This window comes from Pseudoalteromonas holothuriae, from assembly GCF_945859825.1.
Lineage (GTDB): Bacteria > Pseudomonadota > Gammaproteobacteria > Enterobacterales > Alteromonadaceae > Pseudoalteromonas > Pseudoalteromonas holothuriae.
In genome coordinates this window covers 115,344-230,686 of the sequence record NZ_CAMAPC010000001.1, presented here as the reverse complement: position 1 = coordinate 230,686, position 115,343 = coordinate 115,344, and the positions used below count along the sequence as shown (strand labels likewise).

At 41.3% G+C, this 115,343-nt stretch carries 104 protein-coding genes, 11 tRNA genes and 1 pseudogene (2 of these 116 cut by a window edge); 56 read left to right on the top strand and 60 right to left on the bottom strand.

The genetic code is table 11. From position 1 onward, the window contains the following. Window positions 1–21, top strand: a pseudogene (locus tag OCI93_RS01040) (ATP-binding protein); its annotated part reaches 216 nt to the left of the window's first position; the annotation flags it as partial. Window positions 22–630: 609 nt separating this feature from the next. On the opposite strand, the gene OCI93_RS01035 reads toward OCI93_RS01040, so the two are convergent. The 8 genes from OCI93_RS01035 to xerD all read right to left on the bottom strand — a co-directional run bounded on the left by OCI93_RS01035 (window position 631) and on the right by xerD (window position 7,635). Next, window positions 631–707, bottom strand: a tRNA-Arg gene (locus tag OCI93_RS01035). Window positions 708–855: 148 nt separating this feature from the next. Continuing rightward, window positions 856–932: transfer RNA gene (locus OCI93_RS01030), tRNA-Arg, on the bottom strand. A 61-nt stretch (window positions 933–993) separates the two neighbouring features. Then, a tRNA-Ser gene (locus tag OCI93_RS01025) sits at window positions 994–1,086 on the bottom strand. Between the two features lie 209 nt (window positions 1,087–1,295). Further along, complete coding sequence (gene lysS / locus OCI93_RS01020) at window positions 1,296–2,837, bottom strand: lysine--tRNA ligase (protein ID WP_261595098.1); 1,542 nt, start codon at window positions 2,835–2,837, stop codon at window positions 1,296–1,298. Between the two features lie 27 nt (window positions 2,838–2,864). Next, a protein-coding gene (gene prfB, locus OCI93_RS01015) for a peptide chain release factor 2 (protein ID WP_261595099.1) occupies window positions 2,865–3,963 on the bottom strand; the annotation gives its coding sequence in 2 pieces (ribosomal slippage) (window positions 2,865–3,887 and window positions 3,889–3,963; 1,098 coding nt in all). A 121-nt stretch (window positions 3,964–4,084) separates the two neighbouring features. After that, a complete protein-coding gene (gene recJ / locus OCI93_RS01010; protein WP_261625580.1) occupies window positions 4,085–5,815 on the bottom strand; it encodes a single-stranded-DNA-specific exonuclease RecJ in 1,731 nt (576 codons plus the stop codon). Window positions 5,816–5,892: 77 nt separating this feature from the next. Next, a complete protein-coding gene (dsbC, locus tag OCI93_RS01005; protein WP_261595101.1) occupies window positions 5,893–6,648 on the bottom strand; it encodes a bifunctional protein-disulfide isomerase/oxidoreductase DsbC in 756 nt (251 codons plus the stop codon). Between the two features lie 63 nt (window positions 6,649–6,711). After that, on the bottom strand, window positions 6,712–7,635 hold the full coding sequence (gene xerD / locus OCI93_RS01000; RefSeq protein WP_261595102.1) for a site-specific tyrosine recombinase XerD: 924 nt from the start codon (window positions 7,633–7,635) through the stop codon (window positions 6,712–6,714). Window positions 7,636–7,715: 80 nt separating this feature from the next. Between xerD and fldB the strand changes: the two genes are divergently transcribed. Next, window positions 7,716–8,237: a flavodoxin FldB gene (fldB, locus tag OCI93_RS00995; protein WP_261595103.1), complete on the top strand. Its 522-nt coding sequence runs from the start codon at window positions 7,716–7,718 to the stop codon at window positions 8,235–8,237. A 13-nt stretch (window positions 8,238–8,250) separates the two neighbouring features. Here the strand turns inward: fldB and OCI93_RS00990 are convergent, their stop codons facing one another. Beyond that, window positions 8,251–8,742: a hypothetical protein gene (locus OCI93_RS00990; RefSeq protein WP_261625579.1), complete on the bottom strand. Its 492-nt coding sequence runs from the start codon at window positions 8,740–8,742 to the stop codon at window positions 8,251–8,253. A 248-nt stretch (window positions 8,743–8,990) separates the two neighbouring features. On the opposite strand from OCI93_RS00990, the gene OCI93_RS00985 reads away from it, so the two are divergent. From OCI93_RS00985 to OCI93_RS00975, 3 genes are all read left to right on the top strand, one after another. Further along, window positions 8,991–10,457: a mannan-binding lectin gene (locus OCI93_RS00985; RefSeq protein WP_261625578.1), complete on the top strand. Its 1,467-nt coding sequence runs from the start codon at window positions 8,991–8,993 to the stop codon at window positions 10,455–10,457. Between the two features lie 72 nt (window positions 10,458–10,529). Beyond that, a complete protein-coding gene (locus tag OCI93_RS00980; protein ID WP_261625577.1) occupies window positions 10,530–11,363 on the top strand; it encodes a hypothetical protein in 834 nt (277 codons plus the stop codon). After that, window positions 11,356–12,327: a glycosyltransferase family 8 protein gene (locus tag OCI93_RS00975; RefSeq protein WP_261625576.1), complete on the top strand. Its 972-nt coding sequence runs from the start codon at window positions 11,356–11,358 to the stop codon at window positions 12,325–12,327. Before OCI93_RS00980 ends, OCI93_RS00975 begins: the two co-directional genes overlap by 8 nt. Before the next feature lie 59 nt (window positions 12,328–12,386). Here OCI93_RS00975 and OCI93_RS00970 read toward each other — a convergent pair whose 3' ends face one another. From OCI93_RS00970 to OCI93_RS00930, 9 genes are all read right to left on the bottom strand, one after another. Then, window positions 12,387–14,186 (bottom strand): hypothetical protein, encoded by a 1,800-nt coding sequence (locus OCI93_RS00970; RefSeq protein ID WP_261595108.1) that lies wholly within the window; start codon window positions 14,184–14,186, stop codon window positions 12,387–12,389. 29 nt (window positions 14,187–14,215) lie between these two features. Next, window positions 14,216–14,635 carry a hypothetical protein gene (locus OCI93_RS00965; RefSeq protein WP_261595109.1) on the bottom strand — a complete coding sequence of 140 codons (420 nt, stop codon included), beginning with the start codon at window positions 14,633–14,635 and terminating at the stop codon, window positions 14,216–14,218. A 149-nt stretch (window positions 14,636–14,784) separates the two neighbouring features. After that, window positions 14,785–16,095, bottom strand: coding sequence for a type III PLP-dependent enzyme domain-containing protein (locus OCI93_RS00960; RefSeq protein WP_261625575.1), 1,311 nt, complete (start codon window positions 16,093–16,095; stop codon window positions 14,785–14,787). A gap of 10 nt (window positions 16,096–16,105) precedes the next feature. Next, the gene (locus OCI93_RS00955; protein ID WP_261595111.1) at window positions 16,106–16,621 is read right to left on the bottom strand and encodes a KdsC family phosphatase; all 516 of its coding nucleotides are present in this window, start codon (window positions 16,619–16,621) and stop codon (window positions 16,106–16,108) included. Between the two features lie 10 nt (window positions 16,622–16,631). Continuing rightward, window positions 16,632–17,372 (bottom strand): sulfotransferase, encoded by a 741-nt coding sequence (locus OCI93_RS00950; protein WP_261625574.1) that lies wholly within the window; start codon window positions 17,370–17,372, stop codon window positions 16,632–16,634. Continuing rightward, window positions 17,365–19,200 (bottom strand): WD40 repeat domain-containing protein, encoded by a 1,836-nt coding sequence (locus OCI93_RS00945; RefSeq protein ID WP_261625573.1) that lies wholly within the window; start codon window positions 19,198–19,200, stop codon window positions 17,365–17,367. Before OCI93_RS00945 ends, OCI93_RS00950 begins: the two co-directional genes overlap by 8 nt. A 14-nt stretch (window positions 19,201–19,214) precedes the next feature. Next, on the bottom strand, window positions 19,215–20,678 hold the full coding sequence (locus OCI93_RS00940; RefSeq protein ID WP_261625572.1) for a hypothetical protein: 1,464 nt from the start codon (window positions 20,676–20,678) through the stop codon (window positions 19,215–19,217). Next, complete coding sequence (gene ribA / locus OCI93_RS00935) at window positions 20,671–21,951, bottom strand: GTP cyclohydrolase II RibA (RefSeq protein WP_261625571.1); 1,281 nt, start codon at window positions 21,949–21,951, stop codon at window positions 20,671–20,673. The genes OCI93_RS00940 and ribA overlap by 8 nt, the downstream gene beginning before the upstream one ends. A 226-nt stretch (window positions 21,952–22,177) precedes the next feature. Then, on the bottom strand, window positions 22,178–22,879 hold the full coding sequence (locus tag OCI93_RS00930) for a tRNA1(Val) (adenine(37)-N6)-methyltransferase (protein WP_261625570.1): 702 nt from the start codon (window positions 22,877–22,879) through the stop codon (window positions 22,178–22,180). Window positions 22,880–22,947: 68 nt separating this feature from the next. Here OCI93_RS00930 and srmB point away from each other — a divergent pair, with 68 nt between their 5' ends. Beyond that, on the top strand, window positions 22,948–24,180 hold the full coding sequence (srmB, locus tag OCI93_RS00925) for an ATP-dependent RNA helicase SrmB (protein ID WP_261595117.1): 1,233 nt from the start codon (window positions 22,948–22,950) through the stop codon (window positions 24,178–24,180). Between the two features lie 136 nt (window positions 24,181–24,316). Here the strand turns inward: srmB and OCI93_RS00920 are convergent, their stop codons facing one another. Beyond that, window positions 24,317–25,150 carry a LysR family transcriptional regulator gene (locus OCI93_RS00920; protein ID WP_261625569.1) on the bottom strand — a complete coding sequence of 278 codons (834 nt, stop codon included), beginning with the start codon at window positions 25,148–25,150 and terminating at the stop codon, window positions 24,317–24,319. Window positions 25,151–25,480: 330 nt separating this feature from the next. Here OCI93_RS00920 and OCI93_RS00915 point away from each other — a divergent pair, with 330 nt between their 5' ends. Next, window positions 25,481–25,879 (top strand): hypothetical protein, encoded by a 399-nt coding sequence (locus OCI93_RS00915; RefSeq protein ID WP_261625568.1) that lies wholly within the window; start codon window positions 25,481–25,483, stop codon window positions 25,877–25,879. A 65-nt stretch (window positions 25,880–25,944) separates the two neighbouring features. On the opposite strand, the gene OCI93_RS00910 is transcribed toward OCI93_RS00915, so the two are convergent. The 13 genes from OCI93_RS00910 to hemA all read right to left on the bottom strand — a co-directional run bounded on the left by OCI93_RS00910 (window position 25,945) and on the right by hemA (window position 37,835). Next, window positions 25,945–26,310, bottom strand: a complete 366-nt coding sequence (locus OCI93_RS00910; RefSeq protein WP_261625567.1) for a cupin domain-containing protein — start codon at window positions 26,308–26,310, stop codon at window positions 25,945–25,947. 170 nt (window positions 26,311–26,480) lie between these two features. Further along, window positions 26,481–27,566: a 23S rRNA (cytidine(2498)-2'-O)-methyltransferase RlmM gene (rlmM, locus tag OCI93_RS00905; RefSeq protein WP_261625566.1), complete on the bottom strand. Its 1,086-nt coding sequence runs from the start codon at window positions 27,564–27,566 to the stop codon at window positions 26,481–26,483. A gap of 12 nt (window positions 27,567–27,578) precedes the next feature. Further along, window positions 27,579–27,947: a DUF423 domain-containing protein gene (locus OCI93_RS00900; protein WP_261595122.1), complete on the bottom strand. Its 369-nt coding sequence runs from the start codon at window positions 27,945–27,947 to the stop codon at window positions 27,579–27,581. Then, a complete protein-coding gene (locus OCI93_RS00895) occupies window positions 27,940–28,569 on the bottom strand; it encodes an alpha/beta family hydrolase (protein ID WP_261625565.1) in 630 nt (209 codons plus the stop codon). The genes OCI93_RS00900 and OCI93_RS00895 overlap by 8 nt, the downstream gene beginning before the upstream one ends. Next, window positions 28,569–29,462 carry a transcriptional regulator GcvA gene (locus tag OCI93_RS00890; RefSeq protein ID WP_261595124.1) on the bottom strand — a complete coding sequence of 298 codons (894 nt, stop codon included), beginning with the start codon at window positions 29,460–29,462 and terminating at the stop codon, window positions 28,569–28,571. The genes OCI93_RS00895 and OCI93_RS00890 overlap by 1 nt, the downstream gene beginning before the upstream one ends. A gap of 57 nt (window positions 29,463–29,519) precedes the next feature. Next, on the bottom strand, window positions 29,520–30,374 hold the full coding sequence (gene kdsA / locus OCI93_RS00885; protein ID WP_261595125.1) for a 3-deoxy-8-phosphooctulonate synthase: 855 nt from the start codon (window positions 30,372–30,374) through the stop codon (window positions 29,520–29,522). Window positions 30,375–30,386: 12 nt separating this feature from the next. Then, window positions 30,387–31,637: a DUF819 family protein gene (locus OCI93_RS00880; protein ID WP_261595126.1), complete on the bottom strand. Its 1,251-nt coding sequence runs from the start codon at window positions 31,635–31,637 to the stop codon at window positions 30,387–30,389. Window positions 31,638–31,660: 23 nt separating this feature from the next. Further along, window positions 31,661–32,470: a tetratricopeptide repeat protein gene (locus OCI93_RS00875; RefSeq protein WP_261595127.1), complete on the bottom strand. Its 810-nt coding sequence runs from the start codon at window positions 32,468–32,470 to the stop codon at window positions 31,661–31,663. 187 nt (window positions 32,471–32,657) lie between these two features. Then, a complete protein-coding gene (locus OCI93_RS00870) occupies window positions 32,658–33,032 on the bottom strand; it encodes a SirB2 family protein (RefSeq protein WP_261595128.1) in 375 nt (124 codons plus the stop codon). A gap of 11 nt (window positions 33,033–33,043) precedes the next feature. After that, window positions 33,044–34,594 carry a response regulator gene (locus tag OCI93_RS00865; protein WP_261595129.1) on the bottom strand — a complete coding sequence of 517 codons (1,551 nt, stop codon included), beginning with the start codon at window positions 34,592–34,594 and terminating at the stop codon, window positions 33,044–33,046. Window positions 34,595–34,628: 34 nt separating this feature from the next. After that, entirely contained in the window at window positions 34,629–35,483 is an 855-nt protein-coding gene (gene prmC / locus OCI93_RS00860; RefSeq protein ID WP_261595130.1) for a peptide chain release factor N(5)-glutamine methyltransferase, read from the bottom strand. 2 nt (window positions 35,484–35,485) lie between these two features. Further along, window positions 35,486–36,571, bottom strand: a complete 1,086-nt coding sequence (gene prfA / locus OCI93_RS00855) for a peptide chain release factor 1 (RefSeq protein ID WP_261595131.1) — start codon at window positions 36,569–36,571, stop codon at window positions 35,486–35,488. Window positions 36,572–36,578: 7 nt separating this feature from the next. Further along, the gene (hemA, locus tag OCI93_RS00850; RefSeq protein WP_261595132.1) at window positions 36,579–37,835 is read right to left on the bottom strand and encodes a glutamyl-tRNA reductase; all 1,257 of its coding nucleotides are present in this window, start codon (window positions 37,833–37,835) and stop codon (window positions 36,579–36,581) included. An 83-nt stretch (window positions 37,836–37,918) separates the two neighbouring features. Here hemA and lolB point away from each other — a divergent pair, with 83 nt between their 5' ends. The 14 genes from lolB (at window position 37,919) to OCI93_RS00780 (ending at window position 44,276) form a co-directional block, all read left to right on the top strand. Then, the gene (gene lolB, locus OCI93_RS00845; protein ID WP_261625564.1) at window positions 37,919–38,503 is read left to right on the top strand and encodes a lipoprotein insertase outer membrane protein LolB; all 585 of its coding nucleotides are present in this window, start codon (window positions 37,919–37,921) and stop codon (window positions 38,501–38,503) included. A 1-nt stretch (window position 38,504) separates the two neighbouring features. After that, entirely contained in the window at window positions 38,505–39,353 is an 849-nt protein-coding gene (gene ispE, locus OCI93_RS00840) for a 4-(cytidine 5'-diphospho)-2-C-methyl-D-erythritol kinase (RefSeq protein WP_261595134.1), read from the top strand. 80 nt (window positions 39,354–39,433) lie between these two features. Further along, window positions 39,434–40,381 carry a ribose-phosphate pyrophosphokinase gene (locus OCI93_RS00835; RefSeq protein WP_261595135.1) on the top strand — a complete coding sequence of 316 codons (948 nt, stop codon included), beginning with the start codon at window positions 39,434–39,436 and terminating at the stop codon, window positions 40,379–40,381. 165 nt (window positions 40,382–40,546) lie between these two features. Next, the gene (locus tag OCI93_RS00830) at window positions 40,547–41,164 is read left to right on the top strand and encodes a 50S ribosomal protein L25/general stress protein Ctc (protein WP_261595136.1); all 618 of its coding nucleotides are present in this window, start codon (window positions 40,547–40,549) and stop codon (window positions 41,162–41,164) included. A gap of 19 nt (window positions 41,165–41,183) precedes the next feature. After that, the gene (gene pth / locus OCI93_RS00825; protein ID WP_261595137.1) at window positions 41,184–41,768 is read left to right on the top strand and encodes an aminoacyl-tRNA hydrolase; all 585 of its coding nucleotides are present in this window, start codon (window positions 41,184–41,186) and stop codon (window positions 41,766–41,768) included. Between the two features lie 47 nt (window positions 41,769–41,815). After that, the gene (gene ychF / locus OCI93_RS00820; protein ID WP_261595138.1) at window positions 41,816–42,907 is read left to right on the top strand and encodes a redox-regulated ATPase YchF; all 1,092 of its coding nucleotides are present in this window, start codon (window positions 41,816–41,818) and stop codon (window positions 42,905–42,907) included. Between the two features lie 210 nt (window positions 42,908–43,117). Continuing rightward, a tRNA-Met gene (locus OCI93_RS00815) sits at window positions 43,118–43,194 on the top strand. 48 nt (window positions 43,195–43,242) lie between these two features. Further along, window positions 43,243–43,327 (top strand) — tRNA-Leu (locus OCI93_RS00810). A gap of 29 nt (window positions 43,328–43,356) precedes the next feature. Further along, window positions 43,357–43,431 (top strand) — tRNA-Gln (locus OCI93_RS00805). Window positions 43,432–43,433: 2 nt separating this feature from the next. Then, window positions 43,434–43,510, top strand: a tRNA-Met gene (locus OCI93_RS00800). Window positions 43,511–43,708: 198 nt separating this feature from the next. Beyond that, window positions 43,709–43,793, top strand: a tRNA-Leu gene (locus OCI93_RS00795). 43 nt (window positions 43,794–43,836) lie between these two features. Next, window positions 43,837–43,911: transfer RNA gene (locus tag OCI93_RS00790), tRNA-Gln, on the top strand. A gap of 166 nt (window positions 43,912–44,077) precedes the next feature. After that, a tRNA-Leu gene (locus OCI93_RS00785) sits at window positions 44,078–44,162 on the top strand. A gap of 39 nt (window positions 44,163–44,201) precedes the next feature. Beyond that, window positions 44,202–44,276: transfer RNA gene (locus OCI93_RS00780), tRNA-Gln, on the top strand. A 356-nt stretch (window positions 44,277–44,632) separates the two neighbouring features. On the opposite strand, the gene OCI93_RS00775 is transcribed toward OCI93_RS00780, so the two are convergent. Next, window positions 44,633–45,790 carry an FAD-dependent oxidoreductase gene (locus OCI93_RS00775; protein WP_261625563.1) on the bottom strand — a complete coding sequence of 386 codons (1,158 nt, stop codon included), beginning with the start codon at window positions 45,788–45,790 and terminating at the stop codon, window positions 44,633–44,635. A gap of 251 nt (window positions 45,791–46,041) precedes the next feature. Between OCI93_RS00775 and miaB the strand changes: the two genes are divergently transcribed. The 7 genes from miaB (at window position 46,042) to OCI93_RS00740 (ending at window position 52,473) form a co-directional block, all read left to right on the top strand. After that, a complete protein-coding gene (gene miaB / locus OCI93_RS00770; RefSeq protein WP_261592440.1) occupies window positions 46,042–47,475 on the top strand; it encodes a tRNA (N6-isopentenyl adenosine(37)-C2)-methylthiotransferase MiaB in 1,434 nt (477 codons plus the stop codon). A 52-nt stretch (window positions 47,476–47,527) separates the two neighbouring features. Next, window positions 47,528–48,577 (top strand): PhoH family protein, encoded by a 1,050-nt coding sequence (locus tag OCI93_RS00765; protein WP_261592441.1) that lies wholly within the window; start codon window positions 47,528–47,530, stop codon window positions 48,575–48,577. Continuing rightward, the gene (gene ybeY / locus OCI93_RS00760) at window positions 48,574–49,032 is read left to right on the top strand and encodes an rRNA maturation RNase YbeY (RefSeq protein ID WP_261625562.1); all 459 of its coding nucleotides are present in this window, start codon (window positions 48,574–48,576) and stop codon (window positions 49,030–49,032) included. Before OCI93_RS00765 ends, ybeY begins: the two co-directional genes overlap by 4 nt. Window positions 49,033–49,092: 60 nt before the next feature. Continuing rightward, on the top strand, window positions 49,093–49,971 hold the full coding sequence (corC, locus tag OCI93_RS00755) for a CNNM family magnesium/cobalt transport protein CorC (RefSeq protein WP_261592443.1): 879 nt from the start codon (window positions 49,093–49,095) through the stop codon (window positions 49,969–49,971). Further along, window positions 49,949–51,526: an apolipoprotein N-acyltransferase gene (gene lnt / locus OCI93_RS00750; RefSeq protein WP_261625561.1), complete on the top strand. Its 1,578-nt coding sequence runs from the start codon at window positions 49,949–49,951 to the stop codon at window positions 51,524–51,526. Before corC ends, lnt begins: the two co-directional genes overlap by 23 nt. Before the next feature lie 321 nt (window positions 51,527–51,847). Next, the gene (locus OCI93_RS00745) at window positions 51,848–52,093 is read left to right on the top strand and encodes a helix-turn-helix domain-containing protein (protein ID WP_261592445.1); all 246 of its coding nucleotides are present in this window, start codon (window positions 51,848–51,850) and stop codon (window positions 52,091–52,093) included. Continuing rightward, entirely contained in the window at window positions 52,090–52,473 is a 384-nt protein-coding gene (locus OCI93_RS00740; protein WP_261625560.1) for a GNAT family N-acetyltransferase, read from the top strand. Before OCI93_RS00745 ends, OCI93_RS00740 begins: the two co-directional genes overlap by 4 nt. Window positions 52,474–52,505: 32 nt before the next feature. On the opposite strand, the gene OCI93_RS00735 is transcribed toward OCI93_RS00740, so the two are convergent. Next, on the bottom strand, window positions 52,506–53,252 hold the full coding sequence (locus OCI93_RS00735) for an SDR family oxidoreductase (RefSeq protein WP_261625559.1): 747 nt from the start codon (window positions 53,250–53,252) through the stop codon (window positions 52,506–52,508). A 54-nt stretch (window positions 53,253–53,306) separates the two neighbouring features. Continuing rightward, a complete protein-coding gene (locus OCI93_RS00730; RefSeq protein WP_261592446.1) occupies window positions 53,307–53,834 on the bottom strand; it encodes a hypothetical protein in 528 nt (175 codons plus the stop codon). Window positions 53,835–54,188: 354 nt separating this feature from the next. On the opposite strand from OCI93_RS00730, the gene OCI93_RS00725 reads away from it, so the two are divergent. The 3 genes from OCI93_RS00725 (at window position 54,189) to OCI93_RS00715 (ending at window position 57,465) form a co-directional block, all read left to right on the top strand. Then, window positions 54,189–55,379 (top strand): type III PLP-dependent enzyme, encoded by a 1,191-nt coding sequence (locus OCI93_RS00725; RefSeq protein ID WP_261625558.1) that lies wholly within the window; start codon window positions 54,189–54,191, stop codon window positions 55,377–55,379. Between the two features lie 298 nt (window positions 55,380–55,677). Next, window positions 55,678–56,739 (top strand): hypothetical protein, encoded by a 1,062-nt coding sequence (locus OCI93_RS00720; RefSeq protein WP_261592448.1) that lies wholly within the window; start codon window positions 55,678–55,680, stop codon window positions 56,737–56,739. Between the two features lie 51 nt (window positions 56,740–56,790). Further along, the gene (locus tag OCI93_RS00715; RefSeq protein WP_261625557.1) at window positions 56,791–57,465 is read left to right on the top strand and encodes a hypothetical protein; all 675 of its coding nucleotides are present in this window, start codon (window positions 56,791–56,793) and stop codon (window positions 57,463–57,465) included. Window positions 57,466–57,589: 124 nt separating this feature from the next. Here the strand turns inward: OCI93_RS00715 and OCI93_RS00710 are convergent, their stop codons facing one another. Genes OCI93_RS00710 through OCI93_RS00700 form a run of 3 tightly spaced genes read right to left on the bottom strand, consistent with a single transcriptional unit; the run spans window position 57,590 to window position 60,993 of the window. Next, window positions 57,590–58,072, bottom strand: coding sequence for an FKBP-type peptidyl-prolyl cis-trans isomerase (locus tag OCI93_RS00710; RefSeq protein ID WP_261625556.1), 483 nt, complete (start codon window positions 58,070–58,072; stop codon window positions 57,590–57,592). Next, window positions 58,072–60,489 carry a Lon protease family protein gene (locus OCI93_RS00705; RefSeq protein WP_261592451.1) on the bottom strand — a complete coding sequence of 806 codons (2,418 nt, stop codon included), beginning with the start codon at window positions 60,487–60,489 and terminating at the stop codon, window positions 58,072–58,074. Before OCI93_RS00705 ends, OCI93_RS00710 begins: the two co-directional genes overlap by 1 nt. A 45-nt stretch (window positions 60,490–60,534) precedes the next feature. After that, window positions 60,535–60,993 (bottom strand): zinc ribbon-containing protein, encoded by a 459-nt coding sequence (locus OCI93_RS00700; RefSeq protein ID WP_261592452.1) that lies wholly within the window; start codon window positions 60,991–60,993, stop codon window positions 60,535–60,537. Window positions 60,994–61,166: 173 nt separating this feature from the next. Between OCI93_RS00700 and leuS the strand changes: the two genes are divergently transcribed. The 14 genes from leuS to OCI93_RS00630 all read left to right on the top strand — a co-directional run bounded on the left by leuS (window position 61,167) and on the right by OCI93_RS00630 (window position 75,262). Beyond that, window positions 61,167–63,755, top strand: a complete 2,589-nt coding sequence (leuS, locus tag OCI93_RS00695; protein ID WP_261625555.1) for a leucine--tRNA ligase — start codon at window positions 61,167–61,169, stop codon at window positions 63,753–63,755. 1 nt (window position 63,756) lies between these two features. Beyond that, on the top strand, window positions 63,757–64,257 hold the full coding sequence (locus OCI93_RS00690; protein WP_261625554.1) for an LPS-assembly lipoprotein LptE: 501 nt from the start codon (window positions 63,757–63,759) through the stop codon (window positions 64,255–64,257). Further along, window positions 64,257–65,294 carry a DNA polymerase III subunit delta gene (gene holA / locus OCI93_RS00685; protein ID WP_261625553.1) on the top strand — a complete coding sequence of 346 codons (1,038 nt, stop codon included), beginning with the start codon at window positions 64,257–64,259 and terminating at the stop codon, window positions 65,292–65,294. The genes OCI93_RS00690 and holA overlap by 1 nt, the downstream gene beginning before the upstream one ends. 4 nt (window positions 65,295–65,298) lie before the next feature. Continuing rightward, entirely contained in the window at window positions 65,299–65,928 is a 630-nt protein-coding gene (gene nadD / locus OCI93_RS00680; protein WP_261625552.1) for a nicotinate-nucleotide adenylyltransferase, read from the top strand. A 55-nt stretch (window positions 65,929–65,983) separates the two neighbouring features. Then, window positions 65,984–66,301 carry a ribosome silencing factor gene (rsfS, locus tag OCI93_RS00675; protein ID WP_261592457.1) on the top strand — a complete coding sequence of 106 codons (318 nt, stop codon included), beginning with the start codon at window positions 65,984–65,986 and terminating at the stop codon, window positions 66,299–66,301. A gap of 3 nt (window positions 66,302–66,304) precedes the next feature. Next, a complete protein-coding gene (gene rlmH, locus OCI93_RS00670) occupies window positions 66,305–66,775 on the top strand; it encodes a 23S rRNA (pseudouridine(1915)-N(3))-methyltransferase RlmH (protein ID WP_261592458.1) in 471 nt (156 codons plus the stop codon). Between the two features lie 11 nt (window positions 66,776–66,786). Further along, window positions 66,787–68,655: a penicillin-binding protein 2 gene (mrdA, locus tag OCI93_RS00665; protein WP_261592459.1), complete on the top strand. Its 1,869-nt coding sequence runs from the start codon at window positions 66,787–66,789 to the stop codon at window positions 68,653–68,655. Continuing rightward, on the top strand, window positions 68,652–69,761 hold the full coding sequence (gene rodA, locus OCI93_RS00660; RefSeq protein WP_261592460.1) for a rod shape-determining protein RodA: 1,110 nt from the start codon (window positions 68,652–68,654) through the stop codon (window positions 69,759–69,761). The genes mrdA and rodA overlap by 4 nt, the downstream gene beginning before the upstream one ends. Then, on the top strand, window positions 69,758–70,522 hold the full coding sequence (locus tag OCI93_RS00655; protein ID WP_261592461.1) for a septal ring lytic transglycosylase RlpA family protein: 765 nt from the start codon (window positions 69,758–69,760) through the stop codon (window positions 70,520–70,522). The genes rodA and OCI93_RS00655 overlap by 4 nt, the downstream gene beginning before the upstream one ends. A 45-nt stretch (window positions 70,523–70,567) precedes the next feature. Further along, window positions 70,568–71,731, top strand: coding sequence for a serine hydrolase (locus OCI93_RS00650; RefSeq protein ID WP_261592462.1), 1,164 nt, complete (start codon window positions 70,568–70,570; stop codon window positions 71,729–71,731). A 151-nt stretch (window positions 71,732–71,882) separates the two neighbouring features. Next, the gene (gene ybeD / locus OCI93_RS00645) at window positions 71,883–72,161 is read left to right on the top strand and encodes a DUF493 family protein YbeD (RefSeq protein ID WP_261592463.1); all 279 of its coding nucleotides are present in this window, start codon (window positions 71,883–71,885) and stop codon (window positions 72,159–72,161) included. A 17-nt stretch (window positions 72,162–72,178) separates the two neighbouring features. After that, window positions 72,179–72,832 (top strand): lipoyl(octanoyl) transferase LipB, encoded by a 654-nt coding sequence (gene lipB / locus OCI93_RS00640; RefSeq protein ID WP_261592464.1) that lies wholly within the window; start codon window positions 72,179–72,181, stop codon window positions 72,830–72,832. Then, the gene (gene lipA / locus OCI93_RS00635; protein WP_261592465.1) at window positions 72,829–73,794 is read left to right on the top strand and encodes a lipoyl synthase; all 966 of its coding nucleotides are present in this window, start codon (window positions 72,829–72,831) and stop codon (window positions 73,792–73,794) included. The genes lipB and lipA overlap by 4 nt, the downstream gene beginning before the upstream one ends. Before the next feature lie 262 nt (window positions 73,795–74,056). Beyond that, complete coding sequence (locus tag OCI93_RS00630) at window positions 74,057–75,262, top strand: aromatic amino acid transport family protein (protein WP_261592466.1); 1,206 nt, start codon at window positions 74,057–74,059, stop codon at window positions 75,260–75,262. A gap of 35 nt (window positions 75,263–75,297) precedes the next feature. On the opposite strand, the gene OCI93_RS00625 is transcribed toward OCI93_RS00630, so the two are convergent. Together OCI93_RS00625 and pomA are read right to left on the bottom strand one after the other, a co-directional pair. Continuing rightward, window positions 75,298–76,230, bottom strand: coding sequence for a flagellar motor protein MotB (locus OCI93_RS00625; RefSeq protein ID WP_261592467.1), 933 nt, complete (start codon window positions 76,228–76,230; stop codon window positions 75,298–75,300). Between the two features lie 5 nt (window positions 76,231–76,235). Continuing rightward, a complete protein-coding gene (pomA, locus tag OCI93_RS00620) occupies window positions 76,236–77,003 on the bottom strand; it encodes a flagellar motor protein PomA (protein ID WP_261592468.1) in 768 nt (255 codons plus the stop codon). Window positions 77,004–77,328: 325 nt separating this feature from the next. Here pomA and OCI93_RS00615 point away from each other — a divergent pair, with 325 nt between their 5' ends. The 3 genes from OCI93_RS00615 to dxs all read left to right on the top strand — a co-directional run bounded on the left by OCI93_RS00615 (window position 77,329) and on the right by dxs (window position 80,443). Next, a complete protein-coding gene (locus OCI93_RS00615; RefSeq protein ID WP_261592469.1) occupies window positions 77,329–77,571 on the top strand; it encodes an exodeoxyribonuclease VII small subunit in 243 nt (80 codons plus the stop codon). A 3-nt stretch (window positions 77,572–77,574) separates the two neighbouring features. Beyond that, window positions 77,575–78,462, top strand: a complete 888-nt coding sequence (ispA, locus tag OCI93_RS00610) for a (2E,6E)-farnesyl diphosphate synthase (protein WP_261592470.1) — start codon at window positions 77,575–77,577, stop codon at window positions 78,460–78,462. A 121-nt stretch (window positions 78,463–78,583) separates the two neighbouring features. Further along, window positions 78,584–80,443, top strand: coding sequence for a 1-deoxy-D-xylulose-5-phosphate synthase (gene dxs / locus OCI93_RS00605; RefSeq protein WP_261625551.1), 1,860 nt, complete (start codon window positions 78,584–78,586; stop codon window positions 80,441–80,443). A 290-nt stretch (window positions 80,444–80,733) separates the two neighbouring features. Here dxs and OCI93_RS00600 read toward each other — a convergent pair whose 3' ends face one another. The 14 genes from OCI93_RS00600 to OCI93_RS00535 all read right to left on the bottom strand — a co-directional run bounded on the left by OCI93_RS00600 (window position 80,734) and on the right by OCI93_RS00535 (window position 96,702). Continuing rightward, window positions 80,734–83,823 (bottom strand): ligand-binding sensor domain-containing diguanylate cyclase, encoded by a 3,090-nt coding sequence (locus OCI93_RS00600; RefSeq protein WP_261592662.1) that lies wholly within the window; start codon window positions 83,821–83,823, stop codon window positions 80,734–80,736. Between the two features lie 34 nt (window positions 83,824–83,857). After that, a complete protein-coding gene (locus OCI93_RS00595; RefSeq protein WP_261592472.1) occupies window positions 83,858–84,343 on the bottom strand; it encodes a phosphatidylglycerophosphatase A family protein in 486 nt (161 codons plus the stop codon). A gap of 8 nt (window positions 84,344–84,351) precedes the next feature. After that, complete coding sequence (thiL, locus tag OCI93_RS00590) at window positions 84,352–85,314, bottom strand: thiamine-phosphate kinase (RefSeq protein WP_261625550.1); 963 nt, start codon at window positions 85,312–85,314, stop codon at window positions 84,352–84,354. 43 nt (window positions 85,315–85,357) lie between these two features. Continuing rightward, window positions 85,358–85,768: a transcription antitermination factor NusB gene (gene nusB, locus OCI93_RS00585; protein WP_261592474.1), complete on the bottom strand. Its 411-nt coding sequence runs from the start codon at window positions 85,766–85,768 to the stop codon at window positions 85,358–85,360. Between the two features lie 11 nt (window positions 85,769–85,779). Beyond that, a complete protein-coding gene (ribH, locus tag OCI93_RS00580; RefSeq protein ID WP_261592475.1) occupies window positions 85,780–86,244 on the bottom strand; it encodes a 6,7-dimethyl-8-ribityllumazine synthase in 465 nt (154 codons plus the stop codon). Between the two features lie 159 nt (window positions 86,245–86,403). Further along, the gene (gene ribBA, locus OCI93_RS00575) at window positions 86,404–87,516 is read right to left on the bottom strand and encodes a bifunctional 3,4-dihydroxy-2-butanone-4-phosphate synthase/GTP cyclohydrolase II (protein WP_261592476.1); all 1,113 of its coding nucleotides are present in this window, start codon (window positions 87,514–87,516) and stop codon (window positions 86,404–86,406) included. A gap of 32 nt (window positions 87,517–87,548) precedes the next feature. Then, window positions 87,549–88,205, bottom strand: coding sequence for a riboflavin synthase (locus OCI93_RS00570; RefSeq protein ID WP_261592477.1), 657 nt, complete (start codon window positions 88,203–88,205; stop codon window positions 87,549–87,551). A gap of 11 nt (window positions 88,206–88,216) precedes the next feature. Further along, entirely contained in the window at window positions 88,217–89,296 is a 1,080-nt protein-coding gene (gene ribD, locus OCI93_RS00565) for a bifunctional diaminohydroxyphosphoribosylaminopyrimidine deaminase/5-amino-6-(5-phosphoribosylamino)uracil reductase RibD (RefSeq protein WP_410007609.1), read from the bottom strand. A gap of 29 nt (window positions 89,297–89,325) precedes the next feature. Next, window positions 89,326–89,775 (bottom strand): transcriptional regulator NrdR, encoded by a 450-nt coding sequence (gene nrdR, locus OCI93_RS00560; RefSeq protein ID WP_171627637.1) that lies wholly within the window; start codon window positions 89,773–89,775, stop codon window positions 89,326–89,328. Between the two features lie 85 nt (window positions 89,776–89,860). Then, on the bottom strand, window positions 89,861–91,117 hold the full coding sequence (glyA, locus tag OCI93_RS00555) for a serine hydroxymethyltransferase (protein WP_261592479.1): 1,257 nt from the start codon (window positions 91,115–91,117) through the stop codon (window positions 89,861–89,863). Window positions 91,118–91,357: 240 nt separating this feature from the next. Then, the gene (gene thrC, locus OCI93_RS00550) at window positions 91,358–92,641 is read right to left on the bottom strand and encodes a threonine synthase (protein WP_261592480.1); all 1,284 of its coding nucleotides are present in this window, start codon (window positions 92,639–92,641) and stop codon (window positions 91,358–91,360) included. Continuing rightward, the gene (gene thrB, locus OCI93_RS00545; RefSeq protein WP_261625549.1) at window positions 92,641–93,585 is read right to left on the bottom strand and encodes a homoserine kinase; all 945 of its coding nucleotides are present in this window, start codon (window positions 93,583–93,585) and stop codon (window positions 92,641–92,643) included. Before thrB ends, thrC begins: the two co-directional genes overlap by 1 nt. A gap of 14 nt (window positions 93,586–93,599) precedes the next feature. After that, on the bottom strand, window positions 93,600–96,011 hold the full coding sequence (thrA, locus tag OCI93_RS00540) for a bifunctional aspartate kinase/homoserine dehydrogenase I (protein WP_261592482.1): 2,412 nt from the start codon (window positions 96,009–96,011) through the stop codon (window positions 93,600–93,602). Window positions 96,012–96,333: 322 nt separating this feature from the next. Continuing rightward, window positions 96,334–96,702, bottom strand: a complete 369-nt coding sequence (locus OCI93_RS00535; protein WP_261592483.1) for a response regulator — start codon at window positions 96,700–96,702, stop codon at window positions 96,334–96,336. 198 nt (window positions 96,703–96,900) lie between these two features. Between OCI93_RS00535 and OCI93_RS00530 the strand changes: the two genes are divergently transcribed. Together OCI93_RS00530 and rdgC are read left to right on the top strand one after the other, a co-directional pair. Next, the gene (locus OCI93_RS00530) at window positions 96,901–98,661 is read left to right on the top strand and encodes an ATP-binding protein (protein WP_261592484.1); all 1,761 of its coding nucleotides are present in this window, start codon (window positions 96,901–96,903) and stop codon (window positions 98,659–98,661) included. Between the two features lie 99 nt (window positions 98,662–98,760). Continuing rightward, the gene (rdgC, locus tag OCI93_RS00525; RefSeq protein WP_261592485.1) at window positions 98,761–99,669 is read left to right on the top strand and encodes a recombination-associated protein RdgC; all 909 of its coding nucleotides are present in this window, start codon (window positions 98,761–98,763) and stop codon (window positions 99,667–99,669) included. 334 nt (window positions 99,670–100,003) lie between these two features. On the opposite strand, the gene OCI93_RS00520 is transcribed toward rdgC, so the two are convergent. Then, complete coding sequence (locus tag OCI93_RS00520; RefSeq protein ID WP_261592486.1) at window positions 100,004–100,843, bottom strand: HDOD domain-containing protein; 840 nt, start codon at window positions 100,841–100,843, stop codon at window positions 100,004–100,006. 220 nt (window positions 100,844–101,063) lie between these two features. Here OCI93_RS00520 and OCI93_RS00515 point away from each other — a divergent pair, with 220 nt between their 5' ends. After that, window positions 101,064–102,749, top strand: coding sequence for a dipeptidyl-peptidase 3 family protein (locus OCI93_RS00515; RefSeq protein WP_261592487.1), 1,686 nt, complete (start codon window positions 101,064–101,066; stop codon window positions 102,747–102,749). 75 nt (window positions 102,750–102,824) lie between these two features. Here the strand turns inward: OCI93_RS00515 and OCI93_RS00510 are convergent, their stop codons facing one another. From OCI93_RS00510 to dinB, 3 genes are all read right to left on the bottom strand, one after another. Next, the gene (locus OCI93_RS00510) at window positions 102,825–104,357 is read right to left on the bottom strand and encodes a M17 family metallopeptidase (RefSeq protein ID WP_261592488.1); all 1,533 of its coding nucleotides are present in this window, start codon (window positions 104,355–104,357) and stop codon (window positions 102,825–102,827) included. 71 nt (window positions 104,358–104,428) lie between these two features. Then, the gene (locus tag OCI93_RS00505; protein WP_261592489.1) at window positions 104,429–106,114 is read right to left on the bottom strand and encodes a carbon starvation CstA family protein; all 1,686 of its coding nucleotides are present in this window, start codon (window positions 106,112–106,114) and stop codon (window positions 104,429–104,431) included. Window positions 106,115–106,190: 76 nt separating this feature from the next. Further along, window positions 106,191–107,252 (bottom strand): DNA polymerase IV, encoded by a 1,062-nt coding sequence (dinB, locus tag OCI93_RS00500; RefSeq protein ID WP_261592663.1) that lies wholly within the window; start codon window positions 107,250–107,252, stop codon window positions 106,191–106,193. 138 nt (window positions 107,253–107,390) lie between these two features. Between dinB and OCI93_RS00495 the strand changes: the two genes are divergently transcribed. The 3 genes from OCI93_RS00495 (at window position 107,391) to OCI93_RS00485 (ending at window position 110,129) form a co-directional block, all read left to right on the top strand. After that, the gene (locus tag OCI93_RS00495; protein ID WP_261592490.1) at window positions 107,391–108,443 is read left to right on the top strand and encodes an aldo/keto reductase; all 1,053 of its coding nucleotides are present in this window, start codon (window positions 107,391–107,393) and stop codon (window positions 108,441–108,443) included. 148 nt (window positions 108,444–108,591) lie between these two features. Next, complete coding sequence (locus tag OCI93_RS00490) at window positions 108,592–109,098, top strand: NUDIX hydrolase (protein ID WP_261592491.1); 507 nt, start codon at window positions 108,592–108,594, stop codon at window positions 109,096–109,098. 266 nt (window positions 109,099–109,364) lie between these two features. Next, window positions 109,365–110,129, top strand: coding sequence for a substrate-binding periplasmic protein (locus OCI93_RS00485; RefSeq protein ID WP_261592492.1), 765 nt, complete (start codon window positions 109,365–109,367; stop codon window positions 110,127–110,129). On the opposite strand, the gene OCI93_RS00480 is transcribed toward OCI93_RS00485, so the two are convergent. Next, window positions 110,114–110,827, bottom strand: coding sequence for an SIMPL domain-containing protein (locus OCI93_RS00480; protein WP_261592493.1), 714 nt, complete (start codon window positions 110,825–110,827; stop codon window positions 110,114–110,116). The two genes, OCI93_RS00485 and OCI93_RS00480, sit on opposite strands and share 16 nt — an antisense overlap. A 520-nt stretch (window positions 110,828–111,347) precedes the next feature. On the opposite strand from OCI93_RS00480, the gene OCI93_RS00475 reads away from it, so the two are divergent. Both OCI93_RS00475 and OCI93_RS00470 read left to right on the top strand, forming a co-directional pair. After that, window positions 111,348–114,026 (top strand): bifunctional acetate--CoA ligase family protein/GNAT family N-acetyltransferase, encoded by a 2,679-nt coding sequence (locus OCI93_RS00475; RefSeq protein WP_261592494.1) that lies wholly within the window; start codon window positions 111,348–111,350, stop codon window positions 114,024–114,026. After that, complete coding sequence (locus OCI93_RS00470) at window positions 114,020–114,967, top strand: ion transporter (protein ID WP_261592495.1); 948 nt, start codon at window positions 114,020–114,022, stop codon at window positions 114,965–114,967. Before OCI93_RS00475 ends, OCI93_RS00470 begins: the two co-directional genes overlap by 7 nt. Window positions 114,968–114,984: 17 nt before the next feature. Here the strand turns inward: OCI93_RS00470 and OCI93_RS00465 are convergent, their stop codons facing one another. Next, window positions 114,985–115,343, bottom strand: the 3' end of a protein-coding gene (locus OCI93_RS00465) for an EAL domain-containing protein (RefSeq protein WP_261592496.1). The gene runs 4,084 nt beyond the window's last position; only the last 359 of its 4,443 coding nucleotides appear in the window; its start codon lies off the right edge, out of view; its stop codon occupies window positions 114,985–114,987.

Here is a 115,343-nt window from a genome sequence, read left to right as displayed (position 1 = left end):
GATAATGAGCAGTTAAGCTAACTTTAAAACGGCTCTAAAAAATGATAAACCAGATGATACTCGGTGATCAAAGTTATGAGAATACGCAGCCAAGAACGGGTTATAAAAATATAAGAAAGCAACAGGCGAAATATCACAACATATCGTGGGTTACTACAATCGTTACTGACCCAATCAACATAACGATAGAAGCTCGCCTATAGTGGAAGAAAAACAGTATTGGAAAACTTATAACAAGGTGGCCAAAAAGAGTTGACCACTTGAAGCTTTGGGTGGCACTTCACTTATCCAACCTACTTTAGCGAAGCCAAATTTTAGGCACAAAAAAACCGACTGTCTTTTCAGAACATATCGGTTGATTGCTCACTCCTTTAAAAAAAGAGTGGAAAAGTACATATATCGAAAGAGTAAACCTTTGATAGCCTATGTCTCATTTCACTTTTATTTAACCACTTAGAGAAAAGTGGCGGACGCGGGACATATTTTGTAAGAGTGAACCTCCGGCTGCCTGCATCGCATTTCTCTTAGATTAACCACTTAGAGGAAGTGGCGGACGCGGGACATATTTTGTAAGAGTGAACCTCCGGCTGCCTGCATCGCATTTCTCTTAGATTAACCACTTAGAGGAAGTGGCGGACGCGGGAGGATTCGAACCTCCGACCGCCTGGTTCGTAGCCAGGTACTCTATCCAGCTGAGCTACGCGTCCGTATTTAAGTCTGTTTCACATCTTAACTTAAGCGATGTCTCTTAGATTAACCACTTAGAGGAAGTGGCGGACGCGGGACGTATATTGAAAGAGTGAACCTCCGATATCCTGTGTCTCGTTTCTCTTTTATTTAACCACTTAGAGGAAGTGGCGGACGCGGGAGGATTCGAACCTCCGACCGCCTGGTTCGTAGCCAGGTACTCTATCCAGCTGAGCTACGCGTCCGTTATTAAGTATGTTTTTCATCGCTACTTAACCGATTAACAAGATACCATTTAATTAAAAATGGCGGAGAAGGAGGGATTCGAACCCTCGATAGGGCTACAAACCCTATACTCCCTTAGCAGGGGAGCGCCTTCAGCCACTCGGCCACCTCTCCGTCTTGTGGATGCGTATAATAAAGACTTGAGAAAATAAGTCAAACACTTTTATGGCAAAAATGGTTCGTATGCTCAGAGAATGTTCAGCTTATAAGTCATTTAAGTTACAGCGTTTAACTTTTCAACGCTTCAAGGCTAAAAATAGCGCAAAGTAAAAGAAATGCACAAAAAAAACCGCTCAATGAGCGGCTTTTTATCAAACATCAAATTAGTCAGCTTGTGGGCGCATATGCGGGAACAAAATAACGTCTTTAATGGTTGGTGAATCAGTAAAGAGCATCACTAGACGGTCAATACCAATGCCCTCACCTGCCGTTGGCGGTAAGCCATACTCAAGCGCTTGAATGTAGTCATCATCAAAGTGCATAGCTTCATCGTCACCGGCATCTTTTTCTTCAACCTGACGAGCAAAGCGTGCAGCTTGATCTTCTGCATCATTAAGCTCTGAGAAGCCGTTCGCTAGCTCACGACCACCAACGAAGAACTCAAAACGATCAGTAATAAATGAATTATCATCGTTACGACGCGCTAGAGGCGATACTTCCCAAGGGTATTCAGTGATGAAAGTTGGTTGAATAAGTTTATGCTCAGCCACTTCTTCAAAAATTTCACATAGAAATTTACCCGGGCCCCACACACAGTTTTCAGGTGTTTTAACATGCACTTGTTTCGCAAACGCTTTTAACTCGTCAAAGTGGTTCTCTGGGTCTTTAAAGATTTGCGCTTGTGCTTTGGCATCTTCACTGTGTTCAATAATGGCATCAGCCATTGATAAACGGGTAAATGCTTTACCAAAATCATATTCAACCGTATCAACTACTTCGCCTTCGGCATTTTTAGTGGTATTTACAATCGTCGTCGTGCCCAATACGTCTTGTGCTACTGTGCGCAGCATATCTTCGGTTAGATTCATCAAGTCATTGTAATCTGCGTAAGCTTGGTAGAATTCAATCATCGTGAATTCAGGGTTGTGACGCGTTGATAACCCTTCATTACGGAAGTTGCGGTTAATTTCAAACACACGGTCAAAACCACCGACCACTAAGCGTTTAAGGTAAAGCTCAGGTGCAATACGCAAATACATATCAATATCTAACGCATTGTGGTGCGTTACAAAAGGACGAGCCGTTGCACCACCTGGAATAACCTGAAGCATCGGCGTTTCTACTTCCATAAAATCACGTTCAGCTAAAAAGCGACGAATACCTTCAATCACTTTTGAACGAATACGGAATGTTTCACGCGTATCCATATTGGTAATTAAATCAACATAACGCTGGCGATACTTTGCTTCTTGGTCAGTTAGACCATGGAACTTCTCTGGAAGTGGGCGTAATGATTTGGTCAGTAGCTCATACTCAACCATATCTATATACAGGTCGCCTTTGCCTGACTTGTGTACCGGCCCTTTTACACCAATGATGTCACCAATATCTAGTTGACCATACTTAGCTTTTAAATCTTTTTGAACATCTTTTGAAGCATATGCCTGAATACGACCTTTCATATCTTGTAACACTAGGAAAGGTCCACGTTTAGCAAGCACTCGACCAGCAACCGCAGCTTGGCTGTCTAATTCAACCAGCTCTTCTTTAGATTTATCACCAAGCTTAGCCTGAAGATCAGCCGTATAATCTTCACGACGGAAGCTGTTAGGGTGGCCATTGGCACTGCAATTCTCGCGAATCGCATCCAACTTGGTACGACGCTCAGCAATGAGTTTGTTTTCGTCTTGGATTTGATCTGTCATTTTTTAGCTCTTAGTTTAGCTTGTTGATTAAAGGCCTGATTTCAGGCTAGCTTCGATAAATTTGTCTAAGTCACCATCTAATACAACTTGCGTGTTGCGGTTTTCAACACCGGTACGTAAGTCTTTAATACGTGAGTCATCCAAAACGTATGAACGAATTTGGCTGCCCCAACCAATATCAGATTTGGCATCTTCTTGTGTCTGCTTTTCAGCATTTTGCGCTTGCATTTCAAGTTCAAATAACTTGGCTTTTAACTGCTTCATTGCTTGCGCTTTGTTCTTGTGCTGCGAACGCTCGTTCTGGCACTGTACCACTGTGTTGGTAGGGACGTGTGTAATACGAACGGCCGACTCGGTGGTGTTAACGTGCTGACCACCCGCCCCCGATGCTCGATAAACGTCTATTCGTAAATCAGATGGGTTAATATCAATTTCAATATTGTCGTCTACTTCAGGATAAACAAATGCAGACGCAAATGAAGTATGACGACGGCCACTTGAGTCAAACGGGCTTTTACGTACCAAACGGTGTACGCCTGTTTCTGTACGTAACCAACCATAGGCATATTCACCGACAAAACGTACAGTTGCACCTTTGATACCAGCCACATCGCCATCGGTGGCTTCTACAAGCTCAACTTTAAAGCCTTTAGCTTCACCCCAACGCAAATACATACGCAGTAGCATGTTGCACCAGTCTTGCGCTTCTGTACCACCTGAACCCGACTGTAAATCTAAATATGCATCGTTGTCATCGTGAGGACCTGAAAACATTCGGCGAAACTCAAGCTTTTCAAGTGCGGCTAATAATGTTTCTAGTTCTTGTTGCGCTTCATCAAAAGTATCTTGATCTTGTGCTTCAACTGCAAGCTCCACCAGCCCTTCAACATCATCAGTGCCCGCAACAAGTTCGTCGATTGTTTCTACAACTACTTCTAGTGCTGACTTTTCACGGCCAAGTGCTTGCGCTCTTTCTGGCTCGTTCCACACTGCTGAGTCTTCAAGCTCCGCGTTAACCTCTTCTAAACGCTCTTGTTTATGAGCGTAGTCAAAGGTACCCCCGAAGCAGCTCAGTACGTTCGCGAATGTCCTTGATTTGATTAATCACAGGATTCACTTCAAACATGCACATTACTCCAAAAAACGATTGATTTTCTATGGCGACTAGCAAAGTAAAACACCACGCTACAACCCGCCTAGTATTAAACGCGCAATAGTAGCAAAATTTGTTCGTCCTATAAATGTCTTTATGCGGTTACAGCACTGATTTCTCGCACTATCAACTGTAATGAAAACTTGCCTCTAAATTCATTAATATCTAATTGGTAGGCGACTTGTGCACAAACAGCTTGTGTATTGGGCCATACTCTTACATCTACATTAAATGCAATCGCATCCACCAGCTTACCAGATGGGTGTTTAAGCACTAGTTTTAGATGCTTTTCGCCTACAATACGCTGCTGTATCAGTTCAAATTCACCAAAAAATACAGGTTCAGGAAAATGTTGCCCCCAAGGGCCTGCTTGTTGTAATAATTGTGCAAAGTCCATGGTAAAGCAATCAGCGGGCAGCGTACCATCAGTCAAAAGCACACTTTGTTTGTGTTCTTCTGATAAGTTTTGACTAATAGTTTGTACAAATACTTTTTTAAACTCTTCAAAGTTTACTTCCATGATAGTAAGTCCTGCCGCCATTGCATGACCACCAAATTTTTCAATTAAGTTAGGGTGCAAGGTATTTAGAGACTCAAGTAAATCTCTTATGTGTACCCCTTCAATTGAGCGGCAAGAGCCTTTAATTTCACCATTATCACCTCGGGCAAAAACAACCGTAGGACGATGGTATTGCTCTTTCAGGCGGCCAGCCAAAATACCAATGACACCTTGATGCCAGTCATGTTGATACAAACACACTGCATCCGGTACACTTTGGCTGCTCAGCACTAAGCGCTCTAACACCGCTTGCGCTTCTTGTTGCATACCTTGTTCAATTTCTCGCCGTTCATGATTCAAGCTATCTAGTTCACTGGCAATTCTGCGCGCCTGATTAGCATCTTTTGATAACAAACACGCTATGCCTAAGCTCATGTCATCAAGTCGACCCGCTGCGTTTAGGCGAGGTGCCAGAGAAAACCCAAAATCACTGGCTGTGAGCCTAGCGGCATTGCGATTGGCAACCTCTATCAAAGCTTCAATACCGGGACGTGTATGACCACTGCGAATACGTGCAAGCCCCTGATATACCAAAGTTCGATTATTTGCATCTAATGCCACCACATCTGCTACAGTTCCAAGGGCAACCACATCGAGTAAAGAGGCTAAGTTTGGCTCTGGTTGCCCTAAGTTAGCAAAGTGATTTTGTTCTCTCAGTGTATGGCGCAGTGCAATTAGCAAATAAAACGCCACACCAACCCCAGCAATCGACTTTGAGGGAAACTGGCAAGCATGTTGGTTAGGATTTACTATCGCATCGGCATTAGGTAGGTGCTCGCCTTGTAAGTGATGATCCGTCACAATAACGTCAATACCCGCTTGCTTTACAATTTCAATACCCGCAATACAAGAAATTCCATTATCAACGGTGATCACAAGTTCCGGCTTTATTTGCACTATTTGCTCTGCAAGTGCAGGACTTAAACCATACCCAAGACTGAATCTATCTGGCACCAAATAGTCCACATTCTGATAACCTAATTGTGCTAACCCTTCCATTAATACAGTGGTGCTAGTTGCCCCATCAGCATCAAAGTCACCCACAATTAGTATGTTAGATTGTGCATACAACGCTGATTGCAAAATATCGCAGGCTTTTTCAATGTCTTTGAATAAGCGAAAATCGAGCAATGTGCTGGCACGATTATCTAACTCTTCTGCTGACTGCACACCACGGCTAGCATAAATCTGCCTTATAACCGGATGTAAATGACTTGGCAGGTGACTATCGTCAACATACTGGCGAGATTTAATATGGGTATTCATGAACAGCTCAACTTTAAATTAAAGACAATAAAAAAGGCCTAACGGCCTTTTTTATAATGCCTGTATTATACTCTTAATTACGACTTTTTACCTTCAGCATTGAGCATCTTTGATAACTCAGCTGCAGGCTGGTAACCCGGGATCAAAGTACCGTCATCAAGAATAATCGCTGGAGTGCCTGATAAACCAAAGCTTTGTCCAAGTTGGTAATGTTCTGCCACCGGCGCACTGCAATTTTCCACTTTAGCGACATCTTGCCCTGCTTTAGCATCTGTTAATGCTTGCGCTGCGTCTTTTGCACACCACACATTACGTAAATCTTCATAGCCTGAACCTCTTAGTCCACCACGCGGATAGGCTAAATATTTTACGGTGATCCCAGCTGACAAATAGTCATCTAATTCTCTGTGTAATTTACGACAATAACCACAAGTAATATCAGTAAATACCGTAATTTGATGCTTTTCGTTTTCTGCTTTATACACAATCATTGAGTCTTGATACTGTGAAACCCCTTCTTTACGTACGCCACTAAGTGCATTTTCAGTGACATTTGTGCGAGTTTCTAGATTGATCATGTTACCCTGCATGAGGTACTTACCATCGGGGCTGGCATATAAAACACCTTTATTGGTCAATACTGTTTTTAGACCAGGGATTGGGCTGCCTTCAACACTGTTTACTATTATACCCAACTTCGCAAAGCTCTCTGCAATTGGCTCAATGGCCATAGGTGCCATCATCAATGGAGCCACTTCTGTTGTCTCTGGTGCTGCATTAGCAAATGCCGAGAAACTACAGGCTACTGCCACTGAAAACATTAATTTTTTCATATCTATCTCTTAAAGTTATTATCTTATTTCCCCAGTAGACCGGAAATTTTCAATAAAATTCCATCAAGCTCTAGGATGATGCTGCTGATGTAAACTTTTTAATCGCTCACTCGCAACATGCGTATAAATCTGTGTGGTCGACAAGTCGCTATGTCCCAACATCATCTGTACGACTCGTAAATCTGCGCCATGATTCAACAAGTGTGTTGCAAAAGCATGACGTAATGTATGTGGAGATAATGGCGACATCACTTGAGCCAAAATAGCATAGTGTTTAATACGATGCCAAAAAGTTTGCCGGGTCATTCCCGTGCCGCGCTTTGATGGAAACACAAAATCGGTGGCATGTTTGACCATATCAGGTCGCCCAACCTTTAAAAACTGTTCAATATAATGCAACGCTTCTTCACCCATGGGCACAAGTCGCTCCTTGCCACCTTTGCCTTTTACTAGTACCACTGCTTGGCGTAAATTTATTTGCTCCATTCGCAAACCAACTAACTCAGTTACTCGCAGCCCCGTAGCATACAACAATTCCAACATGGCTTTATCTCGAAGCCCCATCGCATCGTCCAAGTCAGGTGCATCAAGTAACGCTTCAACTTCTTGCTCTGTTAGCGTTTTAGGTAATGACTGCGTTGTTTTAGGTTGTGCAATATTTAACAGTGGTGTGCTCGCAATTCGTTTTTCTCTGACAAAGAATAAATAAAAACGCTTTAAAGCACTAATTGCTCTCGCTGTACTGCGTGCTTTTAAGCCCAAATCATGACGATGTGCCAAATAAGATTCAATCAGCTCGCTTTGCACTTCTAACAATGTTTGCTTAGATGTTTGTTGAATAAATCGCGCGAATTTTTCCAAGTCACTGCGATAAGCAGACAAGGTATTCTCGCTCAAGCCTTGCTCAAGATATAAAGAGTCCAAAAATACTTCAATATATTGAGCATTATCACTGTTTAAGGGGATGTTAGGGTGTAGTTCGCTCACAGGCTTCCTGTATCAATTTGCTGCATCATAAGGTAGACTTCGCGCCTATCATATCAGTCAATCAATAAGTGATAAATAGCATGCAAATAGGGTTATTTTACGGTTCAACGACTTGCTATACCGAAATGGCAGCGGAGAAAATCAAAGATATTATCGGTGATGATATCGTTTCATTACACAATATTAAAGATGAACCGCTCACTAATGCCCAGCAATATGACTTTTTGATTTTTGGTATTTCCACTTGGGACTTTGGCGAGTTGCAAGAAGATTGGGAATCACGCTGGGATGATATTGACGGCGTAAATTTAGCAGGTAAAACCATTGCTTTATTTGGTATGGGTGATCAACAAGGCTACGGACAATGGTTTCAAGATGCTTTGGGCATGTTGCACGATAAAATTGTCCCACAAGACGTGCAATTTTTAGGGTATTGGCCTAATACGACAGACTATGAATTTGAGGCTTCTAAAGCCCTCACTGACGATAAAAAGCACTTTGTCGGCCTTGCCCTTGATGAAGATAGCCAATATGAAAAAAGCGATGAACGTATTGCCACTTGGATCACGCAAATAATGACTGAATATAGCGACACGTTATAACTGACCATGTGCTTTATACCCAAGAAACTTCACGTAGCCATTTTTGCATGTGCGGATAACCAAGTTGTGGGTCTAACATTTCCCATGCACCGAGCAACGGAAAACCAAACCCTGTATTGTTTGAAAACGCGTTGATTAGACTCTGGCTCTGACCTTTGTAACCATGTGGATGAAAAACAACATCTAGTGGCAACCCAATATATTCAATGGCTGCCACCGACCATGCAATGGCCGCCATTTCTTCCCCATGCATCCAATCTTTATTGCGGCCACTTTGGTAGACATTATCACTGAGTAAATGCCGCTCGGTGGGTTCACAAACAGCAATATGACCAGCTTCATGTAAAATATCCCCTGGATATAACAGCTTTTGGGTGTCTATCTGTAATATTCCCTTCTCTAACCTAAGCCCAGGCAAAAAAGTATGTTGCTCTATTTTACATAACTCCATTGGCAACTTAATGTGCTGTAAAAACTCTAAAATTTCTGTCGTATTCGCCTGCATGCACTTCCCTTTAATTAATTCTGCTTCACTCATTTATATCATGATTAAATAGATTAATGCGTCAAGCACTCTGTAATACAGTGTAATTTGCTTTTAGGTGATTGTGACTATACTTCAAAGAATCAGTTTACTGGTATGCAAGGAAGCTTGTTTATAACCTACCCTCATGGTCCTTTATAGCAGCTGTCTAGCCTCTTGTATTTAATGCAACCAGTAACTGCTGTTTTTAATCTACCTAGGGGCAAATCATGAAGTACATCAACCAAACCAATATAAAATGGCAAAAATATCTCTCAATTTTTGCCTATAGCTTAATTCTAGTACTACCCGCTCATCAAGCAGTCAGTAAACCAACACACAGCAGCACACAATGTACTGCACCTGCAAATTGGTTTACAGGTGATCCCGGTATTCCCTCAGAAGTGCCTAATAATGGTGATACTTTTTGTGATTTCTATCACTTTACTTGGCAATCTTTTATCAGCTTAATGTCAACCTATAAGAGCACACCAACCAGCCCAGAAAATAACGCTCAGAACCGTAATTTTTCCAACACACAAGATTACCCTGTGTATGAGTTAAACACCGATGGAACGCCTGCTAACTCATGTGATGGGCAAATCAGCGGCATCACATTAAAAAATGCACTGGCAAAAGGAGATAGCTTCATCCATGGTGAAGCAGGAGGCGGTGACGTCATTTTCGATCAAGCAGGTAATATCGCTTACTATGATATGCGCTTTAGTCGTAATATGTGTGATGATGCACAAAGCATTAAAGATAGTACCAATTTCCCAGGTGGCACCACAGAGCTTAAAACAGCTTGGAAAGTACTGACTCAATCAGACAACACAGCTGATTATTTAGTCTGGAAAAACCCAATAGGTACACCTAACAACACTACCCTTGGTTTAATTGGGTTTCATTTTGCAATCGCCACGCCCGATCATCCAGAATTTATTTGGGCTACGTTTGAGCACAATAAAAACGCCCCTGATTGCGACAAACCCAGCACCAACAAAGGTTGGTCATTTATCAGTGAATCTTGCTCAACAGCACTGCAAACAGGCAACAACAAATCCATCGCTAAATGCTTAAATCAGGCAAAACCAAATGATGAACTCACAGGTGTACCCACCGAAATCTGTCGTGTATACCCTTATGGTACTGACTCGAGCGACTCAAATGCCAAGGAGAATGTGAGTGATATTGTTGCTATGAATCAAAGTGTACATAGTCAGCTTGACGGTGCAATGAGCGTGTTTAAAAACTATTTTAACGTCGGCGCTATTTGGGTTCATGATATCAACGATGACTCCAGCGTAAATGGCGATGTAACCAACCAACGCGGATCACTACGTTTAGCCAATACCGTTGCCGAAACAACTTTTCAATGGGTAGATACAAACCCAAAAACTAACGGCGGATTTGCTTCTAACTGCTTTGGCTGTCACAGCTATGCTGGTGAGAAAACCAACAAAAATAAAAATACCACATCAGGGCAACTCAGCCATATTTTCAACAATATCGTAGTTGGTACGGGAAGCTGCGTTGATGTTCAGGCTGGACCAATTGAAAGCCAACAAGGTGCGGTTAAAAAATGTAGTAGCAACGCTCAGCCTAAAGGAGTGTGCCCAAACTTAGGCTTAACTTGGAACGGTCAATGGACAACAACCAAAGATGGTGAAATGTCAGTATGTGGATGTTGTCAATGACCTAACATCCTAGGGTCTGAGCCATTACGATTTGCGTAATGGCTCCTTTGCACTTTGAGTGGATGCTGCATTATGAAAATACTGTTCTACCCGCAATACCCCGATAAAGAATATTACTCTATCACCCATATCATCAATAGCATGCACTACCATGTTACCAGAGACCTAACCTCTCACTTCGATATTGCATTTCTTTGGCAAGACAGTACTCAGCTTAGCTGTCCTGTCGATTTAGTAAATACATGTCGTCACCAAACAATCATCAATCAACACTGTATTGATATTAGTAAAGTGAAAGTTGAGCTATTACACATTGACGTGTTTGGTTATGGCTGTTTTGTAGATCCATTGACACATAAAGGGCTATGTGTTGAAAAACCGAACGATAATGGAGTGAAGGGGGGACATGTGATCAGCACACCCATTACTCGCAAACATAAAGACAACGTTTATCAAGCACTCATTGACTCAACTATTGACGAGTATCAGCAAGAGTTTCGAGTGCCCATTATTTTTGGTGAAATACCCATCGTTTACTTAATACGGCAAGTGCCGGCAACACAAAAACTTGATAACAGAGCGCAGCTTCCCCCTAAACTCATCGCTACTAACACCGTGTTTAGCGCTCAAGAGCAGCAAAACATCCTTAAGTTCTGTAGGTTAATCGGTTTAGATTTTGGTGAATTAGACATTGTAAGGTGCAGGCATAGCCAAAGGCTTTATATTCTCGATGCCAATAAAACCCCCGCAGGCTACGGTATGCTGAACTACTTTTTATGGCAAAGCCAAGACAAAAAAGCCGCGCTAGCTACTTTATCTGTTACTTTTGACGGTGCGGTAAAAAAATTAATTAATAATCAACCTGCACCCCGATCTGCTTTTTTGGAGTCACCAACTCATGAATAGACCCTATTGTCTTGCCACAGTTACCTGCGATAACTTCGCTACAGGCACTGAGATTTTACTGTATAGCTTTTTAAAATATAACGCTTGGTTTAACGGCGACATTGTGATTTTTATTGATAAGCTCAGCTCTTCTAACCAAACAAAGTTAAGTGCACATTACCCAGTCAAATTTATAAAGCGTACCAACCAAGTAGAGCAAGCTATCACGAGGTTACGCGCCCATTTACCACAACTGCGTAGCGACTTGCATTTACGCTTACTCTCCATAGAAACTTTGCGCCTAGCGCAATACGAAAAAGTGGTTTTCTTAGACAGCGACGGTATGTGTTGTAAAGATATGCATGATGTATTTTTAAATACAACTGAATTTGTAGCCGCACGCGATGGTTTTGCTTATGAGCATGAAGCCAACAAGTTACTAGAAAAAAGTGATTACCCGCTATTGCAGATCCCCAATAGCTATGGACAAAGTAATTTCACTAACACTTTTAATTCTGGCTTTATGGCCATCAACAACACCTATCTTAATAAAATACATTATGAGGGCGTCGTTAAGCTCATTGACGACATCGCACTGTGGCGAGACTTTGGCCTAAAAGGATTTACGGATCAAATGCTTTTAAATATATATTTTAAAGACAAAGTAACACTCGTTGACGGCCGTTATAACTTTATGCCATTTATTGAGCAATACATTCATACATTAGACAAAGTAACAGTGTTAGATGCTAAATTTATTCACTTTGCAGGGCTCATTAAGCCTTGGTTTAATTACAATGAACAAGAAATACTTGAGCTAGCCCCTCATTACCTTAAATACATACAGCTGTGGCGGGATATATGGAAAGAATGCACCTTAGCTGATGACCCACAATTTGCAGCGCGCAGTATTACCCAACAATATCATTGGACGGAACAACATGGGGCAAGTAAACCTGTCAGCATCCATAAGTTGTCTGTTTGACAATAAAGTCATGATAAAAAAGGAGTGCATCGCACTCCTTTACATACATAACAATGTACTTATTTGCTTTGTGTTGCCATATACTTTTGTGCCGCTGCACTTAAACTCGGGCCTGACTGGTCAAACGGGTCGGCTTCGAAACCGCCCTTACTTTCTAAGTTCTTGGTAGAGATTAAAAAACTAAAAATACTGCTCGTCGTCCCATCTGCGTTTTTATATTTAGATTGCCCATGGCAACCCATACAACCCCCCATCACAATCGAGTTTTGCTGCGCATGGCTAACTCCCGGTACAACTAAGTTTGGTACATTCTGGATATTCTCAGCTGAGGCACCTGATCTGGGGTTTGGAAAGCAGAAAAACTTCGTTTTCTTCGCATTATTATCTTTATCCACTGGAGGTAACTGATCACACTTAGCATTTTTAGACGTTTGATATATAGGCCCTGGTGCACCACCTTTAAATAGTTGTATACCAGGCTGGCTACTTTCTATCACGTTATTCGCCAAAAAAAAGTCTTGTGTTAACGGGTTAGCTTGCTGCGCAACGCTGGCATCTTCATTTGCAGGCAGTGGCTGCACGCCTTTCAACTGGTAGTATTGCCACACTGAGTTCGTAAACTGTCCAGATTGCGCCATTGCATTTTTAACTTCTTGATTCACACTCATCACCGCTTTGGTAATGGTTGGCGGTTGTAATACCTTAATTGGGCCAGCTGACGTAGGCGTTAGCTGTGTAAAGCTACCATTAATAAATTCATAGCCATTTTGCGCAGTAATATCACCTTGTTGAGGCAGTGGCAACTGTACAAGATTAGTGCCTGTATTAACAATAACATGCGGGGTCGATGAGACAGTGCCTTGATAACTCATTTGATTATAGGTTGTGTAATAATATAACCCAGTATCAGCGCCATTGGGCTTTTTCAAATTATCAACATGCTCAAAGGTAGAAAACACGAAAGACTCATAATTTTCCATTTTCCGGATAATATGCAGGCCAATTAACCCAAAAGTTGCGACATGAGCTTCAGCCTCCTCATTTTCTCCCTTGTAATACAAAGCCTCAGCAGTGTGATAACGCCCTGATTGAGCCAAATCATCGCTTAGTACCCGCCAAGCCGCTTTTATCTCGATGGTTTCATTGGGCAAATCAAAACTGGCAAGCGCCTTACCCGGTGTTACATTCAATCCTTTAATATAGTCATATTCTGTTTGATTTACTTTAGCCTCAAATAAAATTTCATAATCATCTGCGGGGTTTTGTGAGGGCGTACTGCCATTTTTTGGAAAGAAAATTTTATTTTGCCCAATCTGAGAGTTTTCATCTAGATTATTAAACCTTGCTTGGCTTGAAGGCACCGTTAAATTGGTAAATGCATATGCAGGCAATAATGTCGGAAAATCACCACTGGCTTTTGCATTTTTTGGAAATAATTCAGAGCGATGCGCATAACTTTCCCAAACCAAAATATTATTACTGAAGTTATCCGTTGAACTCTTACCTGCGTGATAAAAACGTGGATTACCTGATGTTACAAAGTTTTCAGTCGGGTCTACACTGCCTCTAACAATAGGAGAAATACCACTTTGCGCTGCGCTGGCTTTTTTAGCTGGTGAATTTAAATAAATAAACTGACGCCAAGCAAAACGCGCAAATTCTTCGTGGCTAATTGGGTTATTTAGTTGATACTCTGGTGGTGGTGCGGGCAACTGTGCTGGGGTTGCTGTTAAATCAGTTGGTGTTATGGCTGTTCCACCGGGAAAGCTTTGTGCTACTGAGAAGCCACTGATAACCAGTGCGCCAGACAATATCACATAAGATATTAGCTTAGATAAGCTTTTTACTTGCGTATTCATATTCAGTTCCTTGTTATCGTAACGGTTACCTAACCCTGAGTATTAAACCATTGCAGTGATAGGCTAGTATCATTGTAATCTGGTTCTGAACCACCTTGGTCGTCAGTGGCAAATAATGTACCGCCACCATAGACAATGCCATTTAAGTCAAATTCGACCGTGCTCGCTGCAACCAAAGACGTTTGGCTACCACTATTTTTAAACTGAATTTGATACCCTGCTTGCATGGTAAACTTGCCATTTCCATTTGCGAATAAGTTAACGCTAGTGCCCTCCCCAGTGATAGGGAAAGTATGCGATTGACCATCAAAGGTGTGAAATGTGATTGGCATTCCTTGGGCATCAATAATTTGTACCTGCTGCGTAAATTGCGCTTGATGCGTAGCACAAAAAACAACGAGCTTACCTGCTGGAATTGCCAGTGTTTGTGGGGCTGACCAATTAGACATGTTAATTTCCTCTTCAACAATGCGATTGAATGAACATTGTGCTCATTTTGGTATCAATAAGCGTCTGTTGTTTGCTTATTGTATTTACAGGCACAGCGCTACACTTTTTATCACGCTGACTTCGCATGTATTCCTTTTGAAAACTTGCGCTACTGATAGTCATAAAGCACTGAGCGCATATCTCCAGATTTTTTAATTTGAATTAATGTTTGTTGCTGCCATGCATAAATGCCTTGGCAAGGATGAATAAATGGCTGTTTCAGTACATTGCTATAACCACCCATATATTGAAATACAATGAAATCCCCTGCCTGCACCCCGCCTTGCACATCGGTACATATCACATCTTTTTCTATGCAAGTGTTACCCACAATATCGAATACTTCATTCACATCATTTAATGGCCCATTATTGGGGCAGCGAATAATCTGGATGGGTAACGTCTCACCTTGCCATTTGTGATTCACGTTGTGATTACTGCCATTGATGAGGACCAGCGTTCGACCACCACACTTTTTCACCTCAAGTACGGGGGCTACAAACACCATACAATTTGCCACCAGCGCAGTACCTGGCTCAAGTAATAATAAGGGCGGTGTTGATGATTGTGATGGTGGATACTGTGTATTCATCACTGAGCAAATAACTTCAGCATATTGCTCAATACTCACCGTGCCATTTTCATATTGAGCAGCTAAAGAGGTAGGCATTTGTCCAAAAAATCCTCCGCCCACATTTATAAAGTTAGGGTAACGATGTTCAAAGAAGGTCCAACTGGCTTTCGCAAGCCCCTTAATACGCGACTCAAAAGAGCTCAGACTGCGCGATGAGTTAGAGTAATGGCTATGAAAACCAATTATGTCACAGTTTTTTACTGTATTTTGCCACTGCCTTAGCTTGTCGAAATTGGCTTCATCACTTTCAATTCCAAAGCGAGAATAACCGCCTTCAGCAATAGGGTAAGATAGACGAATACCGATTTTAAACTGACGTTCGCCATAACGCTCACAAATGCTTTTCACCATATCTAACAAATACCAAGCATCAACATTAAAGCAGGCACCATCTAACAATACGGCCTCAACAAACTGCAGGTTATGTACCGGGCCATTGACAATCACTTGAGATGGTGGGTAACCCACTTCTTTCGTGGCTATCTCATACTCCATTTGCGATACCACTTCAGCAAAACAACCCAGCTCTTTGAGGTGTTTGCAAAGTGCAGGGGTATAATTAGTTTTAAATGAATAGGCGACTTGGCAAGATTCATACAACGGTGTAAAACTAGTACGTAAGGTGTGATAGTTCAACGTCACTTTGTCTAAATCTAGCAAGTAAAACGCATTATCTTCAATCTTTGCAATATCTTGTAACTGTGAATAATTTAGTTGCTCTAGCCTATTTGGAGAACTTGAAAAATCAGCAACAGATATACCTGCATATTCCTTATACGACGTCATCGTTCGCCCCTTAAATTAAATACCTTTGTGTGGCTTGTTGCCATAACCCTTGTGCTTTAAGTAGTGCAACCAAAACTTCACGAACAGCACCGTGCCCACCATTTGCATTGGTTATCCAATGGGCAGCTTCTTTAGCTTCAGGGGTTGCATCTGCTGGACATACCGCCACACCAACCAAACGCATTACGGGAATATCCATTAAATCATCACCCATATACAAACATTGCTCTGCGCTCAGTTGATAGGTCTCTAACAATCGCGTAAATGCATTCAACTTTACAATTTCACCAAAGTAGCATGGCGCCATACCCAACTCGTCAGCATGCTCTGTATTCGCTGGGTCTGCACGACCAGAAATAATCCCAACAGGTAGCCCTTCCCTGATTGTCATACGTATCAGATGGTCATCTTGAGAGTGGAAAAATTTGACTCTTTGCTCAGCTTGGTACCCGACAAGCCCATTAGTCATAACTCCATCAACATCAAGTATGACCATCCGAATTTTCTTTGCATTTTCAATATTCATACAGCCTCTATTAACTATCTATGCTTGTCAGTTGCGCCTGAATTGACGGTGTACTTTGGTGTAACAATTCTTGGTAATTAGTCACAACCTCGCGCAAGTCTTTAGGTGTTTGTTTACGACTTTGCGCCATTAAAGGTAACTCACGCATAGCAAGAAACTGTAATATCGCCATTTGCTGCGACGCAGTCTTTAGTGCTTCATACTCAGCTTCACACCAAGTTTGTCCTGAGGCGCTCAATATGCTGCGAATATGTTGGTAGTAAGCATGATTAAAGGTTATATCTGACTCAAGGTGCTCAAGCTCCACCTTAACCTGACAACGTGTAGCAGGTGGTAAAGCACTATACTCTTCCCATACACCACTTTGCTGCGCTATCAACTTTGAAACATGCACCTTAAGCTGATTGTTACGCACTAAGAGTATTTTTTTTACCCGCTTATCTGATAACACTTGCTCAAATACCCGCTCGTTTTGACGATGTGTCATTTTAAAGCCGACAGCTTTGTGCTCTAAACTGCTTTGCCAAAGTCGCTTAAGACACTCTAAAGGTTGCTTATCTCGATGCTCCAAACTATCAGCCAAACGAAAATGGCTGCCTCGTAAAGGTAACGCGTAAAAAAGGCCATTTGGATTGTAAATTTCGTGATGACACAAAATATCAGGGTGAGAGTGCAGCATGCTAGCAAGCATATTACTGCCACTACGAGGCGCAGCTAAAATCACGAAACGAGCAGGGTTATCGCTACACATAAGCTGGCTCTAAAACTTTCTGTGTCATTGAGCGCAGACTATTAACAGTCACGAGCGATTTGGGGTCAACCAGATAAATAGCACCATCATAAGAGGCTGCAGCCAAATACTCACCATGGCGCACAACTGCACTAATACCATTTTTTGCAATCGTATTTCGTTGTATCTCGCCAGTACTAAGGTCGACTTTTAAAAGTTCCCCCCAGTAATTTGTGACAATGACAACCTCTGAGCTCAGAAATAACATACTCTTTGGCGAGCGTTGCCCTAAATGAATACAGTGGTATAGCTTGCCATCTTCAATGCCGTGCACCTTCAAAATAAAGTCGCGCCCCGCACTTGCAACAAATTGTCCACAAGGGTCTATCGCAACGTCATCAATAATGGCTGTATGCCCCAAATAACGCTGTAGAATATTACCTGCAAAATCCCAACTAACTAATGCCCCTTCAGCACAACAACTCACGCCTAGCGCCTTAGTTGGGTGAAGCGCTAAAGCTTTCACTGCATTATCATGAGCCGTAATTTTGTTAATTTGTCTACCATCACTGGCTAAGTGGGCAATTTTTCCACTATAGCAAGCCACGAATAAATCACCTTCATACCCCTCATGCTGTGCTGTCACAATAGTATTAATGGGCCCTTCATTTAAAGTGACACAGGCTTGCTCATGCAGCGCCTGCTGGGTACGTTCAAATAAATACAAGCTTTGATTATGTGCCCCCGTGATCACTTTTTGCATTTGCGGACAAAAGTGAACCGCATTCATCAAAACCCGCCCTGTTTGAGGAGCATACTGAATATGCCACTGTGCTTGGTCTATGCTCAGTGATCCAACTCGAACGATACCGTCATCGCTGACTGCCACAATTGACTCATCTCCTTTAGAGGAAATATCATTAAAGCAAGCATTGCCCCGTGCATGGTTTGCTCCTAGGTGGTGTGTGCATTTCCCTGTGTGTACATCCCAAACAAATACTGTGCCATCAAAGCTGCCTGCCAGCACACTCTGACCATCTGACGACCAATTAAAAGAGCGCTCCCATAGCGTGTTTTTACTTTCTAGTTGCTGACGCTGCGAAAAGTTTTGATTATCCCAAATCAAAATACGCTGATCATAAGCAGCCGATAGAATATCGCCATTAACGGGTGAAACCGCTACTTTTTTAATGGCAGAGCTATGACCCGCTAACTGGGCTACGAGTGCATGGGTAGTCAGATCAAAAACACGTACTAAGCCGTCATCACAGCCAAGCACTAATCGGTGATTTAATTCATCAATCGCACAGCTGTCAGTTTCCGTAGTAAATGGGCCTATCTTGGCAAGTTGATCACCCGTTTCAATATCCCATACACGCAATGTCATATCATCTCCAGATGTATACAACTTGCCGTCAAAATAATTAATAGACAGCACATCTTTTTGATGCCCCAAGATGACGCGCTGTATGGCACCTGTCTGTAAATCCCAAACAATAATTCGCCAATCTCTAGACACTGAAGCACCTAAGTGCTCATCAATAAAAACAAAATCTTCTACATCATCTGAATGGCCTTTAAGTACCATTTTTAAGCTTTTATCTTTTAAGTTCCATAAATACACGTTGTAATCAGATGAGGTGCTTGCTGCGATAGTGCCTGTTTTATTGACTGTGACTCGATTTACTAAATGTTCGTGGTAGCCTAGTAGCTCAACTTCCTCAGTATCTATATCAAACAAAGCCACGGCACTGTCGTACCCTGAAGTAATAATTTTACTACTGTCGCCCACTTGAACAGCGCAAGTAACTGGACCACGATGATGTAAAAAAGTATCAGACACTTTCATAACGCATTCCTTTTCTAAAATTGAATATCTAAGCAAGACAATTGCTGGGGGTTAAGCTCACCCCCTGTTTGTTTTTGAAATAACCGGCTATAAGCTAATGCCGTTAACCCATTTACAGCACAGTTATGATGGTCAGCTCCATTAACTCGGCACTCGCCTGCAGCAGTTGCCAAAGCATTCACCCAGTCGCCGTAAATGCAGTGGCGTTGTTCAGCACTAAAGTGCCAATGGCTATAAATAGTAAAGAAAGCGTTACTCCACCAAATGTAACTATTGCCCGATATTTTGATTTCATCGAAAAGTGCCTGTTTATTTTGCAATAGATCCACATGTATAAAACGATGCTCTAGCGCGCTAAACTTTTGCCACATTTTTTTGAAATTATCGGCTCCGCCCCAGCGGGTTAGCTCTGCTTGCCAAAGCCGCTCAAGATCCTGCCAGTCAATATTAGTTGTATTGGTGTTGTGCCATAGTTGATAAAAGGTGTGGGGTTCTGGAAACTGTTGAAATACCTGTTTAACAAATGTTGTAAAGTCTTCACCATTCCAGTGCTCAACAATATATTGACGCACAGCTAAAGCCTGTTTGCTGTAATCAAATAACACAACTTTACTACTTGCGTGAAAACCATGCGCAGCTAAAATACGATAGGCTTTAAAACCTGCTGCTACACTAAATACCGTATCAAGCGGTTGCCCTTTGACTTCATTATCAACGTCATCATATGATTCAATATTTAATAAAAACACGCCTTTTTTTGCGCTTTGGATTTGCTTTTGAGCACGATTTAAAAATGTTTGCTGTGTTGCGGCTAAATTAGGCTCACCTGTAAAAGCGGTATTGATGTTACGCAAACGCGCTGCAAAAGCTTGATTACTCTGCGATACATTTAGATCGAAGCGATTGTAATTGATGTCTTCTGAGAACGCTCTAACAACAAGTTGATGTTGGTAACTACTCAGAAGAAATTGCCACCCTCGAATGTCACAAGGCTTAGTTTTTTTCTGCCATAGAGTCTGTACACTCATCGACTGCGCAGGGCTTGCACAGAGTACCTCCCTTGGTTGCCAATCAATCTCACCAAACGAAGGCTGGCCCAACTTTTTATATTGAGATAAGTTAATCAGTATACAGCTTGTTTCAATGCCCAACGTATTGTTTTCTGAACAATACAGCTGCCCTGCAATCAAAAAGTCATTGTAATCACACAGTTTTTGTATACTTTGATGGAAACCTTGACGATGCCAGTGTGGTAAATACCACTGCTCATCTATCACATGTCCTACTGACTGAATAAGGCAATACTGTGCGTTTTTGGCTATTGCCATAATCAGTAGCTGCTCTATATCCGACGCCTCAACTATCTCTTCGCGATAGCCATAGCGTGAAAACGCGATTGTGAACTCTCTGAGTTTCGTTTGAAATTCATCTAGCTGTTCACCATCGGGGGTCAACAAACCAAAAATGAGCTTACTCATATGCAAGCTCCTGTACGGCTTTTATTTCACAGCTTAATTTAGGTTGGGTAACACTTAGCAAAATACCATCACCAAAAGCTTGCGCTTCTATTTGGTCGGGATAAATACCTTTTAATACCTCTGTGGCAATATTTACAGCAAGACAAATCGACGTTGTTCTGACATAAATAGTAATAAGATCAAATAGTCGTTGCTCTATAAACGATTGAATTAACGTCACCCCACCTTCAACTAACATACTACTGACTTTATTATTGCGAAGTTGCGCCAATGGCAACGCTAACTGGTAGCTGTCAGCATTTATTTGTGTCAAATGCTTCGCAGTCACATTACTTGATTGACCCACTAAAAAAGTCGAGCGCTGTATGTTTGCTTGATCTATATTGAGCCCTCTTAATAGAGCCGATTTTTTACCCGAGAAAATAACTCTATCAGGCTGACGCAGAGGCTTTCGGCCAAGCACTTCCTCTCGTACTGTCAACTTTGGATTATCGTTAAGCCACGTATTTGCACCAACGGCTATCGCATCATATTTTTGTCTCAGTTCATGTACGCGTTGCCAATCAGCACTACAAGATACAGGCAACGCATCGCCATTAGAGCAGCTAGTATTAGCATTGCCATCAATCGCAAAATTAATATGTACAAAAGGTCTATCGTTTGCGACTATTTCACAATCTTGAGGCTGTAAATGATAATCACCCAGCATATGTCCCATTTGACGTCGCTTGGTATCTAAATAACTAATCGCGTGTGACGTTGGATCACTGGGTACTGGCACCCTGCCTGACACTTTAACCCCAAGCTCCTCTAGTTGTTTGATCTTGACAGGGTTATTAGTCAAAAGGCGAACTGACGATAACTTATGCAACTGCAATATCTGCGCTGCATCGTCATAAGTTCTGGCGTCAATTGGTAAGTTAAGTAAGGTGTTTGCTTCTATCGTATCATAGCCCTGCTCTTGCAATGCATAGGCTTTGATCTTGTTACTTAGCCCTATTCCTCGGCCCTCCTGAGGTAGGTAAATAACCATGCCTTGATGGCGCTCTATGTAAGCAAGCGCAAAGTCTAACTGCTGCTTACAATCACACTTCAACGACCCCAATGTCTCAGCAGTAAAACATGCAGAGTGCATTCTAACGGGTAAATCACGACGACCTTCCAACTCACCTTTGCATATTGCAGTAATCTCTTCGCCTTTATCGTTACGATAAATCTTTACATCAAACGAGCCTAATTGAGTTGGTAACGTCGTGCTAGCAGTTAAAATCATAACGCTTACTCCTTTAATCTACCCATCAGCAACTTGCACACAGCCGCGGGGTGCTCTGACAGTCCCCACACTTAAATTAGGATTGCGAAACACTTTTTTAACAATGAACTTTGACTTTAGTTCAAAGTAATAGAAAATAAATTACAGCCGCTTACAGGGCGCGATGACACTTGTATTAATGGCATTGTGTAAGGAGTTTTAGATAATGGGCTTACACCCTATTTAGTTACATTTTTAAATAAAAATCTTTGCATAGTGCAATATACTCAGGGCTATAATTGCGCGTATGTTGATAAATACACAATGACTGTACTTGAGGGCTTTGTGGCTTACAAAAACCCAATTCCATTAGGCTACGAGTCGGTGCTTTTTCAGAGGTGCTAGATACTAAACCATGGCGTAATAAGAAAAGTTGAGCCGACTTGGCCATAGCAACAAACTGCTCTGCCTCTTTACATGGCAAGATAAACACTAATCTAGACGTACGGTGACTGACTTTTATAAAAGCCTCAAGCAGTGCTTGAAAGCTCAAGCTATCGGTATGACGTGCAATATTTCTTGACTGATTTTGTCCCTTTAAGCTGTCATTGAAGTAAGGAGGGTTACATATCACTAAATCGTATTTAATGGTTGCACAGAAAGATTTAATATCAGTGTGATGTAATTGCACATCAGGCCAAGGGCTTTGTGCAATATTATTGCGCGCATCAGATATAGCGCCGCTATCAATTTCAACGGCATCTACATAGAGGTTTGGTTTACGCTGCTTACACATCAAAGACAGCAATCCGGTCCCACACCCGATATCTAAAACATGCTTGGTTTCTTGCAAATTTACCCAAGCTCCAAGCAATATGCCATCGGTTGAAACCTTCATTGCGGTGTTCAATTGTTGTACCTTAAATTGTTTAAATTCAAACCCAGACATGATTCACCTTTTCCAAAATAGACATCGCGCGTATAATTGCGTTCATTGTCCTTTATTTATGATGCGCTATGCAATTTTCTGAATTTGATCTCGATGGCAAAGTTTTGGCCGCCATTGACAAAATGGGCTACGAAACAGCCACCAGCATTCAACAACTCGCAATACCTGAAGCACTAAGAGGCCGTGACATTTTAGCTTCAGCGCCAACAGGAACGGGTAAAACAGCCGCCTTCTTGATCCCCGCAGTTCAGTACTTGCTTGACTTTCCGCGCAGAGATCCTGGTTTTGCGCGTGTCCTTATCATGACACCTACTCGAGAGCTTGCTTATCAAATACATGAGCAATGTCAGCTTCTCGCGACTAACACGCACTTGCGTATCGGGGTGGTAACGGGTGGGATCAATTATGGTAGCCACAAAGAAATCTTTGAAAAAAATAATGATATTCTGATAGCTACCCCTGGTCGACTAATGGAATATCTAGAAACTGAAAACTTCCATGCCGAGAATGTTGAGCTGCTTATTTTAGATGAAGCCGACAGAATGCTGGATTTAGGCTTTAAAAAAGAAATGCTACGCATTTGTGATGAAGCTAAAAATCGCCGTCAATGCTTTTTATTTTCGGCCACGCTAGAGGGCGACAGTGTAGAGCTATTTGCAGAGCGGATCCTAACTGATCCTGCCCTACTTGAGGCAGAATCATCACGTAAAGAAAAAGCGAAAATTCACCAATGGGTGCATTTAGCTGACGATTACAAGCATAAACTTGCAATGCTTACGCACCTTCTTAAAAATGATGAAGAAGTACACAAAGCCATCGTGTTTGTCAAAACCCGTGAGCGACTAGAACAACTTGTTGGTGAGCTCTATACCAATGACATCAAAACCACTTGGCTACGTGGCGAAATGCCTCAAGATAAACGTATGTCAGCTATGGCAAGCTTTCACAGTGGTAAAACACGTATTTTAATAGCGACAGATGTTGCTGCAAGAGGAATTGATGTACCTGACATCACCCATGTGATTAACTTTGATATGCCACGTACAGCTGATGTTTATGTTCATCGAATAGGTCGTACAGGGAGGGCGGGTAAAAAAGGCACCGCTATTTCATTAGTTGAAGCTCACGATGCCGCTATTTTGAAAAAAGTAGAGCGCTATACTGAACAAGGCTTAAAGCGACGTATTATCAAAGGAGTCGAGCCTCAACATAAAGAAGCCAAGCTGCCTAAGAAAAAGAAAGATCCGGTAAAAATCAAGGCCAAGAAAAAATTAAAGGCTAAGCAAAAGAAAAAGAAGTAACTTCGGCTACTTTAGATTGTACGCTCTTTAGAGACTGCCCATTGTTGGCGGTCTCTACAATGCTTTGCCAATATCCTTTTGCTACTGGCGATTACGCCTATCACTCCTTATTCAATATTATCCATATTCATTGTACTCAAATACCATCTGTGCTCACAACTTGCTCTATAAACGATATCAGCTGTGGCGGTAGTTTACGATAGGCTAATACTATCGACCGTGATATAGGCGTATCCAAAGCAATAGGAATAGTAGCCAGCTCATCATCCTTTGGAATATAAGACTGAGGAATAACAGCTACTCCAAAACCTAACTTCACCAAACCTTGCAATTGAAGGTCGTGAATCGCTTTTCCTTTGTACGTAATAAGCATGTTATTAACATGGATCAGGCGTTCAAACTCTTTTCGATTAGTGCAGTATGGCCTTTCAATAAATGTAAGTGATTTAAAATCATTGAGCGTGACCCTTTTATTTTTTGCAAGTTTATGGTCATGTCGAACCAACAGTTGATAACACTCTTGATTAAGCTGAATACTATTAAATTGTGTTGGTAAACGTTGTTCATCAATGATTGCTAATTGCGATTGCTCAACAGAGCTTGCAATCGAAAGACTAATATTATTATCCACTTGCTGGATAGACAGAATGATATTTGCGTAATGTTCAATATTAATATCCGGCTGCACATAGAGATAAAGTTCAGTTTTGTTGCTAGGTACAAACGCCGCGTGGAGTTGTTGATTTTGTAATAGTAAATCGCACGCTAGTGTATAAAGCATATGCCCTTGCTTTGTTGCTTTAATACCTTGCTTAGTACGTTCAAATAATATGACACCTAAAGTCGTTTCCAGCGCTTTTATTGCATGTGTAATAGATGGCTGAGCGATAAAGCAACGTGATGCTGCTGCCGTTATTGAGCCTTCTTCATAAGCGGCAACAAAATAGCGTAGTGGCTTTATTTCTATCATATAATTTATCTATACCTTGAAAATATAAACAATATTATACCTATGGATACGTAATTGCTAATTTAACCTCAAGTTTGAATAAGGGTTTTGAAATAGAAAATACCTTATAACTCACATTATTGAACTTATCCTAATCCGCTTAAATAAGTGATCTATTTTGAGACCATGAAACTTTATCGATAGCCTGGCAGGTATTTCGCTATGCTTTTGTTATAAGAGATAAATGTATAACGCAGCTAGTGTTAGATTTAGTTCCTAAAAATGATTAAGTATTATTGCAGGTTGGTGTTAAGGGTTCATTTTTAGCTAACCAAATAAGAGAGAAAATCTATGTATGAGCGAAATAGTGCAATTGCAATTCACCAGTTATTAAACCGATTTGAGCAAGGGGATATGACACTACTTGAATTTATTGCAGAAGATATTGATTTGAGAATTGATCATTATAAAGATGATGCCGATACATGCTGGCAACAGTGTAAAAATAAAGCTGATTTTATAACGCTACTGACCCGATTAGGTCAGGATATCTTTCCCAAAGGCACCACTATAAAATCATTAAATTCTCAACCGTTAGGGCCGGGTTGGTATTGCACAACATTTTGTCAATCATTCTGGTATGGTTTAGCTCAAAAAGACGTTGATAGCCAAACCTATATTATTTCTCACGAATCAAACGGTCAAATTGATTACTTTCGCGAACATGTCAGCACATTGGTTTATTCATGATGACAAACATAAACCTTTCACCGTGAATTAATAAAGTGAGTATTCACCATGTAATTATGATTCAACTATATCCATTGTTGTTGTTCTTGTGAAACAGTTAGTTCGCTATCCACTTCGCCGGTATGTGCGGTAGAGGCAGGCTCCACCATCAGAAAATGGGTATCAGGTGTGGCTTTTGGGCAATGCTCAACACCTTTAGGCACAACGTACATTTCACCGGGGTTGAGTACAATATTTTCTGTTTTTAATTGCAAAGTTAATTGCCCTTTAAACACGATAAATAGCTCGTCTTCATTATCGTGTTTATGCCAAACAAGCTCCCCATCTCCTTTGGCTATTTTCACTAATTGATGGTTTGATTCTGCAATAACTTTTGGTGTCCAGTACTCATCGAACTGTGAAAACTTATCTGCCAGATTAATTTTTTCCATGGGCTTTCCTCTTAGGCTGTTAGCTGGACCCATAATTACACCACCCACACTGAAAGTAAACCTTCATATCCTTAAATGTCATGAAGTAAGATAAGTCAAAAAGCTTGCAGTGAAATGGGTAAAATGAATAGTAAGAGGGAGTAAGTAGCCCAACAATGAGCTACTTTGTATTAGCTGTATAACTTCTCTGGCACACGATTAACTTTAATATGTACCGTCACTTCTTCTCTGTCGTGATACAAGTGCTTGGCTTGTAGCTCATAGTCCACTTCATATTTAGTCAACTGTTCATGAATGAGCGTTAAGCACTCATACACACTATCAAAACGCTTTTTCATTGGCAATTTTAGGTTAAATATTAATTCTTTAGCAAAAGCATTGACTATCCAATCAAGCATTAAGTTAGTAACCTTCAAAGGTTTTTCAACCATGTCGCACACTAACCAATTAACATTGCGTTTTTCTGGCAAGTATTTAAAACCATCTTCTGTGTAGTGCTTTACTTGCCCTGATTCCATGAGTGCATCATTCATCGGGCCGTTATCAATAGCAGCAACGAACATACCACGGCGCACTAATTGATAAGTCCAACCTCCAGGGCACGCGCCTAAATCGACCGCTCTCATTCCTGATTGCACACGCTGCTCAGCTTGCTCTTTTGGTACGAATACGTTAAACGCTTCATCCAATTTTAAAGTGGAACGACTCGGAGCATCACTGGGCATTCTTAAACGCGGGATCCCCATAAAAAACGGTGAGTTATTGCTACTCAATGAATACCCAACATAAGCCGTATCATTGGCTAAAAACAGCACATGTAACACAGGTTTTGCTGGCTTATAGTCTCTTGTCAGCTTATTGTGCTTCTCTAAACTTTTTGCCAATGGAGTAGAGAACTTTTTGCAAAACTTTGAAAGCTCCTTTCCCTCGTTGGTATCCGGAGTTTCGACTCGTAAATCACCACAAAGTGGAAAGTCATCAACCTGCGTTTTAACCGCACTGACTCGATCCTCAATATCCATATCATTAAGCAATGTGCCAGCAAACCACTGGCGAGCAAATACCAAGCTTTTAAAATTAATTTTTTTTATCAACAACTCGGCGTCATTTGGTGCAAAGCACTCAAATGTGACAAAACCGGTATTTGGTTTAGCCTTTACATAACCCGCAACTCCTTGCAAAGCAGCATGGTGGTTAATTTCCGCAGCAGCATCATTTTCAAACCCACTACGACAATAAATTACAACACTCGACATTTGAGCTCTCTTTTAAAATGAATGTTTGCTTATTTTGACTATCAAAACAAGCCACGCGGCAATAAAGCATACTCCTCCAATCGGAGTAATTGCCCCTAACCATTTAATACCGGTTATCGCTAATATGTATAAACTGCCGCTAAAAAGCAGTATGCCAACTATTAACAACCAGCCAGATATACTGACTTTAACACCCCATTTCATTAATAGCGCAACTGCAATCAACGCAAGGCCATGGGTCATTTGATACTCACTGGCGGTTTTAAAAATTCCCAATGCATATTCATCAAAGTGACGTTTTAAGCCGTGAGCTGCAAATGCGCCAAGAGCAACAGATAGCATACAAAATATACTTCCTGCGAGTAAAAATAGCTTAATCATGACTATACTCCTGCATAAACTGGGCGGCGTGTTTTGCTGCTTCAAGTAAATGTTCAGCTTCACGGTAACCACTTTTCTTACGTGGCTTAAGTGAGTGATCACCATCTGCAAACCATACAAAATCAGGTGTTTTATTGAATTGCATTGCTAACAACTCCGCTTTTGTTCCAAACGTATCACGCTCGCCTTGAAGCACTAAAAATGGACAAGGCATATCGACAAAATGTTCAGTCCGCAGCTTGAGTGGTTTACCCGGAGGATGAAATGGGTAACCCATTGCAATCACTCCTTTAACAGAGTCAAATCCTTGTGTAACTAACATTGAGGCCATTCTTCCCCCCATTGACTTACCACCAATAAATAATGGTAACTGTTTGTCAGCTTGCGCTAGTTGCTTGGCAAAATAAGCTAGCAACTTTGGGGCTCGTTCAGGTGGGCGACGCTTACCAAATGCTTTGGCTTGTTGCATATATTCAAAATCAAACAGCCCGACTTGAATGTTTAAATCACATAAATGTTGCGCCATTGTTTGCATAAAAGGCGAATCACAACCTGCTCCGGCTCCATGGGCGAAAATTAATTGGGCAATCGGTTGATTTGGTCTAAACCAGTGTATTGACATTACAGTTGCTCTTGCTCAACAAGACTGAGCATCCAGTCTCTAAATGAAACAATTTTACCTAATTCTGATTGCGCCTCGCGCAATACTAAGTAGTAGGCATTCTTACTCTCAAGCACATGATTGAATGGAATAATTAAACGCCCGGAGTCTAAATCAGGTTTAGCCAATACACTATTGCCTAACGCAACACCTTGACCATGTACAGCAGCTTGTAAAACCATTGAAGAGTGACTAAAAATTGGCCCTTGATTAACCTGAATATTACGTACGCCAGCGGTTTTCATCCACGCTTTCCATGCACGTCGAGTTGTATCATGAAGCAACGTATGCTGTGACAAATCACTTGGTTGATCTAGCGGCTTTGGACCATTAAGTAATAGTGGGCTACATAAAGGCACTAGGTATTCGGTATGAAGCTTATGGGTTTGCACACCACTCCAGTGTCCACGTCCATAATATATTGCCACATCAACATCATCTGTTAATGAATTTTCATCATGGTCTTGTGCTTTAATTCGCACATCGATTTCTGGGTGTAGTTCGTTAAATAAACTAAGCCGAGGAACTAACCACTGAATCGCGAAACTCGGTGTTAAGCTGACCGTTAAAGACCCTTTAGCACCACGAGCCAGTAGTTTTTCAGTAGCATCTACAAGCTGCGTGAATATTTCTTTGATGTCCAGAAAATAGCCTTGCCCTTCTTCTGTAAGCAACAAAGAACGGTTTTTACGTAAAAACAATTTAAGGCCCAAATGCTCTTCTAGAATCTTAATTTGATGGCTCACTGCAGCTTGAGTTACATATAACTCTTCTGCTGCTTTGGTAAAACTTAAATGTCGAGCTGCGGCTTCAAACGCTTTAAGTGCATTTAAGGGGGGGAATCTTCTGGACATAGCTAAAGAGCCTTACAAATTTAGCAAGTGCACATTAATATGCGCTTGCTGTTTTGCTTATAAATCTGCCGCGCTAGTATCAAGCTCAGAAAAGCTTTTTACTAGCTCATCAACTGCTTTCATTTGCTGTAAATACCCTTCTAATTTCGCCAATGGCAAAGCACAAGGGCCATCACATTTTGCTTCATTCGGATTAGGGTGTGCCTCAATAAATAATCCCGCTAAACCCAGTGCCATACCACTACGTGAAAGCTCTGCAGCCTGAGCACGACGTCCATCAGCTGAATCACTACGGCCACCCGGTCGTTGTAATGCATGGGTTGCATCAAAAATAACTGGGGCCATATGCTTCATGTCATCCATACCAAGCATATCAACGACTAAGTTATTGTAACCAAAGCTACTGCCACGTTCACATAAAATTACTTCCTCGTTACCAGCTTCATTAATTTTTTTCACAATGTGGCGCATTTCATGCGGTGCTAAAAACTGTGGCTTTTTAACGTTGATCACCGCACCTGTTTTTGCCATAGCAACGACCAAATCTGTCTGTCGTGCTAAAAATGCTGGCAACTGAATAATATCAACTATTTCGGCAACTGGCTGTGCTTGATGTGGTTCATGCACGTCGGTGATTAATGGCACATTAAAGGTTTTCTTAATTTCCTCAAATATTTTCAAGCCCTCGTCCATACCCGGACCACGATATGAATTAATCGACGAACGATTCGCTTTATCAAAAGATGCTTTAAAAACATAAGGAATATTTAGTTTTTGTGTAACTTCAACATAGTGTTCTGCAATACGCATTGCCAAATCACGAGATTCTAGAACGTTCATTCCACCAAATAGTGTAAATGGCTTATCATTTGCAATTTCAATGTTAGCCAAACTAATCGTTTGTGTGTTCATATTTTTTCCAACTTAACTGCCAATAATGCGTAGTAACTGCCCACAGAGCCACGCCATATAAGTACCCAACGCATAGCCAAGTACTGCTAATAATACACCAACAGGTGCTAATGCAGGGTGAAATGCCGATGCCACCACAGGTGCAGAGGCAGCTCCCCCTATATTTGCTTTACTACCTACCGCAACATAAAATACAGGGGCCTTGATGAGTTTAGCGACCAGAAATAGCAAGCCAACATGAATACCCATCCAAATTATACCTATAACTATATATTTTGGTGCTTCAATTATCTTTGCAATATCCATATGCAAGCCTATTGTTGCAATCAAGATATACAAAAAGCTCGCGCCAACCTTAGAAGCCCCAACGGCTTCAAATTGTCTAGCCTTGGTAAACGATAATGCCAATCCTATAGTCGTTACCAAAACGATAATCCAAAATAATTTACTGTGCAGCGAAAACTTTTTCAGCTCTGGGTAATTATCTATAAAAAATGGCACCAGTAAATCAGCTGCAAAATGTGCCACCCCCGTCGCTCCAAACGCCAAAGCCAATAAAATCATCAAATCTCTCAACTCTGGCTTTCGAGCATGTTGGGCTTCAAACTGCTGCACCTTATCAATTAAACGATCAATTGAGCTGGTATCTGCCCCGGTTTTCGCATCAATCTCTTTGTGCCTTGCCGCGAGTAACAATAAGACTGCCATCCACAAATTAGCGACTACAATATCGACGGTGACCATGATGGTAAATATTTCGCCACCAGCGCCGTAAATCTCTTTCATGGCCAGCATGTTCGCCCCACCACCAATCCAGCTTCCAGCCAATGCAGTCATACCCCGCCATAACGCATCAGGCCCTGCCACACCGAGCAAATCAGGCATCACTGTTGCTACAATTAGTAATGCAATGGGCCCACCTATCACAACGCCAACGGTCCCCGTTAAAAACATAATTAACGCTTTTTTACCCAGCCCCATTATCGCTTTGAGGTCGATACTTAAAGTGAGTAATACCAAACAGGCGGGCAATAAGAAGTATTTTGCTACGGTATAAACATCATTATTACTACCATCAACGATACCAAAGGTGTTCAGTAAAGAAGGTAGGAAATAGCACATTAACAGTGCGGGAACATACTTATAAAACTTAGCCCAAAAACCCTGCTTTAAATTAGACGTATAAAAAACAAAACCAAGAATAAGTGCGAGCAAACCCAATATAACTGCATTATTGGTAATTAAAGCGCTTCCTTGTGACATACCGTACCTCTGTATTGTTACTATTAATGTAGTATGTTGTTGTGATCGGCAAGCTCTGAAATTTGATGCTCAATTATTTCAATCGTAGGGTCATCAGGGCATTCATCCACGAAGAACTGTAAATCAGCTTTCGCCATTTTTGGACAGTTTAACTGGTTAAGTAAATAGCCTCTGTCGCGGCGCTCATAGGGATCATCACCTATCAGGTCCATCAACAATTCAACACAGCTCAATGCATGACCAAATTTATCTACTGCAATAAATGCCCACTTTTGCTGTGCTAAATACAACTTGACGGCTTCATCATCTGTAACTATCTCTGTTGGCTCTTCTTCTTGGTCTTTATCTTGTTCGTTCTCTGGTATGATGTACCAAGTTTGTTGACCGCTATTTGGATCGACTAAGTAGCCTTCATCATTGCTTATAGCTACATGCACCATAACCTCGCCTTGGCTCAAAGCAATATTGGCATCAAACTGAGCACGCTTTAGCAAATGACTTAAAACTAATGCCAATGAGGTAGGTGATCCACTTCGCATATTTAAGGTATAGCAAACACTATTGAGTAAATGCTCTGGAATATTCTGATCACTGCCACTGAACAGCCAATCGGTATAAAAAGCATCCAATAATTTATCTAATCGTTGATGTTGTTGTGAATACTGGCTGCAAAGTCTATCTACTGACAACTCAAACTCTGCAAGCTGACAAAAGCTATTTTCTAATTTGGCTTGCGCATCCCAGTGCAACTCAGCTTTGATACATCTTAGCAAAGCATCTTGAAGTATGTACTCTGTACTACCACCTTGTTCTTCGAACCAGATATCAGTCATATATACCGCATTAACTCACATAATCTATAAACGAAGGACTAGTCTATCACTTTTTGTTAAAGACCCAAATAGTGATACTGTGGAGCTTGTGTGAAAAAATTTGTCTCGAATATATTTTTATGAAAATCAAAGATAAAAAAAGCGCATCAAATCATGCGCTTTTATGTATTTAAAACAAGAATTTGAACTATAAAATAAGTGCAGATTTTGTGCCCGCTAAATAACCAATCCCTAACAAAGAAAAAACTACAGCAACCAAAGTACCAACTTGCAAAGTCCGAGTACTTGCCTTCGCACTCACTATACCTAATACAATATATGCAACAACAAGTATGATTTTTTCAATCAACCACGGCTGGTCAATTGGGTTAATTTTGCCTATTGCCAATAACGCGAAGGCCGATATTAACAGTAATGTATCAACACTATGACTGGTGATAAATACACCTTTGTTGGCCGCTATCTTTCCCGTAGCCAAACGAGAAATTGCACGGGTGAAGAACAGTAAAATACTCAAAACAGCAAACAGTACGTGTGTATGCTTTATTGCTATGTAATCCATAAAATCTCTTTTTATTGTGGTTTATCAGGGTAACGCGTCAAAATACCTTCAACATCATCGATATGTGCATTTAATATATCAACTAACTTAGGGTCAAAATGTTTGCCTTTTTGCTTGTTAATTTCCTCCAATGCTTGCTCTTTACCCCAAGATGCTTTGTAACAGCGCTTATGACGTAAAGCATCATACACATCAGCCAAAGCGACTATACGACCATAAATATGAATATCTTCGCCCTTTTTACCTTCAGGGTAGCCACTGCCGTCCCATTTCTCATGATGTTCTTTGGCGATAATTGCTCCAGCATTTACTATCTCACGCCGCGAGCCTTGTAAAATTTTATAGCCCTTTAAAGTATGCGATTTCATTACATCCCATTCTTTGTCATCTAACTTACCGGGCTTATTTAAAATAGCATCGGGTATACCTACTTTACCCACATCATGTAATGGTGATGCCATTCTAAGTAATTCAACATCATGGTGACTCAGTTTACTGTATTTACCAAACAACTCACATAAATAGGCCACACGTTTAACGTGATTCCCTGTTTCTGTAGAGCGTTGCTCTAAGGCTTCGCTTAAACGATAAACAAGTTCTTGTTGAGTACTTTCAATCTCAGCTTGTAATTGTACATTTTCATAAGCTAACTGCACATTTTGTGAAAATATTTTTATAAGATGCTTTTGCGTATCAGTTAAATGCTCTGGGATCCCTGATACAAATAGCATAGAACTATGATTATATTCACTGGAGCAATAAGCAAATAAATAGTTGTTTTTATATACTATGCCTTTATCTTGAAGAGCCTGATTGCAAGCTTCAAGCTGATCAGAAGTAAGTACCTCACTAATTGGTTTGCCTTCACTGCGCTCAAACTCGCCTCGACCGGTAAATACTACCAACTGCCCACTTTGCTTACTACACTGATTACTTGCTACTAACGAGGTAGCATACATTGCTTCATCAACAGTACCTAACAAAGACGTCAGCTGTTGCATTACGCCTTGAATAAAATGCTCGATTGAGTGAGTCGCAAAAATATCTCGCGATGCACAGATTATCTTCTCTAAACCTTGGCGGGATTGTTCGATAGCAAGAATATCACGGTAAGAGCGCAAGCTAGACATCACAACCGTAAATAACTTCTGAGCTGTCAATTCCGTTTTTGACTTATAATCATTGATATCATAATTAACAATAACTTGCCGCTCTGGCGCTTGCCCCGGTTGACCCGTCCTTAAAATAATTCGAATATGGTTGTTTTTTGCTTCTTCACGAATAAATTTAGCAACCTGCAAACCTGCATCATCGGTTTCCATTACCACATCAAGTAATACAATGGCAGCATCGGGGTGCTCTTTGATTACTTTTCGTGCTTCTTCTCCAGAATACGCACTTAAAAACTCTAATCGCTTTTTTTGAAATTCAAAATCACTCAGCGCAAGTTTAGTCACTGCATGGACTTCAGGTTCATCGTCAACGATGATCACTTTCCACTTACCGCTGCTTTCCGGCTCAATGACTTCGTTCGGTTCATCAGAAAACAAAAAATCATCCATATAGAGATCCTTTAAGTGCACATCAATTTAATTATTATGGGGACTTCCCTAGCCATTGAGCTAGAGTTACACGATCACAGCCTGCCATATCTTTAATTGTAAGTATATTGCTATACGCCATTTGTGCAAAATACTGCTGCAATTTAACAGCTTGCCTATATCCATGTTCAATTAACAAATAACCGCCATGATTTAGGTGTTCAGTACCTTGAGCAATAATCGTTTTAATGTCAGCCATCCCTTCATCATCAGCCACAAGCGCAGTAAGCGGTTCAAACCTTACATCTCCTTGAGACAAATGGTGATCATCACTCTCTATGTACGGTGGGTTACTCACAATCAGATCAAACTTTTCATTAGTTACAGCCTGATACCAATTACTTTGTTTTATATAGACATTATTTAAACCGAGTTTTTGCTGATTTCGTTTTGCAAGGGCAACAGCATCCACTGAGTAGTCCAAAGCACTTATCTGCCAGTTCGGGTGCTCAGATGCAAGGGCTAATGCAATTGCGCCTGTTCCGGTGCCCAAGTCGAGCACTTTTGCTACTGATGGTAAGGTAAGCGTCAATGCATGTTCGACTAAAGTTTCAGTGTCTGGACGAGGAATTAAGGTACTTGCATTAACCTCTAAAGGGAGACTCCAAAACTCCCTTTCTCCAACAATGTGTGCAACGGGTTCACCTGCTTGTCGCCTTGCTATCAACGCTTCAAAATGTTCTTGCTGTGACTCGTTAAGTGACGCATCAGGCCAAGCAAATAAGTAACTGCGTGGCTTATCGAGACTGTGTAGCAATAAAACCTCACTATCTAGCTTCGGACTTGGTGAGGTTTTATTGAGTATTTTTGTTGCCCAAGCAACAGCCTCAGCAACATTAAATAATGACACGATTAATCGTCACCCATCGCCGCGAGTAAGTCAGCCTGATGTTCAAGCAATAATGGATCAATAATTGCTCCTAGCTCGCCTGCCACCACTTCATTCAAGCGATATAAAGTCAAATTGATACGGTGGTCTGTAATACGCCCTTGTGGGTAGTTGTAAGTACGAATACGTTCTGAGCGATCGCCACTACCTACCAGATTCCGACGTTCTGATGCTTCTGCAGCTTGGCGTTTTTCATCTTCGGCTTGTTGCAAACGTGCGCCTAAAACGGATAGAGCTTTGGCACGGTTTTTATGCTGTGAACGCTCATCCTGACACTCAACCACAACCCCTGTTGGGATGTGAGTTATACGAATAGCAGAGTCTGTTTTATTGACGTGCTGGCCACCAGCACCTGATGCTCTAAATGTATCAACTTTTAAATCTGCAGAATTAATTTGAATTGCTTCAGCTTCAGGGATTTCCGCCATTACTGCAACCGTACATGCTGAAGTATGTACACGGCCCTGAGATTCAGTTTCAGGTACTCGCTGAACTCGGTGCGCACCAGATTCAAATTTTAGCTTTCCGTAAACACCATCACCACTGATATTTGCTATCACTTCTTTATAGCCACCGTGTTCACCTTCATTGGTGCTGACTACTTCTACCTTCCACTTTTGAGTTTCAGCATAACGGCTGTACATGCGAAATAAGTCTCCAGCAAAAATAGCCGCTTCATCGCCACCCGTACCGGCACGGACCTCAAGAAACACGTTGTTGCTGTCTTTTGGATCTTTAGGTAGCATTAATACCTGCAAGTCATCTTCTAACTGCACTATCGCCGCTTTTGCTTCTTTATACTCTTCTTGGGCCATTTCGCGCATATCAGGGTCTGAGTCTTTTAGCATTTCTTCTGATGTTGCTACATCCTCTTGAGCTTGTTGATAGGCAGCAAACGTTTTTACAACATCTTCAAGTTCTGAATACTCTTTTGATAGTGTACGAAAACGGTTCTGATCACCAATTACTTCTGGATCACTTAGCATTGCTTGCACTTCTTCATAGCGCTCAGCTAAGGTCTCTAATTTACGATATACGGACTCTTTCATTAACGTATTATTCCTGCTCAATTCCTAATGTTTGTTTAAGTTGTGCTAACTGCTCAAAATCTCCCAACTTAGCGGCTTGTTGAATCGCTTTTGTCGGGGCGTGAGTTAAACGGTTAGTTAATTTATTAGCCAACTCTAGCAACACCTTTTCTGAAGGCTTGCCTGATTCTAGTTGGTTGAGTGCTTTTTCAACCAACTCTGTTTTAATTTGCTGGGCACTGTCTCTGTATTGAACAATTACATCAACAGATTTTAACGAGCGTTGCCATTGGGCAAACTCTCGCGTTCTCTGTTCTATAATAGCTTGTGCTTGACGTGCTGCTTGTTCTCGGCTTGCCATATTTTCGCTAACAATGGCTTGCAAGTCATCCACTGAATACAAATAAGCGGCATCTAACTCACTTACTTGGCTTTCAATATCGCGCGGTACTGCAATATCAACAAACAACATTGGCTTATGGCGACGCTGTTTAAGTGCCTGTTCAACCACCCCTTTACCGATAATTGGCAACGTACTGGCGGTTGACGAGATCACAATATCTGCTTTGTGTAATTCTTCTGGCAATTGCGCAAGAGATATCACTTGGCCTTGCACTTCACTTGCTAAGCCTTGAGCTCGTTCAATGGTTCTGTTAGCGACAGTGATAGACTTAGGGTGATGCTGATACAAATGCCTTGCCACGAGTTCAACCGTTTCACCGGCACCAATAAGTAACACCCGGGTTTTATCTAACTGACCGTATATATGCTTGGCCAAATTAACGGCTGCATATGCCACAGAAACCGCGCTTGCGCCAATCTCAGTCTCAGTGCGCACCTGTTTGGCAACAGAAAATGTTTTTTGAAACAACCGCTCAAAAGTTGGCTTTATTACATGATGCTGTTTGGCACTATTATAAGCTTGCTTAATTTGGCCTAAAATTTGTGGCTCGCCGAGCACCAATGAGTCAAGCCCACAAGCTACACGCATCAAGTGATTTATAGCATCTTGATTGTGATGGACATACACATTATCGCTCAATTGCGATTCATCTACATTATGAAAACATGCAAGCCACTGAAGAAGCACTTGGGAATTCTCATGCTCAAGGCTACAATAGATTTCGGTACGATTACAGGTTGATACAATCACGCTTTCTTTGAACTGGGCTTGTTGCGCAAGTTCAATAAGAGCTTGAGATAATTGCTCAGGTGAAAAAGCGACTTTTTCGCGCAATTCTACTGATGCAGTTTTATGATTTATACCTAGTGCTATGATAGTCATAGATGCCAGAATTGCCCGCGCCCTATTTTAAAGTTGGCAATTTTACCAAAAATCAATCGAATATGGAAAGTAAGGAACATCATTTGACACGATTTCACTTGATTTTGCTCATGTTTTTTTTATTTATTACTGGATGTGCGCAGAAAATCACGCCTCCACAGCCACAAACTAGTGATTGGAGAGCCTCATTAAAGGAACAAACAAGCTGGCAAGCAAATGGTAAATTAGCTTTTATCAGTGATACACAACGCCAATCTGCAAATTTTAATTGGCAATACAATAATAATAAGCAGCAGCTTATCCTGACGAGTTTCATTGGCACACGCATATTATCGCTTACAGAATTAGCACAACACAGTGAACTGCAGCATGACGGCAAGACCTATGTTGACGCCGACAGTCAACAATTAGTAAAACGTCTCACTGGCTTAGATTTGCCTATCGCTCAAGCACCTACTTGGCTTACAGGTATGGTAGATAACCCAAATAACCAATATGATACACAAGGGCGTTTAAGCGAAAGTACTTGGATTGATCAACAAGGCCAGCTATGGCAAGCTCAATATCAACAATTCTCACTTGTAGATGGCATGTGGCTACCCACTCGTATGAATCTATCCCATAAAACCTTACGAATAAAAGTTCAGCTCAATTCATGGCAGTTTTAATATGACCACTTTAACGCTTATGGCACCAGCCAAACTTAATTTATTTTTACATATCAATGCAAAAAGAGCTGACGGTTATCACGAACTCGAAACGCTATTCACCTTTTTAGAGTTTGGTGATGAGTTGACTTTTCGCCTTAATGAACAAGATTGCATCAATATAATCGGCGATACAGCCGATATTCCTTTAGAAGATAACTTAATCTATAAAGCAATTAGGGCGCTGCAACCTTATAAACAAATTCAAAAAGGTATCAGCGTCACATTAACCAAAAACTTGCCTATGGGGGGAGGTGTTGGCGGTGGTTCATCAGATGCAGCAACAACATTATTAGCGATTAATCAATTATGGCAATGTAATTTAAGCAATCAAAAATTGGCTCAAATTGGCCTAAAATTAGGTGCTGACGTGCCTGTTTTTATCAATGGAAAAACCGCTTTAGCGCAGGGTGTTGGTGAAAATTTAATGCCCGTAACCCTAGAGAAACGTTGGTTTTGTGTGGTATTTCCAAATGTCCATGTTAGTACTAAAAAGGTATTTACTCACCCTGACTTACCTAGGGACACAAAGAAGCTTACAACTGACTGGAAACTGTCAAATACCCGCAATGATTGTGAGACTTTGGTTAAAAAGCTCTACCCCGAGGTTGAAAAGACCCTAGGGTGGTTGCTAAAATACGGGCCGTCTCGTATGACGGGAACCGGAGCGTGTTGTTTTGTTGAATTTGATTCAGCAGCTGCAGCACAGCGTGTGCTCAGTTCATTACCGTCATGCTGGCAAGGGTTTATAGCCCCAAGTTCCAATATATCAGTTGCGCATATGCAACTAGATAATTGGCTTAAAATGTAGAAGTAAATTGTTTAAGTTAGCCTGTTTTGACTCTGTCATTGCATGTTAGTCCAAAAATTCAGTGCCTGAGGAACCCTACCGTGCCTGACATGAAGCTCTTCGCTGGTAACGCAACACCTGAGTTAGCTCAAAAAGTTGCAAAACGTTTATTCATTGAATTAGGTGATGCTGTTGTTGGTCGTTTTAGTGACGGCGAGATCAGCGTACAAATCAATGAAAACGTACGCGGATCGGATGTTTTCATTATCCAGTCAACTTGTGCCCCAACAAACGATAATCTTATGGAGCTTATCGTTATGGTCGACGCATTACGTCGTGCCTCTGCGGGTCGTATTACCGCTGTTATCCCTTATTTTGGTTATGCTCGTCAGGACCGCCGTGTGCGCTCTGCCCGTGTTCCAATCACTGCTAAGGTTGTTGCTGACTTCCTATCTAGCGTTGGTGTTGACCGTGTTTTAACGGTTGATCTTCACGCTGAACAAATCCAAGGATTTTTTGACGTTCCTGTTGATAACGTATTTGGTAGCCCGGTACTGTTAGATGACATGAAAGAACGTGAATTTGAAGATGTTGTTGTCGTATCGCCGGATATTGGTGGTGTAGTACGTGCCCGTGCCATTGCGAAGTTACTTGATGACACCGACCTTGCTATTATTGATAAACGTCGTCCACAAGCAAATGTGTCACAAGTTATGCATATTATTGGTGATGTTGCAGGTCGTGACTGTATTATCGTAGATGACATGATTGATACCGGTGGTACGCTTTGTAAAGCCGCTGAAGCACTTAAAGAGCACGGAGCAAAACGCGTATTCGCTTATGCTACCCACCCTGTACTCTCAGGTGCAGCAGCTGAAAACTTACGTAACTCTGTGATTGATGAAGTTATTGTTACCGACTCAATTCCATTGTCAGATGAGTTACGTGCTTTAGACAATATCAAAGTACTTACGCTTGCTGATATGCTAGCTGAAACTATTCGTCGTATTAGTAACGAAGAGTCTATTTCAGCGATGTTCCAACACTAATTACAGTGTGACTACATCGATGTAAAACGCAAAAAGCACCCCAGGGTGCTTTTTTTGTGGTTCTATGTTTTCTTTATTCACTGGCAATGGTATAGTAGCGCGCCTTTTTAGGTAGGGTGTTTGGTCGCGAGCACCTTAAACATTAATTAAATTTTTGGAAACATTATGTCTAACGAATTATATACATTGAATGCAGAAGTACGTGCTGACTTGGGTACGGGTGCGAGCCGCCGCCTACGTCGTGCAGACAAAGTGCCAGCAATCTTATACGGTGCTGATAAAGAAGCATTAGCGCTTACTCTAGAGCACAACAAAGTAATAAAAGCACAGGAAGATGAAGGTTTCTACAGCCACATCCTTACGCTTAACATTGCTGGCGAGTCTGTTGAAGCAATCTTAAAAGACATTCAACGTCACCCATTTAAGCCTAAAGTTACTCACTTAGACTTCCAACGTGTAGATGCTAACCATAAGATCCACACTAAAGTACCAGTTCACTTCTTAAACGAAGAAGCTGCAACTAAAGGCGGTAACACTGTTGCTCACCTAGTTACTGAAATCGACGTAACATGTTTACCAGCAGCACTACCTGAGTTCATCGAAATCGATATAGCTGCAATGGAAGTAGGTGCAACTATTCACCTTTCTGACATCACTCTTCCAGCTGGTGTTGCATCAGTTGAACTTGGTAAAGGTGAAGGCCACGACCAAGCTGTTGTTACTTTAAATGCACCTAAGGGTTCTGCATCAGAAGAAGCAACTGACGAAGACGCTGCTGAATAATAATTGAGGTGTAAGCACCTTGAGCAATATTCAAATGCTTGTGGGCCTGGCTAATCCAGGCCCCGAATATCAAAACACACGTCACAATGCTGGTGAATGGTTCATTCTCGAGCTCGCCAAACGCTACAACTGCCAATTAAAACCAGATGCCAAACATCATGGCCTAACTGGTAAAATACTCATCAATAATCAAGAATTTAAACTTTTGATCCCAACTACTTATATGAACTTAAGTGGTAAAGCGGTGAGTAGCCTAGCTAATTTTTATAAAATACCGGTAGAGCATATTCTTGTTGCACATGATGAGATGGATTTAGAACCGGGAATTGCTAAGTTGAAAAAAGGCGGTGGTCATGGTGGCCATAACGGCTTAAAAGACATTATCGCCAAAATGGCTAACAGCAAAGAATTCATGCGTTTACGTATTGGTATTGGTCACCCGGGCCACAAAGATAAAGTAACTGGCTGGGTACTAGGAAAAGCACCTAAAGAAGACCAAGAGAAAATTGAAGCTGCAGTTGATGAAGCAGTTCGTTGCATGGAAATTTTAGCAAAAGACGGTGTGTTAAAAGCACAAAACAGACTACATTCATTTAAGCCGTGATCAAAAAATATATCGCGTTTATCTGAGTTAAAATAGGGTTCAAAACTATGGGTTTTAAATGTGGCATTGTTGGTTTACCTAACGTTGGTAAATCTACCCTTTTCAATGCATTAACTAAAGCGGGTATCGAAGCCGCAAACTTTCCATTTTGTACTATCGAGCCAAATACTGGCGTGGTACCTGTTCCAGATAACCGCCTTGAGCAACTCGCAGAAATTGTTAGTCCACAGCGTATTTTACCAACTACGATGGAGTTCGTTGATATTGCAGGTCTGGTTAAAGGTGCATCAAAAGGTGAAGGCCTTGGTAACCAGTTTTTAGCTAATATTCGTGAAACTGATGCGATTGGCCATGTAGTCCGTTGCTTTGAAAATGAAAATATCGTACACGTCGCAGGCACTATCGACCCAGCTGATGATATTGATGTTATCAACACTGAGCTTGTTTTAGCAGATATGGATGCCGCAGACCGTGCTGTGCAAAGAAATGCAAAAAAAGCTAAAGGTGGCGATAAAGAAGCCAAGTTCCAAAATGAGGTGCTTGAAAAAGTAAAAGCTCATTTAGACGAAGGCCTTACACTGCGCTCATTACAATTGGAAAAAGAAGAAAAAGAAGCAATCAAGAGCTTAAACTTCTTAACTATCAAACCAACAATGTACATCGCTAACGTAAATGAAGATGGCTTTGAAAACAACCCATTCTTAGATAAAGTTCGTGAAATAGCTGCATCTGAAGATGCAGTTGTCATTCCTGTATGTGCCGCTATCGAAGCAGAACTGTCAGAACTTGATGACGAAGATAAGCTTGAATTTATGGAAGACTTAGGACTTGAAGAGCCAGGCCTAAACCTAGTGATCCGTGGCGGTTATGAGTTATTGAAGCTACAAACCTATTTTACCGCAGGCGTTAAAGAAGTTCGTGCATGGACCATTCCTGTAGGTGCAACAGCACCGCAAGCGGCTGGTAAAATTCACACTGACTTTGAACGTGGCTTTATTCGTGCTCAAACCATTGCTTTTGATGACTATATTCAATATCGTGGAGAAAATGGTGCCAAAGATGCGGGTAAATTCCGCCAAGAAGGTAAAGATTACATCGTAAAAGATGGTGATGTTTTAAACTTCTTATTTAATGTTTAAAACCACATTAAATTATAAAAGGGCCTAATAGCCCTTTTTTATTAAATTGATTAAAATAGCAACTAGCAATGACATTAACGTGACCAATTCGGCTATTTAATCCGCAAACAAACCGCCAAGAGCAGTTTTTTGTAAAAAAGGTATTGACGTGTTTGGGCCATATCAGCATAATACGCCCCGCATCAGCGATGATGAGTAATAAAAATAGATGGCTATGTAGCTCAGCTGGTTAGAGCACATCACTCATAATGATGGGGTCCCCTGTTCAAATCAGGGCATAGCCACCATGTTTTTATTTACTACCAAACTCATTGGTTTAGCTTTTGTGATTTAATGCGGGGGTGGCGGAATTGGTAGACGCGCTGGATTTAGGTTCCAGTATCTTCGGGTGTGAGAGTTCAAGTCTCTCCCTCCGCACCAACTTCTAATTTAGAAGTTGGAGTAATTGTTGGAGTATAGCCAAGCGGTAAGGCAGCGGGTTTTGATCCCGCCATTCTCAGGTTCAAATCCTGATACTCCAGCCAATGGCTATGTAGCTCAGCTGGTTAGAGCACATCACTCATAATGATGGGGTCCCCTGTTCAAATCAGGGCATAGCCACCATTTACTCCCACTAAAGTGCAATAGTGGTTAAACAGCACAACCTCCTGTGCGAGGTGGCGGAATTGGCCAGATGTCGAGTTAGACGCTGGATTTAGATTCCTCTAAATATGCACAACCCCTGTGCGGGGGTGGCGGAATTGGCCGGATGTCGAATTAGACGCTGGATTTAGGTTCCACTTAATAAGCACAACCTCCTGTGCGGGGGTGGCGGAATTGGTAGACGCGCTGGATTTAGGTTCCAGTATCTTCGGGTGTGAGAGTTCAAGTCTCTCCCTCCGCACCATCTTTTAAAGATGTAAAACTATAAATATGAAAACATTGATTGTTGGAGTATAGCCAAGCGGTAAGGCAGCGGGTTTTGATCCCGCCATTCTCAGGTTCAAATCCTGATACTCCAGCCACTCTTTCTACCAGTAAGAGTGCAATATCAAAGCTTGTAGCTTAACTACTATGTGTAACCTCCTTTATAGGAGATATACACAACCTCCTGTGCGAGGATAGCGGAATTGGCCGGATGTCGAATTAGACGCTGGATTTAGGTTCCACTTAATAAGCACAACCTCCTGTGCGGGGGTGGCGGAATTGGTAGACGCGCTGGATTTAGGTTCCAGTATCTTCGGGTGTGAGAGTTCAAGTCTCTCCCTCCGCACCATCTCTTAAAGATGTAAAAAATTAAGGCTTAGATATTTGTTGGAGTATAGCCAAGCGGTAAGGCAGCGGGTTTTGATCCCGCCATTCTCAGGTTCAAATCCTGATACTCCAGCCACTCTTTCTATAGTTAAGAATCCAATAACCTAAATGTTTTCCACGCTTGTGGAATTAGTAAATGTATTAGTTTAAGAGCTAAACTCTTTCTCTACGCATCATATAAAAACTTTTTCAACTTTTTCAACTTTTTCAACTTTCTCTTCTCTACCCTATTTTTAATTTTAAATCATCCAAATCTCTTCTTTAATTAACTTGTTTCATACATTCGCTATATTAAAATAAACTACTTTTAGCGAACTAAATAACTCATAAACTGCGTTTAATACCATATATGGTATAAGTTTACTCATTTAGGATAAAGCCTCACACAAAACGGACCTAAGTCCGCTTGATGTGCTCTCATACAAATATGAATCACCACCCCATTGCATGCTGAAGTACTTTTCGCTTTAAAGGCCCGGCTTGATCTGCCAACTTTAATACACTGTTACGCAAAAACTTTAACGGCGCTAAATCATTGGAAAAACCAAAATAACAAGCATCCATCATACTCATCATGGCTAAATTATCACCGCGACGCTGATTCTCATATGTCTTAAGTGCCCTAGCGTTGCCTATATCATCTAAGCCATCTAAGCATTCAGCCAGTGCAGCAACATCTTTAAAGCCAAGATTAACTCCCTGTCCGGCCAAAGGATTAATCGTATGCGCAGCATCCCCTATGAGTACTAAGCGACCTTGACTGTATTGATTGGCATGTTGTCGAGCTAAAGGAAAAACAGCTTTTTGTTCAATCGTAAAGTCACCAGGTAATGCAAAGAAATGCGTTAAAATCTGCTCTTTCAATTGTTGGTTTGACAAACTCGCCAAACTAGCCAGCTCGGCAGCATCTTGATACCAAATCAAGTTTGCGTAAGGTGCCTGCATGGGTAAAAATGCAATTGGGCCTGAAGGCTTAAATTGCTGCCACGTTTTATATTGTTGTGGCGCATCCAACTTAATTAATATTCCCATGCAAGCTTGATTATATTGCCAGCCAGTTACACCAACATTGGCTAAGTTACGTACGTTTGAGCGCCCACCGTCTGCCGCTATCAGTAAATCAGCCTGATAATGGTGAGCGTCATAATGCAGGGTAATAGAATCTAAATTTTGCTCTAATGCCTTCGGTGGCATGCTTACCTGCTCTACTTTTACGTCATACTCTGTAAACTGAGCCCACAAGCTGGCCTGAATCAATTTATTTTCAATTAAGTGCCCTAGGTGAGTTTGTGAAATATCAGCGGCATCAAATAGCAGTGTATTATTTGGATGCTCATAGGCTTCAAGTTGCTGATAAGGTGCTAAACGTGATTGTCGCAGTTTAGGCATTGCCCCTAACTCTTCTAGCAGCACTTCTGAAAAACGGTTAATCGCAGAGATACGAATATCAACTTGCTCATTACTGAGCTCATGTTGTGCATCAATAAGGTGCTTTTCTAACACGGTAACCTGTGCACCTTGACGTGCTAGCTTTATCGCTGCGGCGGCACCAACCATACCACCACCTACTATCACTACCTTGTTTTTCATTAAACTTTGCCTTACATGCCTGAAGATATTTTTCACAATAGAATTGTATCGCAAGTCACTTTGTTTTGCTCGTGTGTAATCACGTCAATACGCTAAGCTTTGATCCACCTTTTTAAAGTTAAAAACTATACTTGGCTAGTGACCTTAGGTCATATAAAATACGCGTCCTTTAAGCTTTGCAATTGCATAGCAAACTAATAATTGCGCGACGTTGTGCATAAGATCCGAATTGAAAACGAGGCAATATTTCAATGAGTAAAAAGTTGCATATAAAAACCTGGGGTTGTCAGATGAATGAATATGACTCTCAGAAGATGGCTGACTTACTAGATGCTACCAATGGCTATCAACTAACAGATGAAGCCGGCAAAGCTGACGTTATCTTACTCAATACCTGTTCGATTCGTGAAAAGGCACAAGAAAAAGTATTTCACCAATTAGGTCGCTGGAAGTTATTGAAAGATGACAATCCGGATCTCGTCATTGGTGTAGGCGGCTGTGTGGCATCTCAAGAAGGTGATACAATTCGTCAACGCGCGCCATTTGTTGATATTGTATTTGGTCCACAAACCTTGCACCGCTTACCGGAGATGATCAAACAAGTCCAGAGCAAGCAAGGCGCTGTCATTGATATTTCATTTCCTGAAATTGAAAAATTTGACCGTTTGCCTGAGCCTAAAGCGGAAGGTCCAAGCGCATTTGTTTCTATTATGGAAGGCTGTTCAAAATACTGTACTTTTTGCGTAGTACCTTACACTCGCGGCGAAGAAGTAAGTCGTCCGCTTGATGACGTATTATTAGAAGTTGCCCAACTTGCAGAGCAAGGAGTGCGTGAAGTTAACCTACTTGGCCAAAACGTAAATGCTTATCGTGGTGAAACTCATGACGGCGAAACTTGCTACTTCTCGGATTTGCTCCGTTATGTTGCTGCCATTGATGGTATTGACCGTATCCGTTATACCACATCACATCCAGTAGAGTTTACCCCTGACATAATTGAAGCTTATGCGGATGTACCTGAGTTAGTTGATCACTTACATTTACCCGTACAAAGTGGCTCAGATCGCGTCTTAAATTTAATGAAACGTGGACACACCGCACTTGAGTACAAATCTACCATTCGTAAGCTTCGCAAAATTCGCCCGAACCTAAGCATGTCATCCGATTTTATTATTGGCTTCCCTGGCGAAACTACCGCTGATTTTGAAGCCACAATGAACCTAATTAATGATATTGGCTTTGATATGAGCTTCAGCTTTATTTATTCTGCTCGCCCTGGTACACCGGCAGCCGACTTGCCTGATGACGTATCTGAGCAAGAGAAAAAAGAACGCTTATATCTGCTACAAAACCGTATCAATCAAATGGCACAAGACATTAGCCGTAAAATGTTTGATACCGAGCAGCGTATTCTTGTAGAAGGTCCATCGAAGAAAAACCCTATGGAATTACGTGGCCGAACAGAGAATAACCGAGTTGTTAACTTTGAAGGTCCACACTCAGTGATCGGTCAGTTTGTAGATGTACGTATAACACAAGCATTACCAAACTCTTTACGTGGCACATTAATTCGTACAGAATCAGAAATGAACTTACGTAAGGATATTGCGCCAGCCGATATACTAAATCGTGCGGCGGTAGAGCCCGATGCTGATGAGCTAGGTGTTACCACCTTTACGCCATAAGCTAAATTGATTGCGCCAGCCTTTGCTGGCGTACTTATTACAGGAAGCCATTTTGAGTAGTCAGTTAAAAAATATAGAATTTTACCTAGAACCCGCCGACAATAATCGTCTTTCATCATTGTGTGGTCCTTTTGATGAAAACATAAAACAAATAGAGCGCCGCTTAGGGGTAGAAGTCGCACATCGCGATAATTGGTTTAAAGTGACGGGGCAGCCTGTACAAACCAAAGCCGCCATGGATATTTTAAAATCTCTGTATATCGACACTCAGCCAATTCGTGGCCAAATTAATGAAATTGAGCCTGACAACGTGCATTTGGCTATTTCACAAGCGAATGTGTTAGAGCAAGACGCACCAGCAGTATGGGACCAAGAAGTCTACATTAAAACACGCCGTGGTGTGGTTAAGCCTCGCAACCCAAACCAAAGTCAATATGTTGCCAATATACTCACGCACGACATTTGCTTTGGGGTTGGTCCAGCAGGTACGGGTAAAACTTACCTAGCAGTCGCCGCAGCAGTTGATGCGCTAGAACGCCAAGAGGTTCGTCGTATTTTACTGACTCGTCCAGCCGTTGAGGCAGGAGAAAAACTAGGCTTCTTGCCTGGTGATTTAACACAAAAAATAGACCCTTATCTACGCCCATTATATGACGCCTTATTTGAAATGCTTGGTTTTGAAAAAGTAGAGCGCTTAATTGAAAAAAACGTCATTGAAGTTGCGCCATTGGCTTATATGCGTGGTAGAACACTCAATGATGCATTTATTATTTTAGATGAAAGCCAAAACACTACTACAGAGCAAATGAAAATGTTCTTAACGCGAATAGGTTTTAACTCCAAAGCGGTTATCACCGGTGATATCACTCAGATTGATTTACCTCGCGGTGCGCGTTCAGGGCTGCGCCATGCGATTGAAGTACTCGGTGAGGTAGGAGAAATATCATTCAACTTCTTCAAATCACACGATGTAGTTCGCCATCCAGTGGTTGCCCGTATTGTTGAAGCCTATGAGAAAAAAGAAGAAGCTGAACGCAAAGAAAAAGCACTCAAAGAGCAAGCTTATAAGCAAGCAAAACAACTAAAAGAGCATGGCGAATGAGCATAGACTTAGATTTACAAGTTGTCTGTGAGTTTGACGATTTACCTTCTCAAGCACAGTTTGAGCTTTGGGCAAGTAAAGCGCTTACCCCCTACTTGCCCAACAGTGAATTGACGATTCGTATTACTGATGAACACGAAAGCCAAGAATTAAATCATCAATACCGTGGTAAGAATAAACCAACCAATGTATTGTCTTTCCCATTTGAAGCTCCCCCAGGTATTGAACTGAAACTAGTGGGAGATTTAATTATTTGCCCACATATTGTGAAGCAAGAATCTATTGACCAAGATAAACCTTTTCATGAACACTTTGCTCACATGGTTATCCATGGCTGCTTGCATTTAATTGGGTTTGACCATATAAATGAAAAAGATGCTATGGAAATGGAAACTTTAGAGAAAGAATTTTTAGCACAGTTAGGGATAAGCGATCCTTACCGCGACGATTTGTAACTATTTGATGCTCAAATAGCAGCATAACCAATTTGTTATTTTATGGAGTAAAACACGACAATGAGCGACGATAACTCGCAGAGTAGCCAGGGTTCTTCTAGCAAAACCTGGTTGGGACGCATCACACAGATGCTGCAAGGGGAACCCCAAAACAAAGAAGAGTTGGCAGAAGTCATTGCTGATGCTCAGGAGCGAGATCTGATCGATCCTGAAACAAAGGATATGATAGAAGGTGTGTTAGGCGTCTCAGAGCTTAAAGTACGCGATATCATGATCCCGCGCTCGCAGATGATCACGCTCGATGTGGACGAATCACTAGAGCAACAACTACCGACTATGGTTGAGTCTTCACACTCACGCTTTCCAGTGATTTGCGAAGATAAAGACCATGTAGAAGGTATTTTGTTAGCTAAAGATTTATTGCCCTTAATACTCAATAAAGATGAAAATTTACCTACAATTCGTGAATACCTCCGTCCTGCGATTGTGGTGCCAGAGAGTAAGCGTGTTGACGCATTGCTAAATGAATTTCGTCAAAAACGATACCATATGGCTATAGTGGTAGATGAGTATGGCGGTGTATCAGGTTTGGTAACCATTGAAGATATCTTAGAGATCATCGTTGGTGAGATTGAAGATGAGCATGATGAAGAAGAAGAGCAACAAGACATTCGTCAGCTTTCAAAGCACACTTTTATGGTGCAAGCACTAACGCCTCTTGATGAATTTAATGAGTTTTTCAAAACAGGCTACGATACGCAAGAAGCTGACACCATCGGTGGCATTATCCTGCACGCCTTTGGCCACATGCCTAGCCGTGGCGAAACTATCGATATTGAAGCACTGCAATTTAAAGTGACCAATTCTGACAATCGCCGTATTATTCAGCTACAAGTAACAATTCCAAAAACTGAAGATGGCGACGACGAAGCTGAGTAAACCAATATCCGCTTTTAAAGATAAGCAGTTATGGCTGGCATTTTTTGCCGGCCTTTCACTTACTTTTAGTTATGCGCCCTTTGCCCTTTGGCCTTTAGTATTTATTGCTATTGCCATTGCATGCTATGCCACCGATACACCTAACCTAAAACAAGCAGCCAAATATGGCTTTGTTTTCGGCTTTGGCTGGTTTGCGCTTGGCATTAGCTGGGTACATGTTTCTATTGCCCAATATGGTGGCCTACCGCTGCCTATTTCCTTGCTACTGATGGCGATGCTATGCGCCTATTTAGCCCTCTACCCTATGCTGGCCTTTATGCTTGCGAGCTACTTTACTGATAAACCGTGGCAGCGTATTTGCATGCTCATTGTTGGATTTGCGATATTTGAATGGCTACGAGGTACGCTATTAACGGGTTTTCCTTGGTTAAGCTTTGGTTATACCTTAACTGATAGCCCACTCAATGCTTTGGCACCATTTATTGGCGAATTTGGTTTATCGCTATTATGTGTGATGGTCGGTTGCTGTTTATATTATACGTGGCAATGTAGCAGTGCTAAGCCGCTTATTGCAGCCTCTATAACTACCTTCACACTAATCGGCCTAGCAATCAGTGTCAGCAAGCCTCAACACTCTGAACAACATATCAAAACCTTACTAGTTCAAGGTAACATTCAACAAAGTTTACGCTGGGAGCCTGAGCACTTTTGGCCAACTATGTCGAAATATAGAGATATGACGAGACCCCATTGGCATGATGTAGATTTAGTGCTTTGGCCAGAAGCAGCTATTCCAGAAATTGAAGACTTTGCTAATCCATTCTTAAAAGAGTTAGATAAAGCCGCCGCTTTTAATAATACCGCACTCATCACGGGTATCCCCGATTACCAAATAAACAGTAAGACTGTGTATAACACGCTTATAGTACTTGGTAAAAAGCAGCCTGATGATACACAAGGTCACTACCAATATTTACACACAAATCGCTATCAAAAGCATCAACTATTACCCATTGGTGAGTTTGTGCCGTTTGAAGATATTTTGAGACCTTTAGCACCACTGTTTGATTTAGCCATGTCTTCGTTTTCACGCGGAGAAAGGGTTCAAAACAATTTAATTGCCAATGGCTTACATATACTTCCAGCTATATGCTTTGAAATCGCTTTTAGTGAGTTAGTTCGAGATAACTTTACAGAGCAATCTAATATTTTGTTTACGGTCAGTAATGATGCTTGGTTTGGAGATTCTCACGGTCCTCATCAACACATGCAAATTGCGCGCATGCGCGCACTTGAATTACAGCGGCCGCTAATACGTGCTACCAACAATGGTATTACCGGCGTATATGACCCGATAACGAAACAACAGTATAGCATTGCTCAATTTAAAGCTGATGTCTTAAAAGCTGATATAAACTTGATAACAGGTAATACCTTCTTCAGCCAATTCGGTCATATACCTGTATGGGTCATTGTTTGCCTAAGTGGCTTTATTACATTAGGCAATAGATTTTTACCTAAGGTATTACGCCGATTTGAAAGAAGCTTTTTATAGCACAAAACTTCATACATTATCGCTTTAAACACTTTACTCTTACCTAAGGTGAATGCATCCAGCTAGTGCAGTATCAACTCTGAACCCACTATGTTGGTGCAAAGCCATTTACTTTTTCATTCAATAAAAGTATAAGCCATTGAATTTATTGCAAATTAAAAGTTGGTACAGTTCTTCCTTTCTATCATTATCAATCACAACAATGAAGATACTTATTATGGCCAATTTTTATCATACTCTTTATTTACTCTGGCATTTAGATATCAGTATTTGGCAAATTCATGATACACAGCACCCAGTTAAAAGTGTAAGGAAATGAAAATGCGCGCACTATCTTGCAGACACCCGTTAGTATTAGAAGCCGTACATAAAGTACTCAGTGAGCAGTTTTCAATTTCTGAGGCTGCACAACAATATGCATTGCCCAAACGCACCGTGTACGATGCAGTACGACAAGCTCAAGCCAAGCCAAAACAACAAACGCATAAGCTTGAAATTACTAAGCAAATGTTGAAAAGCAACCTTCTAGAAGTAGAGCAAGCTCTGAAAGGGTTACAACACACATGAGGTTCAAAGCAATACAATTTACGCAATCAAAAAGCATTGCACATATACAATTACAGCTGATTGAATTACTCGGCGCATGTATTAATGAAGGAGCATCACTGGGCTTCTACGCGCCCGCAAATGCTCACTCATTAATGCAATACTGGCAACAAATCGAACATGAGCTTCGCCAGCACAAACTTACAATTTTTACGGTATTTCACGAGCAAGCACTCATAGCTTCTGCACAGCTCGTCCCGTGCCGAAAACAAAATGGTAAACATAGAGCCGAAATAGAAAAGCTTTTAGTACACCCAGAAGCGCAAAGACAGGGACTAGCAACAAAGTTAATGGAAGCCGTTAAACAGTTCGCTCTTACACACCACATAAAGCTACTATAAAATATTATGATATTTCTAAATTTAAGAGAGACTTACTTCCCACCCGCCAAGTCAATAAAGCTGCCTGTTACATAGCTGGCTTGTTTGCTTAGCAACCATGCAATTGCATTCGCAACCTCCTCACTCGTGCCACCACGCCCAAGTGGGAGCAAAGAAGCAAGGCGGTCCACTCGTTCAGGCTCACCGCCATCTTTGTGAATATCGGTATATATACACCCTGGACGCACTGCATTAACGCGAATATCTTGAGAAGCTAGCTCTAACGACAAGCCAGTAGTAAAACTATCAATCGCACCTTTTGACGCTGCGTAATCAACATACTCATTAGCACCACCTAATCGAGATGCAGCGGAAGACACGTTAACGATGGCGCACAGTTTTGGATCATGGTGTGTTTTAAAATGCTTTATCGCCTCTCTTGCGCAGATAAAGTAAGGTGTGACATTTTGCATTAATATTGCGTTGATACGCTCAGCATCCATTTGTTCAACGCGCATTTGCGTTTGTAGCACACCCACATTGTTTACCAAGTGGCTAACGGGGCCTAGCGTTTGTTGAATTTGTGCAAAAAGAGAGACAACGGCACTTTCATCGCTAATATCTGCTTGAAATAACGCGCCATCGCCTCCTTGGAGTTTAATTTTTGCTAATACGTACTCAGCGGCTTGGTAATTTTGCTTGTAATTAATAGCAACTTTATAACCTTCTGATGCTAACTTCACGGCGGTTGCCGCCCCAATACCACGGCTGGCTCCGCTAACTAATACCACTTTATTCAACCTAAGCCTCTGTTAATTCTGATAATCAATTAAGTACGTATATCACAGAAAATACTAAAATTGGTACCTTAACGTTAATGAAGCGGTTGTCTCGTTTTCTTTACTTTCTCGCTGCTCTCCGTAACCTGCAACCAAACGAAGCTTCCAGCCAGCATCTTGGTAAGCCCCACTAAGAGAGTAACTATAACTGGCACCTAAGCCATAAATACTTTTTCGATCAAATATTTGAGAAAATGATGAACCTATCACACAACCTATAATTGTTGAATCGTCGTCACAATCTAACTCTTTATCACTACTTTTGATGCCCATAGCCCCAACAGCAACACCAAAAGCGTGTTTTTGATTATCGCTAACCACTCGCTCCCAGCCAGCGCTAATACCTGTATCTGTGCTTTGTCCAACCTGCAAATAAAAACCACCTTGGCTTGAGTAACTACCAACCTCTGCATTTAAAAAATAAGGCACCCCCGTACCTAATGAAAAGCGAACTTTGCTTTCATCATCAGCATGAGATTGAATACTGGCAAAACTAGCCATCGTACCAAGTAAAACATTGAGTATTAGATTTCGTGTTTTCATAAAATTCCTTGTCAAAAAGATATTAACCTATTAAAAGTACAAATTAGGTACGGGTATACTATAATAAGTAATTACCTGCTTTTATCAATCAAAAAGCAAAGTAAATTTTATGTTTTAGTTGTTAACTTAAAATTATTTAAATTAAACCTTGCATCCCTTAAAAACACCAACTAATATCCGCCTGCTTCTTGATGATAGCCAATCCGAGTACATCACACATAACGTGTGCCAAGGCGATAGAGCAACTATCCAAGAGTGACTTTGACTGCGTATTAACGTGTTTATTGACGCTCAACTTTTCAACTTAATTTGAAAATCAGTTTGGAAAGTTTGTTTCTATTTTTGGAGGCTATTATGGCTAACTCAGCGTTGGATTTTTCTGCTTTTTCATCTTCAGCTTTAAGCGCTGAAGAAACGCAACTTATTGAAGCGTCAGTCGCTCAATTTGGTGCGCCTTTACTACTTTTAGATTGCGAAGTGGTTCGTCAGCAATATCGTGCTCTTGCTCGTGCATTACCTAATGTGACATTGCATTTTGCACTCAAACCATTGCCTCATGCATCGGTAGTACGTACTTTACTGGCTGAAGGTGCCAGTTTTGATTTGGCCACCAGCGGAGAAGTTGAGCTGGTTGCAAGCCAAGGTGTGCCGGCAGATAAAACCATTCATACTCACCCAATCAAACGTGATAGTGATATTTCTGATGCACTTAATTATGGCTGCACGGTGTTTGTAGTTGATAACTTAAATGAATTGGATAAATTTATTACCTATAAAGACCAAGTTGAACTATTAGTACGTTTGAGCTTTAGAAATGCCGAAGCTTTTGCTGATTTATCAAAGAAATTTGGCTGCACGACTGAAATGGCCATAGAGATCATTACTCAGGCACAGCAATTAGGTATTCGTATAAAAGGGTTGTCTTTTCATGTTGGTTCGCAAACCAGTAGCCCACAAAAGTATGTAGATGCAATCTTAGCATGTAAACAAGTTATGGAAACCATAGTACAACTTGGTTTACCCGCACTGAGTACACTTGATATTGGTGGTGGTTTTCCTGTTAGTTATGCCAAACAGATAACGCCGATTGAAATATTTTGCGCGCCTATCAATGAGGCTTTAGCAAGTTTGCCACAGACAGTGCAGGTGCTTGCTGAGCCTGGACGCTTTATTGTAGCACCAGCAGTGATGAGTGTGGCATCTGTAATGGGGCAAGCCATACGCGAAGGAAAAATGTGGTATTACCTTGATGATGGTATATACGGTTCGTTCAGTGGCTTAATGTTTGATGAAGCAGACTACCCTATCGTGACTGTCAATCAAGATACGCAATGCTTTCCAAGTGTATTGGCTGGCCCAACATGCGATAGTATTGATGTGGTTGCTGAAAGTATTATGCTACCAAAGCTAAATAATGGTGATTTAATAGTCGCACGGATGATGGGCGCTTACACTAGTGCAACAGCAACCGATTTTAATTTTTTTAAGCGGGCCCAAACTATTACATTAAATGAGCATGAGAACATCCAAACATTAGTTTGTTAAGGGCAATCAAGTTTCATAACCTCAGGTTCGTATCAAGGCTTTGAAATAGAAAACACCTTTTAACTGACATACTTGCAACCTAATGTTGTTTTTTTGTTCAAAAGCAACGCCGAGAGTGAGTAAAATCGCTTTATTGGGCAAATTCGCTCATACACAGCTGATATTACATATTAAAAGCACGCAACTGTGCGTGCTTTACCTTTTCTTTTCGCCCCACTGTAACGACCTGTAATTTACTTATCGTCAAACCAGCTATACTCTTTTCGTACTCATTATGTGTTTTCGATAAGGAAAGTGAATGTCAGCTCAAGATCAAACCACCACTTTAAAACCAGCAGTTAATAACCCTAATAATATTGAAGCGAAAAAGTACTACGTATTCAATGAAACAGGTAATATCATGATGTCGAGCACGGTTGACGCCAATAACGAGCTGTCAGACTCTGTGCAAAAGGTTTTTTCTGAGGTGTCGGTATTTTTTGCCGGTATGTCGCGCGCAATTAGTACCACTATCAACCCTGCAACAAAAAAGCCCTATTCCTTATATAATTATGAAGCACTGCAAAATGTGATCAGTGGCTCTGGGTTATTTGTTCACGTTACAGAAGAAGATGTGAACTATGAAACATCGAGTTTTGGTGCCGATTTCAGTAAAGAATTGATTGAGTCGTTGTTGGGCTTAGCAACGGGTGCGGGTGAAATGAGTTTTGCTTCGGCCATGGTTTCATCCATCGGTAAAGAGGGGTTGAAATTATCGGGTTCTTCAAAAACCTCCAGTAGCAAAGTTGGTAATATTGTCTTTGTCTGCGAATACCTATTTGGTATGCCAAGCATCAGTGCAATTGTTGTTTACGCTGAGTGTGACCAACATGCACAGCAACTTAAACTCGGGCCTTGTTTTAGTGAGTCTTCAATCAGCTCTAAATGGAAACTTCACAAAGATACCTATATGTTTGTCACACCCACTTTTATTAAAAACTATGCAGGAGACTTAAGCTCTATAAACTCTGATCCCGAGTATCTTGAGCTGGTTAACTGGTTAAGTGGCTTACTGACCCAAACCCCCCTTATTGTTGATGTTATTAACACCACTGACAACTCAGTCGTTGACTCTAAAAGTGCACTGGCCAAAGACGTCACTTATAAGCTTCAGGGGCAATTTTTACAAACGGATGGTGGTAGTCTTGGGTTTACAGGTAGCAATAGCAAAGCGATTATCACAGCAACAAGTGACTGGACAGCTGACGCAATTGAGTTTACCGTATCCGGTACGCTCACACAGCCTGCTTCTATCCAAGTATTAGATAAAAGTGGTCATGTTATTACACAAACTGCGCAAACTTTTACAATTGCAAGTTAACTATCAGTTCGGCGTGTAGCAATACACGCCACTAAAGCATGGGGAAGCGGATTGAGTTGGTTTAACCCTTTTAAGCATTCAGATAACCAATCTGCACCTGCATCAAGTGAAAATAACACGGTTCCTAGGTTTAACTACTTCAATGCCACGGGCAATATTTTAATCTCATCCGTATGCCCACCAAATCAGCCTCTTCCTGAAGCTGTGCAGAGTACATTCAATCAAGGTGCAGCATTTGTGGCCAGTGCAATGAGAGCTGTTTCAACAACAATCAACCCAGTTACAAATCAACCTTATTCGATATTTAACCACTTTGCATTATCACGAGTACTTGCAGGCTCTGGTCACTTCACAAAACTATCTGAACAATCTTTAACATTGCCCAACACGGTATTTAGCAATGCAGACCATTGCCAACTTTTTTCAAGCCTCTTCAATATTAACTTTTCGTCAGCCTGCATCCCATTTGCGCAGGCATTAACCACACAATTTGCTCAACATGCAAATGAAATGGCTGCACGCTCGCACCCGACAGAACTAAAAACAGCACATTTAGTACTTTGCTGTGAATATATATCCGGCTTAGCCTGCGTGAGTGTGGTACTTATTTCGCTTAACAACGAACAGCATCAAGTGCACCTTGCCAAACGTCCATGTTTGAATAATCAGCACAGATTACCTGATTGGACAATAGAGAAAGAACACTTTTTATACCAATTAGCTTAGGGCGGTTTTACGACCAAGAATACCTATTAATTACACACAATTTAAAAGCCTAAGTTATGAAATAAGTAACTTGAATTCTGGTTAAGCAAACTTAAGCTTTAAATCAATATCATATTTTGTTTGGTTAAGACTCGATTGCCAACAACTCTACTTCAAAAATAAGCAGTGAACCAGGCTCTATTTTACCTGCGGCCCTATCGCCATAACCCAAATCAGGCCCGATAAAAAAGCGAAATTTATCGCCCTCTTTCATTAACTGAACCCCTTCTGTCCAACCTGGGATCACCTGATTTAGGCCAAAACTGATAGGGCTATCACGCAACACTGAGCTGTCAAATACTGAGCCATCAGCTAAAGTGCCATGATAATGCACTTTGACTTTGCTTGTGGCTATTGGATGTACTTCACCACTGCCTTGCGTAAGCACCTCATATTGCAGCCCTGACTCTGTGATTTGCATATTAGGCTTATCCGCATTTTGTACTAAAAATGCTTCTGCCGCTTTGCGGTTAAAAGTCGCAGATTGTTTTTGCTGTTTAGACTGTTTGTACACAAACCCCGCTATAAGCAAAATAACAACTAATAAAACAATGTTAGTAGTAGACATTAGGCATCCTTCTCTTTTACGTTGTCATCGTCTTTATCTTCGCCATTAACCACATTAGCAATATGCTGCAATCGCGCCAGCGCCAACGCATTAATACTGCCTGAAGGGTAGCTTCCCTCTTTTAACTTACCCGCAGGTTTGTCTATTAAAAGGGTTAATGCTTCGTCCACACTCTCAACCGCATAGATATGAAACTTACCGGCTGCAACAGCATCAACAATTTCATCATCTAGCACCAAGTTTACACGGTTAGAATTAGGAATGATTACCCCTTGCTCACCGGTTAATCCTCTCATTTTGCATAACTTGAAGAAACCTTCAATTTTTTCATTTACACCACCAACCGCCTGCACTTCGCCATGCTGGTTAATAGAACCCGTTAACGCAATAGACTGATTAATAGGCAGTTTAGTTATCGCAGAAATAAGACCACAAAGCTCAGCAAGCGAAGCACTGTCTCCGTCGATATAGCCATAACTTTGTTCTATTGCGATATTAGCACTGAGTGTGAGCGCAAAATCTTGCGCATATTTATTACCTAGATACCCTGTTAATAGCATCACCCCTTTAGAGTGAATTGCCTTACCAAGTTCAGCTTCTCGTTCAACGTCTATAACCCCGTCAGCACCTGCATAAACGGTCGCGGTAATACGTGCAGGCGTACCAAAGGCAGTATCACCTATATGTAATACAGTTAAGCCATTCACTTTGCCTACTGCTTTACCAGATGTGGCTATAAGCGTATGCCCTTCTTGTATATCACTGAGCATATTTTCGCTTAATTGACCGGTACGGTATTGCTTGCCAGCTACCGCTTCGTCAATATGTTCAGCATCAATTGTCGTGACATTATCTTGTTTAGTGTAAAAGCTTGCTTCCGCAACAAGTTCAAGCACATCCGCAAAACGTGCAGATAGCTTAGTATGGTGCTCAGCCTGTCGGTAACTAAATTTAAGCAAGCGAACAAATGCTTGCTCCGTCAACGTGCAATTCAAAGTGCTATTGGCATACTCTTGAACCTTAGTCACAAACTGATATTGCATTTTATCTGAGCTTGGTAAGTAATAATCAAAATCAGCTAGTACTCGAAACAACTCTGCAAACTCTTCATCATACTCACCGATGGTGTAATACAAGTCACGTGAGCCCAACAAAATAATTTTAACATCAAGCGGAATAAGCTGCGGTTTAAGTGTAAAGCTACTCCCCACAGAATTATCTTGATAAGGTAAGTCATTTTTAATTTGATGGGTTTTTAATGAAAGCTTAAGGCCATCCCATACTTGTGGGTTTGCAAGTACCTTTTCAGCATCCATTATTAAGTAACCGCCATTAGCACGATGCAATGCCCCAGCTTGAATGGAGCGGTAGCTTGTGATCAACGTGCCCTGCGATGTGGCATATTCAACTTTACCAAAAATGTTACCAAAGGTAGGGTTTGGTTCATACACCACTGGAGCTGGGGCTCCATCTTTGTATTCAACTAAAATATTTGGTGCAAAAAAGTCACTCAGCATACCTTTAGAATCAAAGTCGTCTTTGTTTTCTTCACTACTGGCGTCATCATCTAACCACTCCAGAACAGCATCCACTATTTCAGTACGTAAATCTTTGAGATAACGCACCACGCCAATGTGACTGGCATATTTATGTTCTAAGGTACGTAACAGAGGCTTAGTCGCCATTTCTACAGTAGATTTTTTCAAGTTCCGAAGCGTTTCTGAAGATTCTCTTTTCCAGCGAGGTAACTCTATTAACGCTTCAATTAAAGCATCTTCTAACTTTTCAATGGCATCTATAAAGTGCGACTGAAGTTCCTCATCAAGCGCAGCAAACTCATTATCGTTTAACTGCTTACCATCAACGACAGGAGCAAACCCCACCAAGTTACTTTCTTCTAATAACGCGACACTTTTGTCTGCTGCCAACTGTTCTACCGCCGTTAAAGCAGCGTTATATTTATTATCGAAATCTCGGTCTATGGACTTCTTTTTTCGTTGATAACCAGGATTATCAAATGCAGCAGGAAATGTATCTGCCACCTCGTCTAAAAACTCATCAATATCATCTTCAAGCTCTTTACTTTGACCTGCTTGCATAAACATGGCGATGGGCTCTCGGTGATCATCGTAATTATTTACATACAACCACTCTTTAGGCGTTTGTCGAGTTTTACTATGTGCCTCGAGTTTGTCTTTGACCATGGTAAAACGGCCAAGCGCAGCTTCACCCATAACAAATACATTATACCCAGGCAACTCCATACCCAACGCAAAATCTAAGGCACTTTGTGCGCGTTGTTGACCAATAAAGGGGAGCGCTTCTGGATACGGATTTTGCATACATGATTGCACATGAGAAACAGACACCGACGGCGCAAGCGCGTCGGTTAACAATGGTGATATTTTTTTGGTCATTCCTAACTTCTTATTTCTAAACGCTAACTACTATCAAGCTAGGTTTTATGGGGATAATGCTTTACGTATAAACTCATCATGCCCACACTCTGAGCAGGACATAATTTCACTGGCGTAAAATACATCCAATTTATTGTCGCAATTCTTACATACTAATTGCCCCATGGCTATCCATTCTCCGCACTTGTATGTACCTTTGTGGTTGAAGTCTTGCACCAATGCTTGCCACTCTAACTGAGTTCTATCCTCTAACTGTGCCAATTCATACCATATAGATGCCTTTAGCTCTTGCCATGCCAAGTCATCATAATACTTTTGGTGTTCTTTTAGATGCGCTAAATCTCGGTTTAGATAACTTTTGTACAATGCCAGCTTCTCTTGTGATAACTGCTTTAAAGCACTCTGGTGTTCAATGAATTTTTCAACTAAATCATCTACCTCATGATCTTTAACATCATTAACCCAATCAATAAATTGGCTAAGCCATGATTTATAACTTGACATGCCATACTCCGTTTTTGCTGTATTAACTTAACTATAGCTTATGAGGTAAGCGTTGTTGTTTTATGCTTGACTCAAATGCTTAAAAATGCGCTGTAGCTACTGTGAATCAATGCTTTTTTCGGGTATGCTATCGGGCAATTTTCTATCAATTTGCAAGAAGTCTGGAAACGTAGATGCAAGAGCAATATAACCCGCAAGACATAGAGTCAAAAGTCCAACAGTACTGGGAACAAAATAAGACATTTAAAGTCGTCGAAGACGAGAGCAAAGAGAAGTATTACTGCCTCTCAATGTTTCCATACCCAAGTGGTCGACTGCACATGGGTCACGTTCGTAACTACACTATTGGCGATGTAGTTTCTCGCTTTCAACGCTTGCAAGGTAAAAACGTTATGCAACCTATGGGTTGGGATGCGTTTGGTCTACCCGCTGAAAATGCCGCCATTAAAAATAATACAGCGCCTGCTAAATGGACCTACGAAAATATTGATTATATGCGCGACCAATTAAAGCAACTTGGCTTTGGCTATGATTGGGATCGTGAAATAGCCACTTGTCACCCTGAATACTATAAATGGGAGCAGTGGTTTTTCACAAAATTGTATGAAAAAGGTCTCGTTTATAAAAAAATGTCCACCGTAAACTGGGACCCAGTAGACCAAACAGTACTTGCCAATGAGCAAGTTATTGACGGTAAAGGATGGCGTTCTGGCGCGGTGGTTGAGCAAAAAGAGATCCCACAATGGTTTATTAAAATCACTGATTATGCCCAAGAGCTACTTGATGATTTAGACAAGTTAGACGATTGGCCTGAACAAGTTAAAACCATGCAACGTAATTGGATTGGTCGCTCTGAAGGCTTAGAAATAGACTTTAAACGCGCAGATAATAGCGACGTATTTACAGTTTACACAACGCGCCCAGATACCTTTATGGGTGTAACTTATGTTGGTGTTGCCGCAGGTCACCCCATCGCACAAGAAGCCGCGAAAAATAATGCCGCTATCGCCGCTTTTGTAGAAGAGTGTAAAAACACCAAAGTTGCTGAGGCTGATATGGCAACAATGGACAAAAAAGGTATTGATACGGGTTTTAAAGCGATTCACCCATTAACAGGCAAAGAAGTGCCAATTTGGGTTGCTAACTTTGTATTGATGGATTACGGCTCTGGTGCCGTAATGGCCGTACCAGGACACGACCAACGTGACTTTGAATTTGCTACAGCATATGGCCTTGAGATAAAACAAGTTATTGCGCCTGAACAAGGTTCTGAATTAACAGCCGACATCAATACAGAAGCATTTACTGAAAAAGGCATATTAATCAATTCAGGTGAATTTGATGGGTTATCATTTAAAGCCGCTTTTGAGGCTATTGCAGACAAACTAGAAGCACAAAGTGCAGGTAAACGTAAAGTCAACTTCCGTCTAAGAGATTGGGGAGTTAGTCGTCAGCGTTATTGGGGCTCTCCAATTCCTATGCTAAGTGATGAAAATGGCAAAGAGATTGCTGCGACTGGAGATATGCTTCCAGTACGCTTACCAGAAAACGTGGTTATGAATGGAGTAACATCACCAATCAAAGCAGACCCTGAATGGGCAAAAACCACCGTTAATGGTGCTGCAGCTTTTCATGAAACTGATACTTTCGATACGTTTATGGAATCATCTTGGTATTACGCACGCTACTGTAGCCCTCGCTATGACGAAGGTATGCTTGAGCCGGGCGCTGCAAATTACTGGTTACCCGTAAACCAATATATTGGTGGTATTGAACATGCTATTTTACACCTACTATATTCGCGCTTTTTCCATAAACTACTACGTGACTTTGGGCTAGTTAACTCCGATGAGCCGTTTGAGCGTTTACTATGCCAAGGTATGGTATTAGCAGAAACCTTCTACCGTAAAGATGAAAAAGGCGGTGATATCTGGATCTCACCCACTGATGTAGCAACAGAAACAGACGACAAAGGCCGTGTCACAAAAGCATGGCACAAAGATGACGGCCAGCCGGTATTCTCTTCTGGCATGAGTAAGATGTCAAAGTCGAAGAACAATGGTATTGACCCACAAACCGTTATCAAACAATACGGTGCAGATACTGTTCGCTTATTTATGATGTTTACAGCACCACCAGAGCAAACCCTCGAATGGTCTGATTCAGGTGTTGAAGGCGCGCATCGCTTCTTAAAGCGTGTTTGGAAATATGCAGTTGACGTTAATAATGCTGGTAAAGCGGCATTAAACGTTAGTGCACTAAGCAGCAATCAGAAAACATTACGTCGTGAAGTACATAAAGCAATCGCAAAAGTTACCGATGACTTATCGCGTCGTCAAACATTCAATACTGCCATTGCCGCAATTATGGAGCTATCGAACAAGCTGACTAAAGCGCCACTTAAAGATACTCAAGATATTGCCATTGCCAATGAAGCACTAAATGCGATAGTTATTATGCTTGCACCAATTGCACCACATATGTGCCATGCGCTATGGGCTGAACTTGGCTTTGAATCAGATATTCTAGATGCCGCTTGGCCAAGTGTTGATGAGTCTGCGTTGGTTGAAGATGAAAAGCTGATTATTGTACAAGTTAATGGCAAGCTGCGCGCTAAGCTGACTGTTGCTGCTGATGCAACACAAGAGCAAGTTGAAGCGATAGCGTTTGCAGAAGAAAACGTTACTAAATTCACTGATGACAAAACAATTCGTAAAGTGATTTATGTGCCAGGTAAGCTCCTTAACGTGGTAGCCAACTAAGATGCGCTTCAGTGCTTTTATCAAACACGGATTAGCGCTTGCGCTAGTCTGTGTTTTGTTATCTAGTTGTGGCTTCCATTTAAAGAAAGCCTCTTACCTCCCCGTTGAAATGCGTACATTGCAACTAAGTGGAGATGATACACGCGCTCAGCTTTATGAGCTGCTAGTTGACGACTTGCAACAAGCCAAAGTCACGCTCATCCCTGAACAGCAAAACAATAGCCAAATCGCTAAGTTGCATCTATACCGTGATACTTTAGACAAACAAACCCTGAGCTTATTTAAAAACGGCCAGGTTGCGCAGTATCAGCTCTCTTATGGCATATCTTATCGATTAACCCGTCCAAATCAAGAACCAATAGAACAAAGTTTTGAGCTATATCGCAATTATAAAGATGACCCCGATAACGCTCTGGCAAAAGCCAAAGAACTTGATTTGTTACTCAATGAACTGCGCCAGTTGGCAAGCAAACGTATTGTCCGCGAGTTGTCACAACTGTAATGCGCTACTACGCCAATCAACTAAGTAACCAACTAAAGCAAGCATTAGCGCCATTTTATATGGTGTTTGGCGAAGAACCTTACCAAGAAGCCAACTGTGTTCAGCAAATCAAACACACAGCTAAAAAACAAGGGTTTGATGAAGTCATTAAATTCACTTTGTTACCTGGCTTTGATTGGCAAGAATTAATTGCCCAATACAACAGTATGTCGCTGTTTAGTACCCGTACCCTCATTGAATTTGATTTAAACCAGCAAAAACCAGGTACTCAGGGAAGCCAAGCTTTTAAGCTTTTGACCGAACAGCCAAACCCTGATGTCATAATTATTGTAAAAGGTGCCAAAGCAGGACAGGATATACAACGCAGCGCTTGGTTTAAAGCGCTAGATAAACAGGGTATTTTTGTGCCATGTTACCAACTAACGGGTAACCACTTAGCACGCTGGCTTGATGAACAATGTAAAAGATTAAAGTTGAATTTAGCCCATGATGCAAAACGCAGTTTACTGCATGCAACCGAAGGTAACTTGTTAGCCACTCACCAAGAACTTGAAAAACTGTCTTTACTTTATAAGTCAGATCCAATTGATCAAACTCAGGTATTAACAGGCCTGCTTAATCAAGCTAAATTTGATATTTTCGACTTAAATAGCGCTCTACTCAATGGCAATACAAAGCAGATCATCAAAGTTATGCTTAAACTTGCCAGTGACAATGTGGAGCCGACAAGCATTGTTTGGAACTTAAACAAAGAAGCGCAAACCTTACGAGACTTAAAACAAGGATTACAGCAAGGCCAGAATATAAGCCAATTGTTTAAACAAAACGGCATATGGAAAAACCAACAAGCCGCAACATCACAGGCTGTTGAGCGGCTCACCTTGGCACACATTGAACAAATCATCATATTGCTAGCACAGTTTGATGTGGCATATAAACGAGCACAATTAGTGTCCCCCTATCAGGCTCTGGCACATATCGCCTTGTCATTTTGCCAGCCTATTGAGTTTCAACTTCCTTACCAACACATTAAATAACATTATGATTGCTTTATTTGGCGGAACCTTCGACCCAATTCACCTTGGCCATTTAAATATGGCACATCAGTGCGTCGAAGAACTAAAACTAACACAACTGTACTTTTTACCCTGCGCTGTGCCAGTTCATAAAATGCAACCTGGCATTACAGATGCGCACCGTTTAGCAATGCTATCTCTGGCTATCAAAGACAACACAAAATTTTCAATAGACCGTAGGGAGATAACTAGGCAAGGCCCATCATACTCTTTATTAAGTTTACGGGAATGTCGCGCTGAGCACCCTAATACCCCTTTGCTATTTTTAATGGGTATGGATTCATTTAATAGCTTACCTAGTTGGTTTGAATGGCAAGAAATCACCTCGCTTTGCCACATCATCGTTTACCAACGCCCTTACGAGCGCCTATCAAATCAAGCAAAACTGGCGCAATATTTAAAAGTTTCAAAAACTTCACATATCGAAGCACTCAACCAGCAAATTGGTGGGTTATGTTACTTTTTAACCGGTAGTACCTTTAATGCAGCATCAAGCGATATACGTAAGCGCATAAAAAATAGTGAAAATATGAAACATTTACTCAACAGTAGGGTCATAGACTACATTAATGAGTATCACCTGTATGCTGAATAAGCCTTTGAGCTGTGTTAGAATCGCCGATTATTTTATTTAGTGAAGAGAAACAAACTTGAATTCTGAACAACTTTTAGACTTTGCCTTAGACAAAGTGGATGATATGAAAGCCCGCGATGTTGTTAAACTAGATGTACGTGATATATCTTCTGTGACAGATTATTTAGTTATCTGCTCTGGAAACTCAAAACGTCATGTCCAATCCATTGCTGATCACGTTGCCAAAGAGGCGCGCCATGCAGGTGAGGAGCCTATGGGTCAAGAAGGGCTAGATATTGGCGAGTGGGCATTGGTTGATTTAGGTGACGTTGTTGTGCACGTTATGCAAGATCAAACTCGTAGTTTATATGACCTTGAGAAACTTTGGGGCTAAGCTTTGAAAATTCAGTTAGTCGCTGTAGGGACGAAAATGCCCGCTTGGGTTGAAACAGGTTTCAAAGAGTACCAACGTCGTTTTCCCAAAGATATGGCACTGGAACTTATCGAGATCCCAGCAGGTAAACGCGGCAAAAATGCAGATATAAAACGCATCTTACACATTGAAGGTGAAAAAACCCTTGCTGCTATCCCTAAAGGGAATCGCATTGTAACGCTTGAAGTTACAGGTAATCCTTGGGATACGCATCAACTTGCTAATCATATGCAAAAGTGGCAATTAGATGGTCGGGACATTAGTTTATTGATTGGCGGGCCGGAGGGCTTAGCACCTGAGTGCATTGCAGCCTCAGAGCAAAAGTGGTCGCTGTCTAATTTAACGCTACCACATCCTTTAGTACGTATTATTGTTGCAGAAAGTCTCTATCGTGGATGGAGCTTAAACAACAATCACCCTTATCATAGAGAGTAGTTAACTAAAAAATGCTAAAAAGAAGGCCTACGATCCGTGACCATTCAGCCGAAGCAAATTTGTTTGCTCGTCGAGCTTTCATTGGATTTGTTTTTGTAGTTTCTTTAATCGGCATTTTAATAATGAATGTCTATAACCTTCAAGTTGTTGACTTCGATACTTACAAAACTCGCTCAAATGATAACCGTATAAAAGTCATTCCTATCGCACCTAACCGTGGGTTAATCTACGATCGAAATGGTGTGTTGCTGGCTGAAAACCGCCCAGTCTATAATTTAGAAGTCGTACCTGAAGATGTTAAAGATCTAAACAAAAGCCTCTCACAAATTAGCCAGTTACTTGCAATTTCCGAGCAGCAAATAAGTGATTTCATAGAAGATATTAGCAACAACCGTCGCTTTAAAAGTCAGATACTTAAAGCTCGCTTAAACGAAAAGGAGGTAGCTGTTTTTTCGGTTAATCAGCATAAATTCCCTGGTTTTAGTGTTGAAGCGCGCTTGTCTCGTTACTACCCATATGGCGATACACTTACTCATGCACTGGGTTATGTCGCAAAACTCAACAAAACCGAGTTAGCAGAACTTGAACGCCAAGAGCGAGATACCAATTATCGCGCAACCTATGATATTGGCAAACTTGGTATAGAAAAATACTATGAACAACAACTTCATGGGACCGTTGGCTCACAGCGTGTAGAAGTAAACAACCGTGGCAGAGTATTACGCACTTTAAGTGTAGAGCCACCTATTCCAGGACAAGACCTGGTGTTAACTTTAGACATCGGCCTACAGCAAATAGTACAACATGCATTAAAAGATACCCGAGGGGCTGTAATTGCTATCGACCCAAAAGACGGGGGAATTTTAGCGTTGTACTCAAATCCCAGTTACGACCCAAACCTATTTGTACATGGCATAAGTAGTGAGAATTACAAGCAGCTGCTAAATGAAGATAGACCACTTATTAACCGTGTAACACAAGGCCGCTATCCTCCAGCGTCTACAATAAAGCCCCACTTAGCAATTCTGGGCTTAGAAGAAGGCTTGGTAACAGAAGACTCTACAATTTGGGACCCTGGATTTTTTCAAATTCCAAACGTTGATCATAAATGGCGAGACTGGAAACGTTGGGGTCATGGTCATGTAGACGTTTATACAGCCATTGAAGAGTCTTGTGACACTTATTACTATCGTATTGCCTATAAGCTAGGCATAAGTAAAATTGCTAATTTTATGGACCAATTTGGCTTCGGCGACTTATCTGGTATCGACATTCATGAAGAAACTGCAGCAATACTACCCACAGTAGAATGGAAACGGGCTCGCTTCAAAGAAAACTGGTGGCCAGGTGACACTATTTCTGTTGGTATCGGACAAGGCTATTGGACAGCAACACCCATTCAAATAGCCAACTCGGTAAGCATTTTAGTTAATAAAGGGGCTCACCGACAACCTCACTTAGTGCAAGTAGCTAAACAGGAAGAGGCAGTGACACATTTGTTCACAGAGGAAAAGCCCCCGGTTCAACTCAAAAACCCACATCATTGGCAAATTGCATTGGATGCGATGCATAATACAGTTATCAGAGGAACTGCTCGCAGTGCATTTAAAGGCGCAACATATGACCCAGCGGGAAAAACTGGCACAGCACAGGTTGTCAGTATCGCCCAAGGCGAAAAATATGATGCTAAGAAGCTTAAGGAACGCCATAGGGATAATGCGGTTTATACCGGTTTTGCACCATTTAATGACCCGCAAATAGTCGTTGCTGTCGTCGTTGAGAATCAAAAAGCTGGCGGTAGCACGATTGCAGCACCCATAGCGCGTCAGATGATGGACTATTACTTTTCTGCTTACCCTCTCGATACGGACTCACAATGACACCGCTGCATAATAAACGCACCATTTGGCAAAAAGTTCATTTAGATTGGCCTTTACTATTGGCATTAGTGTTAATGATGTTAGGCAGCCTAACAATTGTGTATAGCGCCAGTGGTCAAGATACCAATATGATGCTTCGCCATGCTACGCGCATGGCAGGTGCTGTTATTGCCCTTTTTTTTATGGCACAACTTTCTCCAAATACGTTAAAACGGATTGTCATACCTATGTACTTAGTGGGACTCGGTATGTTAGTTGCTGTACTGTTTGTCGGTGTCAGTAGTAAAGGGGCTCAACGCTGGCTAGATTTAGGTGTTACACGATTCCAACCCTCAGAAATAATGAAAATAGCTGTACCGATGATGGTTGCTTGGTACATTGGTCAACATCGCCTGCCACCGTCTATTTGGAATCTACTGGTCGGCTTTACAATCGTCATTGTGCCAACTTTTTTAATAAAAGAGCAGCCTGATTTAGGCACTTCAATTTTAATTGCCAGTTCAGGTATTTTTGTTCTATTTTTATCTGGCCTTAGTTGGCGCCTCATTGGTATGTTTACGCTATTGGCAGGCCCTGCGGGGTTGGCATTTTGGCATTATGGTATGCATGCATATCAAAAACAACGAGTATTGACGTTTCTAAACCCTGAAAGCGACCCACTTGGGGCTGGTTATCACATCATTCAATCCAAAATAGCCATTGGTTCAGGTGGCGTAGAAGGCAAAGGCTGGTTACAAGGTACTCAGTCTCAGTTAGAGTTCTTACCTGAAAGGCATACTGACTTTATTTTTTCTGTACTAAGTGAAGAGTTTGGTTTATTTGGTGTTGTCATGCTATTGAGCGTTTATCTATTTATAATTGGTCGAGGTCTTTATATTGCAGTAAATGCACAAGATGCATTTAGTAAACTATTAGCAGGTGCGCTCACCCTAACATTCTTTGTGTATGTCTTTGTTAATATTGGTATGGTTTCAGGGTTACTCCCTGTCGTAGGCGTCCCTTTACCGCTGATTAGTTACGGTGGAACATCAATGGTAACCTTAATGGCAGGCTTTGGCATTATTATGGCTATTGCAACAGATAAGAGGATGCTTTTAAAGTCATGAATAAAGTGCTGTTACAACTTGGCTGGTGTTTTATTTGCCTAGTACTGCTAAACGCCTGTAGCAATCGCTACCATATAAAACACGATAAAGCACCGCTAAGAGCCCCTACAGAGCTTGAAATGCAAGATGCTGTTATAACCAATGAAGCAAAAAGTGTTAGCGCTGGTCGCCCTTATTCAGTTCTAGGCAAACGCTATACACCAATGTCAGATGAAAAAGGCTACCTTATGGAAGGGGTCGCGTCATGGTATGGCAGAAAGTTTCATGGCTATCACACATCAAATGGTGAAATTTTCAATATGTTTGATATGACAGCCGCTCATAAAACCTTACCCCTTCCAAGCTTTGTTAAAGTAACCAACCTAGACAACGGAAAAAGTGCCATAGTGAGAGTCAATGACCGAGGTCCTTTTCATGATGACCGACTTATTGACCTATCTTACGCGGCAGCATACAAACTGGGATATCACTTAAATGGTACAGCTAAAGTTAAGGTAGAGGCCATTACTCTTGAGCGCCAAACGCCACGTTTAACTTACATTCAAGTAGCAGCAGGTAGCCAATTAGATAAAATACAAGCCATCGCTCACGCATTAGAACAAAAAATGGCGCTTGATAATGTCATCACATTGGAAAATGGATTATATAAACTACGATTAGGGCCAATGGAAAGTGATAAACACGCACAATCTGTACTAAATAACTTGCGAAAAGGTGAATTCATCCAAGCCTTCTTGCTTTATAGTGATCAACAACTTTAGAATATTGCGGTGACGCTGACTAACTTAACCAAAATTGCGAGCATAATGACTTTATTAAAATCAAAATTTATTACTCAAATTTGTGGCCTAGTGTGCTGCGCCTCGATTTTTGCAGCTAACGCACAGATATTGCCCTCCCCCCCTCAAGTGAACGCTAAAGGTTATTTTTTAGTTGACTTTACGACTGGCAAAGTGATTGCACAAGGCGAAGCCGACACCAAATTAGCGCCTGCTAGCTTAACTAAAATGATGACCAGTTACGTAATAGGAACCGAAATAAACGCAGGTAATATTGCCCCTAGTGATATGGTAACCATCAGTGAAAAGGCATGGGCCAAGAACTTTCCTGAGTCTTCAAAAATGTTTATCGAAGTAGGTAAACAAGTGAGCGTAGATGATCTAAATCGTGGGGTCATTATTCAATCAGGCAATGATGCCTGCGTAGCCCTTGCTGAGCATATCGCTGGCAGTGAGAGTGCCTTTGCTGATTTAATGAATGCGCACGCCGAAAAACTTGGTATGAGCAATAGCCACTTTATAAATAGTCATGGCCTAGATACGGATCAACACTATACAACTCCTAGAGATATGGCAACGCTTAGTGCAGCGCTGATTCGTGATGTACCAGATGAATACGCAATATACAAAGAAAAATCATTTACTTTTAATGGCATAAAGCAATATAACCGTAATACGCTGCTATGGGATGCGAGCCTAGATGTTGATGGTATAAAAACTGGCCATACATCTGAGGCAGGCTACAGCTTAGTGACATCAGCAACCAAAGATGACATGCGGTTAATTGCCGTGGTAATGGGTACGGCGAGTGAACGAGCTCGTAAGGTTGAAAGTAAAAAGTTGTTGAACTACGGCTTTAGATTTTATGAGACAATCACACCGTATAAAGCAGGTGATAGCTTTGTTGAACAACGTATTTGGATGGGGAGTCAAGAGACCGTATCATTAGGTATTTTGCAAGATACGCCAATTACGATACCTCGCGGACAACGTAAAAACCTAAAAGCAAACTTTGAGCTAGATAAAACACTTGAAGCGCCACTTGAAAAGGGCAGCAAAGTCGGTACTTTGTTTTTACAGCTTGAAGGTGAAGAAATTGCTCAATACCCCCTTGTTACACTTGAAGAAGTTGCAGAGGGTAGCTTCTTTTCTAAGATTTACGACTATTTACGTTTACAGATCGCCCAATAATTTAAAAAGTATAAATAAACGCCTCCTTCGTGAGGCGTTTTTTTTTATCACAAAAATGGTAGAATGCCGCCATTATGTTCGGTTAGAGAACCTAACCTAATGAGTTCAACTTGCAAATCAGCAAGCCCGTTCTAATAGTGAGGACACCGTTGTGGTAAAGCCAGTAGAAAATACTAAGTTTGACGAGTACTTAGACTTCCCATGCCCGTTCACCTTTAAAATCATGGGTGTGGCAAATGTGAACCTTACGGACCAAGTGTTAACTAAACTCCAAGCAATTGCACCAGGTGACTATGTGCCAAAAGTTAAGCCTAGTAGCAAAGGGACATATGAATCTATCACCGTAGTTGCCACAGTGACATCAAAAGAGCAAATTGAGCAAATTTACACCGATGTTGGCTCATTGGAAGACGTACGTTACGTACTTTAATGAGCACAGCTAAGAATATGAGCCAATATAAAGTGATTGTGCGCCAGTTAGGTCGACGTAGCTACGAGCCAATTTGGCAAAAAATGCAAACTTACACCGATAAACGCGATGATAATAGCGCTGATGAGATCTGGCTAGTTGAACACGATAGTGTATTCACCCAAGGTCAGGCAGGTAAAGAGGAGCATTTACTCGCGCCAGGCGATATCCCAGTAATCAAGGTCGACCGTGGTGGTCAAGTTACTTACCATGGCCCCGGTCAGCAAATGATGTATGTATTGTTTAACTTACGCCGTTTAAAAATTGGTGTTCGAGAGCTTGTTACTTGGCTAGAACAGTGCATTATCGACTGTCTTGAAGAGTACAACATCATAGCTTACGCAAAAGCAGACGCACCGGGTGTGTACGTCAATGAGAGTAAAATTGCGTCTTTAGGGTTACGAGTACGCCGGGGCTGCTCTTTTCACGGCTTAGCACTGAATGTAAACATGGATATGTCTCCATTCTTAAGGATTAATCCATGTGGCTATGCCGGAATGAACATGGTACAAACAAGCGAATTAAATGGCCCAGACTCAATGGAAGAAGTCGCCAATGGGTTAGTCAAACACATGCTAAAACGTCTCAGTGCAGAGTCTGTTGAGCAAACACTAGGGTTTGAAAACGAATGAGTAAACCAGTAAAAATGGAGCCAGGGGTAAAACTTCGAGATGCTGAAAAAATGGCATTGATCCCCGTTAAAATACTTCCTACAGAACGACAAGAAATGCTACGTAAGCCTGATTGGTTAAAGATCCGTTTACCAAAATCAAGTGAGCGTATCGACGGTATAAAACAGGCTATGCGTAAACACGGCTTGCACTCAGTATGTGAGGAGGCATCTTGTCCAAACCTTTCTGAATGCTTTAATCATGGCACAGCCACCTTCATGATTTTAGGCGCTATTTGTACGCGTCGTTGTCCATTTTGTGATGTTGCTCATGGCCGGCCACTCAAACCAGATGCCCAAGAGCCTGAAAAGTTAGCACTGACTATCAAAGATATGAAATTAAGCTATGTGGTAATTACTTCTGTAGATAGAGATGACTTACGTGATGGTGGTGCTCAACACTTTGCGGACTGCATTACTGCGATTCGTAAACATAATCCTGATATCACAATTGAAATTTTAGTTCCTGACTTTCGTGGTCGTATGGACCGTGCTCTAGAAATTCTAACGCAAACCCCCCCAGATGTGTTTAATCACAACCTAGAAACAGCACCACGCCTATACAAATTGGCAAGACCCGGCGCTGATTATAAATGGTCTTTAGAATTGTTACGCCGATTTAAAGAAGCACACCCTGAAGTTAAAACAAAATCAGGATTAATGGTCGGCCTGGGTGAAGAAATCTCAGAGATTGAGCAAGTACTCCGTGACTTGCGGGAACATAATGTGGATATGCTCACCGTAGGCCAGTATTTGCAGCCTTCTAAGCATCATCTACCCGTAAAGCGATACGTGCCACCAGCCGAGTTTGATGCGTTAAAAGAGTATGCTGATGAAATTGGCTTTACTCACGCAGCATCTGGGCCATTTGTTCGCTCAAGCTATCACGCAGATCAACAAGCTGCTGGTAAAGAAGTGAAGTAAACTTCATTTGAGCAAAAAGCGCCATGTGGCGCTTTTTTTGTGTCTAATAAATGTGTAATACCTATTTTATTGAAACATTAATCATTCTAGTGAGCTAAATTTCACGCTAACTTCTTTAGAAAAAACGGTGTCATTGCGCCTTAAATTACCCGTTCGTAAAACATAGATTACAATCGTTAACATTGATTTATAGCAAAACTATTTCAATTTATGACACACCAGTATATCTTGCTGAACTCTCTCACATATAAAGGAGCAATTTGTGCTTAAAAATAAAACACTGGGGAGTATGCTGATCGTTGCAGGTACAACCATAGGTGCAGGAATGTTAGCGCTACCGATTGCATCCGCAGGGTTAGGCTTTGCAACCGCATTAATATTAATCGTACTGTCTTGGTTGCTCATGACCTATACCGCTTTATTAATGCTTGAACTCCACCAGTATGCAAGTGCTGATGCAACGCTTAATACACTCGCTAAATCTCTACTAGGAAAGCGCGGGCAATATATTGCCAACTTCGCCATGGTGTTCTTATTTTATGCATTATGTGCTGCCTATATTGCTGGAGGTGGCGCACAGCTTCAAGACAAAATTAACAATGCATTAGGCGTTAATGTAGCCCCTCAAATTGGCTCCATATTGCTTGCTATCTTAGTTGCAAGCGTTGTAGCTGCTGGCACCAGTACAGTTGATAAGCTCAATAAAGTGCTATTTAGTATAAAAATTACAGTACTTGCCACTTTATTTTTTGTTTTAAGTCCCTATGTGCACGGTAAGCACCTACTTGATATGCCAATTCAACAAGGCTTAGTCGTTTCTGCGATTCCTGTTATTTTTACTTCTTTTGGCTTCCATGGCTCTATACCATCAATTGTGAAATATGTAGGGCTTGATATTAAATCGTTACGACGGGTTATGATGTTTGGCGCAGCGCTTCCTTTGACCATCTACGTTTTTTGGCAGCTTTTAAGTCAAGGCATAATGAGTCAACAAAGTTTAATGCAAAGTGAAGGGCTAACAGGGTTTGTCACGAACATATCCAGTATTGCTCACAATCCTCATATCAGTACTTTTGTAACTATATTTGCAGACTTGGCACTAGCAACATCTTTTCTAGGCGTGAGCCTTGGCCTCTTTGATTTCTTTGCTGATGCATTCAAAAAAGGCAATGGCAAACTTGATCGCGCAAAAACCGCACTAATTACTTTTTTACCCCCACTCGGGTTTGCATTATTTTATCCACAAGGGTTCATTATGGCACTTGGCTACGCTGCAATCGCACTTGTCATATTGGCTGTATTTCTACCTGTTGCTATGGTTTGGTCACAACGTCGCCAGGGTAGACAAACAGCAGGCTACCAAGTTAGGGGGGGAACGCTTGGACTTGCAGTTGCAGCTCTTTGCGGTATTTTAATTATCACAGCGCAAGGACTACAAATGACAGGTGTTACCCCGTCATTAGGATAAAAATACAATAAAGTAGTTACCCAGTAACTGCTTTACTAATTTTGCCCTGAGACTCCAATTGGGTCTGACTCTTGAGCTTTACCTTGTAAAATAGAGATTTCAACGCGTCGATTTCGTCTTCTATCCGCATTTGTTTCATTTGGGACGAGTGGCCGAGTATCTGCGTGACCTACTACAACTAAGCGATTTTTATCAAACCCCGGCGCTTTGATCATTTCACTGGCAACGGCAACCGCCCGTGTAGCGGATAAATCCCAATTATTGCTATACAGCTCATCGCTTACTTGAAAATCATCAGTATGTCCCGACACCGTGATTTCGCCTGGTACATCTTTAAGTAAGTCTGCGATTTCTCTTATTGTTGGCGTAAACTTAGGCTGTAAAAATGCACTGCCAGAGGGAAACGCCCCATTTTCTTGGATACGAATAATAATTTGCTGGCCAAGTGACTCTAACTCTATCGCACCGTCCATAATCTGTTTTTCCATCTGCTGCGCAATTTTCTTAACAAGTTCGTTCACCTGCTCTTGATCAGCAGCAGAAATCGCTTGGGTCATCGCTTGCTCTTGAGAGGTACTTTGTGATTCGCCACCACGTTTATTTCCCCTTTGCTCTTGCCTTCCACCTGCAGAGCTTTCCTCTCCAGCTTGAAATTCAAGCATTTGCTGTGTCATTTCGACTGTTTGCTGCTGAATAGTCTCAATTGGGGTGGGTTCTGGTTTACCTGGTGTAAATTCCATTGCGATAACACTGGTTCCTTTAGGTATATCTTTTACTTCTATTTTATTTTGCACACCAAATGCAAATTTCATAGAACCCGCTATTTGTTTAAATTTCAGTACATCCATTTCCGAAAAAGCCAACAGCAAGACAAAGAAACACATTAGTAAAGACATCAGATCCGCAAATGTACCCATCCAAGCTGGCAGCCCAGGGGGTGGACATTTACACTCTTGCTCATCAGACATCAGCGTTATTCCTCTTTCTCATGCACGCGTTTTGACTCTGGTAAGTAATTTTTAAGAATGCCTTCAATTACTTTAGGGTTTTGGCCATCTTGAATACCCAAAATCGCATCAAGAATAAGTCTTTGATTGAGTTCCTCTTCATCTCGACGAAGCTCTAACTTTGCCTGAATTGGAATGGCAACAACATTCGCTAAAAAAGCACCATATAAAGTCGTTAGCAATGCAACCGCCATAGCAGGACCAATCGCTTTGGGGTCATCCATATTAGACAACATAGCAACCAAGCCAATCAAAGTGCCAATCATACCCATCGCGGGGGCTATATCTCCTAGCTTTTTAAACAAAGAAGCGCCTTCATCATGGCGGTTAGTGGTTAAAGAAATATCTTTTTGTAAAGTGGCTCTGACGACATCAGCATCATGACCATCCACGAGCATATCAACTCCCTTACGCATAAAAGAATTAGGGATTTCAGCTTCTTCCAATGCTAAGAATCCCCCTTTGCGCGCTGAATCTGCTAACTCAACTGACTTTTCAATTAACTCTTCCGGCGTCTCAATTTTGAACATAAAGGCTTTGCCAACAACCTTACCAATCACGAAAAACTTTGGCATGCTAAAGTTTGCAAGTACAATAAACAACGAACCACCGAACACAATCACGCCTGAAGCAGCATCAGCAAACATAATTACTTCGCCATCACTACTCATGAACATGGACATCACAATTAGGCCTATTGCGCCTAAGATCCCAATAACGGTTGCTAAATCCACATATCCTCCAAAGAGTATTATCTATTCTAATTCTTGCTCACACGACCAATTCAAATAAAACACACAAAAGGTGCTCTGTTCGCTGTTGAGCACACAGCAATATTTAAAGGCGACCTTTTACTATCGGCAAGCTACTGAATATCTTAAATCAATTATATTAAAAAGCACCAAAATTGCGAGTTCCATCATTCAGTATATATCTACTGAGTTAACATATTGTATCGCAAAATCATGCTACAAACTTTGACCTCACACGTCATTGCCCCTAAAATTGGGCTCTTAAATTTTATAACGGCTTTAATTAGTTAAGTTACGAGACAATATCATGGCAACAAAAAAACCAGAAAATCTGAGTTTTGAAGACGCAATGGCAGAATTAGAAGGCATTGTTCATTCAATGGAGCAAGGCACCTTAACCTTAGAGCAGTCTTTAAAACAGTTTGAACGTGCAATTGCACTGGCTAATTCATCTACCAATAAGTTGCAACAAGCCGAGCAAAAAGTGTCTATTCTCATGGCTAATGACACTCAAAGTTTAGCAACTGCATTTGATGGTGATGTGGAATAAACTGTGGAATTAAAAACGCAACTACACAACACACAAGTCCGCGTAGCGGATTATGTAGAGCAATACTTTGCCCGCGCTCTTGATACCGATGAGACCATTAAATCCGCAACACTCTATAGTATTAATAATGGTGGTAAACGATTAAGACCATTTTTAGTTTATGCCACTGGACAAATGCTTGGTGCAGATATAAAAGACTTAGATGTGGTAGCAGCTGCCATTGAATGTATTCATAGCTACTCTTTAGTTCATGACGATTTACCAGCAATGGATGATGATGAATTACGACGTGGTAAGCCTACATGCCATATTGCATTTAATGAAGCACACGCTATTTTAGCAGGTGATGCACTGCAAACTATTGCCTTTGAACTACTCAGTGGCCATACCTTTAAAGTCCCCGCTACGACACAAGTAAAAATGCTATATACATTAGCCAAGGCATCTGGAATTGAAGGTATGATAGGGGGACAAGCGCTCGACCTCGCTGGAACAAATACCACGGTTACATTAGCTGAGCTTGAAAGAATTCATAAGCTAAAAACTGGCGCACTGTTAAGCGCGGCTATCGAACTGGGCGCATTATGTGCTTTAAATGTAGAGGCTTCAACACACCAAGCACTGCAACGCTACGCGAAAAATGTTGGCTTAGCATTTCAAGTGCAAGACGATATTTTAGACATCGAAGGCGATACACAGTCTCTGGGGAAACCTCAAGGCTCTGACATTGAAAATAATAAATCTACTTACCCGGCACTACTAGGCCTAGAAGGGGCTAAAAGCAAAGCTCAAAGTTTAATTGATGAAGCAATCTTAGCACTTGAAGACATAAAAGAAGATACAACGATTTTAGCCAATTTAGCGCATTACATCATTGAGAGAAACTATTAAGTTTTGCTTAATTATTCGTTATTCATGACAAATTAATGGCTAATTTGTATAAATAAATAAAACTAACCGCTGCCTTTGTATATAATTGTGCGAAGTTTGCGTAGGACACATAATTGATACCATGAAATTGGATAGTAGCAAGTACCCCTTATTAGCTTTGGCAGATGATCCAAAGCAGCTGCGTCAAATGCCGCAGCACAAACTTAGCGCGTTCAGTGATGAACTGAGAGAATATTTACTCAACTCAGTATCACAAAGTAGTGGCCATTTTGCATCAGGCTTAGGCACAGTAGAACTTACTGTCGCACTACACTATGTGTATAACACACCTGACGATCGCTTAATTTGGGATGTCGGGCATCAAGCATATCCTCACAAAATCTTGACTGGCAGGCGTAATCAGATCCACACAATTCGCCAAAAAGACGGTTTACATCCTTTTCCATATCGTGAAGAAAGTGAATACGATACATTCAGTGTTGGTCATTCTAGTACTTCAATTTCTGCAGCGTTAGGTATGTCTATTGCCGCTAAAAAAGAAGGTAAGGATAGAAAAACCGTAGCCGTAATTGGAGACGGCGCAATTACTGCGGGAATGGCTTTTGAAGCAATGAACCACGCTGGCGATATAAAATCTGACATGCTCATCATTCTTAATGATAATGAGATGTCAATTTCAGAGAATGTAGGTGCCCTTAACAATCACTTTGCACGTATTCTTTCTGGTAGCTTTTACACCAATATTCGTGAAGGTAGTAAGCGGTTACTTTCTGGTGTGCCACCAGTTAAAGAATTAGCGAGTCGTGTGGAAGAGCACTTAAAAGGTATGGTGATCCCAGGTACATTTTTTGAGGAACTAGGGCTTAATTACATCGGCCCAATTGATGGCCATGATGTCAACATGCTGGTCGACACACTGCGTAATATGCGCAATCTCAAAGGCCCACAACTACTTCATATCAAAACCCAAAAAGGCAAGGGATACCAACCTGCTGAGGCTGATCCTATCGGATATCATGCAGTACCAAAATTTGACCCTAGCATTCATAGCTTACCTAAATCAAAGCCCAGTGCAGCGACTTTTTCAAAAGTGTTTGGTGACTGGCTATGTGATCAGGCCAAACAAGACCAACGCCTGATGGCAATTACTCCAGCCATGCGTGAAGGCTCTGGTATGGTGCGATTTTCAAAAGAATATCCCGAACAATACTTTGATGTTGCTATTGCTGAGCAACACGCGGTAACTCTCGCCGCAGGTTTTGCCTGTGAAGGTTTAAAGCCCGTTGTTGCTATTTACTCTAGCTTTTTACAACGCGCCTATGATCAGCTAATTCATGATGTTGCTCTGCAAAACCTGCCTGTATTGTTTGCTGTCGATAGAGCCGGTGTAGTTGGTGCTGATGGTGAAACTCACCAAGGTGCGTATGACTTGAGCTTTATGCGCTGCATTCCAAACATGGTCATCATGGTGCCAAGTGATACCAATGAGTGTCGTCAAATGCTACATACAGGCTATTTGCATCAAGGCCCTGTTGCAGTACGCTACCCTCGTGGTAGTGCAGGTGAAGCGGCCATAGAAGAAAGTATGCAGCCGCTGGCAATTGGTAAAGCAAAACAAATTCGTGAGGGCAAGAAATTAGCAATCCTCAATTTTGGGACGCTTTTACACAATGCCAAACTGGCAGCAGAACAATGTGATGCAACTTTAATTGATATGCGTTTTGTAAAGCCACTCGATAGTGAGTTATTAAACGCGCTATTAGCAACACATGAACACTTTATTACTTTAGAAGATAATGCTGTTGCAGGTGGCGCTGGCAGTGCTGTTAGCGAGTTTTTTGCTAGCATCAATGCAATGCCTAAGGTTACTCACCTGGGCTTACCTGATGAGTTTATAAAACACGGGACACAACAGCAAATGCATGCCGAGTTAGGGTTAGATGACCAAAGTATCTTAAAAAAAGTACAAGATATAATATAAAAGGAGCAGTCGCTCCTTTTTCATCTTTTTGGCTCTAGTGGCAAACAAATTTAAGACGTTTAAAACATCCTACTCATACTGCTTAACCTCATATATGATGCAGAGCCTACCATTACCGAGATAATATGTTTGTTATAATAATTTTTTATTAAAACCTTGAACATTCTAGCGAGCTAAATAGCTCATTCACTGCGTTAGAAATTACTAATGTAGAATAACGGTGACATTTCATACGCTTTGTTCATTGCAAGATGTCTGGCTTATGTACTGCGCAGTCTCATTAGGCGTGATTAACGCATCCACACCTTAACATCTGCTAAACCATTGCTTTGTAGTACTTCAAGTTGAGATTCAACGTTACTGCTTTGCTCAAACTCAAACGCATCTAATTGATCATCAAAAGTAATCGTTGCAGCGCCATCTCCACCTCGCTGCTTTACTTGATGTAATGCGATATCAGCAAGGTTTACAGAAGCTTCCCAACCAATAACCTGGCCACCAAGCAAGGGTAATGGATACAAAGACCACCCCATTGAAATACTCATTCCTAAAGACTTACCGTTAGGCAACTTAAAATCGAAACCAGCTACCGCTTTGCACAATTCTCTAGCATAACTGTCAACTTCATCACGCTTAAAGTCTCGCAACAGTAATAAAAACTCATCTCCACTCCAGCGCGCAACATAGTCAGAGCCTTGTGTTCGTGAGTTTAATAAAGCTGCCATCTGTTGCAAACAACTGTCACCACCAAGCGGGCCATACGCATCATTTACTTTACTAAACTTATCTATATTCAATATCATTAACACAAGGCTTTTATTTTGTTGTTGTAATGATTGAGCGTTGCGCTGAAAATGCTCCACATCTTTAGGCAATTGATCGAATAAAAAGCGTCGGCTACGTAAGCCTGTTAACTCATCAGTATGACTGACTAGCTTAAGCTGTGTATTAACTTGGTTGAGTTTCTCGTTTGCTTTTCTCAGCTCAGTAGTACGCTCAGCAACCAAATCTTCTAATGCTTGATGTTTTCGTCGTTCTTGCGCTCTTAATACCCAAAATATTAAATAAAATAAAAAAGCAAAACCGCAGGTAATTAACAATCTAAAATACATCGTTTCATCAAACCGCCTAGGAATAAAAATGCTGATCCGCTTATCTGTGGCAGCTTGCCAATCTTGCCCCCGCCTTTTAGCTTGGAGCTCAAAGGTATATTCACCTGGAGTTAAATTAGTGTAAATTGCATCTTGACGACGTTGTGTTTCGCGCCAATCAGCGTTAGTAACACCATTACTTAAAAGTCGATACCTAAACTCAATACTCTGGGGCGCATAAAAATCAATAGCAGTATATTGCACCGTCAAATCACGCTCTGCGGTATTCAAAACAATTTTATTTTTTAACTCTTTACCTGATAGCCTGCGTTCAGGCGTAAATAAAGCTTCTAGCTTTAAAGCCAATTCATCTGAACCAAATAACTGCATATCTTTAGGTATTTTTACAACACCTTGAGAACTTGGATACCAAATAGCTTCCTCGGTTTCCATTACCGCATCATTACCAAACCCCGAGCAGCAGCGACTCGCTTTTCCATCTAGTTGCCTGTCAAACTGGCTAATAACTTGATCCACTTTAAGGTTCGTAATTGCCCCTTTAAACTGAGCAACGGGCATACGATATACACCTTTTTTTGTGCCGACCCAAACTTGATGTAGGTACTTATCATAATATAAGGAAGTTATTGAACCATATGGCAGGCCATTAGATGCATCTAATTGATGCCACTGCCCAGCGGCAGTGCGATAAAAAAGCCCATCGCTCCAAGAACCAATTAATGTCGCTACATCTTGAATATGAAATATGCTAGTTATATAAGCACTTTCTAATGACGTTTGCCCACCAAGTTTCTCAATACCACGTTCGTTATAACGATAAGCGCCTTTATTAGTACCAATAAAACCAAAACTTGGTAGGTCCACCATAAAAGTAATAAATTGGCTTCCTAAAAAAGTGTTGTAGTTAAAAGGCGTTAACTCCGAGTATTCTAATCGATACAACCCACGACCAGTACCAAACCATAATCCCCCTTCATTTGAAGGATTAATAGAAAACACCGGGTTTTGACGTAACTCTCGATGAGGTAGACTGCGTAAATTTCCTTGCTCATACACCAACACTCCTCGATCAGTTCCCATTAGAAGCGTTTCACCTTGAAACTCAAGGTCATTGACCGTCAAACGCTCTAAACGATTAATATCGATAATTGGTTTATAGTGCTCACCTTGCTCTAAAATGCCAACGCCATAACGATTTGCAACCCAGATTTGCCCAGATGGAGAACGTGTGATAGCTGTGATACCTTGATTAACATCAGGGCCGACTGAATATCGCTCAACTTTACCAGCATGCGCAAACCATAACCCTTCATTCAAGCTAGCAAGCCAGATGTTGTTTTCTTGATCTTTAAAAATATCTGAAAACCAAACACTCTGCTCTGACTGCACAGGGCGAACTGACTGCCACTGCCCCCGACCCTCTTTAAACATTAAACTATTAGAGGTAGAAACCCATACTCCACCCTCTCCATCACTCATAAATTTATAAACGGCTGTATTACCAATTTCATCATAACGGCGTAACACTTCATCAATATCTAAAAAGTATGCACCGAGTTCTGTTCCTAAAAATAAACGCCCATCTATCCATGCTAAATCATGTAAAATAGTTTGTGCTAGCTGCTGAGGTAGTGACAAGCGACTAGACAGTTCAAGCCTAAATGCATTTTCAGTTGAGGAACTTGCCTGTTTAATCTTTAATAAATGGCGCTCGTTCACTAACCAAATACCGTCATTAGCGAGAGCCATTTTTGTGACAGCCCCTACTATTTGATTAATTTTAACCGCTGATAATTTGCGCGACTGTGCTGCTGAACTGGCAAATGACAAATTGCTATGAGAAATATAATGTAGGCCATTAGCGGCTATCCATATACTCCCTTGTTGGTCTTCTAGAATATCTCTTACTGGGCCAGGGATATCTAGTGAATGAACTTCCAAAGTTTGAGGGTCTAAACGATGTACGCCACGACGAGTACCAACCCATAGCATCCCATCTTGACCAACTAATAACTTATCAATGGCATTGGAGCGCAAAAAATCGGTATTTTGGGTTGTTAGATTAGTAAACTTTTGACCATCGAAGCGGCTTAAACCAAACTGGGTGGCTAACCATATGTAGCCCTGTTGGTCTTGAGCAATACTTTTAATAGATTGTGACGGTAAGCCATTTTGTAAATTCCACTGTTTCACAACATAGTCGTTGATAGCCGCATGCGCAAATTGCGTCATGATGCTGAGCACAGTAACAAATACAAACCTAAACAATCTATCCGTAGTAAACACTATTTCCCGCCTAATCTCAGAGCGTTAAAACACCAGTTTTAAACAAAGCTTGTAAACAAATCAATGAAAAAATACCGGCAAGAATATCATCTGCCATAATCCCGAAACCGCCATGTAAGCGCTTATCAAGCATTTTTATTGGTCCTGGCTTTACAATATCAAAAAAACGGAACAATAAAAAACCAACAATTAAAGACTGCCAACTTAATGCAGCCCCCAGCATAGTAATATAAAAGCCAGCTACTTCATCCCAAACAATCGCAGGGTGATCATGTACTTGCACATCTCGTGCAGTTTGCCCACAGACCCACAAACCAAATACACTGATAACAATTGCAAATACTACTTGTAGCCAAAGCGGAAAAGTCGCAGTCATAAAAATAAAAGGTAAAGCAGCAAAAGTACCCATAGTACCCGGAGCAACTGGTGATAACCCAAGCCCAAAACCTAAACCAAAAAATTGATGGGGACGTTTTAAATTAAATTTATACTTCTTAGACAAAGTAACTCCTAGCTAAAATGCTCAAAGCCAATATTTGGCAATGGCATTGTTTGATTGTGATAGAGCAACTCTAACTTGCCGTCATTGTTGACTACCTGCCCAATACAAACTGGCTCTACGCCATATTGCTGAAGCTTAGCCTCTAATATACTTTTGTTATCATCACTAACCGTAAATAGCAACTCATAGTCATCACCATATGCTAGTGCTAACTGCAATCGAATATCATCATTTTTCAAACTATTTAATGCCGCAGATGTAGGCACTTTATCCGCATGTATCACTGCACCTACGCCAGATTGTTTGAGAATATGTGACAAATCAGCCAATAAGCCATCGGAAATATCTATTGCTGACGTTGCTATGCCTCTGAGCACTTGCCCTGCTGCAACCCTTGGGGATGGAAAATGAAAACGCTTATTGGCATTTTCTAGATGCTCCTCAGCAATTGACCAGTTTTGCTTGCGTGCTTCAATAGCTAGCCCAGAATCACCCAGAGGTCCTGTAACATAAATCCAATCGCCATTTTTAGCACCTGAACGGGTTAATGCTTTACCTTGAGGCACAATTCCTTTAGCGCACACCGTGATAGTTAATGGCCCTTGCGTGGTATCACCACCTACAATTTGAACATTATAATATTCTGCTATTTCATGCATACCATCAGTAAACTCCTCTAGCCACTGCGCATCAATACTTGGCAATGTTAAGCCCAAAGAGACCCAAGCAGGTTCTGCGCCCATCGCGGCTAAGTCGCTTAAGTTCACAGCCAACGCACGGTGACCTAAAGCTCGAGGAGAGATATCTGCAAAGAAGTGAACGCCTTCAACCAGCGTATCTGTGGTCACAGCCAACTGACAGCTTTCGGGAACACGGACTAGCGCGCAATCATCACCGATTCCTAAATCAACATCGCGACGAGCAATGCCTCGTCCGGTAAAATAACGATTAATGAGTTCAAATTCCTTCATACACAAAAAAGCCGGCCAACGCCGGCTCTCCTTATATTTAGCCTTACTTGCGAATGTCTTTTACGGCTTTATCTAAAACACCATTAACAAACTTGTGGCTATCTTCAGCGCCAAATATTTTAGCCAATTCGATGCCTTCATTAATCGCCACCTTATATGGCACATCTTCTCTGAACTTAAGTTCATAGGCGCTAACTCTAAGTACCGCTCTTTCAACCTCATCTAAATCATTAAACGGGCGTGACAGATGCGGTTTCACTAGTTCATCTAGCTGCTTTTGATTAACGGCAACACCGCGTGCTAAATCTTTGAAATACTCAACATCTACTTTTGACACATCGTTTTCAATCAACATTTGTTGTTCAATATCAGCGATTGGGTTACCACTTAGTTGCCAAGAATAAACGGCTTGCAAGGCCAATATACGTGCTTTACGTCTTGCTGCTGGTTTCACAGAGGATCCTCTTAAATTTGCTCTAGTACGTTTACCATTTCTAAGGCGCCAAGTGCAGCTTCACCACCCTTGTTGCCCATTTTAGTACCCGCACGTTCTATGGCTTGCTCAATACTTTCAGTGGTTAGGACGCCAAATGCGACAGGGATATCATAATCCATTGACACAGTTGCCAAACCTTTATTTGACTCATTTGCGACTAAATCAAAATGTGGTGTACCGCCACGAATGATCACGCCCAATGCAATGATAGCATCAAACTGCTTTTTCATTGCAATGCGCTTAGCAGCTAGAGGTAACTCAACGGCACCAGGTACATACACCACAGTGATGTCATCATCACTTACGCCACCGGTACGCTTTAACTCATCTACAGCGCCTTCAAGTAAACTGCTACCAATAAAGTCGTTAAAACGAGAAATAACAATGGCAAACTTTTTGCCCGGTGCATATTTGTTACCTTCAATAATGTTCATTAGATGATCCTAATCTTATAAATACCAATGCTGAAGCATGTCCCGAAATGTTCGGTCAAGCAATTGCCAAATTGGGGCGCATAATAGCACAATTTTAAGTATCCCCAAACAACTTAAAACGGGCCTATATTAGGCCCGTATGTTTATTTTTGCCGGTTACTATTTTGGCTCAACATAATCAACAACTTCTAGATGAAAACCTGAAAGCGCATGATACTTCTTCGGCATACTCATCAAGCGCATTTTTTGAATCCCTAAATCAGCTAAGATTTGAGACCCGACACCCACTGTACGAGAAGTACCTTGAAACTTACGTACCGTCACTTGTTCACCCTGATCTTGCGCTGCAAATGCTTTCACCATAGCCTCTATTTCAGCACCTTGTTCTTGCTTGCCAAGCACTACTAAAACACCGTTATGCTCACTGATATATTGCATCGCACTATGTAAACTCCAGCTTCTATCGGCCCCACGGTCTGACAACAAAATATCGTTAAACGTACTTTGTAAATGCACACGCACCAATGTAATATCATCTGACTTTACTTGCCCTTTAACGAGCGCATAATGTAGCTGGTTATCGATGGTATCTTTGTATGTAACTAAATCAAATTCGCCATACTCTGTTGGCAATTTACATTGCGCTACTTTCTCAATCGTCGTTTCATTTAAGTTTCTGTATTCGATTAAATCAGCAATCGTGCCAATTTTAATATCATGCTCTTTCGCAAAGACTTCTAACTGAGGGCGACGAGCCATAGTGCCATCTGGATTCAATATTTCAACAATCACAGATGATGGTTCACAACCTGCCAAACGTGCCAAATCGCAACCAGCTTCGGTGTGACCTGCTCGGGTTAATACACCACCAGGTTGTGCCATAATTGGAAATATATGACCAGGTTGAACGATATCTCCAGGCTGTGCACCTTTGGCTACAGCCGCTTGTACTGTTCGAGCTCTGTCCGCTGCTGAAATCCCTGTAGTTACCCCTTTGGCCGCTTCAATCGAGAGCGTAAAGTTTGTAGAAAACTGAGCGCCGTTATTACGTACCATTAACGGTAAATCCAGCTGTTGACAGCGCTGTTGAGTCATCGTTAAACAAATTAAGCCACGACCATAAGTTGCCATAAAATTAATAGCATCAGCCGAGATATGTTCAGCTGCAATAATTAAATCGCCTTCGTTTTCTCGGTCTTCGTCATCCATCAAGATAACCATTTTTCCGGCTTTAATATCATCAATGATCTCTTGTGCGCTGTTCAAATTCATAATTTACCTATCTAATTAAGGTTTATTTGGGGTTATTTAATAAAGCCCGCTTTGGCTAACAAACTGGCTGTGAGAGTTGAGTCACTAGCTTGAGGTTGTGCTCCTAGCACTAAACGCTCTAAGTAACGGGCAATTTGATCGACTTCTAAATTGACCTGACTGCCAATTTTAAAATCAGCAATGGTCGTTTCTTGTGCTGTATGGGGCACTATGGTCAATTTAAACTGCTGATTTTTTACTTCGTTGACAGTCAAACTAATACCATCTATCGCAACTGAGCCCTTATGTGGAATGTACTTCATAAGCTCTGCGGAAGTTTCGAGCCAATACTCCGTCGCACGCGCATTCATCTCAATAGCAACCACAGTTGCAATACCATCTATGTGGCCTGAGACTAAGTGGCCGCCCAAACGAGATATTGGTTGTAGCGCTTTTTCTAAATTAACTTTTTGCCCTTTTTTATAATGAGAGAACTGGGTCAAGTTAATGGTCTCATTCGATAAGTCAGCCCTAAAACCATCTTTAAACTTTTCTACTACAGTTAAACACACACCGTTAGTGGCAATACTATCGCCTAGGTTGACATCACTCATATCTAAATTATGGCTCTGCACTCGAATGATTAAGTCGCCTTGCGAGGCCGTTAATTCATCAAGTGTACCTGTTGCTTCAATAATACCTGTAAACATATTGCCTCTTATTAGCAGGGTTTAGCTGTAATACGAATATCATCACCGACTTGGCTCACATCAAGAAACTCTAATTGAGCCACGTCATCCATTGCCGTAACTTCAGGTAGACTAAATAAGCTTCTGCCATAACTACCAATAAGCTTTGGAGCCAAATATATCACGTATTCGTCAATTAATTTTTGCTGGGCAAATACACCAGCCAAGGTAGCGCCAGACTCAAGCCATACACCGTTTATACCTCGACTAGCCAAACATTCTAAAACGGCATGGCAAGACACTTTTTGGTGCTGTTCTTGTAGTACTATTTGCTCAACGAAATGAGGCCATTGCACACTATTATCAAGGTGTGTACGTAAAATTAATATCGGTGATTCTATTTGAAATAATGCCAAATCAGGTGTTAAACGATTTTGTGAGTCAATAACCACACGCACAGGTTGTCGCAACGACAGCCCTTGCGGTAACTCAATTTTACACTCATCAGCACGCACATTGAGCTTTGCGTTATCCAATATCACTGTGTCTGCACCACTTAATATGGCACAGCTTTGAGCTCGAAAATATTGTACATCTTGGCGTGCTGTGGCACCTGTGATCCATTTGCTTTGACCATTTTTTAATGCCGTTTTACCATCCAAACTTGCCGCTAGTTTGCAAGTAACATACGGTAAGCCATGCTCCATTCGCTTAATAAAACCTTTGTTAAGCGCCCTAGCTTGCGTTTGCATCAAGCCATAAGATACCTCAACACCAGCTTGTTCTAACATGGCTAAACCCCGCCCTGCAACCTTTGGATTGGGGTCAACCATCGCTGCAATAACACGTTTAACTCCCGCTTTAGCCAACCCTTCTGCGCATGGCGGTGTGCGCCCAAAGTGGCTACAAGGCTCTAGCGTAACGTAAGCCGTGGCATCTTGTGCTTTTCGTCCAGCTTCTTTTAATGCATTTACTTCAGCATGCCCTTCACCCGCCCGTTGATGATAGCCTTGCCCTACAATTTGCCCGTCTTTAACAATAACACACCCTACATTGGGGTTAGGTGTGGTTGTAAAGCGCCCTTTTTTGGCAAGCTCAATTGCCTGTGACATATAATAAAAATCATCATCGGAAAACACCTTTAATCACCTAACCTTGCAATTTCTTCACCAAACTCTCTAATATCTTCAAACGAGCGATATACTGATGCAAACCGAACATAAGCTACTTTATCAAGTTTTTTAAGCGCCTCCATGATGCACTCACCAATTAAGTGACTTGGCACTTCTCGCTCGCCTGTGGCACGAATTTTAGATTTAATTTCATGGATCACTTCATCAATTTGCTCTGTGCTAACAGGTCGCTTCTCTAGCGCTCTTGCTAAACCATTTATAAGCTTATCTTCATTAAACGGCTCACGAGATCCATCTTGTTTTATCACTCTTGGCATGACCAACTCAGCCCCCTCAAAAGTGGTAAAACGTTCATGGCATTCAATACACTCTCGGCGTCTTCGCACTTGGTGGCCTGAACTCACTAAACGGGAGTCTATAACTTTGGTATCTTTGGCAGTACAAAAAGGGCAATGCATATTGATTCACTTTAAAAAGCTAACAAAAAAAAGCCGCTAAATAGCGGCCTTTATAATAACAAAAAATGCTGTTTTGTGCGTAAAATTATGCGTAAACAGGTAATTTAGCGCAGATTGCTTTCACTTTCTCTTTAACTTCTGCCTGTACTGATTCATCATTAATGTTATCAAGCACATCACACATCCAGCCTGCTAACTCTTTTGATTCAGCTTCTTTAAAGCCACGACGTGTAATTGCAGGAGAACCGATTCGCAAACCAGAGGTCACAAATGGTGAGCGTGGGTCGTTTGGTACAGAGTTTTTGTTCACTGTAATATTGGCACGACCCAATGCTGCATCAGCATCTTTACCGGTAATATCTTTATCAATTAGGTCAAGTAAGAACAGGTGATTGTCTGTTTTGCCAGAGACCACTTTGTAGCCACGCTCTTGTAAAACACTCACCATCGCTTGAGCATTTTTCACAACCTGCTTTTGATACACTGTGAACTCAGGCTGCAGTGCTTCTTTGAATGCAACCGCTTTAGCAGCGATAACATGACACAAAGGACCACCTTGGCCACCTGGGAATACAGCACTATTTAGCTTTTTATAAATCGCTTCATCATCACAAGCTGAAATGATTAAACCACCACGAGGGCCCGCTAATGTTTTGTGTGTTGTTGTTGTTACAACGTGTGCATGTGGCACTGGACTTGGATATACGCCAGCTGCAACAAGTCCTGCTACGTGTGCCATATCAACCAGTAGATAAGCATCTACTTTGTCAGCAATTTCACGGAATTTAGCCCAATCAACAATACCAGAATATGCTGAGAAACCACCAATAATCATTTTCGGCTTGTGCTCAAGTGCTAATGCTTCGACTTGTGCATAATCAATTTCACCGGTTGCTTCATTTAGACCGTATTGAATCGCATTATATGTTTTACCTGAAAAGTTCACATGTGAACCATGAGTCAAATGACCACCGTGCGCTAAGCTCATACCCAATACAGTATCATGTGGTTGAAGCAACGCTTGAAAAACCGCCGCATTTGCTTGAGAACCAGCGTGAGGCTGAACGTTCGCGTAATTTGAGCCAAACAGTTCATTTGCGCGATCGATTGCCAGTTGCTCAACCACATCTACGTGTTCACAACCACCGTAGTAACGTTTACCAGGATAGCCTTCAGCGTATTTATTTGTTAACTGAGACCCCTGAGCTTCTAAAACGCGAGGGCTACAGTAGTTTTCAGAAGCAATAAGCTCAATATGCTCTTCTTGGCGGGTGGTTTCAAGCGCAATCGCTTTTGCTAATTCAGGGTCAAAGTCTGCAATATTCATGTTACGTTCTAACATGGGGTCTCCTAGGTGCACGTAAGGTATAAAAAGCCATATTGTACGCTCTAATGCGTATCATGCCTATGATCTTGGCATGAGCATATTTAAACAGGGATTGAATTTATTTCACAGTGTTAAAGTAATGATATTTTTTTATTTTAACATTAATATTATTAATGATTTTTACAAATAAAATTAAGTATATTAATGCATTTGCTAAGCTACCTATTGATTTAAGTAGCCCAGCATTACAATTTTCTATAATAACTTGTCAAATATAGCCGCTTTTAATTGCTCATAATCGGCAGTCATCGGCTGTGCTAAACACGTTTTTTCTAGCGCATCTTGCAGCACTTTAGGCAGCTTTATGTGTTGCCCTAGTACTTGTTCTACTGACTCTTTAAACTTTGCAGGATGTGCAGTTGCTAAAAATATCCCGGTACTATTTGATGCTTTATCTTGTGTTAAGCCTTCATGGGCGATAGCGGTATGAGGCTCTGCAACATAACCACGAGCAGCCACTTCTTTCATCACGTCTTGCGTACGTTGCTCACTAACACAACGTGAATAAAAATCATGTTGTTCAAACTGCCCACTATCTAACATACTTTGAACACGAGGCCAATTATTAGGTTTACTCACATCCATTGCATTTGAGAGTGACTCAATAGTTGCATTTGGCGACCATTGTCCTGAGGCAATAAAACGCGGCACCGTATCGTTTTGATTGGTCACGGCTGATAACTTACTCACTGGTAAACCAATAATTGATGCAATCATTGCTGCACATACATTACCAAAATTACCACTTGGTACTGAAATATGTACATCGCCGCGCTCACCTTTTGGCAGTTGAGCCAATGCCTCAAAGTAATAACAAACCTGAGCAACCAAACGGCTAATATTAATCGAGTTAGCTGAGTTTAAACCGAGTTTTTGCTTTACTTCATCATCTAAAAACGCTTGTTTAACCAAGCTTTGACAATCATCAAAACTGCCTTCAACAGCATAACAGTGGATATTGCCACCTAAGGTAGTAAATAACTTTTGCTGTGCCAGCGATATTTTGCCTTCAGGATATAAAATCACCACATCTACATGGGGCTTATTGTAAAAGGCATGCGCCACAGCAGCCCCAGTATCACCACTTGTTGCTGTTAAAATAGTAACGCGCTCACCGTGATTAAACAAACCGATACACTCAGCCATAAAGCGACCACCAAAGTCTTTAAAAGCCAGCGTAGGACCATGAAATAGCTCTAAACAATAATTTTTTTCATCTACTTTTGCTAATTTAACTGGAAAATCAAAAGCGCGGGCAACCATCTCAGTAAGGGTGTCTTTAGGTAATTCATCACCAATTAGATGTGCCAGTATTTGCGCACTACGTTCAGCAAATGGTAAATCTAGCAAAGCGTCAACATTGTCCAAACGCGTTAAATCAGTTGGAAAAAACACCCCCTGATTGCGCCCAAGCCCCGTTTTAACAGCCTCTGTAAACGATACTTTTTGCTGTTCATCTTTTAAGTTAACCAATTGCATTACGAATGTTCTCCTTGAGAAATGGCACGAGTACCTAAGTTATCGAGTTTACAGATATGACTAAACCCATGTTCATTAATATAGTTATTTTCAAGCCATTGCTGGCATTGTTTAGCATCTTCAAGTGATTGACAAATAGCAAACAGCGTAGGACCAGCACCAGAGATACTAACCAGCTTCGCCCCTTGTGATGGTAATGCTACCTTAGCGTCACTAAACCCAGGAATAAGTGATTGACGATACGGCTCCGCCATATCATCTTGCATCAGCTCTAGCGCTTGTTCAAAACGCCCACTTTGCAACAATACACAAAAACTTGATAAACGCTGAGCAAATTCCACCGCTTTGTGAGTGGTTAAGCTTTGTGGTAATACGCCTCTTGCTTTAGCAGTATTGAGCGCAAACCCTGGGTAAGCAGCAACATAATACCAATGTTCATCTACTGGTAAGGACAATGCTTTATCTGGTACTAATTCAGCAGTAAGTTGTAAGCCACCTAAATAACAAGGTGTAATATTGTCATAATGACGTGCACCACTGACTTTACCTTCAAAATCAGCCATCAATTCTATCATCGCCGATTGTGGTAGTTGTGTAGCTGCAAATTTGTCCAAAGCGGCAAATGTTGCAACCACAGAACAGGCACTTGAGCCAAGCCCTGAACCAATTGGTAAACGTTTATCTAACGTTAGCAATACAGGAGACATACTCGGTGCAACGTGCTCTCTAAAATGCATTAAACATTGAAAAGATAAATTTTCGCTGGCATCACTGGGGAGTTTCGATGCGTAAGGACCTACGCACTTGAAGGCATCTTGCTTTGCTTGCTCAATATGAACAACGTCCCCAAGTAAAGTGCCATCAATTGGTGCAAGCGCTGCGCCCAAAGAATCAAAACCAACACAAAAGTTACCAATCGATGCAGGTGCATAAATTGAAATCATCAATAATCCCTACTCTAAAGAGTTTTTAAAATATCAGCGAATACACCCGCAGAGGTAACCTCAGCACCGGCACCATAACCACGAATAACAAATGGACGAGGTTGATAGTACTGACTTAAAATAGCCAGCGCATTTTCACCATCACGAATATCGTAAAGTGCATGCGCTTTATCTACCGCTTCAATACCGACGCGACAATGCCCATTTACAATACTCCCCACATATCGTAAAACTTTATTGTCGTTTGCCGCACTTTGTACTTTGTCTGTAAAACTGGCATCAAGCTCATGTAAACGTGCCATAAATTCATCCACAGAGCTACCTTGAGCAAAATCAACAGGCACCACTGGCTCTACTTCAATATCACTTAGCTCTAGGTTTAACCCAGACTCACGAGCAATGATAAGCAGCTTTCTCGCAACATCGGTGCCAGAGAGGTCATCCCTTGGGTCGGGTTCAGTAAAGCCATTGCTTTTGGCTTTTAGTGTTGCTTGAGATAAACTCAAACCATCTTCAAGCGCACCGAACATGTAAGAAAGAGATCCTGATAAGATGCCGTTAAACGATAACAATTCATCACCTGCACCAAATAACAATTGCAAGTTATCTAAGACAGGCAACCCAGCCCCCACATTTGTCTCATACAAGAACTTTCTTTGTTTACTTTGTGCCGCTTGCATTAACGCCTGATAATACTCATAGCTACCTGTATTGGCTTTTTTATTTGCCGCTACTACGTGAAATCCAGCGTTAAGAAAGTCGACATACTGATCCGCAAGGTGTTGTGATGATGTGCAATCAACCAGCACAGGGTTAATCAAGTGATTGGCCTTTACGAATGCTTCAACATGCTCAAGAGCAAACCCTTGCTGTTGGTTGGCAAGCTGAGATTGCCAAGTATCAAAAGGCACTCCTTCGGCGTTCAAATACAATTGCTTTGAGTTAGCAACACCATATAAGTTTAGTTTTATATTACGTGCTTCTAACCAAGCTTGTTGCTTTTTCAACTGTTTGATAAGTTCTTGACCAACTAGCCCACAACCCAATAAAAATACGTCAATCGATGGAATGTGTGTAAAGAAGTTTTCATGACAGACTTTAACAGCGTCATTACATCGCGCTCCATCAATAACTGCTGAAATCGCACTTTCTGTTGAGTCTTGTGCTATCGCAACAATATTTAACTGCGCTTGCGCTAAAGATGCAAAAAACTTTGCAGCAAGCCCCTTATGGGCTTTCATATTATCGCCAACTAAGGTCACAATAGCTAAATCACGCTGCACTTGAACAGGCTCAATCAAGCCTGCTTGCGCTTCAAGCTCAAAGGCCAACTCTAGCGCATTGAGCGCTAACTCTAAGTCCGTCTCATGAACACAAAAGCTGATACTAAACTCACATGAACTTTGTGTGATTAAAACAATAGAAACACTATCACTTGCAAGCGCATTAAATACCCGTGATGCCATACCTACTTTACCCTTCATACCAGGGCCTGATACGGTGAGCATTGCCAAGTTTTCAAGACTTGATAGCGCTTTCACCGCTTCATCACCGCGCCGCTCATTACTGATCACTGAGCCTGCAACGTCTGGGTTATGAGTATTTTTTATTTCACAAGGCACGGAGAACTTTGCACAAGGTAAAATGGTTTTAGGGTGTAATACTTTAGCGCCAAAGTATGACAACTCCATGGCTTCTTTATATGACAACCAATCAACCTTACTGGCTTTTTTAATAAACCGTGGATCTGCATTATAAACACCATCAACATCAGTCCAAATTTGACATACCTGAGCACGTAAGCAGGCTGCTGCAACGGCGGCTGAATAATCAGAACCATTACGACCCAAAGTAGTTAACTCACCACGTGCATTACTGGCAGTAAAACCTGGCATAATGTAATACTTACTCGGGTTAATATTCATGGCTGTGGCAAATTTAGACTGACTCAATTGCAAGTCCACTTCAGCATCTAGATAACCACCATGACTGGCGATACAATCTGTAGCTTCAAGGTATACCGCTTGTGAGACGCCTAACATAGCTTGCATTAATGCCACACTCATTCGCTCGCCAAAACTAATGACATAGGCACGAACCGAGTCAGGGCAGTTGTTTAGCAACTTAACTCCTGCCAACTTATTTTGTAAATCGTCAAACTTGGGCCAGTGCGTCACAGTGCCGTAAAGTTTTTCCACTTGCTCTAGCAGCGCAGTAGCACGCTCTGACAACGCCTGCCACTGAGTGGAATAATCTGCTCCCTGTTCAGCTAATTCCACAAGCTCCACAAGCTGATCAGTTATGCCACCGGGCGCTGACAACACAATCAACGCTTCTTCACCCGCCTGATTTAAGATTAAATTTTGTACTTGTTTAAGACATTCAAAGTTAGCCAGCGATGAGCCGCCAAATTTTAAAACACGCATTTTTAAGTTTCCTCATTCCTAAAACGAAAAAAGGCCTGTGTTCTTAGTGAACACAGGCCTTTTCAAATACGCACCGACCTATGCCACTATCCAGATTGGATGGTGGTTGTAATAATCGAGGTGGTGTTAAATTTTGTTTTCATGTTTTTAGCTTGCCCGAAATATAGGCACTTTGTCAACCGATAAAACAAACAAATAATATGCAAAAATTTCAACCTCGGCTTATCTATTTGCAAAAATTATGCGTTTCATTTTAGGCAAGTCGACTCAAAAATTTATTGAGGTGAAAAAATATAAGGTTAACAGTCTGTTTGTAACCTAATTAGCGTATACCATATGTGTGCAGCAGTTTTAAAAGGTGCTCACTATCAACCGGCTTTTCTAAAAACTCAATAGCACCTAATTGAATCACTTTTTGCTTCATCGTTGCTTGAATATCCGCTGATATAACAACCACAAAAGTTTCTATCTGTGGATCATTTTTTATATATTCCAGCACACCAATACCATCAAGCTGTGGCATAGTTAAATCTAAACATAATAAATCTATTGCATGGCTTTTTAACAATTCAATTGCCTCCAAACCATCTTTCGCTTGTTTTATATTTGCATTCAACGAGCTACTCAAGCTGCGAACAACTTGTTTACGTGCAACCGTTGAATCGTCACACACTAATATTGAGTAATTCATTACAATCTATCTACTGTTTTTTATACATGGCTCTTATAACACAATATTCTTTCATCAGTAAGGAATACTAGACACAATGATAATAAGGCGTTTTTCTATGCGAAAAACAAGATATTTATTTATTTTTAAGCCTTTATTAGCTAAGTTTACCATTAGCCATTCTAAAATAATTCTTCTCTGGGGAGCAGTCGTTCATTCATGCTACAAAAAAGCCTATCAAAAAAGCTACTCACGAATGTGCTCTCTGTTTACTTTTTGTTGACATTCGTTGTGACGTGCGGTCAAGTTGTCGCAGAGTATGTCAATACTAAAGATTATATCCGCAACGAATTGACGATGTTACAAAAAACATTCAGTCGCAGCCTTACACGTGCAATTTGGGAGCTAAACACCAAACAAACCGTAACGACTGCGGAGGGACTACTAGCTATTCCTATGATTGAAGGCATCATTGTACGAGATGATAGCGGAGAGATTATTTCCCAACTTGGTCGTTCACTCGACATACATGAATTATATAGCCAACAATTAGTTCAAGAAGAAGCAATTATAGAGGATACTCCTTCTGGCTTGTTTGGGTATACTTTTCCACTCATTTTTGAGTTTTCAGGCCGCGCAACTCAGGTTGGCGATGTCACATTATTTTCATCTCGCGATGTGGTTTTTAGCCGCATCATGATCTCAATTTACTTTTTAATCGGTAATGCCATGATTAAGACCACCTTCTTAATCATCTTATTTTTAATTGCATTCCGCCGCCTGCTCACTGAGCCGTTGACAGACTTAACCGACCAGATTGAGGAAATCGAACTTGATGACATCGATGGCAAAAAAATTGATATTGGAACGACTGAACGTAATGAGTTAAAAGTCATGGAAGAGGCTTTTAACAAATTAATCGACAAAGTATCTGGGTATCGCAAACAACTAAATCAAACTCAAAAAGAGCTGATTATTAGTAATGAAAAGCTTGACCAACACAATTTGCAACTAGAGCAAGAAGTGGCAAGAAAAACATCAAACCTCAGTCAAGCCATGATGGACCTACAACAACAAAAATATGAGCTTGAAAAACAAAAACTCACATTAACAGAAGAGGTTGATCTGCGTAGCCAAACAGAGCAAGAGTTGCTTACTAAGCAAAAAGAACTCGAACGATATGTTGATGAGCTGAATATGGCACAAGAGCGCCTTGTAGGCTCAGAAAAAATGGCCGCGCTTGGCGGATTGGTTGCAGGTATTACACATGATATAAATACACCGGTTGGAATTGGCGTTACTGCAACATCATTCTTACAAGAACGCTTAAACAAACTAGAAGCCGCTTACACGCAAAAAACACTCTCTCCCAAAGCGCTGGAGGAGTTTATTAATGAAGCAAAACAAAGCACCAGTTTATTGACGACCAACTTAGATAGAGCATCGGAATTAGTTGCTAGCTTTAAACAAATTGCCGTTGATCAGGCAAGTGAAGCAGTAAGGAAAATTAACTTCAAAGAATACCTCTCAGAAGTTGTTCGTTCATTGCATCCAAAAATCAAAAAGACGAAACATACCATTGATATTGATTGTCCGGATGACCTAATACTTAACCTGCCAGCAGGTGCAATAAGTCAAATATTCACTAACTTAATTATGAACTCTCTTATCCATGGCTTTGATGGTATTGATAAGGGCGCTATTGATATTAGCATTACCGATGACCATGACGATGTTAAAATTGTTTACAAAGATAATGGTCGCGGCGTAAGTAGTGGACAACTTGAAAAACTCTTTGACCCATTTTTCACGACTAAACGAGATCAAGGCGGTAGCGGCTTAGGAACGCACATAACTTTAAACTTAGTAAAGCAAACTCTTAATGGCGATATTGAAGTGAGTAGTGAAGAAGGCGAAGGCTTAACTTACTTCATTAGGTTTCCAAAAAACATGCAAGCGCCCATGGGTATATTCAGCTGAATACGCAATGTCCTACATAAAGTTTAAGTATGGCATTGCCCTTTAAGTTAAATTTCTTGCTATTATGCTTATCTATTTTTAAGCACGGATTTTCAATATATGTGGTTTAGTAACCTGATCTGTTATCGATTTAAGCAAGATGTTTCATACAACCAAGAAGAGTTTGAAAAAGCCCTAGAGCAAGACTTGTTTAGACCATGTGGCAGCCAAGATATGAGCACCTTTGGCTGGTCTAAAGCACTGGGTAAACATGGTGACAGTTTGTCGCATTTTTCGCAAAAAAGTATTCTAATATGTGCCAAACGTGAAGAAAAAGTACTTCCCGCGTCTGTAATTAACGATATGGTTGCTGAAAAAGTTGAATTGATAGAACGCGAAGAAAATCGTCCAGTAAAGAAAAAAGAAAAAGACGAACTAAAAGAAAACATTCTAAGCACCTTGCTACCTCAAGCATTTAAGAAATCTAGCCTGCAATTTGCGTTTATTGACCAAGAAAGTGGCTGGGTCGTTGTTAATAGCGCCAGCTTTAACAAAGCAGAAGAGTTACTTGCTTTACTGAGAAAGTCCTTAGGTACGCTTCCAGTGGTACCCGCTTTTGCCAATTATGATCTCGATGTATTTTTAACTGATTGGTTAACAAAATTTGAAGCGCCGGAAGGATTTGCAATTGGCACTGATGCAGAGCTTCAAGAGCCTGACGATAACGGTGCTCAAGTTAAATTAAAACAGCATGACTTGTCCTCTGATGAGATAAAAAGTCATTTAGAAAATGGTAAGCGTGTCACCAAACTCGCATTTGACTGGCGTGAGCGTGTAAAATTCATACTACAAAATGATGGTTCTATTAAACGTTTAGGTTATGCTGATGCGCTTAAAGAGCAAAACGCAGACATCCCTAAAGAAGATATGGCAGTAAAGCTTGATGCTGATTTCATTTTAGTAAGTGAAGAGATTAAAGAGCTATTAGAAGAGCTAACTCAAAATCTAGGTGACAATACCGATATATAGTCTTACGTTTGGTAAGTCGACTTTGCGACTTACCAAATTTTAGGGCTGTTGTTCTTTGCTGTGTGTTTTTGCAGCAGTTATTCGGGTGTTTTTCCAAGGCAGGGGCTGCCCCGCAGAACCTGCGTAGCATAGTTACTCTATGTAAGTCAGTTGATAACGTAGAAAAATTGCCCGAATGGCGCAGCCCAAAGGGTTCAACCAAAGGCTTCCATTACTTTGTCGTTCGCAACTAACATAAATTATTATGCTGCATTGCTCATTTCGCGTAATGAAAGCCTTTAATTTGAACAAAATCCATACCTCAAAGATCAACAACCCCTAGTTCAGTACTTATTTATGCAAACATCGATTTCACATCTTCAAGCAAGGCTTGATACTCTTCACTCGTAAACATATCCACAGAGCGAACAATTCCTTTTTGCTCGTAAATACTTAGCGACGCTGCTTTATCTGATACTTGTAAAATCCCTTCTAATATTGCGCCAACACGAATAAAGTCTACATAGCTGTCTTGCTCAGGTTTATAATTGGGATTAGACCAGCTCTCTGCTACTTCTACAAACTCTTCTGTAAAACCCCATTCACGCATAATCGCACCACCAATCTTTCCTGCCAATTTTTGAATTGCATGTGCTAAAAAGCTCGGATTCGCAAACACCTCAGGGTGGCGCTCTGCTTCGGTTAGAATAGGAAGAACACCAATATTAAAAACTAACGACGCCAAAGTAATCGTATCTTTATTAAGTGAGGTATGTTTATTAACTTTTAGGTAAAAATCCATGGTTGTGATAGCTTGGCATGCCACCTTTAAGGTTTTTTGCCATGCTTTATCCATGTAAGTTTTAATCAGTTTATTATTAGAAACGAACAATTGCTCCATCGCCATTGCTGTTGCAATATTTTTAATTTGCCTAAGTCCAATACGAGTGACAGCTTGGTTAAGTGTATTAACTTTAACTGAGCGTCCCATAAAAGCGCTGTTCGCTACTTTAATCATTCGTGCTGATAGCGCAGGATCATGAGATATAGCATCAGCCATTTGCATCAAGTTAACTTCCGGATCATCTGCGGCTTGGCGGACTCTAACCGCCACATCAGGTAAGGTAGGCAACACTAAAGTATCATTATTTATTCGATCAATAAGGATGGTAAGTAAGGCATTCTCTGTTGACATAGGTTCGATTCCAAAACGGCTTATTAGCATTAAAGTACTGTTGTTATATGGTTTTAGTATTGTCTAACATCGCCATAAAGTTAAGAAATATACATAAAAATATTTCTATTGTGCTCACTTAGAGCCTTTTCTAATAATTGCACCGCATCTGTGCAGAATATTTTTAGCTAATAAGGTAAAGTAGACTGGCATTTTTCCAATAACAATCAAAGAGAGCAACATGAGACTTTCTAAAATTAGCCAAGCATTAATTATTGCCAGCACACTCGCATTAAGCGCATGCTCAGACCCTGCAAGCACCGCAAACAAAGTTCAAGGCTCACAGCAAAAACAACCTAGCTATGAACTAATCAACACGCCACAATCTCGATTAGATATTTACACTGAAGTTACGCTACAAACTGACCTATCACACCTAAGTAATAACCAAAAAAAAATGATAGCCAAACTGATAGATGCATCTAAATTAATGGATGACCTATTTTGGAAGCAAAGCTTTGCAATGGATAAAGACTCTTTTTTAAGCCGAATTAAAGATGAAAAAGTGCGTAAGTTTGCCGATATTAACTATGGTCCTTGGGACAGGTTAGATGGTGACAAAGTTTTCTTAAATGGCTTTGAAAATAAAGCGCCGGGTGCTGAGTTTTACCCTCACGATATGACTAAAGAAGAGTTGAATAACTCAGATTTAAAAGACAAAAAAGGCCTATACTCAATCGTTAAGCGCGATGAGCAGGGTAAACTTCACACTCTTCCCTATTCTAAAATTTATGAAAAAGAGCTATCTCAAGCCGCTCAACTTTTACGAGAAGCCAGCAAGCTGGCTGATGATAAAGAGTTTGCTAATTACCTAACATTGCGCGCAGATGCGCTATTAAACAACAGTTACCAAACGTCTGACTTCGCTTGGATGGATATGAAAAATAACCCAATTGACGTAGTTATAGGTCCAATTGAAACATACGAAGATCAATTATTTGGCTATCGAGCTGGGTTTGAGTCATATGTACTCGTCAAAGATTTAGCATGGAGTGAGCGTTTAGCCAAGTTTGCCGCTTTCTTACCTGAGCTACAAACAGGCTTACCAGTTGATGAGAAGTACAAACAAGAAGTACCCGGTTCTGATGCTGATTTAAATGCTTATGATGTCATTTACTATGCTGGTCACTCAAATGCTGGTAGCAAAACAATTGCCATCAACTTGCCAAATGACGAGCAAGTTCAGCTAGAAAAAGGCACTCGCCGCCTACAACTTAAAAATGCTATGCGTGCTAAGTTTGACAAAATAATGTTACCGATAGCAGATCAACTTATTGTGCCAGAGCAGCGCAAACATATCACCTTCGATGCATTCTTTGCTAATACCATGTTCCACGAAGTAGCACATGGGTTAGGTATAAAAAACACCATAACAAACAAAGGAACTGTCCGCCAATCTTTGCAAGAACACGCAAGCGCGCTTGAAGAAGGCAAAGCTGACATTTTAGGTTTGTATATGGTTGAGCAGTTACTCAATAAAGGCGAAATCACAGAGGGCACTATCGAAGATTACTACGTTACTTTTATGGCTGGGATCTTCCGTTCGGTACGTTTTGGTGCTTCTAGTGCTCATGGTAAAGCGAACATGATCCGTTTTAACTTTTTCAAAGAACAAGGTGCATTTTCAAAAAATTCGCAAGGCCATTACAAGGTTGATATGCAGAAAATGGCTGTTGCTATGGAGAAACTATCAAACCTAATTCTAACTTTACAAGGTGATGGTGATTATCAAAAAGTTGATCAACTTATTGCAACACATGGGGATATTAAAACTGAGCTGGCGGCCGATTTAGAAAAGCTCTCTAAAGCGAATATTCCTGTTGACGTAACGTTTAAGCAAGGTAAATCAGTACTAGGACTGAAATAAGTACAAGTCACTTTACTACATAACTTAAAAAGGGCACATTAAGTGCCCTTCCTATTAAAACTTGCAAAAATGGATTTACAAACAGTAGCGTGCAAATAAGCTACTAACTGTTGCCGCAGTCGGTTTACCGTGTTGCCAATCGCCACCTTCAACGCCGCTACCTGCAATGTCCATATGCACATAAGGTAATGGTAAATCTGAATCACTACCGTGTTTGTCTATGCCACCAACAATCGCCAAAAATGCCATTGGGAATTGATGACCACGGGCGGTCACTGCCGATGGTGCATTGTTACTTGATAATACATCATCGGCCAAGGTACGAGGTTTCACAAAGTCATAGTCTTCGCGGCGACTACGCGATAATTCAGCGCCATCACCCCATAAATCACCAATATCCGCTAGCTGACGAGATACACCCATTGCTCGTGCTGGACCATTTTCAACATAAGCACTATATGGCCCCACAGCTCTTGCTGCGTGACCTGTGAGCGTTGCAACTGTAAATAGCTCTGGATTGATTGCTGATTTAGCCAGCTCTTTCATTTCGCTTAATAAATCACCCATGGCCAAACGACCTTCTGCATCAGTATTACCAATACGTACCTTCAACCCTTCACGACAAGTGATAATTTCATCTGGTACGAAGCAGTCAGAACCAATTGAATTACGTACTACGGCTAAGTAGGCAATCACTTTAACGCCAGCAGGTTGGTAATCAGCTACCGCTTTCATAAAACCTGCAACCGAGGCAGCTCCGCCTTTATCACGGCTCATTCCTGCCATAAAACCGCCCACTTTAAGGTCGGCGCCCCCTGTGTCATACACCAACCCTTTACCAACAAACATCAGTGTGCGTTTTACTTCATCGCTTGGTGTATAAACCAACTTTACAACACGAGGGTGATGTCGCTCTACAGCATAAGAAGCACGAGCTACAGTGCCAAGCATAGGGTATTGCTGCTCTATCGTATTAATATCCGAAATAATATCGACTGATACTGAAGTACCTGCAAATAACTCAACACAGTAATCAGCAAATTTTGGCGGTGCCATACGTTCAGGCTCGGTACCACACAAATCACGGGCAGCATATTGACCCGCAGCTATGGCATTTAACTGCTTACACAGTGTCTCATCAGCCCCTAGCATGCTAATTTCAGTCATTGGCTCGATGCTTTGACCACGATACTCACGCGCTTCTAGTGGTTGCCATAGCGCTTGGCACGCGCCTAAATAGGCCACTTGTAGGGCATTTTGATAACGAACATCTTTAGGCATACCGACAACATGCAAGACAGGCGCTTTGCAACCGGCTGCTTTGGCTTCACTAATGGCTGATTTTGCCGCATCAAAAATACGGCGTACATCATCATAATCGCGGTTTAATGGGCCTGTTGGTGACACTATCAAGCGCTTTCCAGGCAGTTCATCTGCAAGCACCAAAGTTGCTTTACTCGAAATTCTAGCATCGACGGCTAAATAAGGTGCAACAGCCTTATTGAGGCGTTCATCATGAAGATCATGAACGTCAGCAGCAATGACTATCACTGCATCTGCATTATTATTGACTAAGTCACTACACGGTAGCGCAAAAGGAAAAGACATAAAAAAGGCCCTTAGTTACAAAATAAGGGCCCGATTATGGGTTATTTAATAATGCTTTGCCAGTAAAGTCGCTATTGTGCAGATGAACTTACAGCTTTAGTACGATGATATTTAGTTATCACAGACCACGCTTCTAACATTACCAACACACTGACAACCAATACGATTAAATCTAATACTACCAGCAACCAATTACCTTGCTGGTAGTATTCTTGCAATTTAATCACACCAGCAAAAAATGCCATTAGTAATACAAAACTCATAGGGATCAAGGTGTATTTAGCTGAACGGCCGAGCTTTATTAAATATACTGAGATAACTAACAAAGTAAGACTGGCTAGTATTTGATTAGTTGAACCAAACAATGGCCATATAATCATACCTCCGCTGCCCGATGCTCCACCAGCCCCAAAAGCAAGTAGCAAACAACACCCAATAGCGATTAATGTGGCTACAATGCTATTTTTTAATAGTGACAACTGATAAATATCACCCCACTCTTGAATAATATAACGCTGCAATCGCACACCTGAGTCCATGGTTGTCCCCGCAAAAAGCACTACCATCACTGCCAGCAATGTCGCCGCAACTTCTGCCGAAATGCCCCAACCACTGCTGATTAAATTAGAGCCTCCAGTAATAAACGCCCCCACACTACCCGCCCCTAAATGACTGTATATTTCATGCCATTGCTCAGGCGACATTGCTAGCATTACGCCGCTCACTGCAACTAAGGTAATTAAAGCCAAAGCCCCCTCACCGACTGCACCTAAATACCCGACAAATCGTCCATCGGTTTCTTTATCTAATTGTTTTGAACTGGTACCTGAGGACACAATGCCATGAAAGCCGGAAACAGCACCACATGCTATGGTGACAAATAATAAGGGTATGATGCTGGGTGTTTCGGCAACGACCTGCGTATTAAATGCCGGGGCTGTGATATCTGGCATGACCACAAATACCGCACCATAAAGCAATATCAGCCCAACTAGTAATTGCATACCATTGATAAAATCTCTCGGTTGTAAAAGCATCCATACTGGCAATAAAGATGCTACAGCAGCATAGATGAATAAAATCACAATCCAATTGGCTTTATCACTAAGACCAAACATCTCTGTTGGCAATGCCAAGGGCATGCTTGAGCCCATGTAGATAGTGGCATATAAAATAGCAACGCCAATTATACACAACGGTACTAACGGCACTTTACGCTTGAGTAGTTGCCCTATAACCAAAGCCACAGCGATTGCAGCCCAAGCTGGCAATACCGCACTAGGGTTTGCCACAAATGAGTTGGCAATAACGACACCAAATACAGCATTCACCATTAATAACACCAGAAAAACCACAATCATAAATAAAGCACGGGTACGCTTACCAATGACGGTTTCAGAAAGTGCCCCCATTGACTTACCCTGATGACGCGAACTGGCCCACAACGCCCCCATATCATGAATTCCGGCAAAGAATATGGTGCCAATGACCACCCATAATACCGCAGGGACCCATCCCCAATACACTGCAATTGCAGGCCCAACAATGGGAGCAGCTCCCGCAACAGACGTGAAATGATGACCCCAAAGTACCACTTTGTTGGTAGGCACAAAATCTACACCATCATTTAACTCATGGGCCGGAGTGACAAAAGTGTCATCCATCTTAAAAATTTTTTCAGCAATAAATTTGGAATAAACAAACCAACCGAATAGCATACCTATGATGCCAAACATGACTATCATAATTGACTGCATTGTGGGCTCCCATGCTCATTATTGTATTAGTATAATTTTAGAAATTAACACAGTTAACAAATAATGCACTTACCTTTTAGTCGCAATCAAACAAACCTAGCTGAGCTTGGCTATTTTTAGCATCAATAAGCCCAATATTAATGCCAATCAAGCGAACTGGCTTATTTGGGTAGCGCACTAGTAAGTCTTGTAATAGCGCGACCAGTACCTCAACATTTAAGCTATCATATTGGCATTCTTTACTTACTGATTGAAAATCAAAAAACTTAACCTTTACGCCTAGCTTGTTCATACCTCGTGTTTGCAAGTACGATTGTGAACGCCGAGTCAGTTCAGGAAACAACGACTCAATAAGCCGCCGTGTTAACTCTTCTCCATCACTGGTGTCTTCACTGAATGTCGTTTCAACCCCAACCGACTTTCTTACACGATGAGTTTCCACTTGGCGTTCATCAATGCCATTGCAGCGACGCCATAAAACCAACCCAAACTTACCAAAACGTTGATACAAAAAATCTTCACTACTGGCTTTTATATCGCAACCGTACTGAAAGCCCAATGCCAATAGTTTTTGCTGGGTGACTTTGCCTACTCCTGGTATTTTTTTTAAAGGCAGCGTATCAATAAAATCATGCACCTCATTGGGTGTTATCACAAACTGGCCATTTGGCTTGTTTTCATCACTGGCTATCTTTGCTAAAAATTTAATTGATGCAATACCTGCCGAGGCCGTAAGGCCAGTTTCACGCTCAATATCGGCCCGTATTTGCTGTGCAATTAAAGTTGCACTGCCACCAAACTCACCGCAATCAGTTACATCTAAATACGCTTCATCTAAGGACAGCGGTTCTATCAGTTGCGTATAACGAGTAAATATTGTTCTTATTTGTGCTGATACCGCTTTATAAACCGCCATTCTGCCAGGCACAATTACTAATTGAGGGCACAGCTTTTTTGCTTGATAATTAGACATTGCAGAGCGCACGCCATATTCACGCGCTAGGTAATTAGCCGTAGACAAAACCCCTCGGTGACTATTGCCACCAATTGCCATCGGAATATTAGTCAGCTTAGGATTGTCTCGCATTTCAACTGCTGCATAGAAACAATCCATATCAATATGTATGAATTTACGCATCATCAAACAACTGTATTTATATACAGCTCATTATGCCCATAATTTTACCCCTGTTGCAACTTTTACTCGTGCCCTGAATGCACTAAACTGGGTAAGTCTTGACGTTAACGTCGAATCTAACTTTAACAAGGATTTAGCATGCAATTTAGTCGACTCGGTAGTAGCACACTCGATGTATCAAGAGTGTGCTTGGGCAGTATGACCTGGGGTTTGCAAAACAATCAACATGATGCAGACGAGCAAATTAACTTCGCGCTCAGCCATGGTGTTAATTTTATAGATACCGCAGAGCTTTATGCAATTCCCCCTTCTGCGAATACATATGGGAAAACCGAATCAATCATCGGTAATTGGTTAGCACGACATCGTGAAAAGCGAGAGCAGTTGATACTGGCAACCAAAATTTCAGGCAGTGGTGTTAGCTGGATTAGAGAAGGCGCGCCAATCACAGGACAAGCAATTTTACAGGCAGTTGATGACTCTTTGCAGCGTTTGAACACTGATTATATCGACCTTTATCAACTACACTGGCCTAATCGAACTTCACCTCATTTTGCCAAGCATTGGCCTGGTATGGTGACATTCTCTGACGTTAACCGAGATCAAGAAGTTGCCGCGATGCTAGATATTTTACAAGCCCTTCATGCTTGTATTGAACAAGGTAAAATTCGTAACTGGGGATTATCAGATGATACCACTTGGGGGATCAACACCTATTTGCGCCTAAGCTCACAACATAACCTTGCCAAGCCTGTTGCCATTCAAAACGAATTTAACTTATTACACACAAAAGACTGGCCTTATTTAATTGAAAACTGCGTGCACGAAGACATTGCATTTTTACCTTGGTCTCCTCTAGCAGCGGGTTCGTTAACGGGTAAATACCTCAATGGTGCGCGCCCTGAAGGGTCTCGTTGGACACACATGCAGCGCAATGGGTTATTTAGAGATACGCTCCAAGCCAATCAAGCAATTGAGGCATATACAAAGCTTGCTCAACAATTTGGTATTACACCAGCACAGTTAGCACTTGCTTGGGTTAATCAAGTGGATGGGGTCACTTCAACCATTATTGGCGCCACCTCAATGTCACAGTTAAAAGAAAACATACAGGCTTTCGACCTTAATTTAACAGGTGAGCAGATTAAAGCTGTGCATGAAGTGCTGCACCACTTTCCCTCTCCTTATTAACTTTGTCGTATTAAAAGCCTTTAATTTGAACAAACCCAAACCTCCCTCTAAGGCCCTTGTATGGGCCTATGCGTAGCTAAAACATTAACCTTTGTTTGCACATACCGTATAATTGGCTATCAAAATATACCACTAGATATCCTTTATAATGCAGCAACTAAATCCAACCACTGTCAATACGCTACCTGGCACTCATTTTACTCGCCATACAACTCGAGCCATTGTACTTGATGGTGAGAAGATTTTGTTGTTATATACCGCCCGCTATGACGATTATTCACTACCAGGTGGCGGCATTGATAAAAATGAAACCATAGAGCAAGCATTACTTAGGGAACTACAAGAAGAAACTGGCGTAGAAAGTATCGTTAATATCAGAGAGTTTGGTCGATACGAGGAGTACCGTGTTTGGTACAAACATGATTATGACAATATCCACATCATATCAAATTGTTATATTTGTGAAATATGCGGCCAATTCAACCAGCCTCAAATGGAAGACTATGAGCAAGCAAATGGCATGAAGCCAGTTTGGGTAAACATTAATGAAGCAATTGCACACAACCAGCGCACCTTAAAAAACAGCGAAAAAAAAGGCCAGTCTTTGATTAGAGAGCTCTATTTATTACAGAAAATTAAAACTGACCTAATGTAATACCATTAAATAAATTACCAGATATTTCGATAGATAAATGACTTAGTAACAAGGCGAAAGCTACGGTATGACATTATTCTAAATGGGTCACTTTTAACGCCGTTAATGAGTCAGTTAGCTCGCTAGAATGGTCGGTGTTGTAATAAAGTGGGCATAATAGAGCAAGTACTTTAAAAAGGTAAATGCGATGTGCCTTTGTGTGCTATTTAGTCATGTACGCTAACCCATAAACAATCTACAATGGGAAGTTGAACACTGGAGGTAGTATGGCGTTGAGATTTTTTCATTGTATTTTAATCACTGTGCTTGTGAGCATAGTCTCAAAGGCACAAGCACTCATATTTTATGCAGAAGACTTACCCCCATACCATTTTAAAAACGCCCAAGGGCAAATATCTGGAGCCCTTGTAGAAATAACACATGCCGCATTAAAACACGCAGAACTTGATGGCACATTCTCCATCATGCCTATGGCGCGTGCCTATAAAGAACTACAAGAAGACCCTAATGCGCTGATGCTTTCTTTAATCAAAACCCCCGAACGAGCCAGAGAGTTTAAATGGATTGCGCAAAGCTATTTTGCTGATGCATACTTAGTAAGCTTAGCGAGTAACCCAATCAATCCACAAACTCTCGAAGCAGCACAAAACTTAAGAGTAAGTACCATTCGAGGCTATTCTAGTGCTCGCTTTTTGCAACAAGCTGGGTTCAGTGAAGAAGAAAACCTGGTGCTTGTCGGTCACTACACACAACTTTGGCAACTGCTTTATAAAAAGCGTATTGATCTTGTTCTCACCAACACACTAACACTTGAAAACGAGATTATACGCAGTGGCTTAAACCCTAAACTTATTGAGAAAAAACTGCATTTAACAGGACTTTCCTCAGAGCTTTGGCTTAGTGCAAACATTAAATTAGACCCAAAAATCGCTCAAAAGCTCAGTGCCGCTATGGAGCATATTAAAAAAAGTGGTGTTTATGCGCAAATACTCACTCGCTGGCAACTGCCTGTGCCTCAATCTGACAAGTAGTACTCAACACTTGTGACAACACGCACAGTTTTGATTTGAGGTGTATTGCTATCTCTGTCACTAATACTGAATTGCCCTTGGCGCGCTGATTTTATTTTACCAAGTTGAGAGTCTGAATCCTTAGCAAATTTAAGTGCCACTTCACGTGCCTTTTGCGTTGCCTCTTGCACCATTTTAGGTTTGATATCATTAAGACCTGTAAACATATATTCAATCCGGTTTTGATAGTCATCTTGAGTAATCGCTATTCCCTGCTTTGCCAATGTACTTAATTGACCCAACGCAAGCTTAACTTTATCTGGTTGATGGCTAAACACAGTCAGACCTGATTTAGCAACATAGCGAAAGCCTCGCTCATTTTGACCATATTCTTGTGCATACTTATCTACAATTGAGGGTGTTGCTTGGCTCACCTCACTTTCATTAAAACCATGTAAAGTTAAAAATGCCCGAATAGCTGAGTTTTTCTCCTCAAGTCTTGCTACCAACGCTTCCAAGTTATTATCAGCATCTTTGTAAAATACCGGCCAAATCACCGTATCAGCCATCACTTCTTGCTCTGCTAGACCTTTGACCTGTACCGTTCTTTCCATACTTTTTATATCTTGAAATGTTTGCGCTATCAGCCAAGTACTTAGTACTAAACCTAACGCCAGTATGCCCGCAGCCCCGATATGCTTACCCAATGCTTCATTCATTTTTATTGCTCCAAATAAGTTGCTAGATCAAACTATCACTGATTATGGCTCGATCAATAACCAAAAACTGATTAAAGTGATAACTCACCAAAGTTTTCAACTTTTGAGCTGATGAGTTTAACTACTCGTATCTGAATGCCTCATGTATCCAAGCTAGGGCATGTTGACACATGAGGTATGAATTTTGTGCACATCAAAGGCTTTCAATACGCCAAATGAGCAATGCAGCATAATAGTTCATAAACAAACAACAAAGATAAGCACGCTCTAAGTCTCAATCAAGATTTAGTACTTAATCTCAGGTTTGGATAAGGGTTTTGTAATAGAGAATATTTTTTCAACAAATGTTACGTACAATCCAATGATGATATTTTGTTCAATATCAAGGCGCTTTTATGCAGTAATAACGTGCTATTGCAAATGAAAGCAACGCCGAGAGTGTGAAAAATAGCTTTATTGGGCAAATTCGCTTATCCAGAGCTGAGATTACTTAACCATATGGATTAAAACAGGAAAATAAATGAGCGTTAAACAAATAGGGCAATTTTTAAATCCACGCTCCGTGGCCGTGATCGGTGCCTCAAACTCACCCGAGCGTGCTGGATTTGTGGTCATGCGCAATTTACTGCAAGGTGGCTTTAAAGGCCCAATCATGCCTGTCAGCCCTAAACACAAAGCGGTACATGGGGTACTAGCATATACGAGTATTAACGCCTTACCACAGCCTCCTGAACTTGCGGTTATTTGTACTAATAAGCATACTCTGGAACCGCTACTCAAACAGTTAAGTGATATCGGTTGTCAAAACGTAGTGATCATCGCTGCAGGTTTAAATAGCAAGCAAAAAATCGCGATAAAAAAGGCAACTAAGCGTCACAATATCCAATTACTTGGGCCCAATTGCTTAGGCCTACTCGTGCCACATATTGGGCTCAATGCAAGCTTCTCTCATACTGTAGCCACCTCAGGAAAACTGGCTTTTGTTTCTCAATCAGCTGCTGTGTGCTCAACTATATTGGACTGGGCACAAAGTAAGCGCATTGGTTTTTCCTATTTTGTCTCTGTTGGGGATTGCTTAGGAATTGATTTTGATGAACTGCTGGATTTTCTCGGCCGTGATGCAAGAACCAAAGCGATATTATTATATATAGACAATATCGATGATGTTAGACGATTTATCTCTGCAGCCAGAGCTGCGGCCTTTAGCAAACCCGTCATTGTTATTAAAACAGGCAGAACCCAAGCTGGGGCAGAAGCGGCCTATATACACACTGGTGGTAAAACTTCAGACGATACGGTGTATGATGCCATGTTTCAGCGTGCTGGTATGCTTAGAGTGAATGATTTACGAGAGTTATTTGCTGCCACCCAAACACTGGCTTTACACCCCAAACTTTTACAAGTAGAGCACCTTTGTATTTTAACTAATGGCGGCGGGCCCGGTGTGATGGCTGTTGATACTTTACTGCAGCGCTCTGGCAAGCTTGCACAACTTGATACAAAAACACGTGCCGCATTGAACGCCATAATACCGCAATCAGATAAAACATCTAACCCCGTAGATTTGTTTGGCGACTCCTCCCCGCAACGCTATCAAAAAGCACTTGAGATCCTCCTAAAAGCGCCAGAAGTAAAAAACTTGCTGATCATTCACTCGCCATCAGCGCTGGCACCCAGTGAGGATTACGCAAAAATTATCGCAACGACTTTACAGACAATTCCTAAAATGGCGCGCCCTTTTGTTATGACCAATTTTATGGGTGAAAGTGCGGCTTACTCAGCAAGGGATATTTGCGCTGATAATGATATTCCAACTTACCGCACGCCAGAAGGAGCTGTAGGCGCATTTATGCATTTAATCAGTTATCGTCGAAATCAAAAGCATTTAACCCAAACACCAGAGTCCAAAAGCGACAATAAACAAATCAATGCAAAAGCCGCGAAAAAAACAATTCAGTCTTTATTAAAACAAGGACATACCTCACTATCCACACACTTGGCGCATCAGCTACTTTGTCATTATGATATTGATTGCATAGAAACGCGCGTCGCGTTAACACCTACTGAAGCAAAAGAGCAATCCATTGAACTTGGTTTTCCTGTAGCACTTAAATTAATCAGCCCATCAATAGCCTCTAAGTCAGAAGTAGGTGGTGTTGTGCTAAATTTAAACGACAGTAACGAAGTAGAGCAAACTGCGTTCGCGATGCTGTTACGTATCAAAAACGCTTATCCTGATGCGCTTATTGAAGGCTTTTCACTGCAGAAAATGGCACCCCGGGCCGGTGCGCAAGAGTTGCGAATAGCGGTAAAAACTGAACCAAACTTTGGTCCAGTTATTTTACTTGGTGAAGCTGGAACTGGACTTGAGTTTTCGCAAGCTGCGGTGGCACTACCGCCATTAAATATGAACTTGGCTAAATACCTGATTGCCGCAGCACATGATAAAGGGGTACTTAAAGAGCGTGCAATACCAGGTAAGGTTGATAAATATCGACTCTGTGATTTACTCACGCGTATATCACAATTGGTGATTGACCAACCTGATATATGGTCTATTGAACTCAACCCAGTCCTTGCCAGTTGTGGCCAGTTTTTAGTACTTGATGCCAATATTACCTTAGCTCCCTATCAACCCACATTAGGTAAAAAGCGTTTAGTAATAAGACCATACCCTAAAGATTTAGTACAAAATGTTACTTTAAAAAATGGTCAGAGCGCCATTTTAAGGCCTATCAAACCAGAAGATGAACGCGCCCATCAAGAGTTTGATCAATCTTTGTCAAAAGAAGATCGTTACCGTCGATTTTTTGGTGAACTACCGCAATTTAACCACGAACAACTCGCTAAAATGACACAAATCGATTATGACCGAGAAATGGCATTTATTATCATTGAACCATACAAAAGTAGCTATCGAACGTTAGGGGTATCTCGCCTTTTAATTGAACCAGATAATTCAAGCGCAGAGTTTGCAGTAATTGTGCGCTCTGATTCTCAAGGGTTAGGTCTTGGACGATTATTAATGAGTGCTATCATTGACTATGCATCACAACAAGGGATCTCATTACTCAGTGGTATTACATTGCCAGAAAATGGCGGTATGATCGAGTTAGCTAAAAAGCTCGACTTTACCGTTATTCGTGACTTTGAAGAAGGCACTATTAATATGGAGTTAAAATTAAACTCATTATGCTAACTATTTATCGTGGAAAAATAGCCGCAATACTTGAAGGTAGTGGCAAATACTATCATGTAGGGCGCTATCTAGATCTCTTTTTAATTGCCCTGATTATGACAAATGTTGTTGCTATTGTGTTGGAATCAGTACCAAATCTTGCGAAGCAATATCACGACTATTTTCTCCAACTCGAGCTCATTTCCGTTGCCATCTTTGCCATAGAGTACTTATTAAGGCTGTGGTGTTGTGTAGATAAAATTGAATATAAACACCTATCTTGCAGTAATATAAAAAAACGTCTCAAGTATTTTTGCTCTGCACTGGCAATCATTGATTTAATAGCTATTTTACCGACCTTGCTGATGGTGTTCATCACTTTTGACTTACGCTTTTTAAGAGTCGTTAGGTTGTTACGCATCTTTAAGCTCACTCGCTATTCAAGGGCTATGCAACTACTATTAGCCGCTTTTAAAGAAGAGAGTAGTAGCTTACTGGCTGCATTTTTTATCATGTCGGTTGTTCTAATTATGGCATCTTGCGGTATTTATTTGCTTGAACATGATATACAGCCAGATAAGTTTGGTTCTATCCCACAAGCTATGTGGTGGGCCATGGCAACACTGACCACGGTAGGATATGGTGATGTTGTGCCTGTAACTGCCGCAGGGAGGTTTTTTGGTGGTGTTATCACATTACTGAGTATGGGTATGGTAGCAATTCCCACAGGGTTACTTGCCTCTAGCTTTGCTGATCAACAGCGCAAAAGCCGCGATGCTTTTAATGAAGCTATTTTGCATAGCTTAAACGACGGGAAAATAGACCCAAGCGAGCAAGAACACTTGGAGATGCTGCGTATAGAGCTTGGTTTAAGTCATGCTGAGGCTAATCAAGCAATAAAAATGATGAGTAGCCAACGTGTTCATGCCTTATATTGCAAGCATTGTGGTAATAAGCTGTAATTACAATATAAAAACCGTTAAGAAAAGCTTGGTTGCCAATTTTTTTCAAGCAAAGCTGCAACTTGCTCACCTGATTGAGGCGAACAAAAAAGTGTTCCTTGAAAGTAATCACACCCTAACATACGCAAAAATCTTAATTGAGCAGGTGTCGTTAAGCCTTCTGCGATACACTGCATGCCTAAACTATGAGCCAGAGACAAGCTAGCATGCACTATCACTTCGTGTTCATTATCTACGCCAATTTCAGCAACAAAACTGCGATCGATTTTCAAGACATCAATTGGAAACTGCTTTAAGTATGTCAAAGAAGCGTAACCTGTACCAAAGTCATCCATAAATAATCGACAACCCAACACCTTCAACTGATACATAATTT

Bases quoted from the DNA above. Each gene is read 5' to 3' on its own strand.
- lysS (WP_261595098.1), bottom strand. From the start codon at position 2,837: ATGACAGATCAAATCCAAGACGAAAACAAACTCATTGCTGAGCGTCGT.
- recJ (WP_261625580.1), bottom strand. From the start codon at position 5,815: ATGAATACCCATATTAAATCTCGCCAGTATGTTGACGATAGTCACCTG.
- dsbC (WP_261595101.1), bottom strand. From the start codon at position 6,648: ATGAAAAAATTAATGTTTTCAGTGGCAGTAGCCTGTAGTTTCTCGGCA.
- fldB (WP_261595103.1), top strand. From the start codon at position 7,716: ATGCAAATAGGGTTATTTTACGGTTCAACGACTTGCTATACCGAAATG.
- OCI93_RS00990 (WP_261625579.1), bottom strand. From the start codon at position 8,742: ATGCAGGCGAATACGACAGAAATTTTAGAGTTTTTACAGCACATTAAG.
- OCI93_RS00985 (WP_261625578.1), top strand. From the start codon at position 8,991: ATGAAGTACATCAACCAAACCAATATAAAATGGCAAAAATATCTCTCA.
- OCI93_RS00980 (WP_261625577.1), top strand. From the start codon at position 10,530: ATGAAAATACTGTTCTACCCGCAATACCCCGATAAAGAATATTACTCT.
- OCI93_RS00975 (WP_261625576.1), top strand. From the start codon at position 11,356: ATGAATAGACCCTATTGTCTTGCCACAGTTACCTGCGATAACTTCGCT.
- OCI93_RS00970 (WP_261595108.1), bottom strand. From the start codon at position 14,186: ATGAATACGCAAGTAAAAAGCTTATCTAAGCTAATATCTTATGTGATA.
- OCI93_RS00965 (WP_261595109.1), bottom strand. From the start codon at position 14,635: ATGTCTAATTGGTCAGCCCCACAAACACTGGCAATTCCAGCAGGTAAG.
- OCI93_RS00960 (WP_261625575.1), bottom strand. From the start codon at position 16,095: ATGACGTCGTATAAGGAATATGCAGGTATATCTGTTGCTGATTTTTCA.
- OCI93_RS00955 (WP_261595111.1), bottom strand. From the start codon at position 16,621: ATGAATATTGAAAATGCAAAGAAAATTCGGATGGTCATACTTGATGTT.
- OCI93_RS00950 (WP_261625574.1), bottom strand. From the start codon at position 17,372: ATGTGTAGCGATAACCCTGCTCGTTTCGTGATTTTAGCTGCGCCTCGT.
- OCI93_RS00945 (WP_261625573.1), bottom strand. From the start codon at position 19,200: ATGAAAGTGTCTGATACTTTTTTACATCATCGTGGTCCAGTTACTTGC.
- OCI93_RS00940 (WP_261625572.1), bottom strand. From the start codon at position 20,678: ATGAGTAAGCTCATTTTTGGTTTGTTGACCCCCGATGGTGAACAGCTA.
- ribA (WP_261625571.1), bottom strand. From the start codon at position 21,951: ATGATTTTAACTGCTAGCACGACGTTACCAACTCAATTAGGCTCGTTT.
- OCI93_RS00930 (WP_261625570.1), bottom strand. From the start codon at position 22,879: ATGTCTGGGTTTGAATTTAAACAATTTAAGGTACAACAATTGAACACC.
- srmB (WP_261595117.1), top strand. From the start codon at position 22,948: ATGCAATTTTCTGAATTTGATCTCGATGGCAAAGTTTTGGCCGCCATT.
- OCI93_RS00920 (WP_261625569.1), bottom strand. From the start codon at position 25,150: ATGATAGAAATAAAGCCACTACGCTATTTTGTTGCCGCTTATGAAGAA.
- OCI93_RS00915 (WP_261625568.1), top strand. From the start codon at position 25,481: ATGTATGAGCGAAATAGTGCAATTGCAATTCACCAGTTATTAAACCGA.
- OCI93_RS00910 (WP_261625567.1), bottom strand. From the start codon at position 26,310: ATGGAAAAAATTAATCTGGCAGATAAGTTTTCACAGTTCGATGAGTAC.
- rlmM (WP_261625566.1), bottom strand. From the start codon at position 27,566: ATGTCGAGTGTTGTAATTTATTGTCGTAGTGGGTTTGAAAATGATGCT.
- OCI93_RS00900 (WP_261595122.1), bottom strand. From the start codon at position 27,947: ATGATTAAGCTATTTTTACTCGCAGGAAGTATATTTTGTATGCTATCT.
- OCI93_RS00895 (WP_261625565.1), bottom strand. From the start codon at position 28,569: ATGTCAATACACTGGTTTAGACCAAATCAACCGATTGCCCAATTAATT.
- OCI93_RS00890 (WP_261595124.1), bottom strand. From the start codon at position 29,462: ATGTCCAGAAGATTCCCCCCCTTAAATGCACTTAAAGCGTTTGAAGCC.
- kdsA (WP_261595125.1), bottom strand. From the start codon at position 30,374: ATGAACACACAAACGATTAGTTTGGCTAACATTGAAATTGCAAATGAT.
- OCI93_RS00880 (WP_261595126.1), bottom strand. From the start codon at position 31,637: ATGTCACAAGGAAGCGCTTTAATTACCAATAATGCAGTTATATTGGGT.
- OCI93_RS00875 (WP_261595127.1), bottom strand. From the start codon at position 32,470: ATGACTGATATCTGGTTCGAAGAACAAGGTGGTAGTACAGAGTACATA.
- OCI93_RS00870 (WP_261595128.1), bottom strand. From the start codon at position 33,032: ATGGATTACATAGCAATAAAGCATACACACGTACTGTTTGCTGTTTTG.
- OCI93_RS00865 (WP_261595129.1), bottom strand. From the start codon at position 34,594: ATGGATGATTTTTTGTTTTCTGATGAACCGAACGAAGTCATTGAGCCG.
- prfA (WP_261595131.1), bottom strand. From the start codon at position 36,571: ATGAAAGAGTCCGTATATCGTAAATTAGAGACCTTAGCTGAGCGCTAT.
- hemA (WP_261595132.1), bottom strand. From the start codon at position 37,835: ATGACTATCATAGCACTAGGTATAAATCATAAAACTGCATCAGTAGAA.
- ispE (WP_261595134.1), top strand. From the start codon at position 38,505: ATGACCACTTTAACGCTTATGGCACCAGCCAAACTTAATTTATTTTTA.
- OCI93_RS00830 (WP_261595136.1), top strand. From the start codon at position 40,547: ATGTCTAACGAATTATATACATTGAATGCAGAAGTACGTGCTGACTTG.
- ychF (WP_261595138.1), top strand. From the start codon at position 41,816: ATGGGTTTTAAATGTGGCATTGTTGGTTTACCTAACGTTGGTAAATCT.
- OCI93_RS00775 (WP_261625563.1), bottom strand. From the start codon at position 45,790: ATGAAAAACAAGGTAGTGATAGTAGGTGGTGGTATGGTTGGTGCCGCC.
- miaB (WP_261592440.1), top strand. From the start codon at position 46,042: ATGAGTAAAAAGTTGCATATAAAAACCTGGGGTTGTCAGATGAATGAA.
- ybeY (WP_261625562.1), top strand. From the start codon at position 48,574: ATGAGCATAGACTTAGATTTACAAGTTGTCTGTGAGTTTGACGATTTA.
- corC (WP_261592443.1), top strand. From the start codon at position 49,093: ATGAGCGACGATAACTCGCAGAGTAGCCAGGGTTCTTCTAGCAAAACC.
- lnt (WP_261625561.1), top strand. From the start codon at position 49,949: ATGGCGACGACGAAGCTGAGTAAACCAATATCCGCTTTTAAAGATAAG.
- OCI93_RS00745 (WP_261592445.1), top strand. From the start codon at position 51,848: ATGCGCGCACTATCTTGCAGACACCCGTTAGTATTAGAAGCCGTACAT.
- OCI93_RS00740 (WP_261625560.1), top strand. From the start codon at position 52,090: ATGAGGTTCAAAGCAATACAATTTACGCAATCAAAAAGCATTGCACAT.
- OCI93_RS00730 (WP_261592446.1), bottom strand. From the start codon at position 53,834: ATGAAAACACGAAATCTAATACTCAATGTTTTACTTGGTACGATGGCT.
- OCI93_RS00725 (WP_261625558.1), top strand. From the start codon at position 54,189: ATGGCTAACTCAGCGTTGGATTTTTCTGCTTTTTCATCTTCAGCTTTA.
- OCI93_RS00720 (WP_261592448.1), top strand. From the start codon at position 55,678: ATGTCAGCTCAAGATCAAACCACCACTTTAAAACCAGCAGTTAATAAC.
- OCI93_RS00710 (WP_261625556.1), bottom strand. From the start codon at position 58,072: ATGTCTACTACTAACATTGTTTTATTAGTTGTTATTTTGCTTATAGCG.
- OCI93_RS00705 (WP_261592451.1), bottom strand. From the start codon at position 60,489: ATGACCAAAAAAATATCACCATTGTTAACCGACGCGCTTGCGCCGTCG.
- OCI93_RS00700 (WP_261592452.1), bottom strand. From the start codon at position 60,993: ATGTCAAGTTATAAATCATGGCTTAGCCAATTTATTGATTGGGTTAAT.
- leuS (WP_261625555.1), top strand. From the start codon at position 61,167: ATGCAAGAGCAATATAACCCGCAAGACATAGAGTCAAAAGTCCAACAG.
- OCI93_RS00690 (WP_261625554.1), top strand. From the start codon at position 63,757: ATGCGCTTCAGTGCTTTTATCAAACACGGATTAGCGCTTGCGCTAGTC.
- holA (WP_261625553.1), top strand. From the start codon at position 64,257: ATGCGCTACTACGCCAATCAACTAAGTAACCAACTAAAGCAAGCATTA.
- nadD (WP_261625552.1), top strand. From the start codon at position 65,299: ATGATTGCTTTATTTGGCGGAACCTTCGACCCAATTCACCTTGGCCAT.
- mrdA (WP_261592459.1), top strand. From the start codon at position 66,787: ATGCTAAAAAGAAGGCCTACGATCCGTGACCATTCAGCCGAAGCAAAT.
- rodA (WP_261592460.1), top strand. From the start codon at position 68,652: ATGACACCGCTGCATAATAAACGCACCATTTGGCAAAAAGTTCATTTA.
- OCI93_RS00655 (WP_261592461.1), top strand. From the start codon at position 69,758: ATGAATAAAGTGCTGTTACAACTTGGCTGGTGTTTTATTTGCCTAGTA.
- OCI93_RS00650 (WP_261592462.1), top strand. From the start codon at position 70,568: ATGACTTTATTAAAATCAAAATTTATTACTCAAATTTGTGGCCTAGTG.
- lipB (WP_261592464.1), top strand. From the start codon at position 72,179: ATGAGCCAATATAAAGTGATTGTGCGCCAGTTAGGTCGACGTAGCTAC.
- lipA (WP_261592465.1), top strand. From the start codon at position 72,829: ATGAGTAAACCAGTAAAAATGGAGCCAGGGGTAAAACTTCGAGATGCT.
- OCI93_RS00625 (WP_261592467.1), bottom strand. From the start codon at position 76,230: ATGTCTGATGAGCAAGAGTGTAAATGTCCACCCCCTGGGCTGCCAGCT.
- OCI93_RS00615 (WP_261592469.1), top strand. From the start codon at position 77,329: ATGGCAACAAAAAAACCAGAAAATCTGAGTTTTGAAGACGCAATGGCA.
- dxs (WP_261625551.1), top strand. From the start codon at position 78,584: ATGAAATTGGATAGTAGCAAGTACCCCTTATTAGCTTTGGCAGATGAT.
- thiL (WP_261625550.1), bottom strand. From the start codon at position 85,314: ATGAAGGAATTTGAACTCATTAATCGTTATTTTACCGGACGAGGCATT.
- ribH (WP_261592475.1), bottom strand. From the start codon at position 86,244: ATGAACATTATTGAAGGTAACAAATATGCACCGGGCAAAAAGTTTGCC.
- ribBA (WP_261592476.1), bottom strand. From the start codon at position 87,516: ATGAATTTGAACAGCGCACAAGAGATCATTGATGATATTAAAGCCGGA.
- OCI93_RS00570 (WP_261592477.1), bottom strand. From the start codon at position 88,205: ATGTTTACAGGTATTATTGAAGCAACAGGTACACTTGATGAATTAACG.
- ribD (WP_410007609.1), bottom strand. From the start codon at position 89,296: ATGTCACAGGCAATTGAGCTTGCCAAAAAAGGGCGCTTTACAACCACA.
- nrdR (WP_171627637.1), bottom strand. From the start codon at position 89,775: ATGCATTGCCCTTTTTGTACTGCCAAAGATACCAAAGTTATAGACTCC.
- glyA (WP_261592479.1), bottom strand. From the start codon at position 91,117: ATGTTAGAACGTAACATGAATATTGCAGACTTTGACCCTGAATTAGCA.
- thrC (WP_261592480.1), bottom strand. From the start codon at position 92,641: ATGCAATTGGTTAACTTAAAAGATGAACAGCAAAAAGTATCGTTTACA.
- thrB (WP_261625549.1), bottom strand. From the start codon at position 93,585: ATGATTTCAATTTATGCACCTGCATCGATTGGTAACTTTTGTGTTGGT.
- thrA (WP_261592482.1), bottom strand. From the start codon at position 96,011: ATGCGTGTTTTAAAATTTGGCGGCTCATCGCTGGCTAACTTTGAATGT.
- OCI93_RS00535 (WP_261592483.1), bottom strand. From the start codon at position 96,702: ATGAATTACTCAATATTAGTGTGTGACGATTCAACGGTTGCACGTAAA.
- OCI93_RS00530 (WP_261592484.1), top strand. From the start codon at position 96,901: ATGCTACAAAAAAGCCTATCAAAAAAGCTACTCACGAATGTGCTCTCT.
- rdgC (WP_261592485.1), top strand. From the start codon at position 98,761: ATGTGGTTTAGTAACCTGATCTGTTATCGATTTAAGCAAGATGTTTCA.
- OCI93_RS00520 (WP_261592486.1), bottom strand. From the start codon at position 100,843: ATGTCAACAGAGAATGCCTTACTTACCATCCTTATTGATCGAATAAAT.
- OCI93_RS00515 (WP_261592487.1), top strand. From the start codon at position 101,064: ATGAGACTTTCTAAAATTAGCCAAGCATTAATTATTGCCAGCACACTC.
- OCI93_RS00510 (WP_261592488.1), bottom strand. From the start codon at position 104,357: ATGTCTTTTCCTTTTGCGCTACCGTGTAGTGACTTAGTCAATAATAAT.
- OCI93_RS00505 (WP_261592489.1), bottom strand. From the start codon at position 106,114: ATGCAGTCAATTATGATAGTCATGTTTGGCATCATAGGTATGCTATTC.
- dinB (WP_261592663.1), bottom strand. From the start codon at position 107,252: ATGCGTAAATTCATACATATTGATATGGATTGTTTCTATGCAGCAGTT.
- OCI93_RS00495 (WP_261592490.1), top strand. From the start codon at position 107,391: ATGCAATTTAGTCGACTCGGTAGTAGCACACTCGATGTATCAAGAGTG.
- OCI93_RS00490 (WP_261592491.1), top strand. From the start codon at position 108,592: ATGCAGCAACTAAATCCAACCACTGTCAATACGCTACCTGGCACTCAT.
- OCI93_RS00485 (WP_261592492.1), top strand. From the start codon at position 109,365: ATGGCGTTGAGATTTTTTCATTGTATTTTAATCACTGTGCTTGTGAGC.
- OCI93_RS00480 (WP_261592493.1), bottom strand. From the start codon at position 110,827: ATGAATGAAGCATTGGGTAAGCATATCGGGGCTGCGGGCATACTGGCG.
- OCI93_RS00475 (WP_261592494.1), top strand. From the start codon at position 111,348: ATGAGCGTTAAACAAATAGGGCAATTTTTAAATCCACGCTCCGTGGCC.
- OCI93_RS00470 (WP_261592495.1), top strand. From the start codon at position 114,020: ATGCTAACTATTTATCGTGGAAAAATAGCCGCAATACTTGAAGGTAGT.